Source organism: uncultured Roseobacter sp., assembly GCF_947491795.1.
Taxonomy (GTDB): Bacteria; Pseudomonadota; Alphaproteobacteria; order Rhodobacterales; family Rhodobacteraceae; genus Roseobacter.
Genome location: NZ_CANLKW010000002.1, coordinates 50001 through 163021, shown reverse-complemented (window position 1 = coordinate 163021; position 113021 = coordinate 50001). Strand labels below are relative to the sequence as shown.

The 113021-nt window shown below is 60.4% G+C and carries 109 protein-coding genes and 1 tRNA gene (2 of these 110 cut by a window edge); 60 read left to right on the top strand and 50 right to left on the bottom strand.

Annotation, left to right across the window (positions count from 1 at the left end):
* The 3 genes from Q1A34_RS07590 to Q1A34_RS07580 all read right to left on the bottom strand — a co-directional run.
* Positions 1-1133 carry the 5' portion of a gamma-glutamyltransferase family protein gene (locus Q1A34_RS07590; protein WP_300032655.1) on the bottom strand. The gene continues 445 nt to the left of window position 1, outside the view, so 1133 of the gene's 1578 nt are visible here — the first part of the coding sequence; its start codon is at positions 1131-1133; its stop codon lies beyond the left edge, outside the window.
* A 261-nt stretch (positions 1134-1394) separates the two neighbouring features.
* On the bottom strand, positions 1395-1844 hold the full coding sequence (locus Q1A34_RS07585; RefSeq protein WP_300032654.1) for an ATP-binding protein: 450 nt from the start codon (positions 1842-1844) through the stop codon (positions 1395-1397).
* A 25-nt stretch (positions 1845-1869) separates the two neighbouring features.
* Complete coding sequence (locus Q1A34_RS07580) at positions 1870-2208, bottom strand: STAS domain-containing protein (protein WP_300032653.1); 339 nt, start codon at positions 2206-2208, stop codon at positions 1870-1872.
* A gap of 85 nt (positions 2209-2293) precedes the next feature.
* Between Q1A34_RS07580 and Q1A34_RS07575 the strand changes: the two genes are divergently transcribed.
* From Q1A34_RS07575 to Q1A34_RS07525, 11 genes are all read left to right on the top strand, one after another.
* Positions 2294-3466 carry an acetyl-CoA C-acyltransferase gene (locus tag Q1A34_RS07575; protein ID WP_300032652.1) on the top strand — a complete coding sequence of 391 codons (1173 nt, stop codon included), beginning with the start codon at positions 2294-2296 and terminating at the stop codon, positions 3464-3466.
* Positions 3466-3930, top strand: a complete 465-nt coding sequence (locus Q1A34_RS07570; protein WP_300032651.1) for a GAF domain-containing protein — start codon at positions 3466-3468, stop codon at positions 3928-3930. Before Q1A34_RS07575 ends, Q1A34_RS07570 begins: the two co-directional genes overlap by 1 nt.
* A 212-nt stretch (positions 3931-4142) precedes the next feature.
* Positions 4143-4715, top strand: coding sequence for a helix-turn-helix domain-containing protein (locus Q1A34_RS07565; protein ID WP_300032650.1), 573 nt, complete (start codon positions 4143-4145; stop codon positions 4713-4715).
* 3 nt (positions 4716-4718) lie between these two features.
* The gene (locus Q1A34_RS07560) at positions 4719-5342 is read left to right on the top strand and encodes a LysE family transporter (RefSeq protein WP_300032648.1); all 624 of its coding nucleotides are present in this window, start codon (positions 4719-4721) and stop codon (positions 5340-5342) included.
* On the top strand, positions 5339-5713 hold the full coding sequence (locus Q1A34_RS07555) for a GFA family protein (protein WP_300032646.1): 375 nt from the start codon (positions 5339-5341) through the stop codon (positions 5711-5713). Before Q1A34_RS07560 ends, Q1A34_RS07555 begins: the two co-directional genes overlap by 4 nt.
* A 3-nt stretch (positions 5714-5716) precedes the next feature.
* A complete protein-coding gene (locus tag Q1A34_RS07550; protein WP_300032644.1) occupies positions 5717-8164 on the top strand; it encodes an FAD-dependent oxidoreductase in 2448 nt (815 codons plus the stop codon).
* Positions 8161-9051 carry a homocysteine S-methyltransferase family protein gene (locus Q1A34_RS07545; RefSeq protein ID WP_300034083.1) on the top strand — a complete coding sequence of 297 codons (891 nt, stop codon included), beginning with the start codon at positions 8161-8163 and terminating at the stop codon, positions 9049-9051. The genes Q1A34_RS07550 and Q1A34_RS07545 overlap by 4 nt, the downstream gene beginning before the upstream one ends.
* Before the next feature lie 12 nt (positions 9052-9063).
* Positions 9064-11508, top strand: coding sequence for an FAD-dependent oxidoreductase (locus Q1A34_RS07540; RefSeq protein WP_300032642.1), 2445 nt, complete (start codon positions 9064-9066; stop codon positions 11506-11508).
* 51 nt (positions 11509-11559) lie between these two features.
* Positions 11560-12207, top strand: a complete 648-nt coding sequence (locus tag Q1A34_RS07535) for an RluA family pseudouridine synthase (protein ID WP_300032640.1) — start codon at positions 11560-11562, stop codon at positions 12205-12207.
* A 270-nt stretch (positions 12208-12477) separates the two neighbouring features.
* Positions 12478-12795, top strand: coding sequence for a metalloregulator ArsR/SmtB family transcription factor (locus tag Q1A34_RS07530; RefSeq protein WP_298841480.1), 318 nt, complete (start codon positions 12478-12480; stop codon positions 12793-12795).
* Positions 12792-13217 (top strand): SRPBCC domain-containing protein, encoded by a 426-nt coding sequence (locus Q1A34_RS07525; RefSeq protein WP_298841482.1) that lies wholly within the window; start codon positions 12792-12794, stop codon positions 13215-13217. Before Q1A34_RS07530 ends, Q1A34_RS07525 begins: the two co-directional genes overlap by 4 nt.
* A gap of 51 nt (positions 13218-13268) precedes the next feature.
* On the opposite strand, the gene Q1A34_RS07520 is transcribed toward Q1A34_RS07525, so the two are convergent.
* The gene (locus Q1A34_RS07520; protein ID WP_300032638.1) at positions 13269-14696 is read right to left on the bottom strand and encodes an aldehyde dehydrogenase family protein; all 1428 of its coding nucleotides are present in this window, start codon (positions 14694-14696) and stop codon (positions 13269-13271) included.
* 151 nt (positions 14697-14847) lie between these two features.
* Here Q1A34_RS07520 and Q1A34_RS07515 point away from each other — a divergent pair, with 151 nt between their 5' ends.
* A complete protein-coding gene (locus tag Q1A34_RS07515; RefSeq protein ID WP_300032636.1) occupies positions 14848-15501 on the top strand; it encodes a peroxiredoxin in 654 nt (217 codons plus the stop codon).
* Positions 15502-15585: 84 nt separating this feature from the next.
* Here Q1A34_RS07515 and Q1A34_RS07510 read toward each other — a convergent pair whose 3' ends face one another.
* From Q1A34_RS07510 to Q1A34_RS07495, 4 genes are all read right to left on the bottom strand, one after another.
* Entirely contained in the window at positions 15586-16545 is a 960-nt protein-coding gene (locus Q1A34_RS07510; protein ID WP_300032634.1) for an SGNH/GDSL hydrolase family protein, read from the bottom strand.
* A 167-nt stretch (positions 16546-16712) separates the two neighbouring features.
* Positions 16713-18866 (bottom strand): polyribonucleotide nucleotidyltransferase, encoded by a 2154-nt coding sequence (gene pnp, locus Q1A34_RS07505; protein ID WP_300032632.1) that lies wholly within the window; start codon positions 18864-18866, stop codon positions 16713-16715.
* Positions 18867-19131: 265 nt separating this feature from the next.
* Entirely contained in the window at positions 19132-19560 is a 429-nt protein-coding gene (locus Q1A34_RS07500) for an ion channel (protein ID WP_300032631.1), read from the bottom strand.
* Positions 19561-19623: 63 nt separating this feature from the next.
* Positions 19624-20214: a LysE family transporter gene (locus Q1A34_RS07495; protein ID WP_300032630.1), complete on the bottom strand. Its 591-nt coding sequence runs from the start codon at positions 20212-20214 to the stop codon at positions 19624-19626.
* A 342-nt stretch (positions 20215-20556) separates the two neighbouring features.
* Between Q1A34_RS07495 and Q1A34_RS07490 the strand changes: the two genes are divergently transcribed.
* On the top strand, positions 20557-20982 hold the full coding sequence (locus Q1A34_RS07490; RefSeq protein WP_300032628.1) for an Imm50 family immunity protein: 426 nt from the start codon (positions 20557-20559) through the stop codon (positions 20980-20982).
* A gap of 119 nt (positions 20983-21101) precedes the next feature.
* Here Q1A34_RS07490 and rpsO read toward each other — a convergent pair whose 3' ends face one another.
* From rpsO to rbfA, 7 genes are all read right to left on the bottom strand, one after another.
* Positions 21102-21371: a 30S ribosomal protein S15 gene (rpsO, locus tag Q1A34_RS07485; RefSeq protein ID WP_300032626.1), complete on the bottom strand. Its 270-nt coding sequence runs from the start codon at positions 21369-21371 to the stop codon at positions 21102-21104.
* 171 nt (positions 21372-21542) lie between these two features.
* The gene (locus Q1A34_RS07480; RefSeq protein ID WP_300032624.1) at positions 21543-22193 is read right to left on the bottom strand and encodes a hypothetical protein; all 651 of its coding nucleotides are present in this window, start codon (positions 22191-22193) and stop codon (positions 21543-21545) included.
* Positions 22194-22276: 83 nt separating this feature from the next.
* Complete coding sequence (locus tag Q1A34_RS07475) at positions 22277-22798, bottom strand: DUF1643 domain-containing protein (RefSeq protein WP_300032622.1); 522 nt, start codon at positions 22796-22798, stop codon at positions 22277-22279.
* 97 nt (positions 22799-22895) lie between these two features.
* A complete protein-coding gene (locus Q1A34_RS07470; protein WP_300032620.1) occupies positions 22896-23384 on the bottom strand; it encodes a hypothetical protein in 489 nt (162 codons plus the stop codon).
* Between the two features lie 189 nt (positions 23385-23573).
* Entirely contained in the window at positions 23574-24485 is a 912-nt protein-coding gene (truB, locus tag Q1A34_RS07465) for a tRNA pseudouridine(55) synthase TruB (RefSeq protein ID WP_300032618.1), read from the bottom strand.
* 79 nt (positions 24486-24564) lie between these two features.
* Complete coding sequence (locus Q1A34_RS07460; protein ID WP_300032616.1) at positions 24565-25305, bottom strand: phosphodiester glycosidase family protein; 741 nt, start codon at positions 25303-25305, stop codon at positions 24565-24567.
* A complete protein-coding gene (gene rbfA, locus Q1A34_RS07455; RefSeq protein ID WP_300032614.1) occupies positions 25302-25724 on the bottom strand; it encodes a 30S ribosome-binding factor RbfA in 423 nt (140 codons plus the stop codon). Before rbfA ends, Q1A34_RS07460 begins: the two co-directional genes overlap by 4 nt.
* Positions 25725-25811: 87 nt before the next feature.
* Here rbfA and dapB point away from each other — a divergent pair, with 87 nt between their 5' ends.
* Positions 25812-26630, top strand: a complete 819-nt coding sequence (gene dapB / locus Q1A34_RS07450; RefSeq protein ID WP_300032612.1) for a 4-hydroxy-tetrahydrodipicolinate reductase — start codon at positions 25812-25814, stop codon at positions 26628-26630.
* 84 nt (positions 26631-26714) lie between these two features.
* Positions 26715-27071: a dihydrodipicolinate reductase gene (locus Q1A34_RS07445; protein ID WP_300032610.1), complete on the top strand. Its 357-nt coding sequence runs from the start codon at positions 26715-26717 to the stop codon at positions 27069-27071.
* An 11-nt stretch (positions 27072-27082) separates the two neighbouring features.
* On the opposite strand, the gene Q1A34_RS07440 is transcribed toward Q1A34_RS07445, so the two are convergent.
* Positions 27083-27271 (bottom strand): DUF1674 domain-containing protein, encoded by a 189-nt coding sequence (locus Q1A34_RS07440; RefSeq protein WP_300032608.1) that lies wholly within the window; start codon positions 27269-27271, stop codon positions 27083-27085.
* Positions 27272-27355: 84 nt separating this feature from the next.
* On the opposite strand from Q1A34_RS07440, the gene Q1A34_RS07435 reads away from it, so the two are divergent.
* The 7 genes from Q1A34_RS07435 to Q1A34_RS07405 all read left to right on the top strand — a co-directional run bounded on the left by Q1A34_RS07435 (position 27356) and on the right by Q1A34_RS07405 (position 35888).
* A complete protein-coding gene (locus Q1A34_RS07435; protein ID WP_300032606.1) occupies positions 27356-28621 on the top strand; it encodes a transcription antitermination factor NusB in 1266 nt (421 codons plus the stop codon).
* A 107-nt stretch (positions 28622-28728) separates the two neighbouring features.
* On the top strand, positions 28729-30474 hold the full coding sequence (locus Q1A34_RS07430; protein WP_300032604.1) for a heparinase II/III family protein: 1746 nt from the start codon (positions 28729-28731) through the stop codon (positions 30472-30474).
* A gap of 21 nt (positions 30475-30495) precedes the next feature.
* Entirely contained in the window at positions 30496-32082 is a 1587-nt protein-coding gene (gene purH, locus Q1A34_RS07425; RefSeq protein ID WP_300032603.1) for a bifunctional phosphoribosylaminoimidazolecarboxamide formyltransferase/IMP cyclohydrolase, read from the top strand.
* A 9-nt stretch (positions 32083-32091) separates the two neighbouring features.
* A complete protein-coding gene (gene lspA, locus Q1A34_RS07420; RefSeq protein WP_300032601.1) occupies positions 32092-32577 on the top strand; it encodes a signal peptidase II in 486 nt (161 codons plus the stop codon).
* A 49-nt stretch (positions 32578-32626) separates the two neighbouring features.
* Positions 32627-33130, top strand: coding sequence for a DUF3035 domain-containing protein (locus Q1A34_RS07415; RefSeq protein WP_300032599.1), 504 nt, complete (start codon positions 32627-32629; stop codon positions 33128-33130).
* A 107-nt stretch (positions 33131-33237) separates the two neighbouring features.
* Entirely contained in the window at positions 33238-34572 is a 1335-nt protein-coding gene (locus tag Q1A34_RS07410) for a pitrilysin family protein (protein WP_300032597.1), read from the top strand.
* Positions 34569-35888 carry a pitrilysin family protein gene (locus Q1A34_RS07405; protein WP_300032595.1) on the top strand — a complete coding sequence of 440 codons (1320 nt, stop codon included), beginning with the start codon at positions 34569-34571 and terminating at the stop codon, positions 35886-35888. Before Q1A34_RS07410 ends, Q1A34_RS07405 begins: the two co-directional genes overlap by 4 nt.
* Positions 35889-35972: 84 nt before the next feature.
* Here the strand turns inward: Q1A34_RS07405 and Q1A34_RS07400 are convergent, their stop codons facing one another.
* The 3 genes from Q1A34_RS07400 to uraH all read right to left on the bottom strand — a co-directional run bounded on the left by Q1A34_RS07400 (position 35973) and on the right by uraH (position 39779).
* Positions 35973-38315 carry an aldehyde dehydrogenase family protein gene (locus Q1A34_RS07400; protein ID WP_300032593.1) on the bottom strand — a complete coding sequence of 781 codons (2343 nt, stop codon included), beginning with the start codon at positions 38313-38315 and terminating at the stop codon, positions 35973-35975.
* Between the two features lie 25 nt (positions 38316-38340).
* Positions 38341-39345: a deoxyribose-phosphate aldolase gene (gene deoC / locus Q1A34_RS07395; protein WP_300034081.1), complete on the bottom strand. Its 1005-nt coding sequence runs from the start codon at positions 39343-39345 to the stop codon at positions 38341-38343.
* Between the two features lie 74 nt (positions 39346-39419).
* Complete coding sequence (uraH, locus tag Q1A34_RS07390; protein ID WP_300032591.1) at positions 39420-39779, bottom strand: hydroxyisourate hydrolase; 360 nt, start codon at positions 39777-39779, stop codon at positions 39420-39422.
* A gap of 109 nt (positions 39780-39888) precedes the next feature.
* On the opposite strand from uraH, the gene puuE reads away from it, so the two are divergent.
* The 7 genes from puuE to rmuC all read left to right on the top strand — a co-directional run bounded on the left by puuE (position 39889) and on the right by rmuC (position 48402).
* Positions 39889-41301 carry an allantoinase PuuE gene (puuE, locus tag Q1A34_RS07385; protein ID WP_300032589.1) on the top strand — a complete coding sequence of 471 codons (1413 nt, stop codon included), beginning with the start codon at positions 39889-39891 and terminating at the stop codon, positions 41299-41301.
* Entirely contained in the window at positions 41298-42107 is an 810-nt protein-coding gene (locus Q1A34_RS07380) for a bifunctional allantoicase/(S)-ureidoglycine aminohydrolase (protein WP_300032587.1), read from the top strand. The genes puuE and Q1A34_RS07380 overlap by 4 nt, the downstream gene beginning before the upstream one ends.
* Positions 42104-42592: an ureidoglycolate lyase gene (locus tag Q1A34_RS07375; RefSeq protein ID WP_300032585.1), complete on the top strand. Its 489-nt coding sequence runs from the start codon at positions 42104-42106 to the stop codon at positions 42590-42592. Before Q1A34_RS07380 ends, Q1A34_RS07375 begins: the two co-directional genes overlap by 4 nt.
* A gap of 50 nt (positions 42593-42642) precedes the next feature.
* Complete coding sequence (locus Q1A34_RS07370; RefSeq protein ID WP_300032583.1) at positions 42643-43962, top strand: nucleobase:cation symporter-2 family protein; 1320 nt, start codon at positions 42643-42645, stop codon at positions 43960-43962.
* Positions 43963-44052: 90 nt separating this feature from the next.
* Entirely contained in the window at positions 44053-45273 is a 1221-nt protein-coding gene (locus Q1A34_RS07365; RefSeq protein ID WP_300032581.1) for a urate hydroxylase PuuD, read from the top strand.
* A gap of 52 nt (positions 45274-45325) precedes the next feature.
* Positions 45326-47167, top strand: coding sequence for a DNA mismatch repair endonuclease MutL (gene mutL, locus Q1A34_RS07360; protein ID WP_300032579.1), 1842 nt, complete (start codon positions 45326-45328; stop codon positions 47165-47167).
* On the top strand, positions 47164-48402 hold the full coding sequence (gene rmuC / locus Q1A34_RS07355; protein ID WP_300032577.1) for a DNA recombination protein RmuC: 1239 nt from the start codon (positions 47164-47166) through the stop codon (positions 48400-48402). The genes mutL and rmuC overlap by 4 nt, the downstream gene beginning before the upstream one ends.
* Here rmuC and uxuA read toward each other — a convergent pair.
* From uxuA to Q1A34_RS07285, 14 genes are all read right to left on the bottom strand, one after another.
* Positions 48393-49577 (bottom strand): mannonate dehydratase, encoded by a 1185-nt coding sequence (uxuA, locus tag Q1A34_RS07350; RefSeq protein WP_300032575.1) that lies wholly within the window; start codon positions 49575-49577, stop codon positions 48393-48395. The genes rmuC and uxuA overlap by 10 nt on opposite strands.
* Positions 49574-50626 carry a Gfo/Idh/MocA family oxidoreductase gene (locus tag Q1A34_RS07345; protein ID WP_300032574.1) on the bottom strand — a complete coding sequence of 351 codons (1053 nt, stop codon included), beginning with the start codon at positions 50624-50626 and terminating at the stop codon, positions 49574-49576. Before Q1A34_RS07345 ends, uxuA begins: the two co-directional genes overlap by 4 nt.
* Positions 50623-51624: a Gfo/Idh/MocA family oxidoreductase gene (locus Q1A34_RS07340; protein WP_300032572.1), complete on the bottom strand. Its 1002-nt coding sequence runs from the start codon at positions 51622-51624 to the stop codon at positions 50623-50625. Before Q1A34_RS07340 ends, Q1A34_RS07345 begins: the two co-directional genes overlap by 4 nt.
* Positions 51621-52655, bottom strand: a complete 1035-nt coding sequence (locus Q1A34_RS07335) for a Gfo/Idh/MocA family oxidoreductase (RefSeq protein ID WP_300032570.1) — start codon at positions 52653-52655, stop codon at positions 51621-51623. Before Q1A34_RS07335 ends, Q1A34_RS07340 begins: the two co-directional genes overlap by 4 nt.
* On the bottom strand, positions 52652-53536 hold the full coding sequence (locus Q1A34_RS07330) for a sugar kinase (protein ID WP_300032568.1): 885 nt from the start codon (positions 53534-53536) through the stop codon (positions 52652-52654). Before Q1A34_RS07330 ends, Q1A34_RS07335 begins: the two co-directional genes overlap by 4 nt.
* On the bottom strand, positions 53533-54414 hold the full coding sequence (locus tag Q1A34_RS07325) for a DMT family transporter (protein WP_300032566.1): 882 nt from the start codon (positions 54412-54414) through the stop codon (positions 53533-53535). Before Q1A34_RS07325 ends, Q1A34_RS07330 begins: the two co-directional genes overlap by 4 nt.
* The gene (locus Q1A34_RS07320) at positions 54414-55301 is read right to left on the bottom strand and encodes an NAD(P)-dependent oxidoreductase (protein ID WP_300032565.1); all 888 of its coding nucleotides are present in this window, start codon (positions 55299-55301) and stop codon (positions 54414-54416) included. The genes Q1A34_RS07325 and Q1A34_RS07320 overlap by 1 nt, the downstream gene beginning before the upstream one ends.
* A gap of 12 nt (positions 55302-55313) precedes the next feature.
* Complete coding sequence (locus tag Q1A34_RS07315) at positions 55314-56198, bottom strand: phytanoyl-CoA dioxygenase family protein (protein WP_300032563.1); 885 nt, start codon at positions 56196-56198, stop codon at positions 55314-55316.
* A complete protein-coding gene (locus tag Q1A34_RS07310) occupies positions 56191-57201 on the bottom strand; it encodes a Gfo/Idh/MocA family oxidoreductase (RefSeq protein ID WP_300032561.1) in 1011 nt (336 codons plus the stop codon). Before Q1A34_RS07310 ends, Q1A34_RS07315 begins: the two co-directional genes overlap by 8 nt.
* Complete coding sequence (locus Q1A34_RS07305; RefSeq protein WP_300032559.1) at positions 57198-58706, bottom strand: UxaA family hydrolase; 1509 nt, start codon at positions 58704-58706, stop codon at positions 57198-57200. The genes Q1A34_RS07310 and Q1A34_RS07305 overlap by 4 nt, the downstream gene beginning before the upstream one ends.
* Positions 58707-58716: 10 nt before the next feature.
* A complete protein-coding gene (locus tag Q1A34_RS07300; protein ID WP_300032557.1) occupies positions 58717-59664 on the bottom strand; it encodes a phytanoyl-CoA dioxygenase family protein in 948 nt (315 codons plus the stop codon).
* Between the two features lie 15 nt (positions 59665-59679).
* Positions 59680-61302, bottom strand: coding sequence for a TRAP transporter large permease subunit (locus tag Q1A34_RS07295; RefSeq protein ID WP_300032556.1), 1623 nt, complete (start codon positions 61300-61302; stop codon positions 59680-59682).
* Positions 61302-62231 carry a TRAP transporter small permease subunit gene (locus Q1A34_RS07290; protein WP_300032554.1) on the bottom strand — a complete coding sequence of 310 codons (930 nt, stop codon included), beginning with the start codon at positions 62229-62231 and terminating at the stop codon, positions 61302-61304. The genes Q1A34_RS07295 and Q1A34_RS07290 overlap by 1 nt, the downstream gene beginning before the upstream one ends.
* A 69-nt stretch (positions 62232-62300) precedes the next feature.
* Positions 62301-63320, bottom strand: coding sequence for a TRAP transporter substrate-binding protein (locus Q1A34_RS07285; RefSeq protein ID WP_300032552.1), 1020 nt, complete (start codon positions 63318-63320; stop codon positions 62301-62303).
* A gap of 187 nt (positions 63321-63507) precedes the next feature.
* Here Q1A34_RS07285 and Q1A34_RS07280 point away from each other — a divergent pair, with 187 nt between their 5' ends.
* Positions 63508-64197, top strand: a complete 690-nt coding sequence (locus Q1A34_RS07280) for a GntR family transcriptional regulator (protein ID WP_300032550.1) — start codon at positions 63508-63510, stop codon at positions 64195-64197.
* Here Q1A34_RS07280 and denD read toward each other — a convergent pair.
* Both denD and Q1A34_RS07270 read right to left on the bottom strand, forming a co-directional pair.
* Positions 64161-65144 (bottom strand): D-erythronate dehydrogenase, encoded by a 984-nt coding sequence (gene denD / locus Q1A34_RS07275; protein ID WP_300032548.1) that lies wholly within the window; start codon positions 65142-65144, stop codon positions 64161-64163. The genes Q1A34_RS07280 and denD overlap by 37 nt on opposite strands.
* On the bottom strand, positions 65141-66028 hold the full coding sequence (locus tag Q1A34_RS07270) for an NAD(P)-dependent oxidoreductase (RefSeq protein ID WP_300032546.1): 888 nt from the start codon (positions 66026-66028) through the stop codon (positions 65141-65143). The genes denD and Q1A34_RS07270 overlap by 4 nt, the downstream gene beginning before the upstream one ends.
* A gap of 201 nt (positions 66029-66229) precedes the next feature.
* Between Q1A34_RS07270 and Q1A34_RS07265 the strand changes: the two genes are divergently transcribed.
* Genes Q1A34_RS07265 through Q1A34_RS07240 form a run of 6 tightly spaced genes read left to right on the top strand, consistent with a single transcriptional unit; the run spans position 66230 to position 71935 of the window.
* Positions 66230-66991, top strand: coding sequence for an SDR family oxidoreductase (locus Q1A34_RS07265; protein ID WP_300032544.1), 762 nt, complete (start codon positions 66230-66232; stop codon positions 66989-66991).
* A complete protein-coding gene (locus Q1A34_RS07260; protein ID WP_300032542.1) occupies positions 66988-68787 on the top strand; it encodes an IlvD/Edd family dehydratase in 1800 nt (599 codons plus the stop codon). Before Q1A34_RS07265 ends, Q1A34_RS07260 begins: the two co-directional genes overlap by 4 nt.
* Positions 68774-69025, top strand: coding sequence for a DUF6552 family protein (locus Q1A34_RS07255; protein WP_300032540.1), 252 nt, complete (start codon positions 68774-68776; stop codon positions 69023-69025). The genes Q1A34_RS07260 and Q1A34_RS07255 overlap by 14 nt, the downstream gene beginning before the upstream one ends.
* 10 nt (positions 69026-69035) lie before the next feature.
* Positions 69036-69884: a fumarylacetoacetate hydrolase family protein gene (locus Q1A34_RS07250; protein WP_300032538.1), complete on the top strand. Its 849-nt coding sequence runs from the start codon at positions 69036-69038 to the stop codon at positions 69882-69884.
* A gap of 2 nt (positions 69885-69886) precedes the next feature.
* Complete coding sequence (locus Q1A34_RS07245; RefSeq protein ID WP_300032536.1) at positions 69887-70837, top strand: 2-hydroxyacid dehydrogenase; 951 nt, start codon at positions 69887-69889, stop codon at positions 70835-70837.
* 3 nt (positions 70838-70840) lie between these two features.
* A complete protein-coding gene (locus tag Q1A34_RS07240) occupies positions 70841-71935 on the top strand; it encodes a mandelate racemase/muconate lactonizing enzyme family protein (RefSeq protein ID WP_300032534.1) in 1095 nt (364 codons plus the stop codon).
* A 3-nt stretch (positions 71936-71938) separates the two neighbouring features.
* On the opposite strand, the gene Q1A34_RS07235 is transcribed toward Q1A34_RS07240, so the two are convergent.
* Both Q1A34_RS07235 and Q1A34_RS07230 read right to left on the bottom strand, forming a co-directional pair.
* Positions 71939-72589 carry a ChrR family anti-sigma-E factor gene (locus tag Q1A34_RS07235; RefSeq protein ID WP_300032532.1) on the bottom strand — a complete coding sequence of 217 codons (651 nt, stop codon included), beginning with the start codon at positions 72587-72589 and terminating at the stop codon, positions 71939-71941.
* A 5-nt stretch (positions 72590-72594) separates the two neighbouring features.
* Positions 72595-73119: a sigma-70 family RNA polymerase sigma factor gene (locus Q1A34_RS07230; protein WP_300034079.1), complete on the bottom strand. Its 525-nt coding sequence runs from the start codon at positions 73117-73119 to the stop codon at positions 72595-72597.
* A 278-nt stretch (positions 73120-73397) separates the two neighbouring features.
* On the opposite strand from Q1A34_RS07230, the gene Q1A34_RS07225 reads away from it, so the two are divergent.
* The 5 genes from Q1A34_RS07225 to Q1A34_RS07205 are packed head-to-tail and all read left to right on the top strand — an operon-like array spanning position 73398 to position 78005.
* Positions 73398-74726 (top strand): FAD-dependent oxidoreductase, encoded by a 1329-nt coding sequence (locus tag Q1A34_RS07225; protein ID WP_300032530.1) that lies wholly within the window; start codon positions 73398-73400, stop codon positions 74724-74726.
* Positions 74723-75481 carry a DUF1365 domain-containing protein gene (locus Q1A34_RS07220; protein WP_300032528.1) on the top strand — a complete coding sequence of 253 codons (759 nt, stop codon included), beginning with the start codon at positions 74723-74725 and terminating at the stop codon, positions 75479-75481. Before Q1A34_RS07225 ends, Q1A34_RS07220 begins: the two co-directional genes overlap by 4 nt.
* On the top strand, positions 75481-76710 hold the full coding sequence (locus Q1A34_RS07215; RefSeq protein ID WP_300032526.1) for an MFS transporter: 1230 nt from the start codon (positions 75481-75483) through the stop codon (positions 76708-76710). The genes Q1A34_RS07220 and Q1A34_RS07215 overlap by 1 nt, the downstream gene beginning before the upstream one ends.
* 3 nt (positions 76711-76713) lie before the next feature.
* Positions 76714-77274: a DUF3833 domain-containing protein gene (locus Q1A34_RS07210; protein WP_300032524.1), complete on the top strand. Its 561-nt coding sequence runs from the start codon at positions 76714-76716 to the stop codon at positions 77272-77274.
* The gene (locus Q1A34_RS07205) at positions 77274-78005 is read left to right on the top strand and encodes an SDR family NAD(P)-dependent oxidoreductase (RefSeq protein WP_300032522.1); all 732 of its coding nucleotides are present in this window, start codon (positions 77274-77276) and stop codon (positions 78003-78005) included. Before Q1A34_RS07210 ends, Q1A34_RS07205 begins: the two co-directional genes overlap by 1 nt.
* A 23-nt stretch (positions 78006-78028) precedes the next feature.
* Here Q1A34_RS07205 and Q1A34_RS07200 read toward each other — a convergent pair whose 3' ends face one another.
* The 3 genes from Q1A34_RS07200 to Q1A34_RS07190 are packed head-to-tail and all read right to left on the bottom strand — an operon-like array spanning position 78029 to position 80443.
* Positions 78029-79156: a saccharopine dehydrogenase gene (locus Q1A34_RS07200; protein ID WP_300032520.1), complete on the bottom strand. Its 1128-nt coding sequence runs from the start codon at positions 79154-79156 to the stop codon at positions 78029-78031.
* 2 nt (positions 79157-79158) lie between these two features.
* Entirely contained in the window at positions 79159-79776 is a 618-nt protein-coding gene (locus Q1A34_RS07195) for a glutathione S-transferase family protein (RefSeq protein ID WP_300032519.1), read from the bottom strand.
* 13 nt (positions 79777-79789) lie between these two features.
* Positions 79790-80443 carry a histidine phosphatase family protein gene (locus Q1A34_RS07190; protein ID WP_300032517.1) on the bottom strand — a complete coding sequence of 218 codons (654 nt, stop codon included), beginning with the start codon at positions 80441-80443 and terminating at the stop codon, positions 79790-79792.
* A 217-nt stretch (positions 80444-80660) separates the two neighbouring features.
* On the opposite strand from Q1A34_RS07190, the gene fdhF reads away from it, so the two are divergent.
* From fdhF to Q1A34_RS07155, 7 genes are all read left to right on the top strand, one after another.
* Positions 80661-83426, top strand: coding sequence for a formate dehydrogenase subunit alpha (fdhF, locus tag Q1A34_RS07185; RefSeq protein WP_300032515.1), 2766 nt, complete (start codon positions 80661-80663; stop codon positions 83424-83426).
* Between the two features lie 71 nt (positions 83427-83497).
* A complete protein-coding gene (locus Q1A34_RS07180; protein WP_300032513.1) occupies positions 83498-84040 on the top strand; it encodes a hypothetical protein in 543 nt (180 codons plus the stop codon).
* Positions 84041-84100: 60 nt separating this feature from the next.
* Positions 84101-85309: a Zn-dependent hydrolase gene (locus Q1A34_RS07175; protein WP_300032511.1), complete on the top strand. Its 1209-nt coding sequence runs from the start codon at positions 84101-84103 to the stop codon at positions 85307-85309.
* 206 nt (positions 85310-85515) lie between these two features.
* Positions 85516-87486: an AMP-binding protein gene (locus Q1A34_RS07170; RefSeq protein ID WP_300032509.1), complete on the top strand. Its 1971-nt coding sequence runs from the start codon at positions 85516-85518 to the stop codon at positions 87484-87486.
* A gap of 75 nt (positions 87487-87561) precedes the next feature.
* Positions 87562-88380: an ABC transporter ATP-binding protein gene (locus tag Q1A34_RS07165; protein WP_300032507.1), complete on the top strand. Its 819-nt coding sequence runs from the start codon at positions 87562-87564 to the stop codon at positions 88378-88380.
* A 61-nt stretch (positions 88381-88441) separates the two neighbouring features.
* A complete protein-coding gene (locus Q1A34_RS07160; protein ID WP_300032505.1) occupies positions 88442-88891 on the top strand; it encodes a hypothetical protein in 450 nt (149 codons plus the stop codon).
* Position 88892: 1 nt separating this feature from the next.
* Positions 88893-89882 (top strand): branched-chain amino acid ABC transporter permease, encoded by a 990-nt coding sequence (locus Q1A34_RS07155; RefSeq protein WP_300032503.1) that lies wholly within the window; start codon positions 88893-88895, stop codon positions 89880-89882.
* 6 nt (positions 89883-89888) lie between these two features.
* Here the strand turns inward: Q1A34_RS07155 and Q1A34_RS07150 are convergent, their stop codons facing one another.
* A complete protein-coding gene (locus Q1A34_RS07150; protein ID WP_300032501.1) occupies positions 89889-90227 on the bottom strand; it encodes an SHOCT domain-containing protein in 339 nt (112 codons plus the stop codon).
* 261 nt (positions 90228-90488) lie between these two features.
* On the opposite strand from Q1A34_RS07150, the gene Q1A34_RS07145 reads away from it, so the two are divergent.
* The 6 genes from Q1A34_RS07145 (at position 90489) to Q1A34_RS07120 (ending at position 97888) form a co-directional block, all read left to right on the top strand.
* Positions 90489-91565, top strand: coding sequence for a branched-chain amino acid ABC transporter permease (locus Q1A34_RS07145; RefSeq protein WP_300032499.1), 1077 nt, complete (start codon positions 90489-90491; stop codon positions 91563-91565).
* Positions 91566-91659: 94 nt separating this feature from the next.
* Positions 91660-92943, top strand: coding sequence for an ABC transporter substrate-binding protein (locus tag Q1A34_RS07140; RefSeq protein ID WP_300032497.1), 1284 nt, complete (start codon positions 91660-91662; stop codon positions 92941-92943).
* Positions 92944-93069: 126 nt separating this feature from the next.
* Entirely contained in the window at positions 93070-93897 is an 828-nt protein-coding gene (locus tag Q1A34_RS07135; RefSeq protein WP_300032495.1) for an ABC transporter ATP-binding protein, read from the top strand.
* 56 nt (positions 93898-93953) lie between these two features.
* Complete coding sequence (locus Q1A34_RS07130) at positions 93954-95159, top strand: phenylacetate--CoA ligase family protein (RefSeq protein ID WP_300032493.1); 1206 nt, start codon at positions 93954-93956, stop codon at positions 95157-95159.
* Between the two features lie 41 nt (positions 95160-95200).
* The gene (locus Q1A34_RS07125; RefSeq protein ID WP_300032491.1) at positions 95201-96088 is read left to right on the top strand and encodes an alpha/beta hydrolase; all 888 of its coding nucleotides are present in this window, start codon (positions 95201-95203) and stop codon (positions 96086-96088) included.
* A gap of 117 nt (positions 96089-96205) precedes the next feature.
* A complete protein-coding gene (locus tag Q1A34_RS07120; protein WP_300032489.1) occupies positions 96206-97888 on the top strand; it encodes an iron ABC transporter permease in 1683 nt (560 codons plus the stop codon).
* Positions 97889-97923: 35 nt separating this feature from the next.
* Here Q1A34_RS07120 and yghX read toward each other — a convergent pair whose 3' ends face one another.
* From yghX to Q1A34_RS07090, 6 genes are all read right to left on the bottom strand, one after another.
* A complete protein-coding gene (gene yghX, locus Q1A34_RS07115; RefSeq protein ID WP_300032487.1) occupies positions 97924-98820 on the bottom strand; it encodes a YghX family hydrolase in 897 nt (298 codons plus the stop codon).
* A gap of 99 nt (positions 98821-98919) precedes the next feature.
* Positions 98920-99945: an extracellular solute-binding protein gene (locus tag Q1A34_RS07110; RefSeq protein WP_300032485.1), complete on the bottom strand. Its 1026-nt coding sequence runs from the start codon at positions 99943-99945 to the stop codon at positions 98920-98922.
* Between the two features lie 161 nt (positions 99946-100106).
* On the bottom strand, positions 100107-100982 hold the full coding sequence (gene yghU, locus Q1A34_RS07105; protein WP_300032483.1) for a glutathione-dependent disulfide-bond oxidoreductase: 876 nt from the start codon (positions 100980-100982) through the stop codon (positions 100107-100109).
* Between the two features lie 103 nt (positions 100983-101085).
* Entirely contained in the window at positions 101086-101790 is a 705-nt protein-coding gene (locus Q1A34_RS07100) for a DUF1868 domain-containing protein (protein WP_300032481.1), read from the bottom strand.
* A 124-nt stretch (positions 101791-101914) separates the two neighbouring features.
* Positions 101915-102040 (bottom strand): type B 50S ribosomal protein L36, encoded by a 126-nt coding sequence (ykgO, locus tag Q1A34_RS07095; RefSeq protein ID WP_005850168.1) that lies wholly within the window; start codon positions 102038-102040, stop codon positions 101915-101917.
* Between the two features lie 76 nt (positions 102041-102116).
* Positions 102117-102191: transfer RNA gene (locus tag Q1A34_RS07090), tRNA-Val, on the bottom strand.
* A 149-nt stretch (positions 102192-102340) separates the two neighbouring features.
* Between Q1A34_RS07090 and Q1A34_RS07085 the strand changes: the two genes are divergently transcribed.
* Positions 102341-103201, top strand: a complete 861-nt coding sequence (locus tag Q1A34_RS07085; RefSeq protein WP_300032479.1) for an N-formylglutamate amidohydrolase — start codon at positions 102341-102343, stop codon at positions 103199-103201.
* Positions 103202-103204: 3 nt separating this feature from the next.
* On the opposite strand, the gene Q1A34_RS07080 is transcribed toward Q1A34_RS07085, so the two are convergent.
* Both Q1A34_RS07080 and pyrF read right to left on the bottom strand, forming a co-directional pair.
* Entirely contained in the window at positions 103205-104458 is a 1254-nt protein-coding gene (locus tag Q1A34_RS07080; RefSeq protein ID WP_300032477.1) for a DNA polymerase IV, read from the bottom strand.
* Positions 104459-104783: 325 nt separating this feature from the next.
* Positions 104784-105500, bottom strand: coding sequence for an orotidine-5'-phosphate decarboxylase (pyrF, locus tag Q1A34_RS07075; protein ID WP_300032474.1), 717 nt, complete (start codon positions 105498-105500; stop codon positions 104784-104786).
* A gap of 510 nt (positions 105501-106010) precedes the next feature.
* Here pyrF and clpB point away from each other — a divergent pair.
* Both clpB and Q1A34_RS07065 read left to right on the top strand, forming a co-directional pair.
* The gene (clpB, locus tag Q1A34_RS07070; RefSeq protein WP_300032472.1) at positions 106011-108629 is read left to right on the top strand and encodes an ATP-dependent chaperone ClpB; all 2619 of its coding nucleotides are present in this window, start codon (positions 106011-106013) and stop codon (positions 108627-108629) included.
* Between the two features lie 364 nt (positions 108630-108993).
* Positions 108994-109878 (top strand): spondin domain-containing protein, encoded by an 885-nt coding sequence (locus Q1A34_RS07065; RefSeq protein ID WP_300032470.1) that lies wholly within the window; start codon positions 108994-108996, stop codon positions 109876-109878.
* A 254-nt stretch (positions 109879-110132) separates the two neighbouring features.
* On the opposite strand, the gene Q1A34_RS07060 is transcribed toward Q1A34_RS07065, so the two are convergent.
* Entirely contained in the window at positions 110133-110621 is a 489-nt protein-coding gene (locus Q1A34_RS07060) for a fasciclin domain-containing protein (RefSeq protein WP_300032468.1), read from the bottom strand.
* Positions 110622-110892: 271 nt separating this feature from the next.
* Here Q1A34_RS07060 and Q1A34_RS07055 point away from each other — a divergent pair, with 271 nt between their 5' ends.
* The 3 genes from Q1A34_RS07055 to msrQ all read left to right on the top strand — a co-directional run.
* On the top strand, positions 110893-111537 hold the full coding sequence (locus tag Q1A34_RS07055) for an HAD family phosphatase (RefSeq protein WP_300034077.1): 645 nt from the start codon (positions 110893-110895) through the stop codon (positions 111535-111537).
* A 103-nt stretch (positions 111538-111640) separates the two neighbouring features.
* Positions 111641-112546: a protein-methionine-sulfoxide reductase catalytic subunit MsrP gene (msrP, locus tag Q1A34_RS07050; protein WP_300032466.1), complete on the top strand. Its 906-nt coding sequence runs from the start codon at positions 111641-111643 to the stop codon at positions 112544-112546.
* A 26-nt stretch (positions 112547-112572) separates the two neighbouring features.
* Positions 112573-113021, top strand: partial view of a protein-methionine-sulfoxide reductase heme-binding subunit MsrQ gene (gene msrQ / locus Q1A34_RS07045; protein ID WP_300032464.1) — the 5' portion only. It continues 157 nt past the right edge of the window; 449 of the gene's 606 nt are visible here — the first part of the coding sequence; the start codon lies at positions 112573-112575; its stop codon lies beyond the right edge, outside the window.

The window sequence follows — 113021 nt, the reverse complement described above, 5'->3', positions numbered from 1 at the left end:
TCGGACGCAATCCCGGACCCGAACCCGTTGAAAATGGAATAGATGAGGGACACAGACATGCCGTCGCGGTCGACCACGGTGATGTAAATCGTGTCTTTGTGAACGGTTTCGCTGATCGTCGTGGCCGATGCCATTGCCTGTCTGGGGTTGATCAGAGCAGCAAGGTTTTTTGCGGTGTCCATGCTGAGCATATGATCCAGCCGCGTCATGTGATCTGCATCCGCCAGAAAGCGGTTGCGGGTATCATAAGCAAGCTTTGCGGCTTCGGCCTCGATATGCGTGCGCTGCGTGCCCAGAGCGTCCATCGCCGCGATATCGAACTGCGACAGGATATTCATCATCAGGATCGCGGTTGCACCATGGCCATTCGGCGGATGCTCGACGACTTCGAGATCTCCATATGTGCCGGAGAGAGGAGTCGTCGGCGTGCAGGCGACAGCCGCAAAGTCATCCAGCGTATGTGTACCGCCAAGCGCCTGCAGCGCGGTCACCATGTCTTCTGCAACTTCGCCTGTGTAAAAAGCGTCGCGCCCGTCCTTGGCGATGGCACGCAGAACCTTTGCCTGGCCTGGGGCAGCAAAAAGCTCGCCGCCTTTGGGCACGGAGCCGTTGATCAGATAGCAGTCCCGGGCCTTGCCCTGCAGCACCCAGGCGTCGCGTGACCAGTCAAATGCAACGCGGTCGGCAACAGGAATTCCCGCTTCGGCGTAGCGGATCGCCGGTTCCAGCAGATCGGCGAGCCCCAGTTTTCCGTGGTTTTCGGCAAGATGGCAGAATGCATCAATGGCTCCGGGGATCGTCACAGCATGTGCGCTGTTTACAGGTACTTTGGACTCTCCCGCCGCTCTGAGAAGTGCAGCATCCGCACCGGCTGGTGCACGCCCTGATCCGTTGAGCGCCTGGATTTCGCTCTCCGGGCCGTCTGACCACAGAACAAAGCAGTCGCCACCTATTCCGGTCATCTGAGGTTCGCAGATGCCCAGAAGTACGGCAGCAGAAACGGCCGCGTCCATTGCATTGCCGCCGCGTTCCAGAATATTCACTGCAACTTTCGCAGCCAGAGGATGAGAAGTTGCGCACATTCCATTTGTTGCAAGAACAGGGGATCGCCCTGGAAAATGAAAGTCGCGCATGGGAAATCCTCTTTGTGTCCGGCTCACGGCACATTAGTGCGCGCTGGCGAGATGTCCACGGAACAAAGAGTTGATCTGGGGGAGAAGTCCTCGACGCCGCGCACTGGGTGGGGGCTATTAGACGCGGCGCCGAGGGAAGCTATTTGCAGCTACAAGAACAGGTATGCCCGCCGATCAAGGCCGCATTATGATGCTCGTATGTTCGTTTGGGGACTCTTTGCGAAAAAAATAAGGCCTGGTGCCACAGGACTTAATCCGCGTTTACCCTGTCATGCCGACAGGCAGGCGCATTGTCAGACGATTCTGGTGACTGTTGCGGGCATAGTGCACGTCCTTGGCGAGGTCCTGAATAAGGAACCAGCCAAATCCGCCTTCGGGCAGATCATCCAGAGCGACATCCACAGAAACGGGCTCGCCCAGAGGCAGCTTGCCATCGGGCATCGCAAGCCCGGCATCGGTAATGCTCACATGCAGACCGTCTGCCTTGTGCGCGCACCGGATATCGATCGGGCCGGGTTTTGTCGCGTCGGGATAGGCATGTTCCACAATGTTGTTGAGGACTTCTGCCATGACGAGTTCAACGGTGCCGGTTTCCTCAACCTCAAGACTGATCGGGCTGAGTGCCGCGATGAACCTGCCAAGGGCCTCCCTGACAGCCAGCTCACCGCTGGTGATCGATAGTTCAAAAGGGGGCAGGAGTGCCGGGGCCATTCGCTCCGTCCTTTTCGTAAGTCCGTCAGCCGCGCAATTCGGCCAGTGCACCGTCAAGCGTAGGGAAAACACTGAAAACGGAGTCCATCCGCGTCAGCTGGAAAACACGCTGAACAGTTGGTGTCAGACCCGCCAGAGCGAGCTTGCGATCCGCGCCCATGTTCTTCATGGCGGCAACGATGGCACCCAGCCCGCTGGAATCGATAAACTCCACATTGCTGAGGTCCAGTACAACCAGATCCGGCCCGCCGTCGGTTTCCGAACGCATCGCGTCCTTGAATTCAAGAGCCACTGATGCATCAATACGTGAATCCTGCACGGATACGATGCGCAACTGCTCTTCTGTTTTGGTCGAGAGTTCCATAAATTAGTCCTCGAAGAGGGTTAACCCGCCGGACGTTAGCCGCGAAAGTTTACGAAACCCTTTAGGTTTCTCAGGAGGATATGTGATGCGCGACGTGGTCATAGCCGGTGCTGCCCGGACGCCGATGGGTGGATTTCAGGGGGCACTATCAGTTCTTTCTGCAGCGGAGCTTGGCGGCAGTGCCATTTCGGCAGCCCTGACACAGTCGGGCGTCGAAACAGTGGACGAGGTCCTGATGGGGTGCGTTCTGCCCGCAGGCCAGGGGCAGGCGCCGGCCCGCCAGGCGGGGTTTCACGCAGGTCTGGGCGAGGACGTCCCGGCAACCACGCTGAACAAGATGTGCGGCTCGGGTATGAAAGCGGCCATGATGGCCTTTGACCAGATCGCGCTGGGGCAGGCAGAAACCATGATCGCCGGTGGCATGGAGAGCATGACCAACGCCCCGTATTTATTGCCAAAAATGCGGGAGGGCGCGCGGCTGGGCCACGGGCAGGTCGTGGATCATATGTTCCTTGACGGGTTGGAGGACGCCTATGACAAGGGCCGGTTGATGGGCACGTTTGCCGAGGACTGTGCAGAGGCCTTCCAGTTTACGCGCGCGGTCCAGGATGACTATGCGCTGGCCTCTCTCGCGCGCGCGCAGGCAGCGATTGAAACGGGTGCATTTGACGGTGAAGTTGTGCCCGTGAACGCCCCGGGTCGCAAAGGAGCCGTGACGGTTGCCGCCGATGAACAGCCGGGGACGGCCCGGCCCGAGAAAATCCCCCATCTGAAACCGGCCTTTCGCGACGGGGGCACGGTGACGGCGGCCAATGCGTCGTCCATTTCGGATGGTGCTGCGGCCCTTGTTCTGGCTTCTGCCGAAGTGGCCGGCACGCGGAACCTGAACGTCCGTGCGCGGATCTGCGGGCATGCCAGTCATGCGCAGGCGCCCGGTCTTTTTACGACGGCCCCGGTACCTGCGGCGCAAAAGCTGCTGGCGCGGATCGGCTGGGACAAAGACAGTGTGGATCTGTGGGAGGTGAACGAGGCCTTTGCTGTCGTACCGCTGGCTTTCATGCGTGAAATGCAGATCGACCACAGCATCGTCAATGTGAACGGGGGCGCCTGTGCGCTGGGCCATCCGATCGGTGCCTCGGGTGCCCGGATCATTGTCACCCTGTTGAATGCATTGGAAAAACGTGGGCTGAAACGCGGCGTCGCGGCGATCTGTATTGGTGGCGGCGAGGGCACGGCCATCGCGGTTGAGCGTGTCTGATGCGGGCCCTTTCTGCCGATTATGAAGCCCTGGCCAGAACCATCGCGTCACTGACCGAGGATGAGACAGATACCATCGCGCTGATGGCTACCATGGCCTGCGAAGTACACCATTCGGATGACCGGTTTGACTGGACGGGGTTCTACCGTGTCACTGAACCCGGGCTGCTGAAAATCGGCCCCTACCAGGGCGGTCATGGCTGTCTGGTCATCCCGTTTGACCGGGGGGTCTGCGGTGCCGCGGCGCGCACGGGCGAGGTGCAGCTGGTTGCGGATGTGGATGCTTTTCCCGGACATATTGCCTGTGCCAGTTCCACACGGTCAGAGCTGGTTTTGCCGGTGCGCAACGGTGCAGGAGAGGTCATCGCGGTCTTTGATATCGACAGCGATCAGCCGGATGCTTTCACGCCCGCCGATGCCACCGGACTGACGCGGATTCTGACGTCGGTGTTCGCCCGGCAGTGAAAACCCGCGAATCGCCCGTTAACGCCATATTTTTATGAAAAATCCGACGTCGGTTTCACGTCGGTAAAACGTCGGTATTACGTCGGTGTTCTGCACCGAAACAGGCGGGGTTAACACAGCGGACGCAGGGGCCGTCCGGGTGGTGAAAATCCCTTTGATTTTTTCACCAGAATCGTTAACGTGAAAAAAGAGCGAATTTTTTCACGGATGCCATGCGACACGATCTGCCGTCTCAACCGCATACTCTGGGTGCAGACCTTCGGGCGCTGAGAAAAGCCCGGGGGCTGACGCTGAGCGATCTTGCGGAACAGCTGGGCAGGTCTGTGGGCTGGCTGAGCCAGGTGGAGCGCGATAAATCCGAGCCGTCAATCTCTGATCTGCGCAGGCTGGCGGCAGTGCTGGGCGTGTCGGTCTCGATGCTGTTCCGGCATGGCGCTGCCCCCGCGCATGAGGTCGGGCATATTGTGCGCCGCAGCGCGCGTCGCACCATCGGGTCATCGGTTGCGGGGCTGGTGGAGGAACTGCTCTCGCCGGATCTGACGGATGACTTTGAGATGGTGCATTCCACCTTTCAGCCCGCCAGCCGGATCGAGGAAACCGTGACGCGCCCCACGCAGGAAGTCGGGTATCTGATTTCCGGACAGCTCGATCTGTGGATCGCCGGGCGCGCGCATACGGTGGGGCCGGGCGACAGTTTCCGCATCCGGGGCGAGCCCTTTCGCTGGTCAAACCCCTATGCGGAACCTGCAGAAGCGATCTGGGTGATCGCCCCGCCGGTGTACTGAGCGATGAGTTTTGAGGCCTGGAGCATTTTCGCGCTGTTCTGGATCGTCTTTGTCACGACGCCCGGACCCAACGCGGTGAACTGCATCAACAACGGTATGACGCTGGGGTTCCGGCAGTCGCTGGTGGGGGTGCTGGGCATCATGACCCAGGCCGGTTTGTTTCTGGCGCTGTCGGCCTTTGGCATCACGGCGCTGATTGCGGCCTCGCCTGCGGGGTTTTTCGTGGCCAAACTGGTCGGGGCCGGGTTTCTGATCTGGATGGGTGTGCGCGGCTGGATGAATGCGGCAAAGCCCGTCACGCTGGTGCCCCGGCCCGCGCGGTCTGTTTATATGCGGGCGCTGGCCATCGCGACGATCAACCCCAAAAGCGTGGCCGGGTATCTGGCGGCCTTTTCGCAGTTCGTGCAGCCGGACGTGCCGGTGATGCAGCAGATGCTTGTGATTGTCCCGACCGCGCTGACCCTGACCGCGCTGAGCTACACCGGTTTTACTGCCCTGGGGGCTGGTCTGGGGCGTGCCGCACTGGGGGCCGTGTTCAATGTCTGGGTGCGCCGCGTACTGGCGGCCTGTTTCGTGATCTATGGGGTGTTGCTGGGGGCTGCCTCGACCCCGGGGAGGGCGTCATGATCAAAGGAAGCTGTCTGTGCGGTGCCGTCACCTATGTGGCGCGGGGAACGCCCGGCGCGCCTGCGGCCTGCCACTGCAATCAGTGCCGCAAACAGTCGGGCCATGTCTGGGCGTCCTCTTATGTGGAAGACGGCGATCTGGAGATCACCGGGGAGGTGCGCTGGTTCCAATCGTCTGACAAGGCGCGGCGCGGCTTTTGCCCGACCTGCGGCTCGGCGCTCTTCTGGGATCATGAGGACGAGAGCTTTACCTGTTTTTCAACCGGTTCGATTGACGGACCGACCGGGCTGCACCTGCGCGGCCATATCCATACCGCCACCAAAGGCGACTACTACACAATCTCGGCCGAAGAGCCGCAAAGGGAGACCTAAACCATGGCAGATTTTCCAACAACGGCCCGCGTGGTCATCATCGGCGGCGGGGTCGTCGGCACCTCGACCCTCTATCACCTGGCCAAAGCGGGCTGGAAAGACTGTGTGCTGGTCGAAAAGAACGAACTGACCGCCGGGTCGACCTGGCATGCGGCGGGTAACGTGCCGAACTTTGCCGGATCCTGGGCGGTGATGAACATGCAGCGCTATTCGGCGTCGATGTACCGGACGCTGGGCGAGGATGTGGATTATCCGATGAACTACCACGTCACCGGTGCGGTGCGTCTGGCGCATTCCAAAGAGCGGATGCAGGAGTTCGAGAAAGTGGCTGCCATGGGCCACGCGCAGGGTCTGCAGATGGACATCTGCACACCCGAGGAACTGCTGCAGTACAACCCCTTTATGTCCACGCACGATCTGGCGGGCGGCATGTGGGACCCGCTGGATGGCGACATTGACCCCGCGCAGCTGACCCAGGCCCTGGCCAAGGGCGCGCGCGATGCCGGTGGACGGATTGAGCGGTTCTGCCCCGTCACAGGTATCGACCGTGATGGCGACGAATGGATCGTGAAAACCGAAAAAGGCGACATCCGCTGTGAAAAGGTTGTGAACTGTGCGGGGTATTATGCGCAGCGCGTGGGCGAGATGTTCAAACCCTTTGGCGGACGCACCGTGCCGATGGTTGTGATGTCGCACCAGTATTTCCTGACAGAGCCGATCGCCGAGCTGGAAGCCTGGACAAAGGAGAACGGCAAGAAGGTCGCGATGATCCGCGACGTGGATATCTCTTACTATCTGCGCCAGGAGAAAACCGGCCTGAACCTTGGCCCCTATGAGCGGAACTGCAAGGCGCACTGGGTCACACCGGATGATCCGATGCCTGAAGACTTCTCCTTCCAGCTGTATCCGGATGATCTGGAGCGGCTGGAATTCTACATCGAGGACGCGATGGAGCGGATGCCGCTGCTGGGCACCTCGGGTGTGGGGCGCAATATCAACGGGCCCATTCCCTATGCGCCCGATGGTCTGCCGATGATCGGCCCGATGCCAGGTGTGAAGAACGCGTTCGAGGGGCATTCCTTTACCTTTGGCATCGCCCAGGGCGGCGGCGCGGGCAAGGTGCTGTCGGAATGGGTCATGCATGGTGAGACCGAGCTGGATATGTGGGCCGTCGATCCGCGCCGCTACACCGACTATGCCGATCACGACTATTGCCTGTCCAAGGCGCTGGAAACCTATGGCCACGAATACGCCATGCATTTCCCGCATCACGAATGGCCCGCAGGCCGCGACAAGAAACTGTCGCCGGTGGATGCGAAAATCCGCGCGCAGGGCGGTCAGATGGGGGCCTATAACGGCTGGGAACGCGCCAACTGGTTTGCGAAACCGGGCGATGACACCTCGGAAGAGGCGACGCACACATGGGGCCGCCAGGGCCCCTGGACACAGCGCGTGAAAGAAGAGGTCGAGGCGGTGCGCGATGGTGTTGGCGTGCTGGACCTGCCCGGCTTTTCCCGGTTCAACCTGTCGGGCGCGGGGGCTGCGGAATACCTGCGCGGCATGATTGCAGGTGCACTGCCCAAAGCGGGCCGCATGAACCTCGCGTATTTCCCGGACAGCCGCGGGCGCATCCTGACCGAGATGTCTGTCATGCGTCACGGCGAGGATAAATTCACGCTGATCACCGCCGCCCCGGCGCAGTGGCATGATTTTGAAGTTCTGAGCAAAGATCTGCCTGAAGGGCTGAGCCTGACGGATCACACGACCGAAGTCAGCACGCTGATCGTCACCGGCCCCGAAGCGCGTGCGCTGTTTGAAAGCATGGGCACGGAGGCAGACCTGAGTGCCAGCTGGCTGTCCATTCAGCCCGCAAAAGTTGCCGGTCTCGACTGTATGCTGGCGCGGGTCTCTTTTGCCGGTGAGCTTGGCTGGGAAATCCATGCAACCAACGACGCCATCCCCGCCCTTTATGACGCCGTGCGTGGCGGAGGGGCTGTGCCCTTTGGGATGTTCGCGCTGAACTCCATGCGCATCGAAAAGGGCTATCGCGCCTGGAAGGGTGACCTGTCGACGGATTATTCGCTGCTGGAAGGCGGTATGGAGCGGTTCATCCGGTTCGACAAACCGCAGGACTTCCCCGGAAAACAAGCGCTGCTGAATGAAAAGCAGCAGGGCGTGAAAAAGCAGTTCGTGACGCTGGTTGTGGATGCCGGTGACCAGGACGCGCCCTATATGGCCCCGATCTATCACAATGGTGAGGTCGTGGGTGAGACCACCTCGGGCGACTGGGGTTACCGGGTGAACAAATCCATCGCCCTTGGCATGCTGCGCAAAGACCTGACGGTGGCTGGCACCGAGGTCGAGGTTGAGATCTTTGGCAAGCGCCGTACGGCGGTCGTTCAGGAAGATCAGCCGCTCTGGGATCCGGCCAACGAAAGGATCCGCGCCTGATGGATATCACGCTTCTCGATGGTGGCATGGGGCAGGAACTGGTGCACCGCGCCGGTGACCGCCCGACGCCGCTGTGGTCCACGCAGGTGATGATTGATCACCCGGGCCTTGTTGGCCGCATCCATGCGGATTTCTTTGACGCAGGGGCGAGTATTGCCACGACCAACACCTATGCCATCCACCATGACCGGCTGGACGGCACGGGTATGGAGGCGCAGTTTGTCGAATTGCATGCCGCCGCCCTGAAAGAGGCGCATGACGCGCGCGATGCCAACGGATCGGGCCGGATTGCCGGGTCCATCGGACCGCTGGGCGCGAGCTACAGACCCGATCTGCATCCGGCCCCGGAGGTCGCGGTGCCGGTTTTTACAGAAGTGGTCCGGCAGCTGGAAGGGCACTGCGATCTGATCATCCTGGAAACCGTATCCAGCGTGGCGCATGCCCGCGACGCGCTGGCCGCGGCGCGGACCACCGATCTGCCGGTGTGGCTGTCGCTGACGGTGTCAGACACGGATGGAACCCTGCTGCGGTCCGGTGAACCGGTCGCGGCAGCCCGTGAAGTGGCCGAGACTGCGGATGCCGTCCTGATCAACTGCTCGGCCCCGGAGGCTGTTACGCTGGGCCTGGGTATTGTGCAGGAATTTGGCAGGCCGTTTGGTGGCTATGCCAATGCATTCGAGAAGATCACCGATGATTTCCTGAAATCAAAACCGACGGTCGATGCGCTGCGCATGCGGCGGGACATGGGGCCGCGCGCCTATGCCGGGTACGTCATGGAATGGGTTGGCAAGGGTGCCACTATCGTCGGCGGCTGCTGTGAGGTCAGCCCCGGACATATTGCAGAAATTGCACGGCGGCTGCGGGCTGCCGGACACACAATCGTTTAAAGGAAAACGCACATGGCTTTGCCTCCCTCTCACGCGCGCGTCGTCATCATTGGCGGTGGCGTCATCGGCTGTTCGGTCGCTTACCACCTGACGAAACTGGGGTGGAAAGATGTGGTGCTGCTGGAACGCAAACAGCTGACATCCGGCACGACATGGCATGCGGCGGGTCTGATCGCGCAGCTGCGCGCGACCGCCAACATGACGAAACTGGCGAAATACAGCCAGGAGCTTTATGGCAGCCTGGAGGCTGAGACGGGCGTCGCCACAGGCTTTAAGCGCTGTGGGTCGATCACCGTGGCGCTGACCGAAGAACGTCGCGAAGAGATTTACCGCCAGGCGGCGATGGCCCGCGCCTTTGGTGTCGAGGTCGAGGAGATTTCGCCCACTGAGGTCAAGGAACGCTACGCGCATTTGAACATCGATGGTGTGACCGGTGCGGTCTATCTGGACAAGGACGGGCAGGGCGATCCGGCAAACATCGCGCTGGCACTGGCCAAGGGGGCCCGTCAGCGCGGTGCGCAGGTGATCGAGCGCACCTGCGTTACAGGTATCCGCAAAGAGGGTCGCACAGTCACTGGTGTTGACTGGGAGCAGGGCGATGAGCGCGGTTTCACCGAAGCCGATATGGTGGTGAACTGTGGTGGTATGTGGGGTCACAAGGTTGGCCGCATGGCCGGTGTGAATGTGCCGCTGCACGCCTGCGAACACTTTTACATCGTGACCGAGGCGATTGCGGGCCTGACCCAGCTGCCGGTGCTGCGGGTGCCGGATGAATGCGCCTATTACAAGGAAGACGCAGGCAAGATGTTGCTGGGCGCGTTTGAGCCCAATGCAAAGCCCTGGGCGATGAACGGTATTCCGGCGGATTTCGAATTCGACCAGCTGCCCGAGGATTTCGACCATTTCGAGCCCATCCTGGAGGCCGCTGTCGAGCGTATGCCAATGCTGGCAGAAGCGGGCATCCATACGTTTTTCAACGGTCCCGAGAGTTTCACCCCCGATGATGCCTATCATCTGGGTCTGGCACCGGAGATGGATAATTTCTGGGTCGCAGCGGGCTTTAACTCCATCGGTATCCAGTCTGCGGGGGGTGCCGGTATGGCGCTCGCACAATGGATGGAGGACGGTGACAAACCGTTTGATCTGGGCGATGTGGACATCAGCCGGATGCAGCCATTCCAGGGCAACAAGACCTATCTCTTTGAGCGCTCAAAAGAGACGCTGGGCCTGCTGTATGCCGATCACTTCCCGTTCCGCCAGAAAGAGACAGCGCGGGGCGTGCGGCGCACGCCGTTCCATCAGCACCTGCTGGATCACGGCGGGGTCATGGGGGAACTGGCGGGCTGGGAGCGGGCCAACTGGTTCGCGAAACCGGGTCAGGACGCGGCCTATGAGTATTCATGGAAGCGCCAGAACTTCTTTGACAACGTGGCCGAGGAGGTCAATGCGATCCGCACCAATGTGGGCATGTACGACATGTCGTCCTTCGGCAAAATCCGGGTCGAGGGGCGCGATGCGACCGCCTTTATGAACTATATCGGCGGCGGTCAGTATGACGTGCCGGTGGGCAAGATTGTCTACACCCAGTTTCTGAACAACACCGGCGGGATCGAGGCGGATGTTACCGTGACGCGCCTGTCGGAAACCGCCTATCTGGTTGTGACCCCGGCAGCGACGCGTCTGGCGGATCAGACCTGGATGATGCGGCATGTGGGCGATTTCAACGTTGTTATCACGGACGTCACGGCAGGCGAGGGCGTGCTGGCGATCATGGGGCCCAACGCGCGGAAACTGCTGCAGGCGGTGTCGCCCAACGATTTTACCAACGATGTGAACCCCTTTGGCACAGCGCAGGAGATCGAGCTGGGCATGGGGCTGGCGCGGGTGCACCGGGTGACCTATGTGGGCGAGCTGGGCTGGGAGGTCTATGTCAGTTCGGACATGGCGGCACACGCGTTCGAGGTGCTGCATGCGGCGGGTCAGGACATGGATCTGAAGCTGTGCGGCATGCATATGATGGACAGCGCACGGATCGAAAAAGGCTTCCGCCACTTTGGCCACGACATCACCTGCGAGGATCACGTGCTGGAGGCGGGCCTGGGCTTTGCGGTCAGGACGGACAAACCTGATTTCATCGGACGCGACGCGGTGTTGCGCAAGAAAGAAGAAGGGCTGAAGAACCGTCTGTTGCAGTTCAGACTGACCGAATCCGAGCCGCTGCTCTATCACAACGAACCGGTGATCCGGGATGGAGAGATTGTGGGCTATCTGTCGTCAGGCGCGTATGGCCACAGCCTGGGTGCGGCGATGGGTCTGGGCTATGTGCCCTGTGCGGGGGAAACCGCTGCCGAGGTGCTGGCCTCGGAGTATCACATCGACGTTGCGGGCGTCCGCGTGAAGGCCGAGGCTTCGCTGCGGCCCATGTATGACCCGAAATCTGAGCGTGTGAAGGCCTGATCACTGCTGCGCCCGGCTTGAAACCCGGGCGGGCATCTGCCACGTGGGCGCATGGATAGTGATTACTGCCCGCCCCGGGAGCCCCTGGTCATTCTGCACGAGGATGCAGAGGTCCTGCTGGTCGATAAACCGGCAGGGCTGTTGTCTGTGCCGGGCAAGGGGCCGCAACTGGCCGACTGTCTGCTGAGCCGGATACAGGCCGCGTTTCCGGATGCGTTGCTGGTGCACCGGCTGGACCGGGACACATCGGGCGTGATGATCTTTGCCCTGACCCCGCACGCCCAGCGGCACCTGGGTCTGCAGTTTGAAAAGCGCATGACGCAGAAAACCTATGTCGCGCGGGTCTGGGGCGTGCCGCCTGAAAAAACGGGTACGGTCGATCTGCCGCTGATCGTGGACTGGCCAAACCGTCCGCGCCAGATGGTGGATCACGAGAATGGCAAGCCTGCGCAGACCGACTGGCGCATGCTGAAAACGGACGGTCAGACGTCGCGCATGCGCCTGCAACCGCGCACAGGGCGCAGCCACCAGCTGCGCGTTCATATGCTGTCTCTGGGGCATCCGATCCTGGGTGATCCCTTTTATGCCACGGGTCCCGCGCGGGACTTTCCCCGCCTGATGCTGCACAGCGAAGAGCTGCGGTTTAAACATCCACAGGGCGGCCGGTCGGTCAAAGTGCGGGCCAAAGCGCCGTTCTGATGCCCTGACGGCTATGCCGTCTGACGACATACCCGCAGTGTCATACATCACGCAATGTGTTGAAATTTATGATACCCGGCAGCGTTACGTGATCCCGGGTTTCGCATGACGCTTTCAGAACCGCCGAAAACCAGAGCCGTTTTCCGGCGCGTGTCCCGTGCAGGGATGCCCCTGACGTTCTGCATTTTTTGAGCGGCATTTCGGACAGGCTTGACATGATACCATTTGGTTTTATAAAAGAGATACCAGATGGTATTATAAGGATCTGATATGCACACACCCCAATCTGCCTTCCGCGCTCTGGCCGACCCGACGCGCCGCGACATCCTTGTCATGCTGCGCGGCCGTGATCTGTCGATCGGAGAGGTGGCAGAAAATTTCGACATGACGCGGGCGGCGGTCAAAAAGCACCTGACGGTGCTGTCTGATGGCGGGTTGATCACAACCGTGACCCGTGGCCGCGAGCGGATCAGCAGCCTCAATCCCGAAGGGATCGCGCCGGTCTGTGACTGGTTCGCCTTTTTCGAAGGCTTCTGGGACACCCGCCTTGCCGCACTGAAAGACGCAATTGAAAAGGACACAGAATGACAGGACGTACTCTGAACAAAACGATTTTCCTCAAAGCACCACGGCAAAAGGTCTGGGCGTTTCTGACAGAACCCGACCGGCTGGCTGAGTGGTTTCACGCGCCGCGCGAGACGCTGGCAACCGGAAAGGACCTGAAAATGTATGGCACCACCAGCGGCGATCTTCTGATCTGGGGCGATGTTATCGAGGCACGGGCCCCGGAGTATCTGGAATATACCTTTACCGTCAAACCGATGGGGGAGGCATCAAGCCTGGTGAAATGGACGCTGAAAGAGGTGCCCGGCGGTACAGAGCTCTGTCTTGAGCACAGCGGGCTGCCCGAGGTAGCCGAGGCCTTTGATCTGGTGCTGGCGCTGGATAAGGGCTGGGACAATCACTTTATGCAGATGCGTGACGCATTGCATGATCCTGTGCCTGCGTGATCATGATCTGCCACCCGGTCTGTCCCGGGTGGCAGTGGTTTTCCCGGCATGTTATTCCGCCGCCCATCCCGAGACGGCTTTGACTTCGAGGAATTCCTCGAGACCGAAAACACCGCCCTCGCGGCCATTGCCGGACTGTTTGTACCCGCCAAAGGGGGAGCCCATGGCAAACCCCTGGCCGTTGGTTTCCACCATGCCAGAGCGCAGACGGCGGGCCACGCGGCGGCGTCTGTCGTCATCTTCGGTCTGGATATAGTTGGTCAGACCGTAAGGCGTGTCATTGGTGATCGCGATGGCTTCCTCTTCGGTGTCGAAAGGGATGATCGACAGGACCGGGCCAAAGATTTCCTCGCGCGCAATGGTCATGTCGTTGGTGACATCCGCAAAGACAGTGGGTTTGACGTAGTAGCCACGGTTCAGACCGTCCGGGCGGCCCGGACCACCGGCAACGAGGCGCGCTTCGCCCATACCGATTTCGATCAGCTTCTGGATTTTGTTGAACTGCAGCTCAGAGACGACAGGGCCGATATGTTTGCCCTCTTCTGAGGCCGGGCCAACATGAGTTGCGTTTGCGGTTTCCGCTGCCATTTCCACGGCCTCGTCATAGCGCGAGCGGTGCACGAGCATGCGGGTCGGTGCGTTGCACGACTGGCCCGAGTTGCGGAAACAGCGGATTGCGCCCGCCTTTGCGGCCTTGGGGTGCGCATCCTCGAAAATGATATTGGCGCCCTTGCCCCCAAGCTCCAGGCTCACACGCTTGAGCGTGTCTGCCGCCGCCTTGGAGATTGCGATGCCCGCGCGCGTGGAGCCGGTGAAGCTGACCATATCCACGTCCGGATGGACCGAGAGCTGGCTGCCCACGCCCGCGCCGTCGCCGTTGACCATGTTGAACACACCGGCGGGGAACCCCGCCTCGTGCACAAAATCGGCAAAGAGCAGACCGGACAGAGGTGCGATCTCGGAGGGTTTGAGTATGACCGTGCAGCCGGTGGCGAGGGCCGGAATGGCCTTGAGGATGATCTGGTTCATCGGCCAGTTCCAGGGCGTGATCAGCGCGCAGACACCAATGGGCTCCAGCAGGGTTTTTTCGGTCGCCGTAAAGTCGCGCTCAAAGGAGAAGTCTTTGAACGCCTTGAGAAACCCGTTGAGGTGCCATGTCCCCGCACCGACCTGTTGCGCGCGGCTCAGCTCGACCGGCGCGCCCATTTCCTGTGAAATCGCCTCTGCCATCTCGCCTGCGCGCGCGGTGTAGACGTCGAGCAGTTTCTCGATCAGCGCCACACGGTCTTCGCGCGGGGTCTGGGACCAGCTGTCAAAGGCGGCGCGTGCCGCAGCAACGGCTGCATCCGTGTCGGCCTGCCCGCCCAGGGAGATGACTGAGCACTCTTCTTCGCTCGAGGGGTCGATGACCGGAAAGTCGTTGGCGGCAGCGGGTCTGACCCACTGACCATTGATGTAGAAATTGCGGTGATCGGGCATGTGGTGTCTCCGTATGTATTTTTGGCGTCTGTCGCGCCGTCGCGGGCAATGTGTCATCAGCGATGGGCAGGAACAAGAGAGGGGATGTAAGCCGGGGCGTTAATCGTTAAGGTTTTATCGAATCTCAACCACGATCGCTCAGGAGTGCATTATGGGCTTGCGCATCAACGACACTGTCCCCGACTTTTCCGCCGAAACAGACGAGGGTACCATCCGTTTTCACGACTGGATCGGCGACAGCTGGGCCATTCTGTTTTCCCACCCCAAAGACTTTACGCCGGTGTGCACGACCGAATTCGGTGCTGTGGCGCAGCTGGCGGACGAATGGGAAAAACGCGGCACCAAAGTGATCGGCGTTTCAGTCGATGGCGTAGAGGATCACAAAAAGTGGAAGGGCGATATCGAGATGGTTGCCGGTGCCACCGCCGGTTTCCCGATCATCGCGGACACGGGTCTTGAGGTCTCAAAGGCCTTTGACATGCTGCCGGCCGAGGCCTATCTGCCCGACGGCCGCACACCGGCTGACAGCGCCACCGTGCGGTCCGTGTTTATCATCGGGCCCGACAAACAGCTGAAACTGTCCATGACCTATCCGATGACGGTAGGGCGTAACTTTGCAGAGGTGCTGCGCGCGCTGGACGGGCTGCAGATGTCTGTGGGCAATGGTGTTGCAACCCCGGCCAACTGGGTGCCGGGTGAGGATGTGATCATCCCGCCGACGGTGTCCAACGAAGACGCGAAAGCCAAATTCGGCGATTTCGAAACCGTCCTGCCCTATCTGCGCAAGACCAAAGCGCCAGGCTGATGTCCCCGGATGCAGTGGATGCCGCCGCGCGGTGATCCGAAGGAAAAAGCCCCGGGACAACCCGGGGCTTTTGTTCTTTTGACCTCAGGCGGCGCGTTTGCGCCGCGCGGCAAAGCCCAGAACGCCGAGACCGGCGGCCAGCAGCGGAAAGCCAGCAGGCAGTGGCACGGGGGGCAGCGGATCACCGAGCAGAGCGGCGCGTGCCTCAGCCTCGATCAGCTGATGCGTGGTGCCTGTGGGGTGCACATCATCCCAGAAGAGAAACTGCGACGGGTCGCAGCCGCCCGAGGCCAGAAGACCGATACAGGCGTCTGTGACGTTGCTCAGACCTGATGCCGCGGGGTCTGCCCGAATATCGTTGAAGGCGCCAAAGGCGTCTGTGATGCGAATGGAAAAGCCGAGGCTGGCAAGACCATCCAGGTTGTCGCGCAGTGTCCTGTTGAAGGCCAGCGACGACCCTCCGGCGAGCGCTTCTGCTGCGGTTCCCGCATATGCCGGTGTATTTGAAAGGTCGGGAATGTTGAAGACAAGGAACTCTTCGATACCAGCGGCGGCCAGGGCACGGACGGATGATGCGACGTCATTGGCGGCTGCGGTGGCAACGGAGACGGCATCTGCACCGGCGGTGATGGCCTGAAAAATGTTGTTAGCCCCTGCCCAGATGGACGCCAGATCACGCGTCCCTGCCAGAACGCCGGTAGCCGCAGCAAACCCTGCAAAGCCCGCGGCCTGCTCGTCCAGACCCGGGATCGGCCCGCTGGGGTTATCGCCCGATGTACGCGCACCACCCAGAGCAAAGTTTTCTGTCGGTTTGAATGCGTCACGGAATTCCTGCTGGATGTCTTCGTTCCAGACCAGACCATCGGTAAACCGCCCGTCATTGTAGGGCGCGGGCGGCTGAAAGGCGGGCGGCAGATTGCCGTCGTCGCTGAGGCTGTCGCCGAAAACCCAGAAGCTGGAAAATGCCTCCGCAAGTGATGCGGCCTGCGCGCCGCCGGAAAGTCCCAGGGCGAATGCTGTCGCGAGTGCGATTCTCTTTTTCATGATGGTCCTCCCAAACCAGTTAACGATGCAATCCTATGGCGCGGGAGCAGGCCGGGCGAGGGTGCCGTTACGGAAGCTTTCGGGAGTGCCGCAACGTAAAAAGCCCCCATGCAGCGCATGAGGGCTTTCTGTCAGAACTGCCGCCGGAGCGGCGTGCCGGTCAGCGGTCAGTCAGCTGCGGCTTCTTCTTTTTTGACTTCTTCGCCGGTTTCCTGATCGACAACTTTCATCGACAGACGCACCTTGCCACGATCGTCAAAGCCCAGAAGCTTCACTTTCACTTCCTGACCTTCTTTCAGAACATCCGACGGATGGTTCAGGCGGCGGTTTTCGATCTGGGAGACGTGCACCAGACCGTCGCGCTTGCCAAAGAAGTTCACGAAGGCACCAAAGTCGACGATTTTCACAACCGTACCGGTGTAGATCGCGCCTTCTTCGGGCTCGGCCACGATGGCGTGGATCATGTCATAGGCCTTCTGGATCGAATCGCCGTTCGGGGACGCGATTTTGATCGTGCCCTCGTCGTTGATGTCGACCTTGGCGCCGGACACTTCGACGATCTCACGGATGACCTTGCCGCCCGAGCCGATGACTTCGCGGATTTTATCTGTGGGGATCTGCATGGTCTCGATACGTGGCGCATGCACAGAGAAGTCTGCCGCACCTGTGATCGCTTTGCCCATTTCGCCCAGGATATGCATCCGGCCGTCTTTGGCCTGTGCCAGCGCTTTCTCCATGATCTCGGGCGTGATGCCCGCGACCTTGATGTCCATCTGCAGCGAGGTGATGCCGTTTTCGGTACCAGCCACTTTGAAGTCCATGTCGCCCAGGTGGTCTTCGTCGCCCAGAATGTCAGACAGGATCGCATAGGAGCCGTCGTCTTCGAGGATCAGACCCATGGCAACACCGGCCACCGCGTTCTTGAGCGGAACACCTGCGTCCATCATGGACAGCGACCCACCGCAGACCGATGCCATCGACGAGGAGCCGTTGGATTCGGTGATCTCGGAGACCACGCGGATGGTGTAGGGGAAATCCGTCGCTGCGGGCAGAACGGCCTGGAGCGCGCGCCATGCCAGCTTGCCGTGACCGATCTCACGACGTCCGGGAGGGCCCACACGACCAGCTTCGCCGACCGAGTAGGGCGGGAAGTTATAGTGCAGCAGGAAGTTGGATTTGAAGTTGCCGTGCAGCGCGTCGATGAACTGTTCATCGTCACCGGTGCCCAGTGTTGTGACCACGAGGCCCTGCGTTTCACCGCGGGTAAAGAGCGCCGAGCCATGTGTCCGCGGCAGCATGCCGGTTTCACAGACAATATCGCGGATCTCGTCCGTTTTGCGGCCATCGATACGCTTGCCGGTTTTCACGACATCGCCGCGCAGGATGGAGGCCTCGAGTTTTTTCAGACACGTTCCCAGAGCGCCCTCATCCAGTTTTTCATCGGCAAGTTTGGCTAAAACTTCATTTTGATCAATGATGCTGTCACGAACGGTGGAAACGGCAGCCGTACGCTCCTGTTTGTCGGAAATTGCATACGCAGCTCTCATCTCATCTTCACCAGCCGCTTTTACCGCATCGTATAGCTCGGAGTAATCCGCAGGCTGGAAGTCGAACGGCTCTTTCGCGGCATCCTCGGCCAGCGAAATGATCAGGTCGATTACCGGCTGGATCTGCTCATGCGCAAATTTCACCGCGCCCAGCATTTCCTCTTCGGTCAGCTCATAGGCTTCGGATTCGACCATCATCACGGCGTCTTTGGTGCCGGCAACAACCAGATCCAGACGCTGGTCCGGGTTCAGGCGCAGGTCCTGCATGTCGTCAACGGTCGGGTTCAGGATGTATTCGCCATCCTCAAAACCAACGCGGGCACCGGCAATCGGGCCCATGAAGGGCGCACCCGAGATGGTCAGCGCCGCAGAGGCCGCGATCATCGCAACCATATCGGGGTCGTTGACCAGGTCGTGCGACAGAACGGTACACATCACCAGCACTTCGTTTTTAAAGCCGGGGACAAACAGCGGGCGGATCGGCCGGTCAATGAGACGCGCGGTCAGCGTTTCTTTTTCGGTCGGGCGCGCCTCGCGCTTGAAGAATCCGCCGGGCACTTTACCCGCGGCATAGTATTTTTCCTGATAGTGCACGGTCAGCGGAAAGAAGTCCTGACCGGGTTTTTGTTTTTTGGCAAAGGTGACGTTTGCCATGACACTGGTTTCGCCCAGCGTTGCAATCACCGACCCATCCGCCTGACGGGCCACTTTTCCTGTTTCCAGCGTGAGCGTCTCTTCGCCCCACTGCATCGATTTTTTCGTTTCGTTAAACATCTACGTTTCCTGTTTCGGCCCATTGGCCATTGCATAGAGGGCGAATTCCCCCTGACCCCGGTATCTTCTTTTGGCGGCGCTGAGGTCCGGGCGCCGGCTTTCAGATTGCGCGTACGTACACGAGATACGGGCATTTGGAAAGGCCGCTCTGGTTGCATGCGGGGTATCGTTAACTGCCCGGCAGACCATGCGAATCCGGGCCCTGCAAAGGGCTGCGGGCACGGGTGGGCCGCCGCCGGTTCCGCGGGCGGGACAGTGCGGATTGTCAGGGTGTTTTTTCGCCCAGGATGCGCCCGAACAGACCGACCAGAAAAGCGGTTGTCATCCCGAACATGACGATGCCCGTCACAGAAATCATCGCGCCCAGAATCCTGAACTGCGGGGTGAGTACAACGTCGCCGTAGCCCAGTGTGGTGTAGGTCACGAGCGAGAAGTAAATCGGCTCCTCATATCCCTGCAGCGCGCCGACCAGCCAGAGCATAAGGGCACAGAAATAGAGCTGTATCGTGTGCGACAACAGTGTGATCAGAAACAGCACGCAGAGTGTAACCAGCTGATGACGTGCGGTTTTATGGGCCGCAAAGTGGTCATGTGACGCCAGATGACGGATCATCCGTGCAATGATCATAATGTGGATCAGCGCGCAGACGAGCAGGATAAAACTGCCGATAAGGATCTGGATAAGTACGAGCATCTGAGCACCACGGCACCTTGGTCCCTGTCAGGTTTACGGGCGCCTGCCGGGGTTGTCCAGGGGTCAGCTCTGCGCCCAGGCGGCGAGCAGAACAACCAGCATCATGGACGCGGCCATTGCCATATTTATGGCGCGCTGGATGTGGTGGGGCAGGTTCATGCGTTGCAGCGATATGCCCAGCCAGAGCCAGGCAAAGTGAATGGGTATCCAGATCGCGTTGACAATCAGGAATTTGAGAAAAATCTCCGTGGCCAGGCTGGAGGGCCAGAAACCGAAACCGGTAAACAGTGCTGTGTTTACCGCATAGGCCTTGGGGTTGATCGCCTGGAGCATGATCCCGCCGGCAATGCCCGGCGGCTTGCTGCGCTCGATAAAGGCGAGTTTGCTGCCGGCAAATGCGATGCGGAAGGCCAGCCAGGCGAGATAGGCGATGGAGGCGAAAAACAGCAGTGTCCGCAGACGCTCATCGGCAAAGAGCACAGCTGTGAGGCCGCTGACAATCGCGAGACATACCAGATTGGTTCCGATAAAGAGGCCGGTCACATACCGCGTTCCGGCAGCAGCGCCAAAGGCAGCCCCCACCCCGGCGGTGGAGAGCACACCCGGTCCGGGCGTGATGATCAGAAAGAAGACGGCGGCGGCGAACGTGAGCATGGGCGCACTCAAGCAGGTGCATGTGGGCGGGGCAAGCGGCATCCCCGCCATCCTTTCCGAAACCCAGGCGCAACGCGCGCCGGGTGTATTTCTGCATCCTGGGCAGACTCACCCGTTTCCCTATGTTTTTATGGTAAAAGCGACGTCGGTATCGCGTCGGTATAACGTCGGTATTTTGTCGGTGCCGCGTCGGTCCCGCCCGCCCTTAACACAGCGCACGGTGGGGTTCGTTGCCAGGCGGTGCATGGAGCGTCCGGTGGCGTGCCAGACCAAAACGCCTGGTTGGCGAATGGCTGTTGTGAGCCCATTGTGACTGACATGGTTGTCGAATAGATTCTCGGCATGGAACAGGATCATGCAGCATCAATCTATGAGTTAATTCCGGGTGGAAAGGAACTCTTGGATTGGTTTGGAAAAGTTCCGAGTTTTCACGATGCCGAAATCATTGATTTGTTCCTGAGACGTAATGGTGCATCAACACTTCGCATCCACGCATGGAACATGACCAACAAAGTCCAAGGGCGTTACTTTATACTTGAAAAACATGCTGTTGTGGAGTTTTCCATAGCCCGAATAGTCTATCTTGAACTTGATGGCTTCAACCATCAAAACGCAATTGAAGGGCTGAAACTTTCTCGCATGGACAGTGCCAAGTATGGAAAAGATCACGACGTTTTCGAGTTACTAATAGAGCCAGCATACGGGATGGCTGGCTTGTTTCATGCACAGGAAATATCGGTCAGTTTTAGGCCCGGAAAACCCGAATAGTCGTTGTCACTAAACGGCAGGTTTGTCCGCAATTCAGACCTTCTGCTGCTGTCAGGCCTGCGCAACGAAAAACCGCGCCGGGTGGGGCGCGGTTCTGAGTGTTTGGTTTGTGTCGCGGATCAGCGGCGCAGACCCAGACGTTTGATCAGGTCCTGATAACGGGACTCATCCTTGGCTTTGACGTAGTCCAGAAGTTTGCGGCGGTTCGCCACCATCTTCAGCAGACCACGGCGGCCGTGGTTGTCTTTTTTGTGTGTTTTGAAGTGCTCGGTCAGGGTCGCAATGCGCGAGCTGAGGATCGCAACCTGTACTTCGGGCGAGCCGGTGTCGCCTTCTTTGGTTGCAAATTCCTTCATGACACGTGCTTTTTCTTCAAGCGTAATCGACATCGGGGGCTCCTTTTCAAAAGGTTTCAGGGATGGCGCAGGCCGGGATGTCGTCCAGCTCAGGCCCGTGGAGTATGCCGCGGGAACATCAGATTCCCGTGTGTGCGATGCGGGCGTATAGTCGCCCGTGCCGCAAATGGCAAACACTGATTTCAGACTGTTGGCTTTTGGTTTTCAGGCGGGTGCCGCTGTCAGTCCGGCAATCATGGCGGAACTCAGCGGTATCACGGTCAGGTCCGCAGCGGTCAGTGCGGTATCGCCGTAAACGTCGGCGACGTTCTGCCCGTTCATCAGAACGCGCATAACCGCGGGGTCGTCCGGGTCCCGGATGACGCGCACCTGCGGTTCGTGTGCTGCGGCATCTGTATCATCCCAGATCAGCACCAGACTGTCGGCACGGCGGTCATAATCCAGTGGCTCAGCCGGTGTACCCTTTGCCACCCAGTCCGCGAGCGCCTGCGCAGGCGAAGCGCGGGTGGGTGTTGGCTTGTCGTCGAAACCGTCGTCCACAAACTGCAGGTCGCCGGGCCAGGTAGAAAAGCCTGCCCTGTCCCCCGTGAACGGCAGATCATCTGTGCTGAGGAATTCAGACGCACCGATGTTGTTCCCAGGGGGCTGCAAGGCGGTGTGCGGTGCCGCATGGCCTTTGGCAGATAACCTGCCCGGAAAACCGACAACCTGCTGATGTGATCTGTCCGGAAGCGGATGAACCACTGTGCCCTGGAGCCGGGCCGTATCGCCGGCGGGGGCATTTGTATCGTCTGAACGATCCTCTGTCCCGGCGAACGCCTTGCCCGCCTTACTCATATCTTTGTACCAGAACATACCCGCACCATTCCGCATCATCCGGCCGGAGCCGGGCGCCGCCACCCGGATGCAGGTATATCCTGTAAAGTCCTGGGCGTTCGTTAACTGCCGGAAGCGACATCCCAGAGTTCAGGCTGCGCGGTGTAGGGCAGATAGAGCGGATGCCGGGGGTGACCCTGTTTGGTCAGACCCATGTGATGCAGCCCGATACCCGCGCCCCTGAGCATTTCCACCACTGTCCTCCCCCTGTCCAGATGTGCGCCGTGCACACCCCAGGCGGCGATCACCGTGTCCGCCCACCCGGCTACCGTCAGGAGTGTTTTGTCATTGTCCGGCCCCACGGGCTCGCCGACCTTGCGCAGCTGGGCGGGATCCGTGTCGCGCCAGGCAAAGATATTGGTCACAGAAAAAGCGCCGAACCCCAGAGCGCGGGCGCGTGCCTCGCAGCGGGCCACGGTGGGATCGTTCCTGACCTCGTCAGCGACAGAGGGGTTCAGCATAATGAAATTAACCTTTTTACCCTCGGGCGACCATGTGCGCCGGAGCTGGTAGCGATAGGCTCCGCAGTCTGAATATACGGCTTCGGATTGGATTTCTTCGGTGTTGTGTATTCTGACAAACAATTGTTAAGCCGTTAATAAATATTAATTTTTTCAGGATCAGAATACAGGGAATGCCGCCCCGTGGAAAGGGCGGCATGTGTATTTTGACAGATGTGCGTCAGGCAGTGGCGATATTCCGCCGGCCCGGCATTTCAAATACCTCGCCGCGTGCCTCCAGAATGCCCGCAGCGACCAGCGCATAAAGAATATGTCCCCACAGAGCGACCCAGGTGATGCCGGTAAAGCCAAGGAACGGTTTCATGCCGGCAACCAGGTGGGCCATGCCGTAAAGCGCAAAGGCCCAGAGCGCGATGCCATAGACGGCTGCTGTGATGCTCCAGTGCAGTTGCGGCAGGACGGCGCGCTGTACCGGACGGGCGATGAAGTAGTATCCGACAACGTAGAAAATAAGGCCGGTCATCATGTGGAGCAGATGTGCGGCACCGGACGGGTTCGCGCCGAACACGGATTTCAGTGTCGCACCGGCAAGGCCGACAGGGGCCAGTTTGGCATATCCAAAGAGCGGGCTGAGCGATTGGCCGAATGTATCGAATGCGACGGTGGCAAAGGCGCCGGCAGTCAGCAGTGTCAGAGCAGTACGTTTCATTTGCGTGGTCTCCGTGATGGATCAGATTGTTGCGTCTGACCCCGATATGAAGACGCCCGTGCCCTGCGGCCACCCCGTTCACGGGGCTCTTATCCGCGCCGGTGTTTTCGTAACAAATGCTGTAATAAACCCCGCGTCACCCATGACATAAGCGCGAGCTTTGCAACGGGTTGTAACATTCGGAACCGGTCAGTTCTTAATATTAAGCACCCGGGAGGGGTGAAGCTCGCCGGATTTGTAGAGTCCGATGGCCACGGCGCGCCCCTCCCAGGAGGCCCAGGCCTCGTCGCCGTATTCAGCGTCGCCTGCCATCACCATGCCAGGGTTCCCGTTGCGCAGCCTTACAGCCCCCTCGGCAGTGGCGCGCAATTCCGGCAGGTCGGATAAAGCTTCCTCAAGTGGAACAATATGTTCATCCAGAGCGTCCGTTCTGGCCATTCGCTCGACGTCATCCAGTGTCAGCCCGTCTTCGGCCGCGAAAGGCCCTGACCAGACGCGCCGCAATTCGCGCACATGCCCGAAACAGCCCAGCGTCGCTCCGAGATCCCGCGCCACCGACCGCACATAGCCGCCTTTGCCGCATACCATCTCCAGAGTGACATGATCTGCATCCGGCCGGTCCAGCATCAGAAGGCTGTCCACGTAAAGCGGGCGAGCGGCGATTTCCATCTCCTCGCCGTCGCGGGCGCGTTTGTAGGCGCGTTCACCGTCAATTTTCACGGCAGAGAACTGAGGCGGCACCTGTTCGATATCACCGATAAACCCGTTCAGGGCTTCTTTGATGGTAGCGTCGTCCGGGCGGTCCGCACTCTCGGAGATGACCTCGCCCTCGGCATCATCGGTGTTTGTGGCCTGACCCAGTCTGACAGTGAACTCATAGGCTTTCAGTGCGTCGGTCACGTAGGGCACGGTTTTGGTGGCTTCCCCCAGCGCGACGGCCAGAACACCCGTTGCATCGGGATCAAGCGTCCCCGCGTGCCCGGCTTTCTTTGCATCCAGTGCCCATCTGACCTTGTTGACAACAGCTGTCGAGGTCAGGCCTGCCGGTTTATCGATCACCAGCCAGCCGGAAATATCGCGTCCCTTGCGTCTGCGTCCCATGATTACCTCTGCCAGATCATTTCGCGCGGCTTTACCTCAGGCGTTCGGCGCTGCCCAGACCCGTCGACGGATTTTTCGGCTATTCTGCGTCACCCACGACACCGACGATCGGCCCCAGGCGGAACCCAAAATCATTTCTGCCAATGCCGGGCGCATAGAGCCGCGAGATATTCCCATCCAGAAACAGAGCATTATCCGTTTCCAGCGCATCCCGAAAAAGACGCCCAAAGCTGTGAAAATTCACCGCCTCGTTTGAAATCGCGAAAACAATGCGCCTGCCGTCTGCGGAGGTTCCGACGCCGTTGCGAATGTATTTTGAGGTGCCGTCCTCCAGAAATTTCGGATGCAGCGCGCCATCGATCACCAGCATCGGGCCGGATTGCGTCGCATCCCGGCACCCGGGGTCATCGGCGACAAAACTCAGTGTTTCGATAACATCTGCACGGCCATCGCGCAGGCACAGCACGCCATTGGGCAGCAGGCCGAAATTGCCGGGGCCTGCGTTCGGGATGATGCGCATTTCCTCGACACCGTTTTCGACATAGTGCCCCACCGGTGCGCGATCTTCGTGATACATGCCGGCGTTCATGGCAAAGAGCAGCTTTTTGCCACGGGTCGCCAGATCACGGTCAATGGCAAAGAACTGGCCGTAAATGCTTCCGTCCCCGTTGCGCAGAAACAGACGCAGGTCAGCGCCGGAGGCGTCGGCCTCGCACACGGTGTATGAGGCGCCGTCAAAGTCGACACTGCGGCAGTCCACAGCGCCGGCAGACGCGGCGGTCAGCATCAAAGCGGCTGCCACAATCGCGTTTCGGATCATTCCGCGCCGCTTTCCCCGCTGTCAGTGGCAGCAGTGTCACGGCGGACATTGTCCTGGCTCAGCATACGGCGCGTTTCGTCCATCCGGTCAAAGGTCTCATCCAGCTGAAACCTCAGATCCGGCGCAAATTTCAGTGCCAGTTTCTTGGACACCAGACGCCGCAGTTCGCCTTTGTTACGGGCCAGCAGCCCGATCACATCGTCGCGCCCGGTGCCGCCCAGAGGCAGGACATAGGCCGTGGCGATGCGCAGATCGGGCGAGGTGCGCACTTCGCCGACTGTGATGGACAACCTGTTCAGGTCGGGGTCATGTACATCCCCGCGCGCCAGCACCTCAGAGAGCGACCGGCGGATCAGTTCGCCGACGCGCAGCTGCCTTTGGGACGGGCCGGGCCCGTCGTGAAACTTGTTCTTTCCCATGCCCGGTATCTACGCCCTTCGCTGACCTTTGCCAAGGCGCGCCGGGCGCGCTAAGAGAGCACGCGGACCCCCTGTCAGGAGTAAGGCATGTCAGAGCAGTTGAAGATCGCGATTACCGGTGTTTCAGGCCGGATGGGAAGCATGCTGACCGAAACCATCAGCGGGTCTGAACAGGCGGTTGTCACCGCGGCGCTGGAGCGTCCCGGTCACGACTGGGTGGGCCAGGATCTCGGTACTTGCCTGGGCGGTGCGGCCAGTGGTGTGACGGTGACGGACGATCCCGCCCAGGCCTTTGCAGATGCAGATGTCGTGATTGATTTCACCGCACCTGCCGCCACCATCGCCTTTGCGGCGACGGCTGTGCAGACCGGCACGGCGCATGTGATCGGCACCACGGGCATGACCGCGCAGGAGCTGGAAGCGCTGGCGGCCGCCGGAAAAGGTGGCCTGACGGTGCGTGCGGGCAATATGAGCCTTGGCGTTAACCTGCTGGTACAGCTGACAAAACGCGTGGCCGCAGCGCTTGACGAGGATTACGACATCGAAGTGATTGAGGCCCATCACAACAGAAAGGTTGATGCGCCGTCCGGCACAGCACTGATGCTGGGCGAAGCGGCGGCCGAGGGGCGTGGCGTAACGCTCGACGCGGTGTCAGACCGCGCGCGGGATGGCATCACCGGTGCGCGTAAACGCGGTGACATCGGTTTTTCGGCGATCCGGGGCGGGGACATCATCGGCGAACATGACGTGATGTTCGCCGCCACGGGCGAGCGGATAACCCTGCGCCATGTTGCCAGCGACCGCTCCGTTTTTGCCCGTGGTGCGCTGAAAGCGGCGCTCTGGACGCGCGGAAAATCGCCGGGTGCCTATGATATGCTCGATGTTCTGGGGTTGTCAGAAGAATAAATGCGCGCCTGCAGGAACTATTTTGAAACCAAAATGCTGTTTCACGCGTAAACTTCACAGGTTTGGTTTTCGGAGTACTCAATAATGCGCGCTCTTTTGCTTTCGGTTTTTTCAGTGTCCACGCTTCTGGCTGGGGCGGCTGCGGCTGAGTTCACCAAAATTGACGAGCAGTCAGAGTTTCTGGACATTGTATCCGGGAAAGAACTCAAGCGCCCCTTTGTGCAGCTTGAGGTGTCACCGGACGGTCAGATTTCAGGCCGGGGCGCCGCATGGCCCGTGACGGGCAACTGGACGTGGAAAGACGGTTATTTCTGCCGCGATCTGTTCTGGGGCGGTGACGCCCTGGGCTATAACTGTCAGGCCGTTGAGCGCAGCGACACACGTATCCGCTTTACATCTGATCAGGGCGAGGGCGATTCCGCAGAATTCCGCCTGCGCTGAACACCGCGTCTTCAGAAATCGACCGCGATCCCTTTTTTCTCCCAGTCGCCGTAGCGCACGGGCTCGGGGCCATCGCGACCTCCCAGCTCGGCAGGCAGCTCCAGAGCATCGGCGGCCTTGCGGCGCGCTTCGGCTTCTGCCAGTGCACGCTGCGCGGCTGGCGGCAGGTCTTTCGGGTCGGGCGTGGCTTCGTCTGTCATTCGCTCTGTATCCGTTTGTGCCCTTGATATACGTCGTCCTTTGACGCAGACAACCCGCCAGCAGCTAATCGGAACACCCAGCATATGTCAGACACCGGCCTTCCCGCACGCAGAAGCGCAGTTTACCTGCTGGATCAGATCCTGGGCGAGGGCCGTCTGATGTCCGAGCTTCTGGGTGCCGGGGCACTTGACCGGCTGGCGCCCGAAGACCGTGCCCGCGCGGCGCGTCTGGCCATGGACACCCTGCGCGGGCTGGAACGCGCGGACCGCATCCTGCAGAAACATCTGTCAAAGTATCCACCGCTGACCGTTCGCAATGCGCTGCGCGTCGGGACGGTCGAGCTGTGCCAGGGCGGTGCGGGGCACGGCGTTGTCAATGCAATGGTAGAGCTGGTGTCGCGTCACAACAGGCTGGGTCATCTCAAAGGGCTGACAAATGCCGTGCTGCGCAAAGTTGCCACCGACGGCCCTGCGGCCTGGGAAGCGCTGCGTCCGCCACGTCTGCCAAAATGGCTGCGCGGGCCGCTGGCAGAGGCCTGGGGCAATGATGCGATGGCCGCCATGGAAGCCGCACATTTTGCGGGTGCGCCGCTTGATCTGACGGCGCGATCAGATGCAGGTGCAGTTGCCAGAGCAACAGGCGGCACGGTTTTGCCCACCGGATCGGTCCGCGTTGTGGACGCAGGCCAGGTCTCCGCCATGCCTGGCTTTGAAGCCGGTGACTGGTGGGTACAGGATGCAGCAGCAGCGATGCCGGTTCAGATCCTCGCGCCGCAGCCCGGCGAAGACATTCTGGACCTTTGTGCCGCACCCGGTGGCAAGACCATGCAGATGGCGGCGGCGGGCGCAAAGGTTACAGCGGTCGACGATTCGCCTGCGCGGATGGAAAGGGTGCGCGAAAATCTGACCCGCACAAAGCTGCAGGCCAGTCTGGTGACCAGCGATGTGCGCCAGGTCACGGGCCGTTTCGACGCGATTCTGCTGGACGCGCCCTGCTCGGCAACAGGGACCATCCGCCGTCACGCAGATCTGCCACATGCCAAAGATGGCTCGGAATTCGGCGATCTGATTGCTCTGCAGGAAGAGTTTCTCGATCATGCCTGGAGCCTGTTGAAACCCGGTGGGCGCATGGTTTTCTGCACCTGCTCGCTGCTGCCGGACGAGGGTGAAGTGCAGATCGACGAAGCCCTTGCCCGCCATGCGGACATGACCGCGTCAACGCCGCACCTGCCCGGTACGGAACCTGGCTGGTATACCGAAGAAGGCGGGCTGAGACTGCGCCCGGACTACTGGGCAGAGCAGGGCGGCATGGACGGTTTTTACATAGCCCTTTTGCATAAATCTGCCTGAACGACGGCTGCCGGGACCGCCACCGGGACAAATCCGGTGACTCGCGCACCTGCCCGCGTTATCATTGCCGCAACGCGCCACGAGAGCGCCCCAAGGCAGAGTATCGCATGTCCGAAGCCCGGAGTTTCGCCGCAAAAAAGGTGCAGTTTCTGAACCGGTGGCACGCAAGACGCGCCGGTCGCATGAAGGCGCGCGCCGTTGCTTTTGTCTCGTCGCCCGAGCCGCGCACAATCGGCAGTTTCGCCAAGGGGCGGCAGCTCATCGCCGGAAACTTCCTTTTTGCGGGTCATCTGCTGGAACAGAAAGACGCGGATCTCTGGTCTCTTTCCGCGCCCAATGTGGAATTCAGTGAAGAACTGAATGGATTTGCCTGGCTGGACGATCTGGCGGCGGTGGGCGATACGGCCGCGCGTGCGGCGGCGCAGAAATGGCTCTGGGGCTGGATTGACCGCTATGAACGGGGACGCGGCCCTGGCTGGACCCCGGATCTGACCGGGCGGCGCCTGATTCGCTGGATCAACCACGCGATTTTCCTGTTGCGGGGCACCGAGCCCGAATCCAGCCATGCATTTTATGGCAGCCTTTTTCGTCAGACGCATTTTCTGTCGCGCAGATGGCAGGGCGCCGCAGCGGGTCTGCCGCGCTTTGAGGCGCTGTGCGGTCTGATCTATGCGGGTCTGGCGCTGGAAGGCATGGAAGGGACAGCCATGCCAGCTGTCCGTGCGCTGGCCCGTGAGTGCCGCGCGCGCATTGATGACCAGGGCGGATTGCCAACCCGAAACCCCGAAGAGCTGCTGGATGTTTTCACGCTGCTGAGCTGGACTGCGGCCGCTCTCGAAGAAACGGGGCACCCCGTGCCGGACGAACACAAGGCCGCGATAGAAAGAATCGCGCCAACACTGCGTACGCTGCGCCATACAGATGGTGGGCTGGCGCGGTTTCATGGAGGCGGGCGCGGTGCCGAAGGGTGGCTGGATCATGCGCTGGCCCAGGCACGTGTGCGCAACAGCCAGCCGGATGGATTATCGATGGGATACGCGCGGTTGTCTGCGGGCCGCACGAGTGTGGTGGTCGATGCCTCTGTGCCGCCCTCTGGTTCTGCATCGCTGAATGCCCACGCCTCGACCCTCGCTTTTGAACTGACATCAGGGCGCAGGCCACTGATTGTGAACTGCGGATCGGGCCGGACATTCGGCCCGGCATGGCGGCGCGCGGGGCGGGCAACGCCCTCGCATTCCACCCTGTCACTGGATGGATATTCCAGCGCCCGCCTCGGCGATCAGAACGCCGAGACAGGGCGCGAGCCGCTGATCGAAGGGCCGACACATGTGCCCATCGAAATCGGACATGCCAGCGACGGGCTGCAGTTTCAAAGCGGACACAACGGGTTTGTTCCCACCCATGGTCTGACCCATGCGCGCACTCTGGAAATGACCTTCGACGGCCGGGGTCTGGCCGGAGAAGACATGCTGCTGGCACTGGAAGACAGTGAAAAGCGGCGTTTTGACCGCACGATGGACGCAGCCGGTCTGAGCGGGATCGCCTTTGACATCCGGTTTCATCTGCATCCGGACGTGGATGTAACCGTGGATATGGGGGGCGCTGCTGTTTCTATGGCCCTTAAAAGCGGGGAAATCTGGGTTTTCCGGCATGACGGCACGCAGAAACTGTCGGTAGAACCATCGGTTTATCTGGAAACCGGGCGGCTCAAGCCACGCGGGGCAAATCAGATTGTTCTTTCCGGGCGGGCTATGTCATATGCGACGCGTATCCGCTGGTCCTTGTCCAAGGCGCAGGAAACTGCGATTGGCGTGCGGGATTTGAACCTGGATACGCCGGATCTGACCGAATAGCTGCCAATAGGGACCACACAGATGACCGACCTTGTACCGCTGCGCCGCGCGCTGCTTTCTGTTTCCGATAAGACAGGCCTTGTTGATCTGGGCAAGGCGCTCGCCGCTCGCGGGGTTGAACTTTTGTCCACGGGCGGCACAGCAAAAGCTCTGCGTGATGCCGGTCTTGAGGTGCTGGATGTGGCTGATGTGACCGGTTTTCCTGAGATGATGGATGGCCGCGTGAAAACGCTGCATCCGGTTGTCCACGGCGGCCTGCTGGCGCTGCGGGACAATGATGATCACGTCGCGGCAATGGATACGCACGGTATCGGCGCCATCGATCTGGTTGTTGTGAACCTCTATCCCTTTGAGGAAACGGTGGCCCGTGGAGCGGGCTACGACGAGGTGATTGAAAACATCGATATTGGTGGGCCGGCCATGATCCGGTCAGCCGCCAAAAACCACGGATTTGTCAGCGTGATCGTTGACGTGGAGGACTATGCGCCTCTGACGCAGGCACTGGATGCCAACGACGGGCAGACACCATACGCATTGCGTCAGCGTCTTGCACAGACGGCTTACGCCCGCACCGCAGCCTATGACACTGCCGTCAGCACCTGGATGGCAGCGCAGGTGGATGCAACGCCGCGCCGACGGACGTTCGGTGGCCAGCTGGCCCAGAACCTGCGGTATGGTGAGAACCCCCATCAGCAGGCCGCATTCTATACGGACGGCTCGGCGCGGCCAGGCGTGGCCACTGCGACCCAGCATCAGGGCAAAGAGCTGAGTTACAACAATATCAACGACACAGATGCAGCTTTTGAACTGGTCAGCGCGTTTGATCCGGATGAGGGCCCGGCCTGTGCGATCATCAAACATGCGAACCCTAGCGGTGTCGCGCGCGGTGCCACGCTCGGAGAAGCCTATGCGAGGGCGTTTGACTGCGATCGCACCTCTGCGTTTGGCGGCATTATTGCCCTGAACCAGCCACTGGATGCTGCGACAGCCGAGCAGATCACCGGTATCTTTACCGAAGTGGTCATTGCGCCCGGGGCAAGCCGGGAGGCTATGGATATTTTCAGCCAGAAGAAAAACCTGCGTCTTCTGACAACGACCGGTCTTGCTGATCCGGCGGCGGCAGCGCTTGCGGTGCGGCAGGTTTCGGGGGGCTGGCTGGTGCAGGACAAAGACGTGGGCCGGGTGTCGCCGGATGATCTGAGGGTCGTCACAAAGCGGGCGCCGTCGGATCAGGAGATGTCTGATCTGCTTTTTGCCTGGACGGTGGCCAAACACGTGAAATCCAACGCGATCATCTATGTGAAGGACGGCGCGACCGTTGGTGTTGGTGCCGGGCAGATGAGCCGTGTGGACAGCACCCGCATCGCTGCGCGCAAGGCCGTGGACATGGCAGAGGTGATGGGTCTTGCGGCGCCACTGACGCAAGGGTCGGTTGTGGCCTCCGACGCATTCTTTCCCTTTGCTGACGGGCTGATCACTGCGGCTGAGGCGGGGGCGACGGCGCTGATCCAGCCCGGCGGATCCATGCGGGATGACGAGGTGATTGCCGCCGCGGATGACGCCGGGCTGGCAATGGTCTTTACCGGTATGCGCCATTTCCGCCACTAGGAGACACCGATGCGGCTGATCGCGCTTACAGCTTTTCTGGCATTTGTGCTGGACCAGCTCAGTAAATATCTGGTGGTCCATGTCATGGAGCTGTGGCGCATCCGTGCGATTGATGTGCTGCCGCCGGTGCTGAATTTTCGCTATGGCGAAAACCGTGGCATCAACTTTGGCCTGTTTGGTGACGGTTCTGACGCCAGTCGTTGGGTGCTCATCGGTCTGGCGGTTGTGATCTGTGGCGGTGTCCTGTTCTGGGCCCGGCGTGCGCAACCGGGTGTTCTGGCGCGCATCGGCGCGGGTTTGCTGATCGGGGGCGCGCTGGCAAACGTGCTGGACCGTCTGCTCTATGGATATGTGCTGGATTTTCTCAACATGTCCTGCTGCGGGATCACAAACCCGTTTGTTTTCAATGTTGCGGATATCTTTATTTTCGCCGGAGCCATTGCGCTGGTGTTTTTCGCACCGGATGACCGGAAACCCGCTCAAAAAGGCCAGTGACATTGCCTGCCCGCCTGTCGTATCAAGGCGGCATATGAGGAGAGATAACATGCGCCGCACGGTGGCTCTTATTCTGATCGCGACACTGCTCAGTGGCTGTGCCAACCAGGGTTTGCGTGTGCTCAGGTCCAATTCCAGCGGACCTGATGAATTCCTCGTGGAGCCCAAGGCGGCGCTGGAAACACCCGATGATCTGACGGCGCTGCCGGTGCCGACACCGGGACAGGGCAACCGCACGGACATCGACCCCTTATCGGATGCGGTTGTGGCCCTGGGTGGACGCCCATCCGATCCGGCTGCGGGCATTCCGGGATCAGACGGTGCGCTGGTCACAGCGGCATCGCGGTTTGGTGTCACCCCGTCGATCCGGTCGCAGCTTGCGGCAGAGGACGAGGATTTCCGCCGTCGTCAGTCCCGGTTCACACAGATCCGCCTCTTCCCTGAGGATCGGTACAACACAGCCTACAAAAGCCAGGCGCTGGACGCCGAGGAAACAGCTGAAAGCTGGCGCCGGGCCGGTGCGAAAACACCCAGCTATCCGCCGCAGAACTGAGCGGGCTGTCTTTGGGCTGTAACATTCGTGACAGCGTGCCTTGAACAAGACGGAATGCGGCGTACCTCTTAGCGCAGCAAAGCCCCTGGACTGACCGGAGAAAACTGATGTTGCGAACATTCCTGCGTGCGGCCTGTATTGCGCTTGTGCCCGTATCACTGGCTGCTGAGGAAGAGGTCGTCACGACCTTTGAGCTCGACAACGGAATGCAGGTCGTCGTTGTGGAAGATCACCGCGCCGCTGTGGTCCAGCATATGGTCTGGTACCGTGCCGGGTCTGCTGATGAGCCGCCGGGATCCTCAGGTGTTGCGCATTTCCTTGAACACCTTCTCTTCAAAGCCACAGACACGCTGGAGGCGGGGGAGTTGTCTGCAACTGTTGCGCGCAATGGCGGGCGGGACAACGCTTTTACCTCATATGATTACACGGCCTATTTCCAGCGGGTCGCGTCAGATCGTCTGGAACTGATGATGCGCATGGAAGCGGACCGGATGCGGAATATCCGCCTGACCGAGGAAAACATCACCACCGAACGGGACGTGATCATCGAAGAGCGTAATCAGCGCACAGAAAACAATGCGGGCGCTCTGTTCGGAGAGCAGGTTGCCGCGGCACAGTTTCTGAACCATCGCTACGGCCAGCCGATCATCGGGTGGATGCACGAGATGCGCACGCTGGATATGGACGACGCGCTGGATTTCTACGAGATCTACTATTCGCCCAACAATGCCGTTCTGGTGGTATCCGGTGATGTGACGCCCGAGGAGGTGCGCCGGCTCGCGGAGAAGTATTACGGCGTCATTCCCGCAAACCCCGACCTGCCCGAGAGGGAACGCGCAGAGGAGCCGCCCCAGACAGCGGAACGGCGGCTGATCTTCCGCGACGCGCGGGTTGCTCAGCCATTTGTGCGGCGCTCTTATCTGGCCCCGGAACGCAACCCGGGTGATCAGGAAGAATCCGCCGCGATTACAATGCTGGCCGAAATTCTGGGCGGCGGGCAGACGTCCTTTTTATCCGAAGAGTTGCAGTTCAATTCTCAGCTGGCCACCTTCACCGTTGCTTTCTACCGCGGCGTCGCACTCGACGACACCACGTTTAACCTGGTTGTCGTGCCCAAAGCTGACGTGAGCCTGCAGGAGGCGGAGGACGCACTGGATGCCGCCCTTGCCAAGTTCATGCAGGAAGGCGTGGACAGCGAACAACTGGAGCGGATCAAGCGCCAGATCAGGGCGGATCAGATTTATGCGCGCGATGACGTGGACAGTATCGCCCGGCGCTATGGTCAGGCCCTGACATCGGGCCTGACGGTAGAAGATGTAAAAGCATGGCCCGATGTGCTGCAGGCCGTAACCGAAGAGGACATCCTGGAGGCGGCAGGCCGGCTGTTTGATAAACGCGCCTCTGTCACAGGCTGGCTGATGCGCGAAGAGGTGACCCAATGATCCGTTTTGCCCTGACTGTTCTGACGTCGATCCTTCTGGCACTGCCGGCTGCGGCGGCCGTGGACATCAAAGAGGTCAAATCGCCCGGCGGACTGACAGCCTGGCTGGTCGAGGATCACTCCATCCCCTTTGCGGCGCTGGAAATCCGGTTTCGGGGCGGTGCCTCGCTGGAGGCGGAAGATAAACGCGGTGCAATCGCGCTGATGACATATCTGCTGGACGAAGGTGCGGCCGATATGGACGCCCGGGCCTTCACGCGGGCCTCGGAGTCACTGGCAACGTCCATCGGATTTGACATCTCTGACGATGAGCTTTCTGTCTCTGCGAGGTTTCTGACCGAGAACCGGGAGGCCTCCGTTGCATTGCTGCGGGCGGCGCTGCTGGAGCCCAGATTCGACCAGGATGCGATCGACCGGGTCCGTGCGCAGGTGGTGGCTGGTATCAAATCAGATTCCAAGGATCCCAATGCAATTGCGCGGCGCACCATGGATCAGATTGTCTGGGGTGATCATCCCTATGCAACATCGCTGGACGGAACCGAGGAAAGCCTGGCCGCGCTGACCAGAGAGGATCTGGTGGCGGCACATGCGGCCGTTCTTGCACGGGACCGCATCTACATCGGCGCTGTTGGGGACATCACCCCCGAAGAACTGTCGGAACTGATCGATGGTCTGCTGGGGGATCTGCCTGAGACTGGCGCACCGATGCCACCGCGCGCAGAGGTGGATATCCCGGGCGGCGTCACGGTGGTGCCGTTTGAAACGCCCCAGTCAGTCGCGCTGTTTGGCCATGCTGGCATTGCACAGAGCGACCCGGATTACTTTACGGCTGCCGTTCTTAACCAGGTGCTGGGCGGTGGGTCGTTTGAGAGCAGGCTGATGACAGAAGTGCGCGAAAAGCGTGGCCTGACCTATGGCGTGTATTCCTATCTGGCACCCAGAGATCTGGGCGAAGTGTACATGGGGTCGGTAAGCTCGGCCAATGACCGCATTGCCGAAGCCATTGAAGTGATCCGGTCTGAATGGAAACGGGCCGCCGAAGAGGGTGTTTCGCAGAAGGAACTTGAAGACGCCAAAACATTCATGACGGGTGCATACCCGCTGCGGTTTGATGGCAATGGACGCATCGCGCGGATCATCGTCGGGATGCAGATGCTGGGCCTGCCGATCGACTATATCCCGACCCGCAACGACAAGGTCGAGGCCGTGACACTGGAGGATGTGAAACGGGTCGCCGGGGAGTTGCTGGATCCTGAGGGTCTGCATTTTGTGATTGTGGGCCAACCCGAAGGGATCGAAAGCACGCCCGCAAACTGAATAGGGTGCCCTGGTAACCGGAGACGCTGTCGCGTCACGACAAGTCCCCGGACCTGAACGGTCCGGGTAACGGGCGCGGTTGGATCATTCGCCGTAGGGGACCCAGACGTTTTTGACTTCTGTCGCTGCCTCCAGAAAGGCCCTGCCCTGACCGGCTGTGCCGGTCCAGTCCCTTGCCAGACCATTGTTGACCCAGGTGCGTTTGAGGTTTCCGGCGGATGCCTTTTCCACAATGGCGGACAGGTCGGCCGCGCCGAAACTCCACACCGCGTCAATATCAAGATGCCCGGCCATATGCGCCGCGACCTCCTGCTGCGCGCCGGTGAGGATGTTGACAACGCCTGCGGGCACATCGGATGTCTCGAGCACCTGAACAAAGTCCGTTGCCGCAAGAGGGAAAGGTTCGGACGCGCTCAGAATGATGCGGTTCCCCATCGCGATTGCCGGTGCCATGCAGGAGATCAGCCCCAGCAGCGGTGCCTCTGACGGGCAGAGAGCGGCAATAACACCCACGGGTTCGTGCATCGCCAGGGCCACGCCGCGAATGGGGACGCCATGAACGCGGCCGTCGAATTTGTCAGCCCATGCGGCATAGGTGAACAGACGCTTTACGCAGGCATCCACCTCTGCTGCGCCGGACTTCCCGCCCTGCAGATCATTCAGGCGGCGCGCAAAATCATCTGCGCGGGCAGAGAGGTTTTCGGCGATGTAATAGAGAATTTGCGCGCGCAGATGACCGCTGGTTTTCGACCAGCCCGCAGCGGAATGAGCGGCCTCTGCCGCGTTGCGCAGGTCTTTGCGATTGGCCAGTGACGCGTGGCCCAGCATGGCCCCGTCTGGAGCATAAACAGCGCGGGAATACCCGCTGTCCGGGCGCGCCTGTTTGCCGCCGATGTAAAGCTTTGCTGTGCGGTCCAGAGGGTCTTTGGGTGCTCCGCTGCCCGAAAAGGCGGCAATTTCCCCGAGCGGGCGTGTGCGTTCTTTGGGTTTTGTGTAGCCAGCCAGCCCTTCCCAGCCACCTTCGCGGCCAAAGCCGCTTTCGCGAACACCTCCAAAGCCTGCTGCGGCGTCCATCATGTTGGTGCCGTTGATCCAGACGATGCCAGCAGCGAGTTTTGGTGCCATATCCAGTGCCAGGTTGATGTTCTCGCTCCAGACGCTGGCCGCGAGACCATAGCGCGTGTTGTTGGCCAGCGCTGCGGCCTCTGCCGGTGTGCGGAAGGTGCAGGACACCAGAACGGGGCCGAAGATCTCTTCCTGCATCAGGGTATCCGCCGGGTTCAGACCGGTAATCAGTGTTGGGGGATAAAAGCTGCCCTCATCCGGCAGCGCGCCTGTTGCGACATGTGTTTCACCCGCCGTGTTTCCGGCCACGAGATCACTGATCGTTTTCAGCTGAACGGGATCAACGATTGCCCCCACATCGGTGCTTTTGTCGAGCGGACTGCCAATACGCAGCCGGTCCATACGTGCCCGGAGTTTCGCGTAGAATGTCTCGGCAACCGGTTCGTGAACCAGCAGCCGGGAACCGGCACAGCACACCTGGCCCTGATTGAACCAGATCGCATCAACCAGCCCCTCTGCCGCACTGTCCAGATCGGCGTCGTCAAAGACAATGTAGGGAGACTTGCCACCCAGCTCCAGTGTCAGGGCCTTGCCGCTGCCTGCGGTTGCTTCGCGGATGCGGCGGCCTACTGCGGTGGAGCCGGTAAAGGCGATCTTGTCCACATCAGCGGCGACGATCATTTCACCCACAGCGCCATCGCCGGTTACGATATTGACCACACCCTTTGGCAGGCCAGCCTGCAGGCAGATGTCCGCAAACAGCAGTGCGGTCAGCGATGTGTATTCGGCAGGCTTCAGAACGACGGTATTGCCCATGGCAAGCGCCGGCGCGATTTTCCAGGCCAGCATGAGCAGCGGGAAATTCCAGGGTATGATCTGGCCGCAGACACCCAGCGCCTGCCGGTCAGGCAACTCGTCCTCCATCAGCTGGGCCATACCCGCATGAAAATAGAAATGCCGCTGCGCCAGCGGGATATCGATGTCCCGGCTCTCGCGGATGGGCTTGCCATTGTCCAGCGTTTCCAGAACGGCAAAAAGGCGGCTGTGCTTTTGCAGCAGGCGGGCCAGCGCATAGAGGTATTTCGCGCGTCCGTGTCCGCCCAGTTTTTCCCATTTCGGCTGGGCCTTGCGCGCGGCTGCGACGGCGGCATCCACATCTGCCGGGGTGGCCTGGCTCAGCAGGGCCAGGGTCTGGCCGGTTGCCGGATTGCGGCTCTCGAACCCTGTGGCAGGTGATGTGAATGCACCGTCGATGAAATGGCCGAACCCTTCACCCTGATCCGCCAGCCAGGCCTGCGCTTCGGCAGTGCTCTCTGGTGCCTCGCCATAATCCATCGTTTCAAAAATCTCAGAGACGGTCATGCGCCGGGTCCTCTCAGCAAAAGGTTCAGCTTGTGGCGTGGCGGTAGCCAGCGGAATAGGTGCCGGTGACTTGGTGTTCCAGCTGGCGTTCGATGTCATTCAGCAGCGAGGATGCGCCAAAGCGGAAGAGATCAGGTTGCAGCCAGCGGTCGCCCAGTTCTTCTTTCATCATCGACAGATAGGTGATGGCATCCTTGGCCCTGGAAATACCGCCCGCAGGTTTGTAGCCGACACGGTATCCGGTGCGCTCATGATATTCGCGGATCGCCCGGATCATCACCAGAGAGACCGGCAATGTGGCGTTGACGCTCTCCTTGCCGGTAGAGGTTTTGATGAAGTCTGCGCCGGCCATCATGCAGATAACCGAGGCGCGGGCGACATTGCGCAGAGAACCCAGCTCGCCCGTGGCCAGGATCGCTTTGACATGGGCTTCGCCACAGGCAGCCCGAAAGGCCCGCATTTCGTCATAAAGCGCCTGCCAGTCACCGGACAGAACGTGCCTGCGGGAGATGACAATGTCGATCTCGGCAGCGCCTGCTTTGACGCTTTCCTCAATCTCGGCGATGCGCAGGTGCAGGGGCGACAGACCGGCGGGAAAACCGGTGCTGACAGCAGCGACAGGGATGCCCGACCCCTGCAGTGCCTTGACAGCAGCAGGGATCATATCGTGATACACGCAGACCGCCCCCGTTGTGATCGGACCCATTCCCAGGGTGTCCAGCGTGCGCTGCGCCACCGGCTGGCGTGCTTTGGCGCAAAGGCGCGCGACCCGCCGTTCCGTATCGTCCCCAGACAAGGTTGTCAGGTCAATGCAGGTCACCGCCCGCAACAGCCAGGCCGCCTGATGGGCCTTTTTGACAGAACGGCGGGCAGGCAGCTGTGCCGCGCGACGCTCAATGGCCGAGGTATTGGCCTGCAGGCTGTGCACCCAGTCCATGTCCAGCGCTGTGCCCGGATTGCGTGGTTCGGTGACCTGCGGCAGCTGATGTGCGCCGGCGAGAGCAGCGGTGTCTGTGGTGTGGCTCTGCATGACCCTGACCTTTGCGGGAGAATGAGCATAAATTCGCATGCGCACGGACCCTTTGCAAGCCGTGCGCCGTTGCGTCAGCTGCCGCGATAGGTGGAATACCCATAGGGCGAGAGCAGCAACGGCACGTGATAGTGCGCATCCGCGTCCGAGATACCGAAACGGATCGGGATACTGTCCAGAAAGCGCGGTTCTTCCGCCGGAACGCCTGCGGCATCCAGATAAAGGCCCGTCTCAAAGATTAGCTCGAAATTTCCTGTGGTGAATTTTCCGACGGGCAGTATCGGGCTGTCGGTACGGCCATCGGCATTTGTCACGGCCTCGGCGATCTTGCGGTGGCTGTTTCCTGACACGCGGTACAGCAGAATGCGGATGCCTTCGGCGGGGATCCCGCGGGCGGTATCCAGAACGTGTGTCGTCAGGTATCCCTCTGGCATCGGGGCTCTCCTTTTTGATGGTCGGGGTTTACCCTGCCCGTGCCGATTGCGAATTGCAACGCGGGCTGTAACCGGTATTGAATGACCGCATCTGCAAGGAGTTTCCCGCGTGAACCGCTACCCCCGTGATTTTACCGGATACGGTGCCAACCCGCCTGATGCACGCTGGCCCGGCGGGGCCCGCATCGCCGTCCAGTTTGTGGTCAACTACGAGGAAGGGGGCGAGAACTCTCTGCTGCACGGAGACGCCGCCTCAGAGGCGTTCCTGTCGGAAATTGTCGGCGCTCAGCCCTGGCCGGGCCAGCGGCACTGGAATATGGAATCGATCTATGACTATGGCGCCCGGGCCGGTTTCTGGCGCCTGCACCGTCTGTTCAAAGGCGCAGGTATTCCGGTTACCGTTTACGGGGTTGCCACTGCGCTGGCCCGTGCGCCCGAGCAGGTGGCGGCGATGCAGTCTGCCGGTTGGGAAATCGCCAGCCACGGGTTGAAATGGATAGACTACAAGGATCACACGCCCGAGGCGGAAGCGGCGGATATGGCCGAAGCCGTCCGCCTGCACACCGAGGTCACAGGGCAAATGCCCCGTGGGTGGTATACAGGTCGCTGTTCGGTCAACACGGTGGAACTGGCGGCAAATACGGGTCAGTTTGACTATATCTCTGACACCTATGACGACGATCTGCCGTACTGGACGCGCATCGGTCAGCGCGACCAGCTGATCATCCCCTATACACTCGATTGCAACGATATGCGGTTTGCCACACCGCAGGGCTTTAACTCCGGCGACCAGTTCTTTGCCTATCTGCGCGACACTTTTGACGCCCTGTACGCCGAGGGCGCGGCAGGATCGGCCAAGATGATGTCGGTCGGGCTGCATTGCCGCCTTATTGGCCGGCCTGGCCGGGTGCAGGCTCTCAAACGGTTCACAGATTATATCCAGGGGTTTGAGGGTGTCTGGTGTCCGCGTCGCATCGATATTGCGGAACACTGGGCGGCGCAACACCCCCCCGCCGGGCGACGGCGCCCGTCACAGATGGATCAGGCCGACTTTGTCGAGAGATTCGGAGGCGTTTTCGAGCATTCCGCCTGGATTGCCGAACGGGCCTTTGCACTGGAGCTTGGCCCTGCGCATGATAATGCAACGGGTCTGCATTCAGCGCTGACACGCATGTTCCGCAGTGCGACGGATGCGGAGCGGCTTGGGGTATTGCGCGCACATCCGGACCTTGCCGGAAAGCTGGCAGCGGCAAAACGCCTGACGGCTGACAGCACCAGCGAACAGGCCAGTGCCGGACTGGATGCTCTGACAGATGCAGAGCGCAGCACCTTTGAGCAGATGAACGCAGATTATGTGGCAAAGCATGGCTTTCCTTTCATCATCGCCGTGCGCGATCACGACAAGGCAGGCATTCTGCGCGCGTTCCGCCGCCGCATCGGACACGACACATCCACTGAAATGGAGGAGGCCTGCCGCCAGGTCGAGCGCATTGCCCGTCTGCGGCTGGAGGCACTGGTATGAGCTACGCATTCCCGCCCGGTGGGTTGCCGGACCAGACACAAAGCCCCGAAGGAACTGCCGCATTCACCGAGGCCTACGCCGTTCTGCCTGCCAGCACACAGCGCGACATTGTCACCAGCTTTCTGCCAGGCTGGCAGAACACGCGTGTCTGGGTGCTCGCCCGTCCGCTGTCTGGTTTTGCCGAGACCTTTTCGCAATATGCGGTCGAGATGGCCCCCGAAGGTGGCAGCGCGACACCGGAGCCGGATGTACATGCCCAGGCCGTGATCTTTGTTGCCAGTGGCACCGCACGCCTCACGCTGGGGCAGGATTTCTACGACCTGCGGCCTGGCAGCTACGCCTACATCCCGCCCAGTGCCGTCTGGACCCTGTGGAACACAGGCACAGAGCCTTGCCAGTTTCACTGGATCCGCAAGAAGTTTGACGCAGCTGCCGGCGTGAACGTACCCGAGGCGCTCGTTACGCATGATGACGATGTCGACAAAGTCCCGATGCCGGATACCGCGGGCAAATGGGCGACGCAGCGGTTTCTGGATCCGCTGGACATCAACTATGATTTTCACGTGAACATCGTCACATTCCAACCGGGCGGGCGTATCCCTTTTGCAGAAACGCACGTTATGGAGCACGGGCTTTATGTGCTGCAGGGCACGGCTGAATATCTGCTGAACAAAGACTGGGTCAGCGTGGGTCCCGGCGACTTTATGTGGCTGAGGGCCTTTTGCCCGCAGGCCTGCATCGCGACAGGTAACGAACCTTTCCGCTATCTGCTCTACAAGGACGTGAACCGTCATATGCGCCTGTGACCCGTGACATAAAATGCGAGCCGCTCTCGGCAGAGGCGTTTGCCCCCTTTGGCGATGTGCTCGACTGTTCCGGAGATCCGGACCGTATGATCAACGCCGGTCTCTGCGGCAGATATCATGATCTTGCGGCGCTGTCCTTTGGTCCGGACGGACGTGCCGGGATCAGCCTGTTTCACGCCCGGCCCCGCAGCCTGCCCTATACCTTTGACCTGCTGGAGCGGCACCCGGAAGGCAGCCAGGCGTTTCTGCCAATGTCTGCCGATCCGTTCCTGGTCATTGTCGCGCCGGATGAAAACGGGCATCCCGGCAGCCCGCGCGCCTTTCTGACGGCGCCTCATCAGGGCATCAACTTTTTTGCAGGCACATGGCACGGTGTCCTGACACCCCTCGCCGCGCCCGGAATATTTGCAGTTGTCGACCGGATCGGGGATACGCCCAACCTGGAAGAGGTTTTGCTTGATCCCCCCTGTATTGTCGTCTCATAACTGCCGGAGCCCGGGAAAACCGGGGAAAAATCGATACGACAGGGATAAAAATGACCGATTCGACACAGGGTGCATACGGCGACCCGAACCAGACACCGCCTCTCGCGCAGGCAGTGCCTCTGGGACTTCAGCACGTTCTGGCAATGTTTGCCTCGAATGTGACCCCATCAATCATCGTTGCAGGTGCTGCCGGACTGGCCTTTGGCGGGCCGGAGCAGGTCTACCTGATCCAGATGGCGATGCTCTTTGCCGGCATTGCGACGCTTTTCCAGACGGTTGGTCTCGGGCCGGTCGGCGCACGGCTGCCCATTATGCAGGGCACCAGCTTTGCATTTGTCGGTGTCCTGGCCGGCGTCGCCGCGACACAGGGCCTCAGCGTGGCACTCACCGCCTGCATCATCGGTGGGGTTGTTCATTTCATCCTGGGCGGCTTCATCCGCCATTTGCGCTGGCTCTTCCCGCCGTTGGTCACCGGGCTGGTTATTCTTGCCATCGGCCTCTACCTGATCCCGGTCGCGATCAAATACGCGGCAGGCGGGGCTGCAAAATTCCAGATGGAAGCGGAAAGCTTTGGCTCGCTGATGCACTGGTCGGTGGCCTTGTCGGTGGTCATTGTGGCGCTTGTTCTGAAGTTCTTCACCAAAGGAACACTCTCGAACGCGGCCATTCTGATCGGCCTCATCGTCGGCTATCTGCTGGCGCTGGTCATGGGAATGGTCAGTTTCGCACCGGTCGCAAACGCCAGCTGGTTCACCGCCATTACTCCGTTTCCTTATGGATTTGAGGTCTCTCCGGGTGCTGTGATCGCGGTAACGCTGGTCTCCATCGTCTCAGCGATTGAAACCGTGGGCGATACCTCCGCAACAACAAAAGCCGGTGCGGGGCGCGAAGCAACGGATGAGGAAATCTCCGGCGCGACCTATGCAGACGGCCTTGGTACAGCGCTCGCCGGCGTCTTCGGCGGGCTGCCCAATACATCCTTCAGCCAGAATGTCGGCATTGTGGGCATGACCGGCATCATGAGCCGCCATGTGGTCACAATCGGTGCCATCGTGCTGATCCTCTGCGGCCTGGTTCCGAAAATCGGCGCTGTGATCGCCTCCATGCCACTGCCGGTTCTGGGAGGTGGCGTGATCGTGATGTTCGGCATGGTGGCTGCTGCGGGCCTGAATGTGCTCAGCGAAACAGACATGAATCGCCGCAATATGGTGATCATTGCGGTCTCGCTGGCGGCAGGGCTTGGGCTGAACCTCGTGCCTGATGCGGTGCAGTACCTGCCGGGTGTGGTCAAAACGCTGGCAACCTCAGCGGTTGCCCCAACGGCGCTTGTAGCAATCGTTCTGAACCTCGCGCTGCCGGACGAGGTCTGACGGCGGCTTCTTCTGGCCGTAAATATCCCCGCCGGAGGCACCCGGAATATGCCACCGGCGGACCACCATTTAACCTGAGGACACTGCGCAATGTATGACTTCGCTGCCATGGCCGCCTGGATCGAGTTCGGCGTTCGCTGGCTGCATGTGATCACGGCAATCGCCTGGATCGGGTCGTCGTTCTACTTCATTGCGCTTGATCTCGGGCTGCACAGGGACAGAAACCTGGCAACCGGCGCCGACGGCGAGGAATGGCAGGTTCACGGCGGCGGCTTTTACCATATCCAGAAATACCTCGTTGCGCCCGAAAATATGCCCGATGGGCTGATCTGGCACAAATGGCAGAGCTACTGGACGTGGATCAGTGGCTTTGTGCTGCTGATCCTGGTCTACTATCTTGGCGCTGAATTCTATCTCATTGACCCGGCGGTTCTGGATCTGGCTGTCTGGCAGGCTGTTGCGCTGTCTGTGGGGTCGCTGGCTTTCGGGTGGATCGCCTATACCACGCTTTGCCGGGTATTCGTGGACGCCGATCAGACCGTCCTGATGCTGGCGCTTTTCGGCGTGCTTGTGGCCATGTCCTGGTTCTATACACAGGTCTTTTCCGGTCGCGCGGCCATGCTGCATCTTGGGGCCTTCACCGCAACGATCATGAGCGCCAACGTGTTCATGATCATCATTCCAAACCAGAAAATTGTGGTCGCGGATCTGATGGCGGGCCGGACACCGGATGCAAAATACGGCAAGATCGCCAAACAGCGCAGCACGCATAACAACTATCTCACACTGCCTGTCATTTTTCTGATGCTGTCAAACCACTATCCGCTGGCCTTTGCCACGCAGAACACGTGGATTATCGCCAGCCTGGTGTTTCTGATGGGTGTCACGATCCGGCATTATTTTAATTCGATGCATGCGCGGCAGGGAAACCCGCATTGGACCTGGGCTGTCACCGCTTTGATTTTTATCGCGATTATGTGGCTGTCGGTGGCCCCGATGAATGCAGAGAACCCGCAGGAAGCCACCGGAAGTGCCGTCAGATTTGCCGAAGCGGAAGGCTTTGACGAGGTGCAGGACATCGTTCTTGGCAGATGCTCGATGTGTCATGCTGCCGAGCCTGTCTGGGACGGGTTGCTCTGGGCACCAAAGAATGTCCGGCTCGAAACTGAATATGACATAACCCGGCATGCGCGCGGCATATACCTTCAGGCAGGCGTCAGCCATGCGATGCCACCGGCCAACCTGTCATGGATGGAGCCGCAGGAGCGCGTGCTGATTGCCGACTGGTACAGGGCTGCGACAGGGGGCTGAGCCGCCGGTTTGCGGTTTCAGAATCGGCGAAAAACATGCTAAGTCTTGGGGCATGTCACTGACTGACCCCAACATAGGCGAAAATCGTCCTGTTATCAGACAACTCGACGAAGGTGCCGTAAACCGCATCGCGGCAGGCGAAGTCGTTGAGCGTCCGGCTTCTGCCGTCAAGGAACTTGTCGAAAACGCAATCGACGCAGGTGCCCGCCGGATCACCGTCGAATACTCGGGCGGTGGCAAGACGCTGATCCGTGTGCACGATGACGGCTGCGGTCTGACGGCGGATGACCTGCCGCTGGCACTCTCGCGCCATGCGACATCGAAAATCGACGGCTCTGATCTTCTGAATATTCATACCTTCGGGTTTCGCGGAGAGGCCCTGCCGTCGCTGGCCGCCGTCGGCCGGCTGACGATCACCAGCCGCGCTGAAGCAGAAGACGGTGTCGAGATTTCGGTGTCAGGGGGGCGGCATTCCGACATTCGCCCTGCCGCCTGCAACACCGGTACAACAGTCACGCTGCGCGACCTCTTTTTTGCCACGCCCGCCCGCCTGAAATTTCTGCGCACAGACCGCGCAGAGGCCCAGGCGATTGGCGATGTGGTCAAACGGCTGGCGATGGCGGAACCTTTTACAGGCTTTGTGCTGCGCGATGTCTCGGGCGATGGCGCGCCGCGGGAAGTCTTTCGCGCGGATGCAGAGCAGGGGGAGCTCTTTGGCGCGCTGCACAACCGCCTCGCGCGGGTCCTGGGGCGTGAATTTGCAGAGAATTCCCTGCCGATTGACGCAGAGCGTGAGGGGCTGCATCTGACAGGATTTGCCGCTCTGCCGACCTATTCCCGGGGATCGGCCGTCGCTCAGTATCTTTTTGTGAACGGGCGTCCGGTGCGGGACAAGTTGCTGATCGGTGCATTGCGGGGCGCATATTCCGATTTCCTCAGCCGTGACCGGCACCCGGCCGCCGCGCTGTTTCTGGACTGTGATCCCAGCCTGGTTGACGTCAATGTGCACCCGGCCAAGTCAGAAGTGCGGTTCCGGGACCCGGGCATTGCGAGAGGCCTGATCGTATCCGCGCTGCGCCATGCGCTGGCTGGCGCGGGCCACCGCGCATCGACCACCGTGGCCGGTGCCACCCTGGGTGCCATGAGACCGGAACCCGCGGGTGCGCGTGTCTACCAGATGGACAGACCTTCTGCAGGTGCGCGGGCGGCATCCTGGTCTGCTCAGGCGCCGCAGTTCGCTGAAACAGCCACACCCTGGGGCCAGGTGACAGAGCCGGCCGAACCGGTTGCCCGGCCTGATGAGGAAACACCGGACTACCCGCTGGGAACAGCGCGCGGACAGGTTCATGAGAATTACATCATCGCCCAGACAGCGACGGGTATTGTGCTGGTGGATCAGCACGCGGCACACGAGCGCCTGGTGTATGAAAAGCTAAAAGCGCAGATGGCGGAGAGTGGTGTCGCCTCACAGGCTTTGCTGATCCCGGAGATTGTGGAACTGACGGCCTCGGACAGTGCGCGGCTGATGGAGCACGGGGATGATCTGGCCCGTCTTGGTCTGGTGATCGAACCGTTCGGCGGTGATGCAATCGCCGTCCGGGAAACACCGGCGGTGCTGGGAACGGTGAATGCGCGGTCAATGATCATGGATGTGCTCGACGAGCTTGCGGACCAGATGCGCTCGGACACGGTACAGGCCCGTATCGAGGCTATTCTCAGCCGTGTGGCCTGTCACGGATCTGTCCGCTCGGGCCGCAGAATGCGGGCCGAGGAAATGAACGCCCTGCTGCGCGAAATGGAGGCCACACCGCATTCCGGCCAGTGCAACCATGGGCGGCCCACATATGTTGAACTGAAGCTGAGCGATATCGAACGGCTCTTTGGGCGCACATGATCGAGATTGCTGGCAATACCTATCAGTTCGGCGACCCGGTCGTGATTGCAGCGCTTGGAGGCGCGGGAATTGTCCTGCTGGTGCTGGTTCTGCTGATCATGGCGGTCCGGGCTGCGGGCCAGTCCGCGCGGATGACAGCGCCTCTGGCACAGCAGATCGGCCTGTTGGGCCAGAACGTGCAGCAGCTGGGTGCCGGACAGGAACAGTTGCGTGGTGGATTACAGACGGTGTCTGACACCCAGGCCAACGCGCAGGCGCAGGTAATCCAGACAGTCGAGGCACGCCTGTCTTCTGTTCAGCAGCAGATGCAGGACAGGCTGGCGGAGAACGCGATGCGGTCCCAACGAGCGCTGACAGAGATGCAGGAACGGATGAAGGAAACCCTGCACGGATCCTCAAAACAGACGACGACATCTCTTACCCAGTTACAGGAACGTCTGGCTGCCATCGACAAAGCGCAGGACAATATCACTCGGTTGTCCGGCGATGTACTTTCCCTTCAGGACATTCTCAGCAACAAGCAGACGCGCGGGGCTTTCGGGGAAATTCAGCTGCTCGATATTGTATCCAAGGCCCTGCCCAAAGACAGTTATTCCCTGCAGGCGACCCTTTCCAACGGTAAACGTGCGGATTGCCTCATCCATCTGCCAAACCCGCCGGGCCCTATTGTGATCGACAGCAAGTTCCCGCTGGAGGCCTATGAGGCACTGCGCCGGGCGGAAACAGAATACGACCGGAACGAAGCGGTCAGGATGCTGCGGACGTCCGTCAAAAAACACATCTCGGACATCTCGGAAAAGTACATCCTGGAGGGTGAAACGGCAGACGGTGCATTGATGTTTCTGCCGTCAGAGGCTGTTTATGCGGAACTGCACGCGAATTTTCCCGAACTGGTGCGCGCGGGTTTTGATGCCCGTGTGTGGATCGTTTCGCCCACGACCTGCATGGCGACACTGAACACCATGCGGGCGATACTGAAAGACGCGCGGATGCGCGAGCAGACGGGTGCGATCCGCAAAACCCTCAAACAACTACATCGTGACGTGGAGATCGTTGTGGAGCGGGTCGGCAAACTGAACACGCATTTCGGGCAGGCGCGGGCCGATCTCGATGGTATCTCAACGGCAGCGGAACGGGCCGGAAAGCGTGCCGCAAGGCTGGACAACTTTGATTTTGAGGAAATCAGCCCGGATGACAACGCCCGTGTTGTGCCGCTGGCAAAACCTCACCCCTGACAGGCAGCCATGATCCCGCGCAGCTCTGCGAGGCCCCGCATACGCCCGATGAGCGGATAGCCGGGCATTGTGTCTGCCGCGAGATCGCTGAGCAGTTCCTGACCGTGATCCGGGCGCATGGGGATTTCAGCATCAGTGCGGCCCATTCGCCTGCGGTTCGCCTCTTCCTGCATCAGCGCACAGATGGTCCCGACCATGTCGGTGTCGCCCTCAAGATGAGGCGCTTCGAAAAAATCCGGCCTCTTCGGGTCGGGACCGGGCACGCGTTTTGTATTCCGCAGGTGAACGAAATGAATGCGCGGACCAAGCCTTTGCACAAACCCGACCGGATCAAACCCAGGCGCCACGCCAAGCGAACCGGTACACAGAGTTGCACCACTGGCTGGAATGTCTGCGGCTTCCAGAACGCTGGCATAGTCATCGGTCGATGACATGACCCGTGGCAACCCCAGCAGGGGAAAGGGCGGATCATCCGGATGACAGCACAGACGGATGCCAAGATCCTGAGCATGGGGCGCGACCTCTGACAAAAAGTCGATGAGGTTCTGACGCAGGCGGGCGGCATCAATGCCATCATATGTGGCAAGGCGGGTCGACACATCTGACAGTGTCCATGTGTCATTCGCACCGGGCAGGCCCGCGATGATGTTGTTCTGCAGGCTTCTTCGCTGTTGCTCAGAAAGTGCCGAATAACGCGCCCTCGCGTCTTCCAGCAGTTCGGGCGAATAGTCTTCAGCTGCCGTCGCCCGCTGCAGGATATGCAGATCGAATACTGCGAAATCCAGCAGTGAAAAATGCATTGCCGTTCCACCATGCGGCTGCGGCGCGCGCAAGATCGTGCGGGTCCAGTCGAGGATTGGCATGAAATTGTAACAGACGGTGTGAATACCAGCCTGCGCAAGGTTCGTCAGGCTGGCCCTATAGGCGTCGAGATTTGCGGCATAGCCAGGACCTTTGGTCTTTATCGTTTCTGAAACCGGCAGGCTTTCTACGACGTCCCAGGTGAACCCGGAAGCCGCAAGCAGATCAATACGCTCGCGTATGGAAGCAGGGTCCCAGACATCTCCGGGCGCAATGTGGTGCAATGCGGTTACGATCCCTTCCACACCCACCTGGTGCAGTTGGGACAGCGGGATTTTGTCTTTGGGCCCAAACCAGCGCCAGCATTGTTTCATGGGTGCCAACCTCCGTACAGCGGGTGCGTTTTGGTCAATGGCAGCTTCACAGGCTGCCCGCTGCGCGCCGCCTGATAAATTGCTGTCACCAGTTCGACAGAGGCGGCACCTTCTGCCAGTGTAACAGCCCTGTTTTTGCTGCCGGACAAGGCCAGGCCGACCTCTGAAAGAAAGCCCTCAAACCCGGTTGCCTCTGCATTGGCGTTGGAAACAATGGTGTCCAGTTCCGCCTGCCTGTCCGGCTCCCGTGCAGCGAACGTCCAGTCTGCAGCGCCGGGCGCATAGGGCGCTGTATCCGAGGTCGCGGTCATATTCTCAAACACCACTCGGATTCTCGTTTCATCCACCGCCGCGCCGAGCGTCACCGAACTGGTAACAAGAGAGCCATTCTGCATCCGAAAGCACAGCGCGGCACAGTCTTCTGTTTCAATCGGGTTGACCCGGGTTGCCGTAAAAGCGGTGACCTCAGAGACCGGGCCCATGAACTGTGTCATCAGATCATGATTGTGAATGGCATGACCCAGCACGGCACCACCCTGTTCACCGGCCCATGTACCGCGCCATGGAACGGCATAATAGTCAGCGCCGCGTGACCAGTGCGTTTCGATGGATGCAACCTGTGGCTTGCCTGCAAATCCGCATTCTGTCAGGGCGCGCAGTTTTGCAAGCGCCGGCCCCCATCTGTACTGAAAAACGGGAAAGACCTGCCGGTTCGCGTCAGAGGATGCGCGGCGCAGGGCATCCACATCCTGCATTGACGTTGCCAGAGGCTTTTCGCAGATGACATGTTTGCCCGCTGCGAGCGCGCGCAGGGCAACCGGCACATGCAGATGCGGCGGCAGACAGATATCGATCAGATCAATCTGAGGATCAGCCAGTGCAGTATCAATGTCCGGGTTGATACCGCAGGCATCGCCCCGAAGCAGTGATGCCGCCCGCCCGGTATCCTGGTCAATCAGCCAGGTCACCTGAAAATCCTCAGGTAATCTGCGATAAGCGGCGAGATGTTCCGCACCGATACCTGCGCCCAGGATTGCAACACTTATCATGTCTGGTTGGCGCGTTTCTGCGCCTGCAGGGCGAGTTCCATGACCAGAAAACAATGCGCCTGCGTCATTGCTGTTTCCGTACGCTCCCGTATGTCCCTGGACAACCTTTCAAAGTAGGGCAGCCCGGCATCCGATGCATCGATCTTTGTGCACTCTGATCCGTTCACCAGGATCAGGTGATCTGTGCCGGGCGAGCCACCAACATCTGTATACTTGCGCAATTCGATGTACCCTTGGGTGCCCAGGATAGTCAGGCGGCCATCCCCCCAGGTTGGAAGCGCGTCCGGCGTAAACCAGTCCACGCGGATGTAGCCGGTGCCGTTTTCGCTGCGTAGCGAAAGCTCGCCAAAATCCTCTAAACCCGGATCGTCCGGATTGGCGTAGTTCGCTGTAAATGAATGTGTAATTTCGGCTGTAGCTGCTCCTGTGAAATGCAGAAACTGGTCTATCTGATGGGATGCAATGTCCGTCAGAATGCCGCCATAGCGTTCACGCTGAAAAAACCACGCAGGCCGCGTGGCGCGGTTGAGCCGGTGCGGGCCCAGGCCTACCGTTTGCACCACTTTTCCAATTGCCCCCGCTGCCACAAGCTCATCCGCGCGTGTGACAGCCGGAACTTCAAAGCGTTCTGAGAAATTAACCGACCAGATGCGCCCTGTCTCAGCTACGCAGTCTTTGATCTGGTCGAGTTGTTCAAGGGTCGTGCAGCCGGGCTTGTCTGTCATGACATCCATACGGTTGCGCATGGAAGAGACGGCCAGATCAGCACGATCTGCGGGCACGGCTGCAATAAGGGCGAGATCGGCACCGCTGTTCAATGCATCATCCAGCCTGTCGAAACGGGGTAAAGTGGGAAACCGTTTCCTGAAGCCGGGCAGAGTTTCAGGGTTGCCATCGGTCCAGTAGCCCAGGCACTCCGCCCCGGTTGCCAGCATGTTTTCGGTCATGCCGTAGATGTGGCGGTGATCAAGACCAATTGCTACGAACTTCAGTGTCATACCCGTTCCACCTCTGTCCTCTGTCCTGTTTCTGAAGACGTTGCCATTGCCGTAATCACTGCCTGCGCAGCCAATGCACTGCGCCCACTGGCCAGCGGTTCGCGCCCCTGAGCAAGGGACGTGACGAAGTCTTCCAGCACCGTTTGATGCCAGGCGTGCGTAAAGGCCATTGGATCTGCGCCCCCGCCGGTTGCAGCGGTTTCACCGACCGATTCTACGCCACCGCTCATATCCGTGAGTGTCAGCACGCCGGACGCCAGGTGCGCGCAGCCCTGGGTTCCCTGAACTGAAATGCTCTCAGCACCACCCGGGAAAGCGGCCGTGGTTGCGGTCAGGACCCCGGCTGCGCCATTTTCCATCTGCAAAAGAGTTGCAGCCCAATCCTCCGCCTCCAGACTGTGCAGGGGTGTCCGGTGCATCATGGCCGTCAGCGAGCGGACAGGTCCAAGCAGCCAGAGCGCAAGATCAAGAGAATGAATGGCCTGGTTGATCATGACCCCACCGCCATCCCGGGCGTATGTGCCGCGTCCCGGCGCGTCGTAATACGCCTGGTCTCGCCACCAGGGAACCCGGATATCCACGGTTGCGATCTGGCCCAGTTCGTTATTGGCAAGAGCCTTTTGCAACGCCTGGGAGGCCTCCCTTGCGCGGTGCTGCAGGACAATACCAAGCGGAACACCAGCGCGCTCACAAAGCGTCACGACAGACACCGCAGCGGGCAGGCTGCGTTCCACAGGCTTTTCCATAAGGATTGGTATTTTTTCGGCGGCAAGCGCCGTGGTGATTTCCATGCGCGCGTCTGGCGGCGTCGCGACAATCACAAAATCCGGTCTGGCTGACAGGACTGCTGCCATGTCGCCCAGGACGGGCACCGGATACCCGAGCATGCGGGATGCTTTCTGTGCAAAGGCTTCTGCACGTTCACGATTGCGTCCCATAACCCCGGACAACATGACCTGCGGTGTCGCATCGCGGATAGCCAGCAGGTGGGTCTCTGCGACCATGCCCAGACCGATCAGAACCGTCTTCATATGGCGTCTGGCGGGATGATGGCCCCTCTGTGTGCCACAACACGCGCCGCGCAGGCATGACCGGCCATCAGCGCTTCGGCTTGTCCGGCACCCGTAAGCAGCGCGCCCAGATAGCCGCCGTTAAAACTGTCTCCGGCGGCTGTTGTGTCCAGGACTTTGCTTGCTGGTGGGTAAGACTGTTGTACGTCCTGCCCGAGGCTCAGCGGGCCATCTGCACCCTGCTTGAGGGCGCCGGCCATGCCGAGATCTTGAAACCGGCGGGCCACATCTTCAGCCGATTGCTCAAAAAGAGCCATTTCATCGTCGACCGACGGCAGGGCGATATCTGCGCGGGCCCAGAGAACGGATGTCACAGCCCGGGCCGTCGCCGCATCCTCCCACAGCGCAGGCCGGAAGTTGCTGTCATAGGCAAAGCGCACGCGGCTTTGCGCCAGCCAGTCCAGCAGTGCCAGACGTACGGGATGCGGCAGGATCGCCATCGTGATGCCGGACAGGTAAACGACATCGAAACTATCCAGAACCGAAAAGTCCGGCTCTTTGCCGCCCTGAAACATCCGCCGCGCGGCTGAGGCATTACGCCAGTAGGTAAAAGACCGTTCTCCGTCCGGCGTCGTCGTAATCGCATAAAGACCAGGCGTCGCATCGGGCAGGGATACCAGATGATCGCAGCCGATTTTCTGGGACGCGATGAATTCGTGGATTTTCTGTGAGAAAGGGTCGTCCCCGATACAGGACACATAGTCGACCTGCAGCGCCGGGGCACAGCGTTTCAGATAGATGGCGGTATTCAGGGTATCCCCGGCCACGCCGACACCCGCTGTATCGCCCATCATGGACAGTTCGATCATTGCTTCGCCGACGCAGGCGACTTTCATATTCATTTCTGTTCCCGTTTCCAGATGATCAGTCCTGACATCACAATGATCAGCGCGCCCGTGACAGTCCAGAAGTCGGGCAAATGGTCAAAGACCAGCCAGCTGAGGCCGGCGATGTATATCATGAATGAATAGGTGTAGGGCATCAGCGTATTGGCCGAGCCGAAAAGATGCGCCGTGGTCAGCAGCTGGTGGCCACTCCAGCCGAGGACACCAAGCCCGATGAGCAGGCACCAGCCGAGCAGGTCCGGCGGCATCACCCAGGCCCAGATGGCAAAGGGAAGCAGCACAGCGGTTCCCAGTGCGCCCATGTAAAACTGCATTGTCTCAGTGGCGACCAGCCCGGCCAGCCTGCGCGTCATCAGAGAATAAAGCGCCAGTGCGGTCGCGTTGTACATCGGCAGGATCATCGCCGGATGAAAGGTCTCTCCAAACGGTCGGATCACGACGAGAACGCCCGCAAACCCCAGAAGTATGGCACCCCAGCGCCAGGGGCCGATCTGTTCCTTCAGAACCGTCATCGACAAAAAGCACACGATGATCGGACTGGAGAACATAATTGCCGAAATCACCGTGAGCGGCAGAAAGTTCAGCGCATAAAAATTCCCCAGTGTCGCGGAGATCAGCAGCGATGAACGGAAGAGGACCTGCCACAGATGCCCCGTACGCAGCCTGTCGCTGTCGAACCCTTCACGGAACGTCACAACAAGAGAAATGGCGAAATGGCCGGCATAACGCATGAAGGCCAGCTGAAACGCCGGATACCCTGCAAGCACGAGCCATTTCGCAGAAGTGTCCACCAGCGCAAAGAGAAACCAGGCGGCCAGCATCATCATAATGCCAAGCTGTGGTTTGTCCTCAAGCGCGCGGGCGGCGACGGCCATTACTTACCAAACCGTGCGGCAAAGAAGTCGACCATCTGGCTGACCATTTCATCGGCCTGACCGTTGTCGCGGGCTTCGGTCAATGCTGCCAGTGCGCAGCGTGACATGATGCTGTCCACACCTGCGTCATCGGCCATTTGTTTGTAATAACCTACGTCCTTGGCCGCATTCTTGATGGCAAAGGCGAGCTGGTTCGGATCACCATCCACGCCGTATCCTTTTACAAAATCCATCATGCCCGAGTGCAGTGGGCCGGCGGCCATAACACTGTAGACTTTTTCACGGTCCACCCCGGCGACGTCCGCCATTGCAAAGGCTTCTGCCATCGCGTTTGCGACTGTCATGCCGAAAAAGTTGTTGATCAGTTTGATGGTATGGCCGGATCCCAGCGCGCCGAGGTGAAACACGTTCTCGCCGAGGTCCTTCAATACAGGTTCAACCTTGTCAAAAGCCTCTTTGTCGCCGGAGGTCATGATGTTCAGCAGCCCGTCCTTGGCATGTGAGGGCGTGCGCCCCAGCGGCGCATCCAGGTACGTACCGCCCGCAGCGGAAACCTTTTCGCCCAGCATCCGGGTGCTGCCTGGCAGCGACGTGCCAAAGTCGATGACAACGGTGCCCGGTTTCATACCGGCAATCACGCCATCATCGCCCAGCATCCGGCTTTCGACGTGGTCCGACGTGCCCATGCACAGCATAATGATGTCCGATGCGACGGCGACGTCGCGGGCGCTGCCCGCCTCGCTCGCGCCACGGCTCAGGGCCTGATCGATGTAAGTGCGGTCACGGTTGCCCAGAACGGTCAGGGCATAGCCCTGGTCCTGTAGCCTGCCGACCATGGCACCGCCCATAAGTCCGAGGCCAATGAAACCGATTGCTGGCTGCGTCATGTCTGTCTCCTGTCAGATGGTGTCAAAGGCACGTTTTTTCATGCCTTTCTGAATTTCGTAAATGGAAATGGGTACATCGGGTTGTGGCTGTGGAATGCGGACCGGAATGTCCTTCAGGCGCGGGTTCTTTGTCGTCTGACCGCACAGCATCCGCGTGTCATAGTCCTCGATCCCGTCCCATTTTGTCATAGACCCCATGATCGGAAAGGCATCAGCTGCCATCATCTCATAGAAAAGAATACGACGCGCACGATCAGAGGTGTTCAGCGCTGACCCGTGCACGATCCGGCCATGATGGATGCTAACGGATCCGGCAGGCCCCGTGAGTTGCACAGCGTCGGCCGGGTTCAGGCCGTTTTCCTCTGGCAGCATGGCGCCCGCAAAAACGCCGTCTACGTGGTGATCAAAAACCGGGCCTTTGTGGCTGCCCGGATAGACCATCAACGGCCCGTTTTCCGGCGCCATATCATCAAGGATCACGCCGATCGCCAGTATGTCGTCGTTGGTATGCGGGTAAAAGGCATAGTCCTGATGCCATTCAACGGCTGCACCGTAACCGGCTGATTTCATATTCAGTTTCGTCGTGTGCAACCGCAGGTCCGGGCCGATCAGATCCCGCGCCGGTGCAAGGATATGATCCGAATACATCAGGTCGCGCACCACGTCCGATATCGTGTGCGGCAGTTTAATCCGGCGCAGACGCGGGTCTGTGGCGGTATGGCTGTCTTCCAGGTCGAGACGTTCGTTGCTGGCGGTCATGGTAGCCGCCTCTTCTTCAAAACGCGCGATTTCGGCGTAGATTTTCGCCAGCCAGTCCGCCGGGATGCGGTTTTCCAGAACGAGGTAGCCATGCTCCTCGTAGTGCGCGATCTGATCCGGTGTGAGTGTTTCAGCCATAACGCTTTTCTCCGGGTTTGGTGGCCAGCTGTGCTTCGATGTCCAGGGCCACAGACAATGTGCGCGCGGCATCCGCCACGTCGATCAGCGGTCTGGCGCGCCCTTCCATAACGTCGAGGAAATGGTCCAGCTGTCTGTCCAGTGGTACCGTTTCATCATCCGGACCGGACAAATCCCGCGAAACGGCAGGCCGCGACCAGTCAGTACCCTGCCAGAGTGTCATGGAGGGGAAACTCACAGCACCCTTTGTTCCCGTGATCCACATCATGTCCTGGCCTGTGGTGCCGATATTGGGGTTCTCGCCGGTGCCGGCCTCAAAACCCCAGGGGCTGGGCGCGGTATCCGCAAAGCTGATGGTGCCGGTCGCACCGTTTTCAAAACCCAGCGCCACTGCGCCGCTTTCAATGCGGTCCGTTCCGCGCAACGCGCGGCCGGGCAGGGCGATGGTCTGGGTGATTTCACCCACAACATGCCGCAAAATATCGATGTCATGCACCAGGTTGATCATGACCGGGCTGCCCCCGGCCGTGCGCCAGTTCCCCATGAAATAGTCATCAGGTTTGCGCATGGCCCAGATCAGAGAAACAGTGACCGCCTCTCCGATTGTGCCGCCTGCCAGCACGTCTTTGAGCCGTGCGACGCGTTTGTGATACCGACGGTGGTGGCCGACCAGTGACTGCACCCCTGCCTTTTGCACGGCCTGCTGCAACGCCAGAGCCCCGGCCATGTCGCCGGCTACGGGTTTCTCAATCAGCATATGCCAGCCACGCGATGCAGCGTAAACACCGTGGGCGCTGTGCAGGTGGGTTGGGGTCGCGATGATGACCCCGTCCACATTGTCCGGCGCGTCGGCCATATCGGCATACCGCGTGACCGAGCCATCATTCATGCAGTCCGGATCAGGATCGACCAGTCCGGTAAGCGTGCAGCCAGGGTGCGCGCGCACGGCCCCGACATGCCGCGCGCCGATCAGCCCGCCACCGACGACAAGGATGCGTTTCACATCACCGCTCCGATCTGCCACGGGACAAATTCAAAGTCCCCCAGCCCCTGGGCCTCGGACTTGCTGGCTTCGCCAGAGGCCACCCGCAGGAACATGTCATAGATCTCACGACCTTTTTCCTCGACGCTGACGCCTTCGGTCAGAATGGTTCCGGCATCCACGTCCATATCTTCGTGCATGCGTTTTGCCATAGCCGAATTGGTAGCCACTTTGATCGTGGGGCTGGGTTTGGAGCCAAAGGCCGAGCCGCGTCCGGTGGTAAAGCAAACGAGATTACAGCCCCCGGCGATCTGGCCTGTGACCGACGCCGGATCGTATCCGGGGCTGTCCATAAAGGTGAAGCCGCGCGCGGTTACCGGTTCGGCGTATTTGTAGACACCCATCAGCGGGGATGTTCCACCTTTGGCCGCGGCTCCCAGCGATTTTTCCAGGATGGTGGTCAGGCCACCCTTTTTGTTGCCGGGCGACGGGTTGTTGTCCATCGAACCCTTGTTGCGGGCTGTGTAATCTTCCCACCAGCGGATCAGCCCGATCAGCCGGTCGCCCGTTGCACGATCCGTCGCCCGCCGTGTCAGAAGATGCTCGGCGCCGTAAATCTCGGGCGTTTCGGCCAGAACACCAGTGCCGCCCTGTGCCGCGAGCAGGTCGCAGGCATACCCCAGGGCCGGGTTTGCGGTGATTCCGGACCAGGCGTCGGATCCGCCGCACTGCAAGGCGACTTTCAGCTCGGATGCCGGGCAGGGGGTTCGTGTTGCCTCATTGGCAATGGGCAGCATGGCTTCGATCTTCTGGATGCCCATCTCGACCGTGCGTCGCAGACCGGCCACGGACTGGATATTCATCACCTGAAAGGTCGGGCCCTGTTCCAGCCCGTAGGCTTCGAGCAGCCAGTCGATCTGGTTCATCTCGCAGCCCAGACCAACCATCAGCACCGCAGCATGATTGGGGTGGCGCGCATAGCCCCACATCACGCGCTGCAGGGCCTCGAACCCGTCACCGCTGTCAGCCATCCCGCAGCCGGTGCCATGCACAAAGGCCACGACGCCATCGACATTCGGATAGTCCGCCAGCCGCCCGGGCGTGAAATGGGCCGCAATCTGGCGCGCGGCGGTGGCCGAACAGTTCACCGAAGTGACAATCGCGATGTAATTGCGCGTGCCCACAGCACCGCTGGCCCGCTGGTAGCCCATAAATGTGTCGCGCGCGTTTTCTGCCACAGGCGTCACCGGGCGCAGGTCAGTAGAGAATTCGTAGTCGGCCTGCGTATTGCGGAATTCTACGTTCTGTGTGTGCACATGATCACCAGCCGCGATGTCGCCCGCAGCATAGCCGATGATCTGGGCGTATTTGCGGATGGGTTCACCGCCCGGAATATCGCGGGCGGCGATCTTGTGCCCGGAGGGGATCAGCGCCCGGGTTGTGACATCCCCGAGCGAAACGCCTGCTTCCAGCGCGCGGGTCGCAGTCACGACATTGTCGGACGGATCAAGACGAACGGTGTCCATGTGGTCTCCTTTACGCGCAGAACGGCGCGTCGCTTTGCCAGCGGTGGATAGGTATATGTTGTTGGGTTGCCAGGCGCGTGCGCGCATCTTCCCACATTATCTGCCACCGGCGCCAGTCTGTCAGCATCGTTTCTGGTGCAGCATGGCTGCGCGCCACAAAATCGGGGAAATGTGCCCGGCCCGTTGGCTGCCCGGTCACATTGTAGCGAATATCAAACGACCACCTGAAACCATTCGTGACATTCACGCGGGAAGAATGGGGCGTCAGCGGGTGGAACAACACAATGCCGCCAGCCCCAACGGGCAACGGGACCGCCTGTGCCGCGTCAACGAACCCGTCGGCTATGGCCGTCTGGGTTTTGGGGCAGTGCGGCAGCATCTCGCGGTGCTGGCCGGGGATCACCTGCAGGCATCCGTTTTCAGGCGTTGCATCCGTCATGGCAATCCAGACAGTGATCATGTCCGTGCCGTCGGCTTCTTCCAGCCCCACGCCCCGGTCCTGGTGCCAGTCAGTCGCAGTTATGTGCGCGCGGACTTCATCCCCTTTCAGCGTTTTTGCGGGCGGTTTGATGCGTACGTGCTGGATCGGGTTGGAAGTGATTTCGGGACCAATGAGTGCCTGCACTATGTCCAGAATATCCTCGCAGCGCAGCAGATCGAAAACACCCGGTCCGAAATGCATGGGCGTGTTTTCGGTGATGGTGTCGCCCGGCAGGCTGATGTCCATCGGCTGAAACCAGTCAAGCCCGGCGTCATATGCCGTTTGCAGCTTGTCCCAGAAAGTCATGCCACAGCCTGGTTTTTCGACTTTCCCGGCTTCGAACCAGCCCTGGTACAGGCGATCCATCAGCTTCGCATATTCCTCTCGCACCGCCTCCAGGGTGACTGCGGGCACGACGTCTGGCACGACCAGATATCCGTCTGTCCGAAAGCTGTTTATCTGATCTGTTGTCAGCATCCCGTGCCTCGGAAATCAGAGCAGGACAGATACGATCGGCGGCCAGATCAGCAACACAGACAGAGCGCAGAGCTGAATGCCGATAAAGGGCAGGAAGCCTTTGAAGATGTCGGTCAGGCTGATGTGCGGCGGCGCTACAGACTTGAGGTAGAAGGCCGCGGGGCCAAAGGGCGGGCTGAGAAAGCTGACCTGCATGTTCATGCAGAAGACCACGCCGAACCAGATCGCCACATGGCGCGGGTTCAACTCGCCAAAGACACCTATCTCCTCAATCGGCAGACGCTGCACAATGGGCAGAAACACCGGAATGATCAGCAGAACAATGCCGACCCAGTCCATGAAGGCACCCATAAAGAGCAGGATCAGCATCATCGCCAGGATGATCCCCATGGTTGGCAGGTCCGAGCCGACGATGAAATCGGCAACATAGGTCGGACCACCGGCAATGGTATAGGCACCCGCGAGTGCGGCCGCACCAATGGTCACCCAGATGATCGTCCCGGTGGATTTCAGGGTCCGCATCAGGCTGTCCCACACCAGATCAAATGATCCCTCGCCACGCAGGATGGCGATGACCAGAACCGCCAGCGCGCCCATGCCTGCGGCCTCGGTAATGCCCGTGATGCCGCCATAGATCGAGCCCATCACGACCCCGATCACCACGATAGGGGGCACCAGGCCTTTGCCCATTGACCAGCCGGTGGCCGTCGCGGCACGGCCCAGAACGCCGAACATGAGCACAAAGGAGATCACCAGCGCGCCGCCGAACCAGGGCAGGTAGTCGGCCGTGCCATAAGCAAAGGCCGCAGCGGTGTTCGACGCATTCTGGCCGGACAGTTCAAAGAACAGCGCGCGCAGGAAGAGCACGGTGGAAAACCCTGCCACCAGTACCGACAGAAACGCGATGAAGAGTTTGAACTTTTCAAAACCGCGCGGCTCACCTTCTACCGGTTCGGGCAGGGGTGCGTCGCTGGGGCGCAGCTGCGTCCGGATGATGATGTAGATGATGATGAAACTCGCCAGCATGAAACCTGGCAGGAAAGAGGCCGTAAACAGCGCCTTGATCGAGGTTTCCGTGATCAGGCCATAAATGATCAGAACGATGGATGGTGGGATCATCGTGCCCAGCGAACCCGAGGCACAGATCGTCCCGATGGCAAGGTTCTGATTATAGCCCAGGCGCAGCATCTGTGGCAGAGCGATCAGGCCCAGCAGAACAACCTCTCCGCCGATGATCCCGGACATCGCGGCCATGATAACGGCCATGATCGAGGTCACGATTGCAATACCGCCGCGGGTGCGGTTCAGCCAGATGTTCAGTGAGGAATACATATCCTTGGCAATGCCCGACCGTTCCAGCAGCGCTGCCATAAAGATGAACAGCGGGATGGATATGAGAACATAATCCGTCAAAAGCCCGTATATCTTCTGCGCGAGAATGTTCAGGGGCCCTGATCCGGGTCTGCCTGTCAGAATACCATCCCCGAAGCTCAGCGGGTCCATCAGGAGCGCTGGTTCGAATTTCATAACAAGCACCAGCACGGCGAGAATGGCCGAGGCAAAGCCCAGCGGCATCCCGATGGCAAGCAGCAGAACAAGGCCCAGCATGAGGACCAGTGAGATCGTTCCGATATCCATCAGTTTTTCCCCGGTGTCGTCTGTTGAATGGCGCCGCGCGTTACGTCCAGATCGCTGGTGCCATCGCTGCCAACCGCAGCTTTAAGGCGTTCCAGCTCGTCCTGGTCGATGTCATCTGCGGCCGAATGGATAACCGGTTCGGCGTTCCAGTCAGAAATCAGGTTCACCACGGCCTGAAAGGCAACAAGAACGATTACCAGTAGAACCATCGGTTTCAGTGTTGCGGGGATTGGCGGATCAAACGCCGTGCCAAAGGTTTCCCAGCGGTAGAATTTGTCAAACGCCTCGCCGTAACCGCCGTAGACCAGAAAGAAGGCAAAGGTCACGATGAGCAGCGTGGAGATGCAGTCGCAGACGCGCTGCAGCGTGCGCGGCAGCATGTCGTAGAGCAGAAAGATGCGGATGTGGCTGCGCTGTTGCATGGCATAAAGACCTGCGCACAGAAAGACGAAGCCAGCCAGCCAGAGCGACAGCTCGTTGGCCCACAGGGTCGGTGCCTCAAAGACATACCGCAGGATGACCTCGTAGATCATGACCGAGCAAAGCAGAACGATCAGCATCATTGTCAGCCGGCCGATGAACACAGCCAGCCGATCCAGCGGCTTCCAGCTTTCGAATTCCATGGGCGCGCGGCGTACCGTGCGCACACCGATCACACCGAAAACCGGCAGCAGTACAAGAGCTGCCCAGTCCACAGCATCTGCGTAGCCACCAAAAAGGCCGGCCAGACCGGGCGTGACATCAACCCGCTCGAACAGTGCACTCAGTTTGTCATATTGCGATGGGTCTGTGGGCGGCACCCAGGACAGGGTAAAGGCAGGAATGTGCCAGGTCAGCCATCCCGCACAGAGAATAAAGGCGAGTGGTACAAGCCATTCGATAAGGCTTCCGGATTTTTCCTGCATGATATCCCCCAACAGACCGGTCATATTTTTGTTGTCCTGACCGGAGACAAAAAGACCCCGCCTGGAGCAGGCGGGGTCTGGTTTCAGCTCAGCTTATTGCTTGAGGCCGAGTTGCTCGAGGTAGGCCAGGTGGCTTTCTACCAGCGCTTTGGCTTCCGGCGTATCGGCGAACTCGGGCCATGTGGCCTGGGCTGCTGCACGGAATTTTGCCAGTTCTTCAGGTGCCCACTGGGACAGTGTCACACCGTCTGCGCGCAGCTGTGCGGCCGCTTCTGCGTTTTTCTTCTCGAACGTCAGAGCAGTGCGCAGTGCCAGCGCTTCCATGGCGACTTTCATGATGGTCTGGTGGTGTGCAGGCATCGCGTCGAATACGGCCTTGTTGCACGCCAGGTGGTCAGACGGCATGGAATGGAAGCCGGGGAAGTTGGCATATTTGACGATGTCATAGAGACCCAGGCCCACGTTGTTTGCGAGACCGGATGCGTCCGCACCGTCGATGATGCCTGTTTCCAGAGCGGTGAAGATTTCGGTGAAGTCCATCACGATGGGCGAGGCACCGAGTTTCTCAAAGATCTTGGTTTCCATGCCGGGGGGCGAACGGAATTTCCAGTCTTTGAAGTCTTCAACCTTGGCGATTGGCTTGGACGAGGCAAAGCTCTCCTGGCCGTAGACCCACCAGCCGATCAGCTCCATACCGTATTTGTTGTAAAGCGGTGCAGCAGCTTCGCGGCCACCACCGAAATACAGCCAGCTCAGCTGCTGATAAGGCGTGTCATAGCCGCCCATGATGTCACCAACGAACTGGAACGCCGAGTTCTTGCCGGTCTGGTAGCCGCCGCCTGTCATGTCGCAGTCGAGAATACCTGTGGAAGCAGCATCGAACGTTTCCACCGATTTAACGACGGAGGACGAGTAGAACATCTCGACCGTGATTTCGCCGTTGGACATTGTCTGAATGTCGTCGATGTACTGCGCGGCCAGTTTGCCGGATACGGTCTCAGGCGCATAGTGCGTCTGAATGCGCAGATTGGTTGCATGGCCGTCGGCCATCGCAGTTGTTGCAGCCAGCGCTGCTATAACGGCTGCTGAAGCCGCCTTTGTGATGATTTTCATTTTGTCCTCCCAGACGTTGAGCGCACTTTTGTTTAAAGGTGCAGATGCCCCTGTTTGATTACGCTGGAGAAACGTTAGGACGTCCCGGGTGCATGGCGCAAGAAAAATTTTATTTTGCACCAATTTTGATATTTGGTTTGAATTTCGTGTTTTTGGACGTACACAAAAAGGGCATGGGAGGGTCTAAATGGGTACGCAGGACGCAGATATTTTTGACGATATGCGTCACAGGCTGATCACCGGTGAGTTCGGCTACGGTACCAAACTGCGCGCTGAAAAGCTACGCTCAGATTACAACTGCTCCGCCAGCACCGTTCGCGAGGTGCTGTTCCGGCTGTCGACGGTGGGTTTGGTCGATTTTCAGGAGCAACGTGGTTTCCGGTCACCCTATCAGTCACGCGAACGTCAGCATGACCTGACCCATATGCGTATTATGCTGGAGAGTGAGGGTGCCTGCCTGTCCATCCGGCTGGGCGGTGTCGAGTGGGAATCACGGCTCTCGGCGGCGCATCACAAACTGTCCCATATCGAAATGCGGGTCCGGTCGTCGGGGGACGTCTCACCCCTGCTCAATCTGTGGAGCCGCGCCGAGCAGGAGTTCCACGAGACACTTATTGAAGCCTGCGGGTCAGCCCTGCTGATTCGCACTCATCTGGTGATTTACGAGCAGTTCCGACAGCAACTTGTGTCGGCGGAAACCAACTATGGCTATTTCGCCGAGAACATTCCGGAGCATCAGGCGATTCTGGATGCTGCTCTGGAGCGCAATGAGGATCTGGTGCGCAAACGGATACATGACCATCTGGCGCGCAATCTGACTCATCCGCTGCCTGGCAAACATCAGACCGTGGCGTTCGGCAAATCCTCGTTGATATAAACCTGAACGATCTCGTCAAAGCTCTCTTCCGCGCGGAAGCCCAAAGCCACTGCACGTTCGGGATTGAAATCACGCGGCCAGCCTTCCACGATCTTCATCACTGCGGCGTCAGGTTGCGGCCTGATCAGATCAACCGCCCCCTGGCCTGCCGCGCGGCGCAATGCCTCAATCTGTTCGGCAACGGTACAGCTGACACCCGGCAGGCTCAGGGCACGCCGCCCGTTCAGCCGTTCAGTGTCCAGCGCTGCCGCATGTACCAGAAAACCTGCCGCAGAACGGGGTGAGGCATGCCAGTGACGCACAGTGTCAGGCACGGGCAGAATGGCCTCCATACCGTTCAGCGGCTCGCGGATAATGCCCGAAAAGAAAGAGGACGCGGCGAGATTTGCCTTGCCCGGCCGGACGCAGATCGTGGGCAGGCGCAGGGACATACCGTCGATAAAGCCCTTACGACTGAAATCTGTCACCATCAGTTCGCAGATCGCCTTCTGCGCGCCATAGCTCGTCTGCGGAGCCGACAGAAATTCATCGCCGATCTGGTCGGGGTAAGGTGCCCCGAAAACGGCAATCGAACTGGTGAAAACCATCTTTGGCACATATGCCCCGGCGCTGCGCAGGTGTTCGTGGCGCAGAGCTTCCAGCAGATGCCACATCGACATCATGTTGATGGCCCAGCCTTTTTCGAAATTGGTCTCAGACTCACCGGACACAATCGCGGCGAGATGAAAGATGATATCGGGTTTGAGGGCAGCAAGCCGCGTGGCTGTGTCAGGGTCCCCCAGATTTCCGGTCATCTGCGCAGGTCCGGCAACGCCACCGGGTGGAAAGCCCATGTCAAAAAGCGTGATGTCCGGCGTGGGGTCGTCTTTCAGACCGCTGGTCATCAGCCGTGCCGCGAGTTTCTGGCCGACCATACCGCCGCCACCAAGGATCAGAACTCTGGTCATACCGGCAATCCGTTTCGCGCTCTCAGTTCAAGATACAGCCCCGAGTGGTCACGTTCGCCGCCATCCATGGCATCGATGAAATGCTGAAACCTGTCGCGGACGTTTTCGGTAGCAGGCAGGGACAGCCCAAGTGATGCGGCCTCGTCCAGCGTGTTGTTCAGATCCTTGACCTGAAATTTGGTCAGGCCGCCGGGATCAAAGTTTCGGGTGCTCATGCGTTCGCCGTGCTGCTGCAGGATCACACTGTCGGCAAAACCGCCCTTTAGGGCTGCCCTTACAGCAGCCGGATCAGCGCCACCCTGTTCAGCCAGCAACATAGCCTCGGCCACAGCCGAAATCGTGACCGCAACAATTGTCTGATTGGCAAGTTTCGCCAGCTGTCCGCTGCCGGACGGGCCCACATGAACAGGGCGCCCCATCGCAGTAAAAACGTCTTTTGCGGCGGCAAAGGTTGCTGCATCGCCCCCGACCATAATGGCAAGACTGGCGGCTTCTGCGCCTTTTGTTCCGCCTGATACCGGCGCATCCAGGTGGCCAAATCCCAGGCCTGTCAGCAGCGCGGCCTGCTCGCGCGCATGTTCTGGTTTGGCCGACGACATATCGATCCAGATCGCTCCGGGCGCCAGCGCCGCCTGCATATCCGGATCGCCGATCAGCGCGCCGGAGGCAAAACCGTCCGACAGCATGGTGATGATGAACTCTGCTCCGGCTACGGCCCCGGATGCAGACGCGGCGACCTTCGCACCGTCCCTCGACAGTGGCTCGGCGCGGGCGATGCTGCGGTTCCAGACGGTGACGTCATGACCTGCGCGCAGGAGGTTCTGTGACATGGGAAACCCCATCAGTCCGGTGCCGATGAGTGTGACCTTGCGGGAATTCGTCATGGGTGCGGTTATCCTCTCATCGCCTCAGACAAGGCTGTAGCCAAAGTTAATACTGTGTCATACGCTAACGGAAACCAGCCGCTGAACCAGCCCGTTTGGCGGTTTTTTTTGACGATAACAGCATCGAGAATGCAGGTCAGCCAAATGCCCGCGTCACAGAGCGTCGCGCGCCAGAAAGCTGACTGCGCCGGGGGGAAAACATTGACAGGTCAACGCCTTAAAGGAAAACGCGCACTGATAACCGCTGCCGGTCAGGGGATCGGACGGGCAACCGCGATCGCAATGGCAAAAGAGGGCGCACAGGTTTTTGCGACAGACGTAAACATGGATGCGCTATCTACGATTCGCGAGGCGAATCACGAAAATATAGAAATTTTCGAACTTGATGCGCGCAGCGATGAAAGCGTGAAAGCGGGTGTTGCCCGGGCCGTTCCGGACATTCTTTTTAACTGCGCGGGCTTCGTGCATCACGGCTCTGTTCTGGAGGCAAAAGACGAGGAATGGGATTTTGCTTTTGATCTGAATGTCCGCTCAATGCTGCGGACCATCCGGGCGGCACTTCCGGGAATGCTGGAGCGTGGCAGCGGGTCAATCGTCAATATGTCCTCGGCCTGTTCGTCTGTAATAGGCGCGCCGAACCGCTTCATTTATGGGACGACCAAGGCGGCGGTGATTGGCCTGACGAAATCTGTTGCCGTGGACTATGTCGCTCGCGGCATTCGCTGCAACTGCATCTGCCCCGGGACTGTCGAAAGCCCCAGCTGGCACGAACGTGTGGATGCCCTTGGCGCACAGTTGGGCAGCAAAGAAGAAGCGCTGAAACAATTCGTATCGCGCCAGCCTATGGGCCGGGTGGCAACGGCAGAGGAAATCGCGGCGCTGGTGGTCTATCTTGGCAGCGACGAAAGCGCCTTTACCACCGGGCACCCCCACATCATTGACGGAGGATGGTCAGGACAATGACCAGAAAAATCGGAATCGAGGATCTGCGGTCGCGCAAATGGTTTATGAACCCGGACAATCCGGAAATGACCGCGCTCTATCTGGAACGATACCTGAATTACGGACTGACACGCGAAGAGTTGCAGTCCGGCAAGCCGATCATTGGTATTGCTCAGACGGGCAGCGATCTGAGCCCCTGCAACCGCCACCACCTGGAACTGACCAAGCGGGTGCGGGACGGGATCATCGCCGCTGGTGGTACCTGCATTGAGGTGCCCGTACATCCTATTCAGGAGACCGGGAAAAGACCCACCGCGATGCTGGACCGGAACCTTGCCTATCTCAGCCTCGTGGAGACACTTTTTGGCTATCCGCTGGATGGCGTGGTGCTGAACATCGGTTGTGACAAGACCACGCCTGCGCTTCTGATGGCGGCGGCGACGGTGAATATTCCGGCAGTGGCTTTGTCGGTCGGTCCGATGCTGAATGGTTACTTCCGCGGGCAGCGTACGGGCTCGGGCACAATCGTCTGGAAAGCGCGCGAGATGCTCGCCGCCGGTGAAATTGACGATGATGGTTTTATGGAGCTCGTTGCGTCTTCGGCGCCGTCTGTGGGCTATTGCAACACCATGGGCACAGCCACGACGATGAACTCGCTGGCAGAGGCACTGGGCATGCAGTTGCCGGGGTCGGCTGCGATACCGGCGCCTTACCGCGAGCGTGGCCAGATCAGCTATGAAACCGGTCGACGGATTGTCGACATGGTCTGGGAGGATCTGCGCCCCTCAGACATCATGACCCGCGAAGCCTTTGAGAATGCGATCGTGATCAATTCGGCGATTGGCGGTTCAACCAATGCGCCCATTCACCTCAACGGCATCGCGCGCCATCTGGGCGTTCCGCTCGACAATGATGACTGGCAAAAGATCGGCCACGATGTTCCGCTGCTGGTGAACCTGCAGCCAGCCGGCGAATACCTGGGCGAAGATTATCAGCACGCCGGCGGTGTCCCTGCCGTTGTGGGCGAACTGATTGCCGCAGGCCTTTTGCCCCATCCGGATGTCATTACCGCCAACGGGGAAACCATGGCCGTAAATTGCGGCCATCTGCGCACGGAGGATGCCAAAGTGATCCGCCCTGCGTCTGATCCGCTGAAAGAGCAGGCCGGTTTCATCAATCTGTCAGGCAACCTGTTTGACAGTGCGATTATGAAAACCAGTGTAATCGGTGACAGCTTTCGCGCCAAATACCTGTCGAACCCTGACGATCTGAACGCGTTCGAAGGCCGGGCCGTTGTTTTTGACGGGCCAGAGGATTTTCATCACCGGATCGACGATCCGGCGGAGAACATCGACGAGGATTGCGTGCTCTTTATGCGCGGTGCGGGGCCCAGGGGGTATCCGGGCGGCGCGGAGGTCGTGAACATGCGCCCGCCGTCGTATCTGCTGAAAAAGGGTGTCGAGGCATTGCCCTGCGTGGGTGACGGGCGACAGTCCGGAACCTCTGGCAGCCCGTCCATCCTGAATGCCTCGCCCGAGGCCGCTGCCGGTGGCGGGCTTGCACTGCTGAAAAACGGCGACCGCGTGCGCATCGATCTGAACAAATGCACGGCGGATATGCTTGTGCCGCTTGATGAACTGGCGGAACGTGGCCGCGCCTTTGAGGCCGCAGGCGGATATAATGCGCCCGAAAGCCAGTCACCCTGGCAGCAGTATTTCCGCGAGAAAGTGGGCCGGTTTGATCAGGGTATGATTCTGGAAGATGCTGATAAATATCAGGACATTTCCCGCAAAGGCATGCCGCGTGACAACCACTGATCGAAAAGGCCCTGATCACTGGCAACTGGTGGATACGGTCAAATGGATCGCCACGGTGATCCAGCTGATCGGCTATGCGCTGACAGGTATGGGCGTTTCACCCTGGAATATCTGGGCGTTTTTTGTGGGAATATTTCTATGGTTTGCAGTCGGAGCGATGTGGAAAGACAAAGCCATCATGGTCGTTCATGTGGGTGCCTTTCTGTCATTGCTCATCGGCTATCTGAACGCCACTTAAGGAGACGAAAATGAAACTTGTACGCTATGGCGCATCGGGTGCCGAAAAACCGGGGATGCTGGATGCAGACGGCGTTCTGCGTGATCTGTCTGCGCATGCAGACGATATCGCCGGTGATGTGCTGTCTGACGATGGTCTTGACCGTCTGCGCGCGATTGATCCGGCAGACCTGCCTGTCGTGGATGGCAGCCCGCGCATTGGCCCCTGTGTCGGTGGTATTGGCAAATTCATGTGCATTGGCCTGAATTATAAGGATCATGCGATCGAGACGAACAACCCGTTCCCGGATCACCCGGTCCTGTTCATGAAAGCGAATTCCGCCGTTGTTGGTCCCGATGACGATATCTTTATGCCGCGCGGCTCGACGAGCACGGACTGGGAGGTCGAACTGGGCGTTGTAATTGGCAAACCGGCCAAATACGTCAGTGCTGCTGATGCTCTGGACTATGTTGCAGGGTATTGCGTGATCAATGACGTCAGCGAGCGCCATTTCCAGAACAACCTGACCGGCACATGGACCAAGGGCAAATCCTGCGACACCTTCGGCCCGACAGGCCCCTGGCTGGTCACACGGGACGAGGTCGCGGATGTGCAGAACCTTGCCATGCATCTCGATGTGAACGGAAAACGTATGCAGACCGGCAATACCAAAACCATGATCTTTACGGTCGCCGAGATCATCGAGCACCTGTCGGGTCTGATGACCCTGCACCCGGGGGATGTGATCTCTACCGGTACGCCGCCGGGCGTCGGGATGGGCATGAAGCCGGAGCCGGTTTACCTGAAAAAAGGTGATGTTGTTGAACTGACCATCGAAGGTCTGGGCGCACAGCGCCAGAATGTAAAAGAGGACGCGTGAACATGGGTGAACTGTTTATGATAGGCGGTGCGACACCGGTGATGATGGACCGCCTGCAGGCGAAGTTCACCGTCCACAAAGCCTCTGAGATGGCCGATCCGCATGCATGGCTGGCAGAGCACGGGGCGTCCATTGGATATGTCGCGACGAACGGGCACGATGGCGTCAGGCCGGAGTACATGGCCGCCATGCCAAACCTCAAGGCCATCAGCTGTTACGGCGTGGGCTATGACGCGATTGATACGAAAGCCGCGCGTGAAAAAGGGGTGGTTGTGACCCATACGCCTAACGTTCTGAACGCAGAGGTCGCGACGACGGCTGTCATGCTGATGATGGCCTGCTACCGCGAACTGCTGCGCGATGATGCCTGGGTGCGGTCGGGTGAGTGGGAGGCCAAAGGCAACTCACCGCTCACGCGTTCGGTTGACAACCAGACGGTCGGTATCCTCGGTCTGGGTCGTATCGGCCAGGCGATTGCAGACAAACTGGCGCCCTTCGGCACCACGGTTGTCTATCATTCCCGCAGTGCCAAGGAAGTGCCCTACAAATACTACGACAACCTGGCGCGCATGGCGCGGGATGTAGACTGTATGATCTGCATCACGCCGGGGGGGCCGTCCACAAACAAGATCGTCAACCGCGAGGTTCTGGAGGCGCTGGGACCGAACGGCACGCTGATCAACGTCTCGCGCGGGTCCGTTGTGGATGAGGCAGAGATGATATCTGCCCTGCAGGACGGTCGGCTGGGCTGGGCAGGTCTGGATGTTTTTGAGGCCGAGCCTCACGTGCCAGAAGCCCTGCGCGCGTTGTCCAATGTCGTGCTGCTGCCGCATGTTGGCAGCGCCACGCACGAGACCCGCGCCGCGATGGGGGCGCTGACGGTGGATAATCTGCTGCAGCATCTGGAAGATGGTACAGTGATCAGCCCGGTGCCGGAATGCGCGGATATGTGAGGTATGGCCCGGATTGCATCAGTTGAGGCACGCCTGTTTAATGTGCCGCTGGACGAAGTGCTGGTGGACGCCAAACACGGCTCTCACAGTCACTTTCATCTGATCACTGCGACGGTCACGCTGGAGGATGGTCGCACCGGGACAGGCTATACGTACAACGGGGGGCGGGGCGGTCATGCGACCGCCGCGCTGATCACCCATGATCTGGCACCGTTTCTGGTTGATCTGAGCGCTGATGACATCGAAGCGCTTTATGATGCGATGCAGTGGCATATGCACTATGTGGGGCGCGGCGGAATTCTGAGCTTTGCAATCTCTGCGGTGGATATCGCACTTTGGGATCTGCGGGGACGGGCCACGGGCCGGCCGCTGTGGCAGATGGCCGGTGGCGCGGGCAAGACCTGCGACGCCTATGGCGGTGGGATCGATCTGGCCTTTCCGCTGCCGAAACTGCTGAGCCACGTGCAGGGCTATCTGGACGCGGGTCTCGGCGGGGTGAAAATCAAGATTGGTCAACCGGATCTGCAGGAAGACATCGACAGGATCCGTGCGGTCCGCGCGCATATCGGCCCCGAGCCTGCATTCATGATCGATGCCAACTATTCACTGACTGTGGAACAGGCGATCACCCTGGCCGAGGCTGTGCGCGATCAGAATATCCTGTGGTTTGAGGAACCGATCATCCCGGACAACTATCCCGGCTATGCAGAAATCACGCGGGCGACGGGCATTGCGGTGGCGCAGGGCGAAAATCTGCACACTATTCATGAGTTTGAAATGGCGCTGGCACAGAGCGATCTTGGATTCATCCAGCCCGATGCATCCAACTGCGGTGGTATCACCGGTTGGTTGCAGGTGGCGGCACTGTCAGCAAAGGCGGGCGTACCGGTGTGCAGCCACGGGATGCAGGAGCTGCATGTTGGCTTGGTCTCGGCGCAGAAAAACGCGGGATGGATCGAAGTTCACAGCTTTCCGATCGACAGATACACAACGCGCCCGCTCGTTGTGGACGGTGGGCGCGCAGTGGCATCAGATGAACCGGGCACCGGCGTTACATTTGACTGGTCACGCCTTGCACCGTTTGAGGTCAGTCTCTGACGGTCAGATCCGCAGGAACCGCTGGGCAATCCTGGGGATCAGGCTGTCGAAGCGCAGTGGCGCATCGGTAACCGCCAGGCAGATACAATCCTGATGAATATCTGCCACCGGTGTGTGGTGCAGGTCACTGTCCGCAATTTCCACGTCGCCGCGCGCGAAATATCCGTCGTCGTCCTGGAACGCGCCCTGCAGAACCATTGTCATTTCGGTGCCCTGGTGGCCGTGGTCCGGCATTGCGGCACCCGCGGGAATAAAGAGCAGGCGCGCAGTTGCTTCGCGGGTGGTCGGCAATATCGCCTGGCGCACGCCCATGCCAACCGGCTTCCACTTTATCGCATCCAGATCGCCACCCACATAATCCTGCAGGGGCTGCGGCAGGACACTGTCTGCCACGCGCGGCGCGCGGATCGTGTCCACCGGGCCACTTTCGATCAGTGACAGGGTCTCATCAAGGCTGTGGGTGCCAATCTCTGTCGCGTCCGACTGGTCCAGGATTTCACCGCCAAGCGCATCGAAGGTTTCGGCCTGTGCGCGGCACTGGTCACACATCGACAGATGGGATGCGACAATCAGGTTAAACGCTTCCGGCAGTGTTCCGGCAGAATAGGCCATCAGGATGGCGTCGTTCAGATGGTGGTTGATTTTGTTACTCATAGCTTTCACTTCATTACATGGCGCAGGCGTTCCAGCGCCAGCCGTATTCTCGATTTGATCGTGCCCAGGGGCAGACCGGTTTCAGCGGCGATTTCACTGTGGGTCAGGTCCCCGAAATACGCCTTTTCTATCAGTTCCCGTTGGTTCTCGGGCAGTTCGGCCAGGGCCGCGCCGAGTATCTTGCTTTCCTGTTGCAGGGTCAGCACGTCTTCCTGATCCGGCTCTGCCTCGGGGCCCCATGCAAGGTCCTCCGGCTCTGGTCTGCGCTGTCTGCGCAGCAGGTCAATCTTTCTGTTCCGGGCGATCGTGAAAATCCACGTCGCGACAGATGCACGCGCAGGGTCAAACTGATGCGACTTGTGCCAGAGGGCTGCCATCACATCCTGCGTGCATTCCTCTGCCAGCGAGGCATCTGCGCCGGACCGCATCAGGAAGCCCTTCACGCGCGGCGCGAAGTGGCCAAACAGCTCTGCAAAAGCCTGCCTGTCCTTATCGTCGCGGATCCGGGTCATATGCCTGACCCAGAGCATCCGGGCCGAACCTGGGCTGTCGTTCACCTTTGAGCGTCCTGAGTTTCCATCGTTACCCTGCAGTCTGCCGCGCTGAAAAACCGGTGACGGCGCTTCCCGCACTGGCCTTTCGATTTGTTTGCCGACATCAGATTCTGCGTACATAACAAAACTACGCTGCAGGTGCACAAACGGATCAAAAAAACATCAATGATTTTTCCGACCAATCCAAAAGCGGGACCATCCCGTAGAATGAACTACATACGCACAAAGCAAATACCCGAGCGGACTGATACCATATGCCTTTCGAAGCCCTGACCTCAGGCGACATTCCTGAAAATCCACAAAGACTGAACTCCCTCAGGATCGCTGTGATCGGGGGCGGCATTACCGGCATGGGCGCGGCTTACATGCTGGGACGTGAGCACAACGTGACTTTGTTCGAGGCAGAGCCACGGCTTGGTGGCCATGCGCGCACGGTTATGGCGGGTAAAAACGGCGACCAGCCTGTGGATACCGGTTTCATCGTTTTCAACTATGCAAACTACCCCTACATGACGGCGCTTTTTGAGCAGCTGAACGTGCCGGTAGTGAAATCCAACATGAGCTTTGGGGCATCGATCAACGGTGGCGCGCTGGAATATGCGCTGACCAGTCTGGATGCGCTGTTTGCGCAGCGCCGGAACGCGGTGACACCCGCTTTTCTGCGGATGGTTCGGGATATCCTTCACTTTAACAAACACGCGCTCCGGGTTGCTGAAAACCAGAGCCTCTCGCTGCGGGAATTTCTGGCCGAAATGGGCACCGGCGACTGGTTCCGGGACTATTATCTATTGCCGCTGTCTGGCGCGATCTGGTCAACGCCAACAGAGAAAATCATGGACTTTCCGGCCCATGCGATGATCAGGTTTTTTGAAAACCATGCATTGCTGAACACAACCGGTCAGCATCAGTGGTACACGGTAGATGGCGGTTCAACCCAGTACGTCCAGCGCCTGGGCGCAGCATTGAAGACCCGTGACGTGACCGTGCGAACGGGTGCCGCTGTTCAGTCTGTTGCCCGTCCGGGCGGTCAGGTGGCGGTACGTGCGCAGGGTGCGGAGCCTGAGTTCTTTGACCATGTGATTTTTGGCACGCATTCCGACGACACACTGCGCCTGCTCGCGGACCCTTCGGCGCAGGAGGCGAGCGCACTGGGGGCCGTGGCGTATCAGCCCAACGACATTGTGCTGCATGCGGACGAAAGTATTATGCCAAAGCGGCGCAAAACATGGGCAAGCTGGGTTTACACCGAAGACCGGGACACACCATCAGACCGGATTGACCTGACATACTGGATGAATTCGCTTCAGCCGATCCCGCAGAATGATCCGCATTTTGTGACACTGAACACCCGCCGGCAGATCCGCGAAGAGCTGATTTATGACCAGGTCACATTGCGCCACCCGGTTTATGATCTCGCAGCCCTGGCTGCTCAGGATCAGGTGCGTGCATTCAATGGTACTCAGAACACCTGGTTTTGTGGAGCCTGGATGCGCAACGGATTTCATGAGGACGGCCTTGCCAGCGCGGTTGATGTGGTCCGCGCGCTGCGCCGTGTCCCGACGCCCAGGATCGCAGCAGAGTGACAACGACCGTCGATCATATCGCGGGCCAGACCTATCACGGACGAAAAGGCGCCGTCAGCAATGCGTTTCGCTATTCGGTGGACTATGTGCTGCTTGATGCCGAGGCGGAGCTGAAAACGCCGGTACTGTTCCGCCGTAACAGCCGCGGTCTGACGTCGTTGCAGGATCGGGACCATGGCGGCCCGCCGGGCGAGGGCAGGGGAGCTGTCTGGGTGCGCGACGTTCTCGAACAGCATCAGGTCACTGGCGTGGAAAAGATCGAACTGCTCGCGCAGCCGCGCCTGCTCGGGCATGTGTTCAACCCCGTCAGTTTCTGGCTGTGCCGGCGTGCCGATGAGGCTCTGATCGCTGTGATCGCCGAGGTGAGCAATACCTTTGGTGACCGCCACAGTTACCTGTGTCATCACCCTGATCTGGCGCCCATCCTGCCATCCGATACGCTGAGCGCTGAAAAGATATTCCATGTCTCGCCGTTTCAGCCGGTCAGCGGCGGATACAGGTTCCGTTTTGACATAAACGAGAAGCGGATCGGCATCTGGATCGACTATGCCCGACCGGATGGGGGGCTGATCGCGACGCTCACGGGTAAAAGAAAGCCACTGACCAGTCGCCGCATACTGGGCGCGGCGCTGCGCCGTCCGTTTGGCGCGCGGCGCGTGCTGGCGCTCATCCACTGGCAGGCGCTTAAGCTCTGGGCGCGGGGCGCTCTTTACCGTGCGCGGCCGGCCCCCCCCGAAAAAGAGGTCTCCCGCTGATGCAGACAGCGGAGCACCTGCCTGCCTATTCGGTCTTTGCGGCCCTGCTCTCTGCGGCGGGTCTGCCGATCTATATCCATGCGCCCAAGTTTTACGTTGATGAATACGGCGTATCGCTGGCCGCACTTGGGGCGGTACTGTTTGGGCTGCGGCTGCTGGATGTCGTACAGGATCCGCTTCTGGGGCGGCTGTCTGAAAAGCTGCGGGATCAGCGCGCGGTCGCCGTCGCGGCGGGCTGTGCTGTGATCGCAGCTGCCATGACCGCGCTCTTTGCGGTGCCGCCGCCTGTGCCGGCGCTGGTATGGTTCGGGCTGTGTCTGACACTTGTGTTTTCGGCGTTCAGTTTCCTGACCATAAATTTTTACGCCCAGGGCGTGATCAAGGGTGCCGGGATGAGTGGCGCGGGCCACCTGCGTCTGGCCCGCTGGCGTGAGAGTGGCGCGCTGGTCGGGGTCTGTGTTGCATCGGTGACGCCGGTTGCACTGGGGGCGGTCATGTCCGCACCCTTTACCGGGTTCGCCGGGGGTTTTGCCGTGCTGGCCGTCACCGCCTGGTATGTCATGCGGAACGAATGGAGCACTGCGGGTCTGGGGGTTTCAACAGGATTTGCCGCGGTGTTGTCAGACCGGCTGGCCCGGCGACTGCTTTTGATCGCTCTGGTCAATGCAGCACCGGTTGCCGTCAGTTCCACGCTGTTTTTGTTTTTTGTCGAAACCCGTCTTGAGGCCCCAGGGTTCGAGGGTCCGCTGCTGCTGGTGTTTTTCCTGTCTGCTGCGCTGGCTGCACCGCTCTGGGGTGCGCTGGCAGAACGTATCGGAGCGCGTGAAGTGCTGCTGATTGCGATGGTGCTGGCGATTGTTTCTTTTGGGTCTGCGTTCACGCTCGGCCCAGGGGACTGGCTGCTCTTTGCGCTGATCTGTGTGGCGTCCGGTGCCACGCTCGGTGCTGACCTGACGCTGCTGCCTGCGATATTTGCGACACGGATGGCCAGTATTTCACCTTCGGCGTCCGAAGGGTTTGGCCTGTGGTCTTTCGTGTCCAAACTGACGCTTGCCTTTGCTGCGGTCAGCCTGCTGCCTTTGTTGGAAAACGCCGGATTTCGCAGTGGTGCGGCGGACAATCCGCCCGAGGCTCTGGCGCTGTTGTCGCTTCTTTATGCGGCTGTGCCCTGTGCATTGAAGCTGATCGCAATACTTCTGTTGTCTGTAACCAACCTGAAAGAGGCCTGAGCAATGACCGTCTGGGTTTACATCTTTGCAGGACTGCTGATCGCGCTGGGTCTGTTCTGGCTGAAAGGCATGTTTCTGGGGTTTCCGGCGCAGCGGCCGGAAGACTATGAGGATGAGCACCCGGCCTTTGACGTGCGACAGCACCTGAACGGTCCGATTGTCTGTGAAGGTGTGATCTATGGCCCGCTCGGGCGGGTCAGCAGCCGGTTCGTTGCGGATTTCGATGCCTCATGGGAGGGCAACAAAGGCGTGATGAAGGAGCGTTTCGTCTATGATGACGGCAGCATTCAGGACCGCGAATGGCATCTTGATCTGCGGCCGGATGATGCCATTGTCGCAACAGCACCGGATGTTGTGGGTGAAGGGCGCGGCCGCCAGTCGGGCTCGACGGTGGTTCTGCGTTATAACATCCGTCTGCCGGATGCATCGGGCGGTCATGTTCTCAGCACGGTTGACTGGATGTACCTGACGCCGAACGGCACAATCATGAACCGCTCCCAGTTCCGGAAATTCGGGATCAAGGTTGCCGAACTTGTCGCAACGATGCGACCCAGAGAGACCTGATGCGCGACTGGCAGGGAAAACGGTACTGGCTGGTCGGGGCCAGCGATGGTCTGGGTGCAGCGCTGGCGCGGCGTATGAGTGCGGCGGGTGCCCATGTGATCGTCTCGGCGCGTTCAGAAGACAAACTCAGGAGTGTTGTGGCCGGGCTGGAGACCGAAGGGTCGTATCAGTGCGTGGATGTCTCCGACGCGGAAAGCGTTGCGGCAGCGGCAGAAGAGATCGGCGAGATCGACGGCGTTGTCTATCTTGCCGGTGTCTACTGGCCGTTCAGTGCCCGCGACTGGAACGCAGAGCAGGCCAACGCCATGGCGGATATCAATTTCACCGGAATGATGCGGGTGATGGGGCAGGTGGTGCCAGGCATGGTGGCACGGGATGCAGGCCACATTGTCATTACCGGCAGTCTGTCGGGTTTTCGCGGGCTGCCCGGTTCCATCGGGTATACCGCGTCCAAGGCAGGAACGATGTCGCTGGCCGAGTGCATGTATGCGGATCTGCGAAAGACAGGCGTTGATGTGCAGGTGGCCAACCCGGGGTTTATCAAGACGCAGCTGACAGACAAGAATGACTTTCAGATGCCCTTTCTGATGACGCCGGAAGAGGCCGCGGACTACATGTTTCGCCATATGAACACGACCCGCTTCAAGCTGAGTTTTCCGCGCGTTTTCTCCTTGGTTTTCCGGGGCAGTCAGTTTCTGCCGGACTGGCTCTACTTTCGCATCTTTTCCTGAGGCGAGTCCCGTGCTGCGGGTGGTCAGGTTGTTTTTCCGCCTGCGGCGGGAGTATTTGGTGAAGGGTGAAAGACACAAGTGCTTTTGCCTGTGCGTAAGAGGCGCGCCAGATGGTCGTGGAATGTTTTTTCCGCGCGCGACCAGATGTCTGCGCCCGGCGTGCCGAGCGTCTGCAGGACGGGCAGCAGTTGACCGGCGAAATCCTCGCTGCTTTCAAGGGGCAGCATTGAGGGCAGGTTGTCGATGGCAGTGACATCCAGCACAGGATCGTTGGCCACCCGCAGGGCGGGGGTATCCCAGGTGGTGGTCCGGTCATAGACTTTGATGGGGGAAAAGCTGCTGTCCGGGTCGCAGGCGATATCGCCGATAACGCTTAGTCTGCGCGGGACGTGCACGGCGGAGGCGGGCACAAACACCGGTGTGCCGGGCCGGGCCAGAATGCAGTTGAAAAAGAGATCATGCGCAAGGATTTCCGGGAAGGGGCCACCGGCCGCCGTTTCGGCCACGTCCCATCTGGTGCAGTCCACACCCATCGCTGTGCACAGGTCAGCCGTGCCCCGCCCTACGCGCCCCAGCGCGCCAATGATCAGTGCCCGGGGTCTGTGTGTGCCGGTGCTGAGGAGTTCGGACTGCAGATCGGAGAGCAGGTGGGTGGCGCTCTGGCAGGCGCTGACCGGCCCTGCGATATGGCCTTTTTGCTGTGCTGCCCAGCATTTCAGGGCCACAGCTGCACCGGCATAGCCCGCCCAGTAGCCAAAGGCCGCGACGCGCGCACCGGTGTCATCGGTGAGGTATTCCAGATCCAGAAGTGTGCCGCCGCCAGCGCGGAACCGTTCCAGCAGGCGAAGCCCGTCAGGTTGCCCTTTGAACGCGTGCCCGAACATGATGTGCCGGTGCCCGAGGGGTGTGCCGTCGTCGGGCAGTTCCTTGAGCCCGAAGATCACTGCCCTGGGCGGAGCCTCAGGCCAGCTGCCTGTGGCAGCCATCGTGCATTCTGTCTGTGCAAATGCGTCATCGGGAATGACGCGGGTGGCACTGCGTTCGACCGTTACGGTCATTCCCGCCTGCATCAGCCTTGCCACGCCGGCGGGCGTGATGCCTGTGCGTGTTTCGTTGTCGCGTTGTTCTGCGCGGACCCAGAGGTGCGTCATGATCAGATCAGCCCCTGTTCCATCGCGGATTGCACCGATGGGCGTGCGCGCATCCGCGCCATAAAGGCGGCAAGCACGGGGAAATCCGCGAGCGGGACGCCGTCGCCTTCCAGCCAGCTGCAGACCACGAAGGCGTAGATGTCAGCCAGAGAAAACCCGTCGCCGAGGACCCAGTCGCCCTGCAGGCAATCATTCTGGAAACAGGCGGCACTTGCGGCCATGGTCTGCGGTACTTTGGCGGTCATATCCGCCAGGCTTTCGGGGCTGTCTGCCCAGCGGTGGCCACGCCGGTTATGGGCGTGGTTCACATGCATCGTTGAGGCCATATAGTACATCACGCTGCGCATCTGCGCGGCGGCCACAGGATCAGCGGGAACAAGCCCGGCCTCTGGCGCGCTGTCTGCAACAAATTCCAGAATGGCGCCGGTTTCCGTCAGAAGCGTGCCGTCTGCAGTTTGCAGAACTGGCACCCGGCCTTTGGGGTTCAGCTTGAGGTATGCGGCTGAATTCTGCTCTCCTGCGGCCACATCGACGGGCACCAGTTCGTGATCAAGCCCGGATTCTTTGAGGGCGAGAACCGCAGCTATGGAAATCGTGCGGGGGGCATACCAGAGGCGCATGGTCATAATCCTTTCAGACGTGGGTCTGGGCGTGGTGGCGTTCGGGGTCTTCGAGGTGGGGAATGGCGTTGAACATCACCGGTGACAGGCGTCCGCCGATGGGAAACAGACGGTGTTGTGACGTGTTGTATATTGCAAGGGCCATATGGGCCATGGCTGCGATATCGAGGCCCAGCACCTGGCGCATCACCATGGAGATCAGGCCGCCGGAGGTGACAACCAGGGCGGGGCCTTCGCCGGCGGCGATATCGGCAACTGCACTGCTGACGCGTGCCTCGAAATCAGAGAACCGTTCCGGTGCCGCGGTAATTTCATCGTTTTGCCAGGCCGCAAAAAGACGCGGCAGATGAGCGGTGAAGGCTGCCTGATCCATGGGGAAGGGCACGCCGTGCTCGTCCTCAAGTGCGCGTGCAAGCGTGAGATATTCAAGCTCGTTCAGACGGGCATCCCGTACCGGGGTCAGGCCCGTTTCCATCGAAGCGGCGGTTTCCACATGGCGTTTCAGGGTGCCGGTGTAGAGCCGGGCATGCTGCTGATTGTGGCGGCGCATATGGGCACCCAGCCAGGCGGCCTGCTGATGGCCCAGCGTGCTGAGCCTGTCATAGCTTGCCTCGTCCAATGCGCCTGAGTTTGCCTGGCCGTGCCGGATGAAAGTGATGTGGGACATGGGTGCTTTCGTCTCTGGTCCTGTCTTCTTAGGCGGTTGTGGGGAGGGTTGAAAGGGTGGGAGCCTCCGGCGGGAGTATTTCGGGAAGGGTGAAGAGACGGCTGTTCTCTATCGGAAACCTCTGTGGCGTGATTCCGGCCTGAGGTGTCGGGATTGACCCTCCCCCCGGCGTGCTGCACGCGGTATGCTGCGCGCAATGTGGCAGGAGGTGTGCGCAATGGCGGACGGTGTAAAATTTGTCCTGGACGGCGAGAAAGTGACGGCAGAGGCCGGCATGACCATCTGGGAAGTGGCCAACGGGCGGGGTCTGGTGATCCCCCATCTGTGTCACAAGCCGGCGCCTGGCTACCGGCCGGACGGCAACTGCCGTGCCTGCATGGTCGAGATCGAGGGAGAACGCACGCTTGCGGCGTCCTGTATCCGCGAGCCTGCCGAAGGCATGGTGGTTACGACCAATTCGGCACGCGCCGAAAACGCCCGCAGACTGGTGGTGGAGATGCTGGTGGCGGACCAGCCTGAAAAAGACGTGGCGCACGATAAATCCAGCCATCTCTGGGATATGGCCGAGCTGAACGGTGTATCGGAAAGCCGTTTTCCAAAGCTGGAAGAGGGGCGTATTCCGCTGCTGGATGACAGCCATGTGGCAATGTCGGTCAATCTGGATGCCTGTATCCAGTGCGGTCTTTGTGTACGCGCCTGTCGCGAGGTTCAGGTCAACGATGTGATCGGCATGTCCGGGCGCGGGCATGATGCATATCCGACGTTTGACATGGCCGACCCGATGGGGGCGTCGACCTGTGTGGCTTGCGGCGAATGTGTTCAGGCCTGCCCGACCGGCGCGCTGATGCCGAGCTCGGTTGTTGATGAAAACCAGGTCGGTGACAGTGCGGATTTCGACAGCGAGGTCGAGAGCATCTGCCCGTTCTGTGGGGTTGGCTGTCAGGTGTCGCTCAAGGCCAAAGACGGCAAGGTCAGGTATGTCGAGGGAGTAAATGGCCCGGCGAACGAAGGGCGGCTTTGTGTCAAAGGACGGTTTGGTTTTGACTATATTCACCACGACCACCGCCTGACCAAACCGCTCATCCGCCGCGACGACGCGCCTGAGAAAGGTCTGAACGTGGATCCGGCCAACTGGCAGACGCATTTCCGCGAGGCGTCCTGGGACGAAGCGCTGGATTTTGCCGCAGCCGGTATGAAGGGCCGGGGGCGTGAGATTGCGGGTTTTGGTTCCGCCAAATGCACCAACGAAGAGGCATACCTCTTTCAGAAGCTGATCCGGCAGGGTTTTGGCCACAACAACGTCGATCACTGCACCCGTTTGTGTCATGCGTCTTCTGTTGCGGCGCTGATGGAGAATGTGGGCTCGGGGGCGGTGACCGCAACCTTTAACGAGATCGAAAACGCGGATGTGGCGATTGCGATCGGCTGTAACCCGATCGAGAACCATCCTGTGGCCGCGACCTTCTTCAAGCAGTTCACCAAGCGTGGTGGCAAGCTGATTGTCATGGACCCGCGTGGCCAGGCGCTGAAACGTTTTGCCAGCCATATGCTGCAGTTCCGCCCGGGCGCGGATGTCTCCATGCTCAACGCGATCATGCATACGATCGTCGAAGAGGGTCTGTACGACCAGCAGTATATCGACGCCTGGACCGAGAACTGGGAAGCCGAAAAAGCCCATCTGGCGGATTTCCCGCCCGAGGCGATGGCCCCTATATGCGGCATCGAACCCGAGGTGCTGCGGGATGTGGCGCGGACGTTTGCCGGTGCGAAATCGGCGATGATCTTCTGGGGGATGGGGGTGTCACAGCACATCCACGGCACGGACAATTCGCGCTGCCTGATCTCTCTCGCGCTGATGACCGGCCAGGTTGGCCGCCCGGGCGCAGGTCTGCACCCGCTCAGGGGGCAGAACAACGTGCAGGGGGCTTCTGACGCGGGCCTCATCCCGATGTTCCTGCCGGATTATCAGCCTGTGACAGATGACGGTGTGCGCTCGGCCTTTACCAGGGTCTGGGGGTCTGCGGATTTCTCCAACGAACGGGGGCTGACCGTCACAGAAATCATGGATGCGGTGCACGACGGCAAGATCAAAGGCATGTATGTCCTGGGCGAAAACCCGGCCATGTCGGACCCGGATGTCGAACACGCGCGTGCGGCACTTGCCAAACTCGATCACCTGGTGGTGCAGGACATCTTTATCACCGAGACGGCGAACTATGCAGATGTGATCCTGCCTGCGAGTGCCTTTGCCGAGAAATCCGGCACGGTGACGAATACCAACCGGCAGGTTCAGATGGGCCGCCCTGCGGTGTCGCCCCCGGGTGACGCGCGCGAGGACTGGTGGATCGAGGTGGAACTGGCCAAACGCCTGGGCCTCGGCTGGAGCTACGAGAGCCCTGCGGATGTCTTTGCCGAGATGAAGCAGAACATGCGCTCTCTGGAAAACATCACCTGGGACCGGCTGGAGGCGCAGAACGCGGTGACGTACCCGTCGCTGAGCCCCGAAGACCCCGGTCAGGCAATCGTTTTCGGCGAAGGTTTCCCCCGCCCCGAGGGCCGCGCGCGTTTCACACCGGCAAGCGTGATTGCACCGGACGACGTGCCGGATGCCGACTATCCGATGATCCTGACCACCGGTCGGCAGCTGGAGCACTGGCATACCGGCTCGATGACGCGCCGGTCCTCGGTGCTCGACGGGCTGGAGCCTGAGGCGAACTGTTCGCTGCACCCTTCAACACTGCGCAAACTGGGCGTTGCACCGGGCGAGCATGTGACGCTCACCACCAAGCGCGGCAGCATTTCGATCATGGCGCGCGAGGACCGGGCGGTGGCACCTGATATGGTCTTTGTGCCCTTTGCCTATGTCGAGGCGGCGGCGAATGTTCTGACAAACCCCGCCATTGACCCCTATGGCAAGATCCCGGAGTTCAAATTCTCGGCGGTCAGGGTCGAGCGCACGGCAGATCAGGTCGCCGCCGAATAACCCGGGCATTACCGAATTCTTCAGTTTCCCGCGGATAGAGTGCCGCGGCGACACCAGGAATGAGGCCGGACATGTATCTGCGATCAGCTGTTCTGCTGGCGGTTTTCGCGACCGCCGGCCAGGCAGAGACAGAATACTGGGACTATAACGACTGGACCGTGATGGTTGAGCGTTTCGATACCGGCGAAGACTATCGGATCATATGCCGCGCCTGGACCGGTGGGGACGGTGATCCGAGCTTTGGAATTGAGCTGTCCAATGGTGATGCGCTGCCGCCCTATTATTACCCCGCGCCATCACTCCGTGAACACGCGCCGCGCGGATACGACACGATGATGCAGGACGGTGCCCGGGTTCTTTTCGAGTCTGATGCGGACTGGCGGACTGAAGGGTTCGTCTCTGCGGGATTTGATGAGGAAGGCTTTCGCCAGGCCACGGCGCAGGCGCATGATGGTGACAGCCTGGGGATGCTGCAGACAATGCGGCGTGCAGGCACGCTCTGGGTCATGCAGGATGGTGAGGTTGTCTATGCGGCGTCGCTGTCTGGCTTTACGGCGGCATACGGCAAGATGGCAGAGCAATGCGGGTTCGCCACCACAGGGGTGATCGACTGAGCTTCTCACCGGCACGTGCGCGGGGTATGCAGGGCGTATCCTGACCTGTGGCGTGTTACCATGATCCGACCTGACCGATTTCTTGCTGATCTTCACCACCTGCGTTCGTTCGGCGCAAGCGGTGTGGGCAGGGGCGTTGTGCGCCCGGCCTATTCCGACCCTGACGTGGCCGCCCGACGCTGGCTGGCTGACCGGATGCGTGAGGCCGGGCTGCAGGTCCAGGTGGATGCCATGGGCAATCTTTTTGGTCTGGCAGCAGGGCCTTCACTGCTCATGGGCTCGCATTCTGACAGCCAGCCGGAAGGCGGCTGGCTCGACGGGGCGCTGGGGGTCATCGCCGCGCTGGAGATTGCGCGCAGCTGTGCCGAAAGCGGCGGACCGCCCGTTTCTGTTGTGTCTTTTCAGGATGAGGAGGGGCGGTTCGGCGTCACAACGGGCAGTGCTGTCTGGTCCGGCCATCTGTCACAGGCCGGGGCCGACGCCCTGACTGATCATGCCGGGACCCCCCTCGCGTCTGCCCGGGCGGCCATGGCCGATATGGTCACCGGGCCCGTTGATCCCGCACAGTTCGCCGGGTTCATCGAGATGCATATCGAACAGGGCCCTGCGCTGGATGCCGCCGGAGAGCAGATCGGCGTGGTGACGGATATCGTTGGCATCCGGGATATGAAGATTACCTTTGACGGGCGCCAGAACCATGCGGGGACCACCCCCATGCATCTGCGCCAGGATGCCTTTCAGGCGGTATCAGCCTTTAACACCAGGCTGAACGACCGCTTGCGGAACGTGGTGACGCCCCGGTCGGTCTGGACCATCGGGCATATCACCCTGCATCCTAACGCGTCTTCTATCGTGCCGGGCCGGGCGGTGTTTTCGATGCAGTGGCGCGACGCGGAAAAAGAGCGCCTGGCGCGGATGGAAGAGATCATCCGCGATGTGGCAGAGGAGACCGCCGCCGGTATGGGTGTGCAGGTCTCTTTCGGGCAGATGCTGGGCCTTGAGCCGGTGGCGATGAATGCAACGCTCCGCCGCGCGCTGGAAGGGGCTGCAGAGCAGATCGCACCGGGTGCATGGCGGCTGATGCCTTCCGGTGCGTTGCATGACGCCACGAACGTATCCCGGCTGATGCCGGTGGCTATGCTCTTTGTGCCATCCATCGGGGGAATCAGTCATGCCTTTGATGAAGACACGCGTGAGGCCGACCTGGTTGCTGGTCTGCGCGTGCTGGATCATGCTGTGCGGCATGCTGCCGGGAGAAACCCGCAATAACATATTGTTTTAAAATCGCTCTCGCAGACATTGCCGCGGACCTGTTTTAATTGAACGGTTGTTAATTAAATTTCACCAGTCCTCTGGACAGAGCGCGGTTCACGCGCCACACTCGCCCCCAGGGAGACAGGTCTGCGTGTTGAAAAACGCGCGTGCCGCTTTCGAAGGTGAGATCCGAAAAAATGGGCCGCCAGGGAGGACAAAAAGTGCAGCATACATCCGGGACACCGGGCGGGACTGAATCCGTCCCCGCTCTTTTGCGCCGAAATGCGACCAGATTTGCCACGGCACCTGCGTACCGCGAGAAGGAATACGGGATCTGGCAGTCCTGGACCTGGGCGGAGACGCTGGAAGAGGTCGAGGCGCTGGCGCTGGGGATGCTGGATCTGGGAGTGGCCGAGGGTGATTTTGTCGCCATCATCGGGCGCAACCGGCCGCGTCTGTACTGGGCGATGGTGGCTGCGGAAATGGCGGGCGCGGTGCCGGTGCCGCTCTATCAGGATGCTGTGGCCGAAGAGATGGCCTATGTGCTGGGCCATTGCGGCGCGCGCTTTGTCGTTGCCGGTGATCAGGAGCAGGTCGACAAGGTTATCGAAGTGCAGGGTGAGCTGACTGACTTTGAGCAGATGATCTATCTCGATCCGCGGGGGTTGCGCAAATACGACCACTCAAAACTGCACCAGTACAGCCACGTTCAGGATGCAGGCCGGGCCAAACGCGATGAGCTGTTGCCCGAAATCGCCCGCCGTGAGGCAAAGCTGGACTACGACAGCACCTGCGTGATGCTTTATACATCCGGCACGACGGGTAAACCCAAGGGCGTTGTGCTGAGCAACCGCAACGTCATTGAAACGTCAAAGTCCTCCTCTGAGTTTGATGATCTGCGCCAGACGGATGATATCCTGGCCTATCTGCCGATGGCCTGGGTGGGTGATTTCATCTTTTCCGTGGGCCAGGCGATGTGGACAGGGTTCTGTACGAACTGCCCGGAAAGTGCCGATACGATGCACACTGACCTGCGCGAGATCGGACCCACCTATTATTTCGCCCCACCGCGCGTTTTTGAGACACAGCTGACAAATGTCATGATCCGGATGGAGGACGCGGGCAAATTCAAGCGCTGGCTCTTTGATGTCTGTATGGCGCAAGCGCGAAAGGTCGGGCCTGATATCCTGGACGGAAAGCCGGTGAGCCAGTGGGACCGGTTCAAATACAATCTTGGCGAGCTGTGCATTTACGGGCCGCTGAAAAACACACTGGGGTTCAGCCGTGTGCGGGTGGGCTATACCGCCGGGGAGGCCATCGGGCCGGAGATTTTTGATTTCTACCGGTCGCTGGGGATCAACCTGAAACAGCTTTATGGCCAGACCGAAGCCACGGTGTTCATCACCGCGCAGCCGGATGGCGAGGTGCGCAGTGATACGGTGGGCGTGACCTGCCCGGGGGTCGAGCTGAAGATCGCAGAGAACGGCGAGGTCTTTTACCGCTCGCCCGGTGTTTTTGTGGAGTACTACAAGAACGCGGAGAGCACCGCCGATACCAAGGATGCCGAAGGCTGGGTCGCGACAGGGGACGCGGGTTTCATCGAGGAAGGCACCGGCCATCTGCGGATCATCGACCGGGCCAAGGATGTGGGCCAGATGGCCTCGGGCGCGCTTTTTGCGCCGAAATACGTGGAAAACAAGCTGAAGTTTTTTCCCAACATTCTGGAGACGGTGGTCTTTGGCAGTGGCAAGGATGAGTGCACGGCCTTTATCAACATTGATCTGACAGCTGTCGGGAACTGGGCGGAACGCAACAACATCGGGTATGCATCTTACCAGGAACTGGCGCGGCACCCGCAGGTGATGGATACGATCCAGAGCCATGTGGAGGAAGTGAATGCCTCTGTCGCGCAGGATGAAATGCTGTCTGGCTGCCAGGTACACCGCTTTGTCGTGCTGCATAAAGAACTGGACGCGGATGACGGCGAGCTGACACGGACGCGCAAAGTGCGCCGCCGGATCATCGAAGAGAAATACGACGACATCATTGCCGCACTGTATGACGGATCGACCGAGGTCAGTACCGTGACCGAAGTGACCTATGAGGACGGGCGCAAGGGGTCGATTTCGGCAACGCTGGAAGTGCGGAGCGCAAAGGTTGTCCCTGTGGGGACACGGATGGCTGCGGAATGACGGAACGACGCTCTGCTGCGCATTCGCCCCGCCCGCCATCCCGTCAGCTGCGCCTGAATTTCAAAGGGTTTTCATATGCTTGACCAGTCCGAAGGATATACCACCGCTGATGGTCGCAGGATCGGTGGCGTGGTTATGGAGATGCGCAATATTACCCTGCGTTTTGGCGGGGTTGAGGCGATCAAGGATATCTCTTTTGACATCCGCGAGGGCGAGATCCGGGCGATTATCGGGCCCAACGGGGCGGGTAAATCCTCGATGCTGAATGTCATCTCGGGGTTCTATGTCCCGCAGGAGGGCGAGGTCTGGTACAAGGGTGCGCCGCGGCCCCCGATGAAGCCGTTTCAGGTGGCGCGTCAGGGGATTGCGCGGACGTTTCAGAACATTGCCCTTTTTGAGGGGATGTCGGTGCTGGACAACGTGATGACCGGGCGTCTGACCAAGATGAAAACCGGGCTGTGGCGGCAGGCGCTGTGGAAAGGTGCGGCAGAGTCCGAAGAGACGGCGAACCGTGAAGTTGCTGAAAAGATTATTGATTTTCTGGAAATCCAGGCGATCCGCAAGACACCTGTGTCGCGGCTGCCCTATGGGTTGAAAAAGCGTGTGGAGCTGGCGCGGGCGCTGGCCGCTGAGCCGTCTTTGCTGTTGCTGGATGAGCCGATGGCGGGGATGAACGTTGAGGAAAAAGAGGACATGAGCCGCTTTATCCTGGATGTGAACGACGAGTTTGGCACCACAATTGCGCTGATTGAGCATGACATGGGCGTGGTGATGGACCTGTCAGACCGGGTCGTTGTGATGGACTACGGCAAGAAGATCGGCGACGGATCACCCGATGAGGTGCGCAACAATCAGGCCGTGATCGACGCCTATCTGGGGGTCAGCCATGACTGATTTCAGGGCGTCGGTGGGGCGTCGGTATCACGTCGGTTTAACGTCGGTATTACGTCGGTGCATGGCGGTCGGTGCGGTAGGGATTGCTTTGCCTTTTGCCGGTTCTGCGGAGGCCGGTGGCGCGGCCTTTGACCGGTTTGTGGAAGTCTGCCTGGAGCCGCTGTCTGATTTTCAGCCGGCGGCAGTGGCTGGGCTGGCCGCGATTGAGACACCGGACTGGGCGGGTGCTGAAGGTGCGGCTTTTGCCGGACCCCGGCGGCATGTTTTTGTTGTTGGTGACGGGGGCGGATTGCCGTCCTGCCGGATCGTGGCAGCGGCGCAGGCCGGGACGGACCTGGCCGCGCGGTTTGAGATGTGGTCTGCCCGGCAGCTGGCGCAGGGCACGTGGGAAGAACGCGACGGCAGGCTGGAAAGTCTGACCCATGAGCCCCGCATCGCCATTGAATTTTTTCCTGCCAGTGCTGCGCGCGGTCCGATGATCGAAGTGCGCGAAACGGACAAGGAGGCCTGATATGCCTGAACAGTTTCTCTGGACCATTGAAGTGTTTCTCAACGGGCTGATGGCCGGGGTGCTTTATGCGCTCGTGGCGCTGGGCTTTGTGCTGATCTACAAGGCTTCGGGCATCTTCAATTTTGCGCAGGGGGTCATGGCGCTTTTTGCGGCGATGACGCTTTACGGGATCATGAACGGCCAGGTGCCCTTTGCGCATCTGATCAATGCGGTGTTTGGCACCGAGGTGCATTATTTCGGCTGGAACCTGCCTGCGATCCTGTCGATTGTGCTGACCATGGTTGTGATGATCCTGCTGGCCTGGCTCGTGCAGCGGTATATTTTCCGATACCTCGTGGGGCAGGAGCCGATCATCCTCTTTATGGCGACCATTGGACTGGCCTATTTCCTGGAAGGGGTGGGCGATCTGATGTGGGGGTCCGACATCAAGACGCTGGATGTCGGGCTGCCGCAGGGCATCAACCTGTGGATTGACGAGACCACCTTCAACGCCTTTGGCTATGGGTTCTTTATCGACAACCTGGATATTGTGGCCAGCATTGTGGCTGCATTGCTGGTGGCGGGGCTGGTGATTTTTGCGCAGTACACCAAGCAGGGCCGCGCGATGCGCGCGGTGGCCGATGACCATCAGGCGGCGCTGTCGGTGGGTGTGTCGCTCAACTTTATCTGGATCTTGGTGTGGTCGCTGGCGGGCTTTGTGGCCCTGGTGGCGGGCATCATGTGGGGGGCGAAGTCGGGCGTGCAGTTCTCGCTGTCGCTCATCGCGCTCAAGGCGCTGCCGGTGCTGATGCTGGGGGGCTTTACCTCGATCCCCGGAGCCATTGTCGGCGGGCTGATCATCGGGGTGGGCGAGAAGCTTTTCGAGTTCCTGATCGGGGCGCCCTATCTGGGCGGTGCGACGGAGAACTGGTTTGCCTATATGCTGGCGCTGCTCTTTCTGGTGTTCCGCCCGCAGGGGCTCTTCGGGGAGAAGATCATTGAACGTGTGTAGCGCGGATCAGTCTTCGGGGGCGACCAGCAGCGTGACGCTGAGCGCGGCCAGGATGGTCACGCCGAGCGTGAGCGCGAGATTGAAGCTGGGCAGAAAGAGCAGTGTCATGCCGATGCAGAGCGTCATCACCCCAAGGCAGACCACAAGGCTGAAGCCAAGCGCGGAAGAACCGGTGCGCTGCGGGGGGCGGTCCGCGTCCGGCGCGGGTGTGCCGGTGAATTCGGTCTGGGCGTCCTCGACGCTGTCCATGAGGGCGGCACGTTCGGTCAGGAACTGCGCGTGGGTCAGTTCCCCGCGTTCCAGCCGTGCCTCAAGGCCCCGTATTTCAGTCAGTATCGCCGTCATCTGTCCTGCTCCGTTCAGTAGGATCAGGTTTGCCCGGCGAAATGGGGCAAAATTGGGAAATCGCGTGATTTGTTGTGGAATGGTTAATGCGGCAGCGGCGGGCGCATGGGCGCCGTTATCCGCGGGGCGCTGCCGTCGCCGGTGGTTCCCGGAGCAATGGCGCACCGCCAGCGACCCCCGGGATATTTATGGCCAGAAGAAACCCCGAAGGGCGGCGCTGCACGCAGGCCGCCGGATGATGCAGTTGGGAGAGGGTGTGTAATGCTTTATCGTGAGGCCGGTGATTTCAGCACCACCTACAGTCAGGACAGTCAGACCTTTCCGATCCGTTTCGACCGGTGGCGGTATTATGTGGTGCTCTTCGTAGCGGTGTTCGTCATTCCGTTTATGATCAATGATTATTGGGTGAATTCGATCTTCATGCCGTTTCTGATCTATTCGATTGCGGCGATCGGGCTGAATATTCTGGTGGGCTATTGTGGTCAGGTAAGCCTGGGGACCGGGGGGTTCATGGCTGTGGGGGCCTATGCCTGCTACAAGCTGATGACGGCCTTTCCCGATGTCAGCATGTTCATTCACGTGCTGCTGGCCGGTGGGATCACGGCGGCGGTGGGCGTGCTTTTCGGGCTGCCCTCTCTGCGGATCAAGGGGTTTTATCTGGCGGTGGCGACGCTGGCCGCGCAGTTTTTTCTGGTGTGGCTTTTTAACCGTGTTTCCTGGTTTTACAATTATTCGGCCTCTGGTCAGATCAATGCGCCCGAGCGCGACACCTTTGGCATTCTGATCACCGGGCCCAATACCGAGGCCTGGGCCACCTATCTTTTCTGTCTGATCTTTACGGTGTTTTCGGCCGTGGTGGCGCGCAATCTGACGCGCGGTTCGGTGGGGCGCGGGTGGATGGCGATCCGGGATATGGACATTGCCGCCGAGATCATCGGGGTGAATCCGCTGCGTGCCAAGCTGACGGCCTTTGCGGTCAGTTCGTTTTTCGTGGGCATTTCGGGGGCGCTGTTTTTTGCGGTCTATCTGGGGGCTGTGGAAGTGGGCGAGGCCTTTGGCATCACCAAGTCGTTCCTGGTGCTCTTTATGATCATCATCGGGGGGCTGGGGTCGATTTTCGGCTCTTTTGCGGGGGCTGCGTTTCTGGTGCTGCTGCCGGTGGCGCTGAAGGTGGTCGGTGTGGACTGGCTGGGCTGGCCCACGGATATTGTGGCGCACCTGAACCTGGTGATCGTGGGCGGGCTGATCGTGATCTTTCTGATCGTTGAGCCGCACGGGCTGGCGCAGCTGTGGCGTCTGGCCAAGGAGAAACTGAGACTGTGGCCTTTCCCGCACTGACGGGGCAGGCTGCGTATATAAGACGGGCATGGACCTGTCAGAACAACGCCGGAAAACCGGCACTGTCGGATGTAAACCAAGGGAGGATTTACCGATGAAATACAAACTGGGAACAATGGCCGTTGCAGGCCTGATGGCGGCAAGCCCTGTGATGGCGGATCTCGTCTTTCCATCGCTGAGCTACCGGACGGGCCCCTATGCGGCGGGTGGTATCCCGTTTGCGGATGGCTATGCGGATTACTTCACGCTGCTCAATGAGCGGGACGGTGGGATCGGCGGCGTGCCTGCGCGCGTGCTGGAATGTGAGACCGGCTATAACACTGAAAAAGGTGTGGAGTGCTATGAGAGCACCAAGGGCGAAGGCGCGCTGGTCTATCAGCCGCTGAGCACAGGCATCACCTATCAGCTGATCCCCAAAGCGACGGCGGATGACATTCCGATCCACTCCATGGGCTATGGACGGACATCTGCGGCCAACGGCGATGTGTTCAGCCATGTGTTCAACTATCCGGCCAACTACTGGAACGGTGCCTCTGCCGCGATCAACCACATTCTGGAGCAGAATGGCGGGGATATTTCCGGCAAGAAAATCGCGCTGGTCTATCACAACTCTGCCTATGGCAAGGAGCCGATCCGGACGCTGGAAAAGCTGAGCGAAAAGCACGGCTTTGAGCTGAGCCTGCTGGCGGTGGATCACCCCGGTCAGGAGCAGAAATCGCAGTGGCTGCAGATCCGCCGGGAAAAGCCGGACAATGTGATCATGTACGGCTGGGGCGTGATGAACCAGGTGGCTGTTCAGGAAGCCGCGAACATCCGTTTCCCGATGGAGAATTTCATCGGTATCTGGTGGTCAGGTGCGGAGATCGACGTGACACCGGCAGGCGACAAGGCCGATGGCTACAAGGCGCTGGCGCTGACGGCTGTTGGCTCGGACTTCCCGCTCTATGATGATCTGCAGAAATATGTGGTCGACAGCGGCAAGGCGGCCGGTGCCGGTGATCAGCTGGGCACGGTGCCTTACAACCGCGGGCTTTATGCGGCGATGCTGGCGGCTGAGGCGGTGAAAAAGGCGCAGGAGATCCACGGTGTGGATGACATCACAAGCGGCATGATGCGCGACGGGATGGAAGCGCTGGAAATCACCGAAGAGGTGATGGCTGCAGCTGGTCTGCCGGACTTTGGTCCGACCTTCTCGGTCTCCTGTGCGAACCACGGCGGTGAAGGCATGGTTGCTGTGACCCAGTGGGATGCCAGTGCCGGTCAGTTCGTGCAGATCGCGGATTTTGCGCCCACGGATATGAGCGTCATTCAGCCGCTGATCGATGAGGATTCGGCCGCCTTCAAGGCCGAGAACAACATCGAGAGCAACTGCAACTGATGTGCACTTTCCCGGCGGCGGCACGGGCTGTCGCCGGGGTTTATCTGAGTATTTCCGGAAGGGTGAAGCCCATGCCGGACCTACCCGCTTTTGATCGCTGTTCACGGTTGAAAATCAGGAGTCCCCATGCTGGATGATGTGAAAACGCAGGCTGAGACCGTTCTGGAAGTCAGCAACATCGAGGTGATCTATAACCATGTGATCCTTGTGCTGAAGGGCGTGTCGCTGAATGTGCCCAAGGGGGGCATTACGGCGCTGCTGGGCGGTAACGGGGCGGGCAAGACGACAACCCTGAAGGCGATATCCGGCCTGCTGGCCAGTGAGCGCGGCGAGGTGACCAAAGGGTCGATCCGCTACCGGGGCAATGAGATCCACCACGCGGATCCGGCAGAGACCGTGAAGACCGGGGTGGTGCAGGTCATGGAAGGGCGGCATTGTTTTGAGCATCTGACGGTAGAGGAAAATCTGCTGACCGGTGCCTATACGCGCAAAGATGGCAATGCGGCGATCCAGCAGGATCTGGAGATGGTCTATACCTATTTTCCGCGCCTCAAAGAGCGGCGCAGGAGCCAGGCGGGCTATACGTCGGGCGGGGAGCAGCAGATGACGGCCATTGGCCGCGCGCTGATGTCGCGGCCCGAGACGGTGCTGCTGGATGAGCCCTCGATGGGGCTGGCGCCGCAGCTGGTGGAGCAGATTTTCGAGATCGTGAAGACGATCAACGAGGAGCAGGGGGTGACCATTCTGCTGGCCGAGCAGAACACCAATGTGGCGCTGCGGTTTGCCCATTACGGCTATATTCTGGAATCGGGGCGCGTGGTGATGGACGGGCCTGCCGCTGAGCTTCGCGAGAACCCGGATGTGAAAGAGTTTTATCTGGGCATGTCCGAGGAGGGGCGCAAATCCTTTCGCGATGTGCGCAGTTACCGCCGCCGCAAAAGGTGGCTGAGCTAGAACCGTTTTGCACGCGCCGGGGATATGCCGGGTGCCACAGTCAGAAAGACCTGAGCATGGGTGAGACACCATTTTATGACGACCTGGAAACCCGCAGTGCGGATGCACGCGAGGCGGCGCAGCTGGATATTCTGCGCGCGCAGGTCGCGGCGGTGCGGGCGGCCCAGGACAACTGCCTGCCAGAGGATGTGGTGCTGACCAGCCTTGCGGATCTGGCCGCGCTGCCGGTGCTGCGCAAATCTGATCTGGCGGCCTGGCAAAAGGACAAGCCGCCCTTTGGCGGGATACCGGTGCAGAATGTGGCCCATGTGTTTCAGTCGCCCGGGCCGATTTACGAGCCGGGCGGTGTGACGCATGACTGGTGGCGCATGGGGCGTTTTGTACATGCGCTGGGCATCGGGCCCGGTGATATCGTGCAGAACTGTTTTGGCTATCACCTGACCCCTGCGGGCATGATTTTTGAAAGCGGTGCGCGGGCAGTTGGTGCGGCGGTCCTGCCGGCAGGAACAGGCCAGACCGAGCTGCAGGTTCAGGCGGCCGTGGACATCGGGACGACGGCCTATGCCGGCACGCCGGATTACCTGAAGGTGATCCTGGACAAGGCGGATGAAATGGGGATGTCGCCGGGCATCACCCGGGCGGCGGTCAGTGGCGGGGCGCTCTTTCCGGCCATGCGGCAGGAATATGCGGACCGGGGGATCAGCTGTCTGCAATGCTACGCCACGGCGGATCTGGGCAACATCGCCTATGAAAGCCCGGCGATGGAGGGGATGATCGTGGATGAGGGTGTGATCGTCGAGATCGTGACGCCCGGAACAGGCGTGCCGGTGCCTGCGGGCGAGGTGGGCGAAGTGGTTGTGACCGCGCTGAACCCGGATTATCCGCTGATCCGTTTTGCCACGGGCGATATGAGTGCGGTTCTGCCCGGGGTTTCCCCCTGTGGACGGACCAATATGCGCATCAAAGGCTGGATGGGCCGGGCCGATCAGACCACCAAGATCAAAGGCATGTTTGTGCGCCCCGAACAGGTGGCCGCCCTGGTCGCGCGGCATGTGGAGATTGACCGCGCGCGGGTCATTGCGGACAGGGACGGTGCGCAGGATACCATGACGGTGCAGATCGAGGCCGCGGGCGGTGATCCGGCGGCCTTTGCCGAGAGTGTGGTGGCTGTGCTGAAGATGAAGGCCGGTGTCGAGGTGGTGGCGCCGGGCAGCCTGCCGCGCGACGGGCTTGTGATTGAGGACCGGCGGACCTACGACTGATCAGGAGCTTTGCCGGTTGCAAAGCCGGACAGGGCGGGCCCATGATGCGGTATCTTCTGAGTGTGATTGTGATGGCCGTGACCGCTTGTTCGCCCCCGCAGACAACGCCCCGCCCCGATGTGTCGCCGCTGCGCTTTAATGCGGCTGCAGTGGCCGCGGCGGATGAGGTTGTGGTGATGATCCCCGGAGCGCTGGCCCGGGTGGATATTTTTGAGCCCGCAGAGGCCTGGGAGAGCCCGTCGCGCGCGCTGGTCTGGTACCGGTTTCCCGGGCTGGACGGGCTGGCACCTGAGCCTGCGCTGGTCATTGAGCAGGCGGCTTCCGAAATTGCAGAGCTGATGGCGCAGCACCCGGACAAGGCCTGGCGGTTGCTGGGCTATTCCACGGGCGGGCCGATTGCCATAAGTGCCGCCGAGCAGTTTTCCGGTGATGTGCGGGTTGCGGCGATGTCCTCTGCTGTGGAGCGTGCGGGCGGTCTGGCCACCATGGTGCGCACCAGTGCCGATCTGCTGGCGGCGGCCGCGCGCGTGGGCTCGACCGATCGCAACACCGTCTGGCTGGAATATTACAAAACCCTGCTCTTTGGCCGCCGGGTGCGGGGCGATGCGGCGCTGGATGCCCGTGCCTCCCGGATCACCGACGCGCGTCTGGACGAGATGATCTACCCCGAGCCTGCGCTGCTGGCGGCGCATTCGGACAATCTGCGCAAATGGCGTCTGGCAAACCGGCCCCGGCTGGCAGCGGACCGCCTGCGGTTTTTCATCGGGGGTGAGGACCCGGTGTTCAGCGCTGCTCAGACAGAACGCTTCGCCGCAGAATTCGGTGCGCCGGAAATTGTCCGGTATCCCGGGCAGGGGCATCTGTTGTTTCTGACCGCCCCCGGGGCCTTTGACGATATCCTTGCGTTTTTCAGCGACGCGCCGGGTTGAGCCCCGGGTTTGCGCGGGGGGGTTGTCTTCTGTGGCTGCGACCATCGGGCCATGATTTTGTGATCTGGTGGCCCCTGCCACTCTGGTAATTCCGACAGAAACAGTCAAAAACAGGGTATGGCCGATCAGACCGATATCGCCCCCGGGATGCCCCTGCGTGCCCGCCGCCCCAGAGACGGGCTGCGCGCACTGGGTGGTATGGCCTTTGTGGTGGCGCTTGTCTGTGCGCTGCCCATAGTGGCGGTGGCGCTGGCGGCGCTGAGTGGCGGGACAGAGACGGTCAGCCATCTGGCTCAGACGGTGCTGGGCCGGTACAGCATGACAACGCTGCTTCTGGTGGTGCTTGTCTCTGCCGGGACCTTTGCCATCGGGGTCGGGGCGGCCTGGCTGGTCACCATGACGCGGTTTCCCGGGGTGCGGGTGTTCGAGATCGCCCTGGTGATGCCGCTGGCCTTTCCGGCCTATGTGCTGGCCTATGCCTATACCCATGTGCTGGACCATCCGGGCATCGTGCAGACGTTGCTGCGTGATCTGACAGGCTGGGGGCCGCGTGATTACTGGTTTCCGGAGATCCGTTCCGTCGGTGGCGCGGCGGTGATGCTGGTGCTGGTGCTGTATCCTTATGTCTATCTGCTGGCGCGGGCGGCCTTTCTGCAGCAGTCCGCAACCACCTTTCTGGCGGCGCGCGCGCTGGGGTCGAGCGCATGGGCTGCGTTTTTCCGCATCAGCCTGCCACTGGCCCGCCCCGCGATTGCGGGCGGTGTGTTGCTGGCGGTGATGGAGACCATCGCCGATTTCGGCACGGTGGCCTATTTCGGGGTGCAGACCTTTGCCACGGGCATTTACACCAGCTGGTTTTCCCTGGCGGACCGGGCGGGGGCGGCGCAGCTTGCGCTCTGCCTGCTGAGCTTTGCGCTGCTGCTGGCGATGTTGGAGCGCGCCCAGCGGGGCGGGGCGCAGTATTATGACCCCGCGCGCCGTCAGCAGCCGATGGAGCCTGCGGTGCTGCGCGGCCCGCAGGCCTGGATTGCCATGGTGGCCTGTGCCGTGCCGGTGCTGCTGGGGGCGGCGCTGCCGGTGATCATTCTGCTGACCATGGCCGTGGGATCGGAGCAGGATCTGCTCAGCCCGCGCTATGTCGGATTTATCCGCAACTCGCTGGTGCTGGCCTCGGTCGCGGCGGGGATTACGGTGATCGCGGCCATCTGTGTGGGCTTTTTCCTGCGGCTGCGGCCAGGGCGTGCGGCACGCGGGGCGGCCTATGTGGCGCGTCTGGGCTATGCGGTGCCGGGCGGCGTTATTGCAGTGGGTCTGCTGGTGCCCTTTGCCGCCTTTGACAATGCGCTGGATGCTTTCATGCGCGCACAGTTTGACATCAGCACCGGCCTGTTGGTGACCGGATCAATCTGGTTGCTGGTCGCGGCCTATATGGTGCGCTTTCTGGCCGCTGCCCTGGGCGCTTATGAGGGCGGGCAGGCGCTGGTGCCTGCCAATATGGATGCCGCTGCGCGGTCGCTGGGGCAGACGCCGGGCGGCACGCTGCGGCGGGTGCATCTGCCCATCCTGGCCCCCAGCCTGCTCACGGCGCTGCTGATCGTCTTTGTTGATGTGATGAAAGAACTGCCCGCGACGCTGATCATGCGCCCGTTTAATTTCGACACGCTGGCGGTTCAGGCCTACCGGCTGGCCAGTGATGAACGGCTGGAGGGCGCGGCTGTCCCCAGCCTGGTGATTGTGGCCATCGGGCTGCTGCCGGTGATCCTGATCTGCCGCCAGGTGGGGCGGCAGCGGGGGCGCTGAGGCAGGCGCGGGGCCTGCCTCCTTTGCCACACCTGTCAGGTCAGGTGTTCAGCGAAATGTTCCAGTGTGCGGTCCCAGGCCAGGGTTGCCGCGGCCTCGTCATAGCGCGGGGTGGTATCGTTGTGGAACCCGTGCTGCACGTCGGGATAGAAGTTCACCGTGAACTGCTTCTGGTGCTCTGCCAGCGCCGCGGAATAGGCGGGCCAGCCTGCGTTGATACGTTCGTCCAGCCCTGCGTACTGGATCATCAGCGGGGCTTCGATCTTGGGCACATCCTCTGCCGCGGGCTGGCGTCCGTAAAACGGGACAGAGGCCGCCAGATCCGGATAGGCCACGGCCAGCGCGTTGCACACACCGCCCCCGTAACAAAATCCCACTGCGCCGACTTTGCCGGTGGACCCGTCATGGCCGCGCAGGAATTCAAAGGCGGCAAAGAAGTCAGCCATCAGCTTTGCGCCGTCCATGCTGCGCTGCATTTCGCGGCCTTCCTCATCGGTGCCGGGATAGCCGCCGAGCGGGGACAGACCGTCGGGGCCAAGCGCCAGGTACCCGGCTTTGGCCGTGCGGCGAACGACGTCCTCAATATAGGGGTTCAGGCCACGGTTTTCGTGCACCACCAGAACGGCGGGCAGGGGGCCGGTGGCACCGGCGGGGCGGGCCATCAGCCCTTTGATCGTGCCGTGGCCTTCGGGGCTGGCATATTCGATCACCTCTGTCTCGATGGCGGGATCATCCGGGGCGACCTGCTGGGCCAGTGCGTAATTGGGTTGCAGCTGTTCCAGGATCATCGCGCCGGTGACACCGGCGGCAGCGTATTTTCCGGCACGGTTCAGGAATTCACGTTTGGTCATGGTGCCATGTACATAGCCGTCGAAAATTTCCAGGATGCGGGGGTCAAAGTCTTTGGCGGTTTTACGGGGGCCATTGGTCATCAGGTTTCTCCTGTTGGGTCACCCTGAAAAACATAGGCCGCGCCGACGGGGGGTCGACACGGCCTGCGTTTTTTCAGGTTTGGGAATGCGGCTGGTGGCTTATTCCCAGCCCACCTCGTTAAAGATTTTCTGCGCTGTGGGCACGTTGGCTGCAACCTCGGACAGGTTCACGTCATCGGCCTGGAAGAACCCCAGGGCGGCAACCGAGGGCGACAGGCCGACGCCGGGTACGGCGGGGTATTCGTCATTTCCGGCGGAGAAGTATTGCTGTGCCTGATCAGAGGCCAGGTATTCGAGGAATTTCACGGCGTTTTCCCTGTTGGGCGCATGGGCGGCGATGCCCCCGCCCGAGAGGTTCATATGCGCGCCCTCGGCCCCCTGAGCGGGAAAGACCCAGCCGATACCGGCCATGGCGTCGCTGTCCAGCCCTTTGACATCGCGGCGCAGGGCGCGGGCGAAGTAGTAGGTGTTGGAGATCGAGATATCGCATTCGCCGGAGACAAGGCCGCGCAGCTGGTCGGTGTCACCGCCCTGTGGCGCGCGGGCAAAATTGTCGACCACGCCCTGGGCCCAGGTTCTGGCGGCGTCCTCGCCGTGGTTTTCGATCACCGCGGCCAGCAGTGTCTGCGAGTAGACGTTTGACGAAGATCGGTGACAGACCATGCCCTTGTAGGCCGGATCGGCGAGCGAGACATAGTCACGCGGCGGGTTTTCCACTTCGGTCTTGTCGTAAAAGATGATGCGCGCCCGCTGGGAAAAGCCGAACCACTGATTGTCGGCGTCCTGCAGATAAGAGGGGATGCGCTGTTCGAGAATGTCGCTGTCCGCACTCTGCAACAGGCCCATGTCCCTGGCGCGTGCCAGCCGCGAGGTATCCACCGTCAGCAGGATATCCGCCGGGCTGTTGGCGCCCTCGGCCTGCATGCGCGTCAGCAGCTCGTCTGCCTTGCCTTCGATGCGGTTGATGGTGATGCCGGTGGCTTCGGTGAAATCGGAATAGAGACGTTCGTCGGTATCATAATGGCGCGAGGAATAGAGGTTGAGCTCGCCTTCGGCCAGTGCCAGCGTCGGCGCGGCGGTTGCGGCCAGGGCGATTGTTGCGACGGTCAGTTTGCTAAGGGTCATGTCCGGTGTCCGTTTGAATTTCAGGTGCGGGGTAAATCCCGACTAAAACCATCAGAAACATATCCGGAGACGAGTCGCAAGGAATTCCTGACAAAAACAATATGAAAAGAGGGCGCCGCTGATACTCTCAGCAGGCACCCTCCTTAAAGCGGACTGGAAAATCAGGCGGGATCGCCGATTTTATCCTGGGTCTGTGTGTCAAAGTCGTCCGCGTCGTGGCGTTCGTGCAGCTGCAGTTCCGGCTCGCCAAAGGTGCGGTTGACCATGCGGCCGCGCTGCACAGCCGGTCGTGCATCGATCGCTTTGGCCCAGCGCAACACGTTTTCATAGCTTTCCACATCGAGGAATTCGGCCGCGTCATAGAGGCGGCCAAGCACAAGCTGCCCGTACCATGACCAGATCGCAATATCGGCGATTGTATAGGTGTCGCCTGCGATAAACGCATGATCTGCCAGCTGACGGTCGAGCACATCCAGCTGGCGTTTGGCCTCCATGGAAAAGCGGTTGATCGGGTATTCAAATTTCTCGGGCGCATAGGCATAGAAATGTCCGAAACCGCCGCCCAGATACGGCGCGGACCCCATCTGCCAGAAGAGCCAGGACAGGGTTTCCGCGCGCGCCGCCGGATCGGTGGACATGAATTTTCCAAAGCGTTCGGCCAGGTGCAGCAGGATCGCACCGGATTCGAACACGCGCTGGGGTTCAGCAAAGCTGTGATCGACCAGAGCGGGGATTTTGGAGTTCGGGTTTGCGCCGACAAAGCCGCTGCCAAACTGGTCGCCATCGCCGATTTTGATGAGCCAGGCGTCATATTCCGCCTCTTTGATACCCAGCGCCAGCAGCTCTTCGAGCAGGACGGTGACCTTGACGCCATTGGGTGTGGCCAGCGAGTAAAGCTGCAGCGGGTGTTTGCCCACCGGCAGGTCCTTGTCGTGGGTCGGGCCCGCGATCGGGCGGTTGATGCTGGCAAAGGTGCCGCCGCTTTCGGTCTCCCATGTCCAGACTTTGGGGGGCGTATAGGCGGAAGTATCGGTCATCGTGCGGCCTTTCAGTAAGAGTGTTCTGTGCAGCAGGTATTGTCTTTGCCCGTCTGCGCAAGGTCAGAGCCGGATTTCCTGTCCGCAGAGCCGGTGCGGCCTGTCAGCTGCCCAGAACCAGCAGCTCGGGAAAGGCGTTCATGTCAGCAAAGCTGCAAAAGGCCGGGGGCCTGAGGGGGATGACGGGTGCTGCCCGCACCAGATCGTCCTGGATCGTCTGCAGTTCTTTTTCCCACACAGGCAGCAGATCATCGGGCAGCCAGTCCCGGATATAGGCAAAGGTCATGTGAAAGCTGTAGCTGTCATGGCCGGTATTGCGATAGCCAAAGGGCACGGTCAGCGCGTCGCGCCAGGCGCGCATCGTGTCGCGGTCTGCAGCTGTGGCCCCATCGAGGTTGAGCCCGCCGGGGCGCAGCGCCGTGACAGACACCTGAAAGGGCGGGGGTGGTGCGAAATCGGCGAGGCGCGCTGTCAGGTATTCGGTGACCGCGTCCACAGGGGCCGCGCGGTCCAGTTCTGCGGGCCAGGCGTCTGGCTTCCGGCCTGTTTCGATCACCCCCTCGAAAACGGTCATGTGCAGGCTGTCTTCGGCGGTAAACAGCAGGTGGTCCGCGCCGGGCAGATCCCGGATGGCTGCGCGGGCCTGCAAAACAGCCCTGTGGGCCGGGTCGCTGCGGTCCAGGTGGCACACGACTGTGTTGCCGGCCTCGGGCAGAAACTTTTCCACGGTGTACCGCTGGCCCAGTTTGCGGGGCGGTTTGGGGTTGTTGCGCGCAGCAACGGCGGCGACCTCGTCCCTGACTGTCACTGGCTTTCCCCTTTTGCTCTGTGTCGGCGGCTGCCCACCCGGGTGATAGCCTGCCGGCCGTGCCCGGAACAGAAAAAGCCGCCCCCGGAGGTGCGGCTTTTGATAAAGTGCGTTGCGCGGTGGCTCAGCCCTGACGGGCTTTGAACCGGCGCTGCGTTTTGTTGATCACGTAAACGCGGCCTTTTCTGCGCACAACACGGCAGTCGCGGTGCCGGTTCTTGAGCGAGCGGAGCGAGTTGCGAACCTTCATGGTCTTCTCCTCATGTTGTGGCGCGGGCCAGCGCCGGGGTTGCGGGCGGCCCGGAGATCCGGGCCAGTGAAAGACGTGGTGGGCGATACTGGGATCGAACCAGTGACCCCTTCGATGTCAACGAAGTGCTCTACCGCTGAGCTAATCACCCACGTACCTGCACGCATTCCTTTGCCCCAAACAAAAATGGGGCGCGAAAAGACGCGCCTGTGCCGGGGTCTATAAAAGGAGTCGCCGGGGGGATCAAGAGCTTTTGGCTTTCATATTTTATGCGCTATGCTCTGCCAGGAAGGAATACGAATGTCGCCCAAAGCTTTTGATATCTCTTTGCCGGTTCACCCGGGCTCCTGCGTGGTCTTTGCCTCGCCGCACAGCGGGCGGGATTACCCGTGGTCGATGATGCGCCATTCGGTTCTGGACAACCATGTGATCCGCTCGTCAGAGGATGCATTTGTGGACTGTCTGTTTGAAAGTGCGACAGATTTCGGCTCGGCTTTTCTGCGGGCGGGGGCACCGCGCGCCTTTGTGGATCTCAACCGCAGCCCGGACGAGCTGGACCCTGCGCTGATCAGCGGTGTGCGCCGTCAGGGGCACAATCCGCGCGTGGCCTCGGGGCTGGGGGTGATTCCGCGCGTCGTCGCCAACGGGCGCGCGATCTACAACGGCAAGATCACCCTGAGGGAGGCTCAGGAGCGCCTGGATGCCTACTGGTATCCCTATCATGCGAAGCTGCAGGACCTGCTGGACACCGCTCACCGCCGGTTTGGCCAGACCGTGCTGGTCGATTGCCATTCGATGCCGCATGAGGCCGTGGCCGGAATTGCGCGCAGTGGCGCGACGCGGCCTGATGTGGTGCTGGGAGACCGGTTCGGCGCTGCGGCTTCGGGCGATGTGGTTGACCGGGTCGAGGCCGCTTTCGTCACAGCCGGGTTCACTGTGGCGCGCAACGCCCCCTTTGCCGGAGCCTATATCGCCCAGGCCTATGGGCGGCCCGCGCGCGCGCAACATGCCGTGCAGGTCGAGATTGACCGCTCGCTCTATATGCACGAGAGCACGATCAAGCCGAACGAGAACTTTGACGCGGTGCGGACCGCGCTGCGCGGTGTCGTGGCCGAGATTGCCCAGATCGGTCAGGGCCGCATTCCACTGGCGGCTGAATAGAGCTCAGCGCAGGGCGCGGCCTTTCAGGATTGCATCCGGACCAAATCGCGCCCGTATCCTGTCTGTTGCGCGTTCGGCTTCCGTACGGGTGCGCGCCTCCGGGTCCAGCAGATCGCCCGACCGGTCGGCATCGCTGGCGCCGGTCAGATCAGAAAGCCCGCAGCCCAGGAGCCTGTACGGCCCCTGATCACCGACCTGATCAAAGAGCCCGCGCGCGGTCCGGTAGACCGTATCGGCCATCTGGGTCGCATCCCGCAGGCTGACCCGGCGACTGAGCAGCGAATGATCCGCGCGCTTGAGTTTGAGCGTGACGACACGGCCCGCCATGTTTTTGGCCTTGGCCCGGTCGGCCACCTTTTCGGCCATGCGCCACAGGTGGCCGTCCAGCAGGTCCGGATCGCTGGTGTCCTCGTGGAATGTCGTTTCGTTTGAGATGGATTTCATCGGTGCATGGGCAGAGACACGGCGGCGGTCCTGGCCGCGCGCCAGATGCCAGAGCCTGTCCCCCATAGACCCGAAGCGGGCGACCAGATCGGTGCGTTCCCACCGCAGCAGATCGGCAAAGGTGCGGATGCCGGCCTTGTCCAGCGAGGCCTGGGCCGCCTGACCCACGCCCCAGATCAGCCGCACGGGCTTGTCGCGCAGAAAGTCATCCGTTTCAGCTTTGCCGATCACGGAAAACCCGTGCGGTTTGTTCATATCAGAGGCGACCTTGGCCAGGAATTTGTTGTGGCTGAGCCCGATGGACCCGGTCAGCCCCAGCTCGGTGCGCATCCGCCGGATCAGGCGTGCGAGCATCACCGCAGGCGGCGCGCCGTGCAGACGGGCGGTGCCCGACAGATCCATAAACGCCTCGTCCAGCGACAGGGGTTCAATGTCCGGGGTCATCTCTTCCATCATCTGACGTATGGCGCGCGACACCTCCACATAGGCCTCCATGCGCGGTTTGATGATCACCGCCTCCGGGCAGAGTTTCAGGGCCTGGAACATGGGCATGGCTGAGCGCACGCCCCGGATCCGTGCGACGTAACAGGCGGTCGAGACAACGCCCCGCCTGCCGCCACCGATGATCACCGGTTTGTCCTGCAACGACGGGTCGTCTCGTTTCTCTACCGAAGCATAGAAAGCATCGCAGTCCATATGGGCAATGGAGAGGTCCCGCAGTTCGGGGTGCGATACGATGCGCGGGCTGGCACAGGCCGGGCAGCGGCGTCCGGCGTCAAACTCTTTCAGGCAGTCACGGCAGAGGGCGGGCATGTTCAGGGCTTTGGAAACTGAGGGTGCTGGTTCAGTCTAACCGGTCTGCGCGCCGATGAACACGCCCGGCCTGCACCCTTTGACATGAAAAACCCCCCGCTGCCTGAAGCGGGGGGAGGTAACGAACCTCAGGAAGACATGGTCCGTTGGGGAGTATCACCTTACGTCAACTTACCACTCATAGGTGAATCTACCGAGAGGATTCTCCCGCATCCGAACTACATCATGTTGTCTGTTGTGCTTCAGCCACAGTTTGTTGAGTAAAAAGCTGGGTGATTCGTCACCCCTCTCCGGCCTGTGCACAACTTTAAATAATGTTGCGGATTCAGCGGTTTGGGCTGTGGGCCTGTGGGCTTTGCAGCTCTGACTGGATGGCCCGCGCGGCGGCTGCAGGGTCCCGGGCTGTCCAGACGGGACGCCCGACCACAATATGATCCGCTCCATCGGCCACGGCCTCGGCAGGTGTTGCGACTCGCTTCTGATCGCCCAGATCGGCACCCGCAGGGCGCACACCCGGCGTCACGATCAGCCTGCCTTCGGCCTCTGGCAGGGCACGGATCAGAGCCGCCTCCTGCGGTGAGGCGATCACACCGTCTGCGCCCGCCTCGAATGCACGTGCGGCCCGGGTCCGGACCAGATCGGGGATGTCGCCGGGCACAATCATTCCCGCATCAAGATCATGGCGGTCCAGCGAGGTCAGGATGGTCACGGCGAGAATTTTCGTCTGCGAGCCACCGGCCCCCTCGCGTGCGGCGCGCACCACATGCGGGTCACCATGCACGGTCAGAAAATCGAGCTCGAACTGTGCCAGACCCCTGACGGCGGCCTCGACGGTGGCGCCGATGTCAAAAAGCTTCATATCCAGGAAAATGCGTTTGCCGTGTTCCTGTTTGAGCTCATTGGCAAGGGCCAGGCCTCCGCCTGTCAGCATCCCCAGTCCGATTTTGTAAAAGCTGACCGCATCGCCGATCTGTTCGGCCAGTTTCAGCCCGGCCAGCGCATCGGGCACATCCAGTGCTACAATCAGTCTGTCATCCGTCATTTCAGATCCCCCGGCATGTCGCAGCGTGATTAGGCGCGCGGGTCGGGAATGTCTATGCGGGCACAGTAAAAACCCGGAACATGCGGTACTCCATGTTCCGGGTAAACTGTCAGTCAGTCTGAATGCATCGCAGGAAACCACTCCGGGGAAGCGGTCGGGTTTCCCCTGCGCGATGCGCCGTCTGATGTCAGGCAGGCAAAACAGGCCCACTCGTTACGCTGTTGGCGCTGGCGTTCATTGAGATGCCACCTGTTTTACGCCCCCACATCAGCTTTTTACCAGGGCCGGCCGGGCGGGTAACGGGGAATGGGCGCCGCCGTTTCCCACCGGCTGTCTGATCGGGATCAAAGCGGCCTGTCGCGCATTCCTGTAGTTTGCGGTCATGGGGATGGACGTGCGGTCTTGAAGCCGGGCGTTTTTGTCACCAGTTAACACATGAGGCCTCAGACGCTGGTATGCCGCTCAGACGGGTGCCGCGCAGGACAGGCGCTTGGACAAAGGAGAACGACCATGGACTTGAACAGGTTCACGGAGCGGTCGCGCGGTTTCATTCAGGCCGCCCAGACCATCGCAACACGGGACAGCCACCAGAGGCTGGCACCGGAGCATCTGCTCAAAGCTTTGCTGGATGATGACCAGGGATTTGCATCCAATCTGATCCAGGCAGCGGGTGGCAGACCCGCGCGGGTGAAGGATGCGCTGGAGCTGGCCCTGGGCAAGATGCCCAAAGTCACCGGCGATGCAGCGCAGGTCTATCTGGACAACACAACACAGAAGGTGCTGGCAGAGGCGGATGCGCTGGCCAAAAAAGCCGGGGACAGTTTTGTGCCTGCAGAACGTCTGCTGATGGCGCTGGCCATGGTCAAATCGGGTGCCAAGACGGCGCTGGATGCGGGCGATGTGTCTGCTCAGGCGCTGAACACGGCCATCAACGATGTGCGCAAAGGGCGCACGGCGGATACGGCCACAGCCGAGGATGGCTATGACGCGCTGAAGAAATACGCGATGGATCTGACGGAACGTGCCGAGGCGGGCAGGATTGACCCGATCATCGGGCGCGACGAGGAAATCCGCCGCACAATGCAGGTGCTGAGCCGCCGCACCAAGAACAACCCGGTGCTGATTGGCGAGCCGGGTGTCGGTAAGACCGCCATTGCAGAGGGTCTTGCCCTGCGGATCGTGAACGGCGATGTGCCGGAATCCCTGCGCAACAAAAAGCTGCTGGCGCTGGATATGGGTGCGCTGATCGCCGGGGCCAAATACCGTGGTGAGTTTGAGGAGCGTCTCAAGGCCGTTCTGACCGAAGTGACTGAGGCAGCAGGCGAGATCATCCTCTTTATCGACGAGATGCATACGCTGGTCGGTGCCGGCAAAGCCGATGGCGCGATGGATGCGGCCAACCTGATCAAGCCTGCGCTGGCGCGTGGCGAGTTGCACTGTGTCGGTGCCACGACGCTGGATGAATACCGCAAGTATGTCGAGAAGGACGCGGCCCTTGCGCGGCGCTTTCAGCCTGTGATGATCCTGGAGCCGACGGTCGAGGATACGGTCAGCATTCTGCGCGGCATCAAGGAAAAATACGAGCTGCACCACGGGGTCCGCATTTCGGACAGTGCCCTGGTGTCGGCGGCGACGCTGAGCCACCGCTATATCACTGACCGGTTCCTGCCTGACAAGGCGATTGACCTGGTGGATGAGGCCGCATCGCGTCTGCGTATGGAAGTGGACAGCAAGCCCGAAGAGCTTGATGCGCTGGACCGCCAGATCATGCAGCTGCAGATCGAGGCCGAGGCCCTCAAGAAAGAGGATGATGCGGCATCGACCGATCGTCTGGAGCGGTTGGAAAAAGAGCTGTCAGGACTGATGCAGCAGAGCACCGAGATGACGGCACGCTGGCAGGCGGAGCGGGACAAACTGGCGGGTGCGCGCGATATCAAGGCGCAGCTGGATCATGCCCGCGCCGAGCTGGAGATCGCCAAGCGCGAGGGCAATCTCGGCAAGGCGGGTGAGCTGTCTTATGGTGTGATCCCGCAGCTGGAAAAACAGCTCGAAGCGGCAGAGAACCATGACGATAATGACGTGATGGTCGAAGAGGCCGTGCGGCCTGAGCAGATCGCAAGTGTTGTCGAGCGCTGGACAGGTATCCCCGCCGGGCGGATGCTGGAAGGCGAGCGCGACAAGCTGCTGCGCATGGAAGACCAGCTGCATAACCGTGTGATCGGTCAGGACAAGGCCGTGCGGTCGGTCGCCAATGCGGTGCGCCGTGCACGCGCGGGTCTGAATGACGAAAACCGGCCCCTGGGCTCCTTCCTGTTTCTGGGGCCGACCGGCGTGGGCAAGACCGAGCTGACCAAGGCGGTGGCCGAATTCCTCTTTGATGATGACAGCGCGATGGTGCGTATTGATATGTCGGAGTTCATGGAGAAACATTCGGTGGCCCGTCTGATCGGTGCGCCTCCGGGCTATGTCGGCTATGACGAGGGCGGGGTGCTGACCGAAGCGGTGCGGCGCAGACCCTATCAGGTTGTGCTGTTCGACGAGGTCGAAAAGGCGCATCCGGACGTGTTCAACGTGCTGCTGCAGGTGCTGGATGACGGAATGCTGACCGATGGTCAGGGCCGGACGGTGGATTTCAAGCAGACGCTGATCATTCTGACGTCGAACCTCGGCGCCCAGGCGCTCAGCCACCTGCCGGACGGCGCCGACCCTGCGGACGCGCACCGGGATGTGAGGGATGCGGTCAACGCGCATTTCCGGCCCGAGTTCCTGAACCGTCTGGACGAGACGATCATTTTTGATCGCCTGAGCCGTGACAATATGGACGGTATTGTCACCATCCAGATGGCGCGTCTGCTCAAACGTCTGGCAGGCCGCAAGATCACGCTGGACCTGGACGACGGTGCCCGCAAATGGCTGGCGGACGAGGGCTATGACCCGGTTTATGGTGCCCGACCGCTCAAACGGGTGATCCAGCGCGCGCTGCAGAACCCGCTGGCAGAGATGCTGCTGGCCGGTGACGTGAAAGACGGCGACACCATCGGGGTCAGCGCGGGCAACGAGGGCCTGATCATCGGCGACCGGGTAGCGGCCAGTAACAGGCCCAAACCGGATGATGCGGTTATTCACTGATCATTTGTGAAGAACGTGGAAGGCCCGCTCTGGCGGGCCTTTAGTCATTCTCGGGGCGGTGTTGCGTTTGGCAACAGGGCCACGGTTGCTGCAAAGCACAGGCACGATTTTAAACATCTCTTGTTCAGTCAAATGAAACGGCAGGCGCGCCTTTGTGAGGCCCGCGGTTTTTCAGTGTGACATCCCATTGCTGTCAGGTCGCACGTTTCCGAAAACAACCCGATCACCTGCGGTATCACCATCTCGTGAATCCATTGTGTTCGCTATCACTGAGACGTGTATCATTTGTGTAGAGCGCCTCTGGTACCACGCAACGGTAATCGTTTTTTACACCAAAAACAGAAAACCGTACCGGGAGCGCACGATGCATAAATTACTCACTACAACCCTTTTGGCTGCCACGTCACTGGCGGCATTCAGCGCCGCGGCTAACGCCACCACGCTGCAGATCAGCGTGACACACAACGGCACGACGCCGCTGTTCATCACGCCGCTTTATACCGCTTTTCACGATGGCGGATTTGATCCGGTAACCATCGGGGAAACCGCATCCGTCGGGCTCAAAAATCTTGCGGAGACCGGACGGTTCGGACCTGCGTCCGACGCTACCTCAATCGCAAATCAACGGGCCAGAGAAGGCGGCGGTGGCGTGCCTGCGCCGGTATTTGGCGATGCAGGTCCGGGGCCGATTTTTTCTCCTGGCATCGGCCCGGGACAAGCCGGCGGTGACGCAGGTTCGACAATCGTGGAAATCGCTGATCCTGCTGATGATCGGTTCTTTACTTTTCTGTCGATGATCCTGCCATCCAATGACACATTTATTGCCAATCTTGATCCGATTGAGATTTTCGGCCTGGATGGCGCTTTTCTGGGTCCGCAAACAATCGTCGTGGACGGGAATAATGTGTTTGATGCCGGGACCGAGCTGAACGACCTGAGCGTGAGCGGAGGGGCCGCTTTTGTCCAGGGGGCTGACATCACTTCGGGTGCCCTCGAAAGTGGCACAATTCAACAGGCTCTTGGTCTGGACTTTGGCACCGGGATCGATCTGGCGCCTCCGGGCTCTGACTCTTCACTGCCGCCGCTGGCGACACTGAGCGGTTTCTTTGACTTCACATCCTCGGACTTCAATCTTCTGACGATTGAAATTACCGAATTAACCCCGGAACCCGTTCCGGTTCCGGCATCGGGACTGTTGCTGCTGGCTGGTGTCGGCGGCCTGATTACAGCGCGCCGCCGCAAAGCGTAAAGCTTCAGGACGACCTGAGAAAGGGGCTCTGCACATAGCTGCGGAGCCCTGTTTTTGTTGATGGACGGCTTAAGAGGATGCGTTGAGAACAAACTGTGGACGGCTCCCCTGTCCCAGACCGCCCTCTGAGGAGAAGCAGACTGTAGCCCTTTTGAATTCTGTCATTGGTGCAGTGCAAACAAGTGACCCTGCACTCTGGACGCACACAATCTGTCGTGGTGCGCGCCCGGGGTTAGCCGGGCGCGCCACAGGGTTTACGCTTCCGGCGGCAGGATCACGCTGTCGATCACGTGGATCACGCCGTTGGAAGTTTCGATATCAGCCGATGTCACGGTGGCATCGTTGATCATCACGCCGTTGTCCAGATCGATGGTGATCTCGGAGCCCTGCACAGTCGCCGCTGTCATATCGTCCGTCAGGTCTGTGGACATGACTTTGCCCGGCACAACGTGATAAGTCAGGATGGCGATCAGCTGGTCCTTGTTCTCGGGCTTGAGCAGTGTTTCGACGGTGCCTTCGGGCAGTGCCGCGAATGCCTCATCTGTCGGGGCAAAGACGGTGAAGGGGCCTTCGCTTTTGAGCGTGTCCACCAGATCAGCGGCGCTCACTGCGGCAACGAGCGTTTCAAAGGTGCCTGCGTTCACGGCCGTGTCGACGATGTCCTTTTTGTAGCTGCCGGCGATGGCGGCTGTACCTGCGATTGCGGCGGCGGCGGTCAGGCTGATGAATGTCTTGCGAAACATATGGTGTCTCCTGTTTGTTGCTACACTTGGTCTGCCGTGATCGGCATTGTGAGTTAGACGCAGGACACGACGTTTCGGTTCACCGGGGTTTTCCGCCAGGGTCGTTTGACAGGCAAAGGCAGCGCCCTAAGCCGGGGGCCATTTTGGTTTCCAATAACAAAAATGTCAGGAGATCACCGGATTTGCCGGTGATCCGCGTGGATTGCGATTGACGCGGAGCAGGCGGCACCCGCAAACATCCCGGACAGGGAAAAGGAACAGTGCTTTGAAGATGCCGCCCGAAATGGTGATTTTTGACTGTGACGGCGTGCTGGTGGACAGTGAGCCGCTGACCGATGTGGTGATCCGGGACAGCCTGGGCCGCCACGGGCTGCAGATCAGTCTGCATGAGATTTCCGATCTGTTTCTGGGCGGCACAATTGCCGGTGTCATGAAGACAGCACGTGATCTGGGCGCTGATCTGCCGGACGACTGGGTCGACACTATATATACAGAAATATTTGACGTGCTGGAGAAGGACGTCCAGGCGGTGCCCGGAGCGCTGGCTGTTCTGGATGCGCTGGACGCGGCGGGCATCGTCTATGCCGTCGGGTCCAACGGGCCGCATCGCAAAATGGAGATCACGCTGCGCCGCACCGGTATGGCCGATCGTCTGACAGGCCGGGTGTGGTCGCGCGAGGATGTGCCCAACCCCAAACCCGCGCCGGACGTCTATCTGGCTGCGGCCCGGGCCGAGGGGATTGCGCCCGAACGCTGCGTGGTGATCGAGGACAGCGCAAACGGTGCCCGGGCGGGGAAGGCTGCTGGCATCTGGACCTTAGGTTATGCGGCACACACCGGCCGCGCGCGGCTGGAAGACGTGTGTGATGCGGTGTTCGACAGCATGGACGAACTGCCCGGACTGCTGGGTCTCTGACGCCCTTCGTTACAGTCCGCTGTCCGGATTGTGAGACAAATTCGTTTGGACGTGACGGTGCGGGCCTCTACATCAGTGCAAAGAGTATGAACCGGAGTACCCGATGGCTTTGCGCTGGAAGAACACACTTAAGGACCACCACGTCACAGATGAGGCGGTTTATCTGAACCGTCGCCAGATCATGGGCGCGGCTGTCGCTGGCATAGGCCTTGCTGCTGCGGGTGGCCGGGCAGCCGCTGCTGAAGAGCTGGAACCCAACTCCTGGGAAGACATTACGCAGTACAACAACTTTTATGAATTTGGCACGGACAAGGGCGATCCGGCCCGCTATGCCGAAGCGCTGACCATCGACCCTTGGAGCGTGAAGATCGACGGAATGGTCGATAACCCGGGCGACTATGCCTTTGAGGATATCATGAAGGCGATGACCATCGAGGAGCGGCTTTACCGCTTCCGCTGTGTCGAGGCCTGGTCGATGGTGATCCCCTGGAATGGTTTTGAGCTGGCAGATATGCTGCAGATGGCCGGCGTACAGAGCGGCGCGAAATATGTGCGCTTTGAAACGCTTTACCGCCCTGACGAGATGCACGGCCAGAAAGCGGCCTGGATAGACTGGCCCTATGTCGAGGGGCTGCGCTTGGATGAGGCCATGCACCCCCTGACCATTATGGCCACCGGCATCTACGGGCGGGACATTCCGAAACAGAATGGTGCACCGCTGCGTCTGGTGGTGCCATGGAAGTACGGGTTCAAATCGATCAAATCGATTGTGCGGATCACACTGACGGATGAGCAGCCCGTAAACACCTGGCAGCAACTTCAGCCGCGCGAGTACGGCTTTTATTCCAACGTGAACCCCGAAGTGGATCACCCGCGCTGGACCCAGGCCACGGAACGCGTGATCGGTGGCGGGCTTTTCTCTCCGCGTGTGCCGACGCTGATGTTCAACGGCTATGAGGAAGAAGTGGCATCACTGTATGATGGCATGGACCTGAGAAAGTTTTACTGAACACTTCAGCGGTACAGGATTACAGTATGACTGTTACAGACCGCATCAATGCCCTGGCGCGCCGCGTGCCTGCCTGGGTTCTCTACATACTGATGGTCCTGCCGGTGCCCTGGTTGCTCTGGCTGGCGCAGACCGGCGGGCTGGGGCGTGAACCCATCCAGGCGCTGGAGCATGAGTTGGGCGAGATTGCCCTGCAACTGCTGATTGCCGGGCTGGCCATTACACCGCTACGCCGGCATCTGGGGATTAACCTGATCAAATTCCGGCGGGCTCTGGGTCTGATTGCCTTCTTCTATGTATCGCTGCACCTGCTGGTCTGGCTGGTGCTCGACGTGGGTATCCTCAGTCAGATCTGGACCGATATTGTCAAAAGACCCTACATCACCATCGGCATGCTGTCGTTTCTGCTGATGATCCCGCTGGCCGTGACCTCCAATAACCTGTCGGTCCGGCGTCTGGGGCCTGGATGGCGCAG

Bases quoted from the DNA above. Each gene is read 5' to 3' on its own strand.
- Q1A34_RS07585 (WP_300032654.1), bottom strand. From the start codon at position 1,844: ATGGCCCCGGCACTCCTGCCCCCTTTTGAACTATCGATCACCAGCGGT.
- Q1A34_RS07580 (WP_300032653.1), bottom strand. From the start codon at position 2,208: ATGGAACTCTCGACCAAAACAGAAGAGCAGTTGCGCATCGTATCCGTG.
- Q1A34_RS07575 (WP_300032652.1), top strand. From the start codon at position 2,294: ATGCGCGACGTGGTCATAGCCGGTGCTGCCCGGACGCCGATGGGTGGA.
- Q1A34_RS07570 (WP_300032651.1), top strand. From the start codon at position 3,466: ATGCGGGCCCTTTCTGCCGATTATGAAGCCCTGGCCAGAACCATCGCG.
- Q1A34_RS07565 (WP_300032650.1), top strand. From the start codon at position 4,143: ATGCGACACGATCTGCCGTCTCAACCGCATACTCTGGGTGCAGACCTT.
- Q1A34_RS07560 (WP_300032648.1), top strand. From the start codon at position 4,719: ATGAGTTTTGAGGCCTGGAGCATTTTCGCGCTGTTCTGGATCGTCTTT.
- Q1A34_RS07555 (WP_300032646.1), top strand. From the start codon at position 5,339: ATGATCAAAGGAAGCTGTCTGTGCGGTGCCGTCACCTATGTGGCGCGG.
- Q1A34_RS07550 (WP_300032644.1), top strand. From the start codon at position 5,717: ATGGCAGATTTTCCAACAACGGCCCGCGTGGTCATCATCGGCGGCGGG.
- Q1A34_RS07540 (WP_300032642.1), top strand. From the start codon at position 9,064: ATGGCTTTGCCTCCCTCTCACGCGCGCGTCGTCATCATTGGCGGTGGC.
- Q1A34_RS07535 (WP_300032640.1), top strand. From the start codon at position 11,560: ATGGATAGTGATTACTGCCCGCCCCGGGAGCCCCTGGTCATTCTGCAC.
- Q1A34_RS07530 (WP_298841480.1), top strand. From the start codon at position 12,478: ATGCACACACCCCAATCTGCCTTCCGCGCTCTGGCCGACCCGACGCGC.
- Q1A34_RS07525 (WP_298841482.1), top strand. From the start codon at position 12,792: ATGACAGGACGTACTCTGAACAAAACGATTTTCCTCAAAGCACCACGG.
- Q1A34_RS07520 (WP_300032638.1), bottom strand. From the start codon at position 14,696: ATGCCCGATCACCGCAATTTCTACATCAATGGTCAGTGGGTCAGACCC.
- Q1A34_RS07515 (WP_300032636.1), top strand. From the start codon at position 14,848: ATGGGCTTGCGCATCAACGACACTGTCCCCGACTTTTCCGCCGAAACA.
- Q1A34_RS07510 (WP_300032634.1), bottom strand. From the start codon at position 16,545: ATGAAAAAGAGAATCGCACTCGCGACAGCATTCGCCCTGGGACTTTCC.
- pnp (WP_300032632.1), bottom strand. From the start codon at position 18,866: ATGTTTAACGAAACGAAAAAATCGATGCAGTGGGGCGAAGAGACGCTC.
- Q1A34_RS07500 (WP_300032631.1), bottom strand. From the start codon at position 19,560: ATGCTCGTACTTATCCAGATCCTTATCGGCAGTTTTATCCTGCTCGTC.
- Q1A34_RS07495 (WP_300032630.1), bottom strand. From the start codon at position 20,214: ATGCTCACGTTCGCCGCCGCCGTCTTCTTTCTGATCATCACGCCCGGA.
- Q1A34_RS07490 (WP_300032628.1), top strand. From the start codon at position 20,557: ATGGAACAGGATCATGCAGCATCAATCTATGAGTTAATTCCGGGTGGA.
- rpsO (WP_300032626.1), bottom strand. From the start codon at position 21,371: ATGTCGATTACGCTTGAAGAAAAAGCACGTGTCATGAAGGAATTTGCA.
- Q1A34_RS07480 (WP_300032624.1), bottom strand. From the start codon at position 22,193: ATGTTCTGGTACAAAGATATGAGTAAGGCGGGCAAGGCGTTCGCCGGG.
- Q1A34_RS07470 (WP_300032620.1), bottom strand. From the start codon at position 23,384: ATGAAACGTACTGCTCTGACACTGCTGACTGCCGGCGCCTTTGCCACC.
- truB (WP_300032618.1), bottom strand. From the start codon at position 24,485: ATGGGACGCAGACGCAAGGGACGCGATATTTCCGGCTGGCTGGTGATC.
- Q1A34_RS07460 (WP_300032616.1), bottom strand. From the start codon at position 25,305: ATGATCCGAAACGCGATTGTGGCAGCCGCTTTGATGCTGACCGCCGCG.
- rbfA (WP_300032614.1), bottom strand. From the start codon at position 25,724: ATGGGAAAGAACAAGTTTCACGACGGGCCCGGCCCGTCCCAAAGGCAG.
- dapB (WP_300032612.1), top strand. From the start codon at position 25,812: ATGTCAGAGCAGTTGAAGATCGCGATTACCGGTGTTTCAGGCCGGATG.
- Q1A34_RS07445 (WP_300032610.1), top strand. From the start codon at position 26,715: ATGCGCGCTCTTTTGCTTTCGGTTTTTTCAGTGTCCACGCTTCTGGCT.
- Q1A34_RS07440 (WP_300032608.1), bottom strand. From the start codon at position 27,271: ATGACAGACGAAGCCACGCCCGACCCGAAAGACCTGCCGCCAGCCGCG.
- Q1A34_RS07435 (WP_300032606.1), top strand. From the start codon at position 27,356: ATGTCAGACACCGGCCTTCCCGCACGCAGAAGCGCAGTTTACCTGCTG.
- Q1A34_RS07430 (WP_300032604.1), top strand. From the start codon at position 28,729: ATGTCCGAAGCCCGGAGTTTCGCCGCAAAAAAGGTGCAGTTTCTGAAC.
- purH (WP_300032603.1), top strand. From the start codon at position 30,496: ATGACCGACCTTGTACCGCTGCGCCGCGCGCTGCTTTCTGTTTCCGAT.
- lspA (WP_300032601.1), top strand. From the start codon at position 32,092: ATGCGGCTGATCGCGCTTACAGCTTTTCTGGCATTTGTGCTGGACCAG.
- Q1A34_RS07415 (WP_300032599.1), top strand. From the start codon at position 32,627: ATGCGCCGCACGGTGGCTCTTATTCTGATCGCGACACTGCTCAGTGGC.
- Q1A34_RS07410 (WP_300032597.1), top strand. From the start codon at position 33,238: ATGTTGCGAACATTCCTGCGTGCGGCCTGTATTGCGCTTGTGCCCGTA.
- Q1A34_RS07405 (WP_300032595.1), top strand. From the start codon at position 34,569: ATGATCCGTTTTGCCCTGACTGTTCTGACGTCGATCCTTCTGGCACTG.
- Q1A34_RS07400 (WP_300032593.1), bottom strand. From the start codon at position 38,315: ATGACCGTCTCTGAGATTTTTGAAACGATGGATTATGGCGAGGCACCA.
- deoC (WP_300034081.1), bottom strand. From the start codon at position 39,345: ATGCAGAGCCACACCACAGACACCGCTGCTCTCGCCGGCGCACATCAG.
- uraH (WP_300032591.1), bottom strand. From the start codon at position 39,779: ATGCCAGAGGGATACCTGACGACACACGTTCTGGATACCGCCCGCGGG.
- Q1A34_RS07380 (WP_300032587.1), top strand. From the start codon at position 41,298: ATGAGCTACGCATTCCCGCCCGGTGGGTTGCCGGACCAGACACAAAGC.
- Q1A34_RS07370 (WP_300032583.1), top strand. From the start codon at position 42,643: ATGACCGATTCGACACAGGGTGCATACGGCGACCCGAACCAGACACCG.
- Q1A34_RS07365 (WP_300032581.1), top strand. From the start codon at position 44,053: ATGTATGACTTCGCTGCCATGGCCGCCTGGATCGAGTTCGGCGTTCGC.
- mutL (WP_300032579.1), top strand. From the start codon at position 45,326: ATGTCACTGACTGACCCCAACATAGGCGAAAATCGTCCTGTTATCAGA.
- rmuC (WP_300032577.1), top strand. From the start codon at position 47,164: ATGATCGAGATTGCTGGCAATACCTATCAGTTCGGCGACCCGGTCGTG.
- uxuA (WP_300032575.1), bottom strand. From the start codon at position 49,577: ATGAAACAATGCTGGCGCTGGTTTGGGCCCAAAGACAAAATCCCGCTG.
- Q1A34_RS07345 (WP_300032574.1), bottom strand. From the start codon at position 50,626: ATGATAAGTGTTGCAATCCTGGGCGCAGGTATCGGTGCGGAACATCTC.
- Q1A34_RS07340 (WP_300032572.1), bottom strand. From the start codon at position 51,624: ATGACACTGAAGTTCGTAGCAATTGGTCTTGATCACCGCCACATCTAC.
- Q1A34_RS07335 (WP_300032570.1), bottom strand. From the start codon at position 52,655: ATGAAGACGGTTCTGATCGGTCTGGGCATGGTCGCAGAGACCCACCTG.
- Q1A34_RS07330 (WP_300032568.1), bottom strand. From the start codon at position 53,536: ATGAATATGAAAGTCGCCTGCGTCGGCGAAGCAATGATCGAACTGTCC.
- Q1A34_RS07325 (WP_300032566.1), bottom strand. From the start codon at position 54,414: ATGGCCGTCGCCGCCCGCGCGCTTGAGGACAAACCACAGCTTGGCATT.
- Q1A34_RS07320 (WP_300032565.1), bottom strand. From the start codon at position 55,301: ATGACGCAGCCAGCAATCGGTTTCATTGGCCTCGGACTTATGGGCGGT.
- Q1A34_RS07315 (WP_300032563.1), bottom strand. From the start codon at position 56,198: ATGGCTGAAACACTCACACCGGATCAGATCGCGCACTACGAGGAGCAT.
- Q1A34_RS07305 (WP_300032559.1), bottom strand. From the start codon at position 58,706: ATGGACACCGTTCGTCTTGATCCGTCCGACAATGTCGTGACTGCGACC.
- Q1A34_RS07300 (WP_300032557.1), bottom strand. From the start codon at position 59,664: ATGCTGACAACAGATCAGATAAACAGCTTTCGGACAGACGGATATCTG.
- Q1A34_RS07295 (WP_300032556.1), bottom strand. From the start codon at position 61,302: ATGGATATCGGAACGATCTCACTGGTCCTCATGCTGGGCCTTGTTCTG.
- Q1A34_RS07290 (WP_300032554.1), bottom strand. From the start codon at position 62,231: ATGACCGGTCTGTTGGGGGATATCATGCAGGAAAAATCCGGAAGCCTT.
- Q1A34_RS07285 (WP_300032552.1), bottom strand. From the start codon at position 63,320: ATGAAAATCATCACAAAGGCGGCTTCAGCAGCCGTTATAGCAGCGCTG.
- Q1A34_RS07280 (WP_300032550.1), top strand. From the start codon at position 63,508: ATGGGTACGCAGGACGCAGATATTTTTGACGATATGCGTCACAGGCTG.
- denD (WP_300032548.1), bottom strand. From the start codon at position 65,144: ATGACCAGAGTTCTGATCCTTGGTGGCGGCGGTATGGTCGGCCAGAAA.
- Q1A34_RS07270 (WP_300032546.1), bottom strand. From the start codon at position 66,028: ATGACGAATTCCCGCAAGGTCACACTCATCGGCACCGGACTGATGGGG.
- Q1A34_RS07260 (WP_300032542.1), top strand. From the start codon at position 66,988: ATGACCAGAAAAATCGGAATCGAGGATCTGCGGTCGCGCAAATGGTTT.
- Q1A34_RS07250 (WP_300032538.1), top strand. From the start codon at position 69,036: ATGAAACTTGTACGCTATGGCGCATCGGGTGCCGAAAAACCGGGGATG.
- Q1A34_RS07245 (WP_300032536.1), top strand. From the start codon at position 69,887: ATGGGTGAACTGTTTATGATAGGCGGTGCGACACCGGTGATGATGGAC.
- Q1A34_RS07240 (WP_300032534.1), top strand. From the start codon at position 70,841: ATGGCCCGGATTGCATCAGTTGAGGCACGCCTGTTTAATGTGCCGCTG.
- Q1A34_RS07235 (WP_300032532.1), bottom strand. From the start codon at position 72,589: ATGAGTAACAAAATCAACCACCATCTGAACGACGCCATCCTGATGGCC.
- Q1A34_RS07230 (WP_300034079.1), bottom strand. From the start codon at position 73,119: ATGCTCTGGGTCAGGCATATGACCCGGATCCGCGACGATAAGGACAGG.
- Q1A34_RS07225 (WP_300032530.1), top strand. From the start codon at position 73,398: ATGCCTTTCGAAGCCCTGACCTCAGGCGACATTCCTGAAAATCCACAA.
- Q1A34_RS07215 (WP_300032526.1), top strand. From the start codon at position 75,481: ATGCAGACAGCGGAGCACCTGCCTGCCTATTCGGTCTTTGCGGCCCTG.
- Q1A34_RS07210 (WP_300032524.1), top strand. From the start codon at position 76,714: ATGACCGTCTGGGTTTACATCTTTGCAGGACTGCTGATCGCGCTGGGT.
- Q1A34_RS07205 (WP_300032522.1), top strand. From the start codon at position 77,274: ATGCGCGACTGGCAGGGAAAACGGTACTGGCTGGTCGGGGCCAGCGAT.
- Q1A34_RS07200 (WP_300032520.1), bottom strand. From the start codon at position 79,156: ATGACGCACCTCTGGGTCCGCGCAGAACAACGCGACAACGAAACACGC.
- Q1A34_RS07195 (WP_300032519.1), bottom strand. From the start codon at position 79,776: ATGCGCCTCTGGTATGCCCCCCGCACGATTTCCATAGCTGCGGTTCTC.
- Q1A34_RS07190 (WP_300032517.1), bottom strand. From the start codon at position 80,443: ATGTCCCACATCACTTTCATCCGGCACGGCCAGGCAAACTCAGGCGCA.
- fdhF (WP_300032515.1), top strand. From the start codon at position 80,661: ATGGCGGACGGTGTAAAATTTGTCCTGGACGGCGAGAAAGTGACGGCA.
- Q1A34_RS07180 (WP_300032513.1), top strand. From the start codon at position 83,498: ATGTATCTGCGATCAGCTGTTCTGCTGGCGGTTTTCGCGACCGCCGGC.
- Q1A34_RS07175 (WP_300032511.1), top strand. From the start codon at position 84,101: ATGATCCGACCTGACCGATTTCTTGCTGATCTTCACCACCTGCGTTCG.
- Q1A34_RS07165 (WP_300032507.1), top strand. From the start codon at position 87,562: ATGCTTGACCAGTCCGAAGGATATACCACCGCTGATGGTCGCAGGATC.
- Q1A34_RS07160 (WP_300032505.1), top strand. From the start codon at position 88,442: ATGGCGGTCGGTGCGGTAGGGATTGCTTTGCCTTTTGCCGGTTCTGCG.
- Q1A34_RS07155 (WP_300032503.1), top strand. From the start codon at position 88,893: ATGCCTGAACAGTTTCTCTGGACCATTGAAGTGTTTCTCAACGGGCTG.
- Q1A34_RS07150 (WP_300032501.1), bottom strand. From the start codon at position 90,227: ATGACGGCGATACTGACTGAAATACGGGGCCTTGAGGCACGGCTGGAA.
- Q1A34_RS07145 (WP_300032499.1), top strand. From the start codon at position 90,489: ATGCTTTATCGTGAGGCCGGTGATTTCAGCACCACCTACAGTCAGGAC.
- Q1A34_RS07140 (WP_300032497.1), top strand. From the start codon at position 91,660: ATGAAATACAAACTGGGAACAATGGCCGTTGCAGGCCTGATGGCGGCA.
- Q1A34_RS07135 (WP_300032495.1), top strand. From the start codon at position 93,070: ATGCTGGATGATGTGAAAACGCAGGCTGAGACCGTTCTGGAAGTCAGC.
- Q1A34_RS07130 (WP_300032493.1), top strand. From the start codon at position 93,954: ATGGGTGAGACACCATTTTATGACGACCTGGAAACCCGCAGTGCGGAT.
- Q1A34_RS07125 (WP_300032491.1), top strand. From the start codon at position 95,201: ATGATGCGGTATCTTCTGAGTGTGATTGTGATGGCCGTGACCGCTTGT.
- Q1A34_RS07120 (WP_300032489.1), top strand. From the start codon at position 96,206: ATGGCCGATCAGACCGATATCGCCCCCGGGATGCCCCTGCGTGCCCGC.
- yghX (WP_300032487.1), bottom strand. From the start codon at position 98,820: ATGACCAATGGCCCCCGTAAAACCGCCAAAGACTTTGACCCCCGCATC.
- Q1A34_RS07110 (WP_300032485.1), bottom strand. From the start codon at position 99,945: ATGACCCTTAGCAAACTGACCGTCGCAACAATCGCCCTGGCCGCAACC.
- yghU (WP_300032483.1), bottom strand. From the start codon at position 100,982: ATGACCGATACTTCCGCCTATACGCCCCCCAAAGTCTGGACATGGGAG.
- ykgO (WP_005850168.1), bottom strand. From the start codon at position 102,040: ATGAAGGTTCGCAACTCGCTCCGCTCGCTCAAGAACCGGCACCGCGAC.
- Q1A34_RS07085 (WP_300032479.1), top strand. From the start codon at position 102,341: ATGTCGCCCAAAGCTTTTGATATCTCTTTGCCGGTTCACCCGGGCTCC.
- Q1A34_RS07080 (WP_300032477.1), bottom strand. From the start codon at position 104,458: ATGCCCGCCCTCTGCCGTGACTGCCTGAAAGAGTTTGACGCCGGACGC.
- pyrF (WP_300032474.1), bottom strand. From the start codon at position 105,500: ATGACGGATGACAGACTGATTGTAGCACTGGATGTGCCCGATGCGCTG.
- clpB (WP_300032472.1), top strand. From the start codon at position 106,011: ATGGACTTGAACAGGTTCACGGAGCGGTCGCGCGGTTTCATTCAGGCC.
- Q1A34_RS07065 (WP_300032470.1), top strand. From the start codon at position 108,994: ATGCATAAATTACTCACTACAACCCTTTTGGCTGCCACGTCACTGGCG.
- Q1A34_RS07060 (WP_300032468.1), bottom strand. From the start codon at position 110,621: ATGTTTCGCAAGACATTCATCAGCCTGACCGCCGCCGCCGCAATCGCA.
- Q1A34_RS07055 (WP_300034077.1), top strand. From the start codon at position 110,893: ATGCCGCCCGAAATGGTGATTTTTGACTGTGACGGCGTGCTGGTGGAC.
- msrP (WP_300032466.1), top strand. From the start codon at position 111,641: ATGGCTTTGCGCTGGAAGAACACACTTAAGGACCACCACGTCACAGAT.